This window comes from Halosimplex salinum, from assembly GCF_003730195.1.
GTDB lineage: Archaea > Halobacteriota > Halobacteria > Halobacteriales > Haloarculaceae > Halosimplex > Halosimplex salinum.
The window spans coordinates 504034-612059 of record NZ_QWGG01000003.1 but is presented as its reverse complement, the minus strand read 5'-3'; the positions used below and the strand labels follow the sequence as shown (position 1 = coordinate 612059).

Annotated in this window: 101 protein-coding genes and 3 pseudogenes; 42 read left to right on the top strand and 62 right to left on the bottom strand. The window is 67.6% G+C overall.

Going from position 1 to position 108026, the window contains the following annotated elements; genetic code table 11:
* Positions 1 to 124 precede the first annotated feature (124 nt).
* A complete protein-coding gene (locus tag D1409_RS24495) occupies positions 125 to 571 on the top strand; it encodes a hypothetical protein (RefSeq protein ID WP_164471646.1) in 447 nt (148 codons plus the stop codon).
* A 43-nt stretch (positions 572 to 614) separates the two neighbouring features.
* Here the strand turns inward: D1409_RS24495 and D1409_RS11295 are convergent, their stop codons facing one another.
* Positions 615 to 1673, bottom strand: a complete 1059-nt coding sequence (locus D1409_RS11295; RefSeq protein ID WP_123537063.1) for a PQQ-binding-like beta-propeller repeat protein — start codon at positions 1671 to 1673, stop codon at positions 615 to 617.
* Positions 1674 to 1902: 229 nt separating this feature from the next.
* A pseudogene (locus tag D1409_RS11290) lies at positions 1903 to 2193 on the bottom strand (IS6 family transposase); the annotation flags it as partial.
* A 28-nt stretch (positions 2194 to 2221) separates the two neighbouring features.
* Between D1409_RS11290 and D1409_RS11285 the strand changes: the two are divergent.
* Positions 2222 to 2656, top strand: coding sequence for a hypothetical protein (locus D1409_RS11285; RefSeq protein WP_164471611.1), 435 nt, complete (start codon positions 2222 to 2224; stop codon positions 2654 to 2656).
* Positions 2657 to 2692: 36 nt separating this feature from the next.
* Here the strand turns inward: D1409_RS11285 and D1409_RS11280 are convergent, their stop codons facing one another.
* The 10 genes from D1409_RS11280 to D1409_RS11235 all read right to left on the bottom strand — a co-directional run bounded on the left by D1409_RS11280 (position 2693) and on the right by D1409_RS11235 (position 12034).
* Positions 2693 to 2881: a DUF7470 family protein gene (locus D1409_RS11280; protein ID WP_123537061.1), complete on the bottom strand. Its 189-nt coding sequence runs from the start codon at positions 2879 to 2881 to the stop codon at positions 2693 to 2695.
* Between the two features lie 66 nt (positions 2882 to 2947).
* Positions 2948 to 3361, bottom strand: coding sequence for an SCP2 sterol-binding domain-containing protein (locus D1409_RS11275; protein WP_123537060.1), 414 nt, complete (start codon positions 3359 to 3361; stop codon positions 2948 to 2950).
* Positions 3362 to 3569: 208 nt separating this feature from the next.
* A complete protein-coding gene (gene purM, locus D1409_RS11270) occupies positions 3570 to 4580 on the bottom strand; it encodes a phosphoribosylformylglycinamidine cyclo-ligase (RefSeq protein ID WP_123537059.1) in 1011 nt (336 codons plus the stop codon).
* 73 nt (positions 4581 to 4653) lie between these two features.
* Positions 4654 to 5136, bottom strand: a complete 483-nt coding sequence (locus D1409_RS11265; RefSeq protein ID WP_123537058.1) for a peroxiredoxin family protein — start codon at positions 5134 to 5136, stop codon at positions 4654 to 4656.
* Positions 5137 to 5209: 73 nt separating this feature from the next.
* Positions 5210 to 5923, bottom strand: a complete 714-nt coding sequence (locus tag D1409_RS11260) for a DUF502 domain-containing protein (protein WP_123537057.1) — start codon at positions 5921 to 5923, stop codon at positions 5210 to 5212.
* A 77-nt stretch (positions 5924 to 6000) separates the two neighbouring features.
* Entirely contained in the window at positions 6001 to 7248 is a 1248-nt protein-coding gene (locus tag D1409_RS11255; protein WP_123537056.1) for a GNAT family N-acetyltransferase, read from the bottom strand.
* 50 nt (positions 7249 to 7298) lie between these two features.
* A complete protein-coding gene (locus D1409_RS11250; RefSeq protein WP_123537055.1) occupies positions 7299 to 8516 on the bottom strand; it encodes a GNAT family N-acetyltransferase in 1218 nt (405 codons plus the stop codon).
* Positions 8517 to 8610: 94 nt separating this feature from the next.
* Complete coding sequence (locus D1409_RS11245) at positions 8611 to 9018, bottom strand: pyridoxamine 5'-phosphate oxidase family protein (protein ID WP_123537054.1); 408 nt, start codon at positions 9016 to 9018, stop codon at positions 8611 to 8613.
* A gap of 527 nt (positions 9019 to 9545) precedes the next feature.
* Positions 9546 to 10157 carry a zinc metalloprotease gene (locus tag D1409_RS11240; RefSeq protein ID WP_123537103.1) on the bottom strand — a complete coding sequence of 204 codons (612 nt, stop codon included), beginning with the start codon at positions 10155 to 10157 and terminating at the stop codon, positions 9546 to 9548.
* A gap of 74 nt (positions 10158 to 10231) precedes the next feature.
* Positions 10232 to 12034 carry a TraB/GumN family protein gene (locus D1409_RS11235; protein ID WP_206425031.1) on the bottom strand — a complete coding sequence of 601 codons (1803 nt, stop codon included), beginning with the start codon at positions 12032 to 12034 and terminating at the stop codon, positions 10232 to 10234.
* A gap of 240 nt (positions 12035 to 12274) precedes the next feature.
* Here D1409_RS11235 and D1409_RS11230 point away from each other — a divergent pair, with 240 nt between their 5' ends.
* The gene (locus D1409_RS11230; RefSeq protein ID WP_123537053.1) at positions 12275 to 15511 is read left to right on the top strand and encodes a methyl-accepting chemotaxis protein; all 3237 of its coding nucleotides are present in this window, start codon (positions 12275 to 12277) and stop codon (positions 15509 to 15511) included.
* Positions 15512 to 15551: 40 nt separating this feature from the next.
* On the opposite strand, the gene D1409_RS11225 is transcribed toward D1409_RS11230, so the two are convergent.
* Positions 15552 to 16562 carry an AI-2E family transporter gene (locus D1409_RS11225; protein ID WP_164471645.1) on the bottom strand — a complete coding sequence of 337 codons (1011 nt, stop codon included), beginning with the start codon at positions 16560 to 16562 and terminating at the stop codon, positions 15552 to 15554.
* A gap of 370 nt (positions 16563 to 16932) precedes the next feature.
* On the opposite strand from D1409_RS11225, the gene tnpA reads away from it, so the two are divergent.
* Together tnpA and D1409_RS11215 are read left to right on the top strand one after the other, a co-directional pair.
* Positions 16933 to 17364: an IS200/IS605 family transposase gene (tnpA, locus tag D1409_RS11220; RefSeq protein WP_123537051.1), complete on the top strand. Its 432-nt coding sequence runs from the start codon at positions 16933 to 16935 to the stop codon at positions 17362 to 17364.
* Positions 17361 to 18635: an RNA-guided endonuclease InsQ/TnpB family protein gene (locus tag D1409_RS11215; protein ID WP_123537050.1), complete on the top strand. Its 1275-nt coding sequence runs from the start codon at positions 17361 to 17363 to the stop codon at positions 18633 to 18635. Before tnpA ends, D1409_RS11215 begins: the two co-directional genes overlap by 4 nt.
* 47 nt (positions 18636 to 18682) lie before the next feature.
* Here the strand turns inward: D1409_RS11215 and D1409_RS11210 are convergent, their stop codons facing one another.
* Positions 18683 to 19426 (bottom strand): DNA polymerase sliding clamp, encoded by a 744-nt coding sequence (locus D1409_RS11210; protein WP_123537049.1) that lies wholly within the window; start codon positions 19424 to 19426, stop codon positions 18683 to 18685.
* Positions 19427 to 19617: 191 nt separating this feature from the next.
* Here D1409_RS11210 and D1409_RS11205 point away from each other — a divergent pair, with 191 nt between their 5' ends.
* From D1409_RS11205 to D1409_RS11195, 3 genes are all read left to right on the top strand, one after another.
* Positions 19618 to 20343 (top strand): hypothetical protein, encoded by a 726-nt coding sequence (locus tag D1409_RS11205; RefSeq protein WP_123537048.1) that lies wholly within the window; start codon positions 19618 to 19620, stop codon positions 20341 to 20343.
* An 84-nt stretch (positions 20344 to 20427) separates the two neighbouring features.
* Entirely contained in the window at positions 20428 to 21180 is a 753-nt protein-coding gene (locus tag D1409_RS11200) for a sporulation protein (RefSeq protein ID WP_123537047.1), read from the top strand.
* Positions 21181 to 21306: 126 nt separating this feature from the next.
* Positions 21307 to 22092 (top strand): 23S rRNA (uridine(2552)-2'-O)-methyltransferase, encoded by a 786-nt coding sequence (locus D1409_RS11195; RefSeq protein WP_123537046.1) that lies wholly within the window; start codon positions 21307 to 21309, stop codon positions 22090 to 22092.
* 89 nt (positions 22093 to 22181) lie between these two features.
* Here the strand turns inward: D1409_RS11195 and rio1 are convergent, their stop codons facing one another.
* From rio1 to D1409_RS11155, 8 genes are all read right to left on the bottom strand, one after another.
* Positions 22182 to 23054: a serine/threonine-protein kinase Rio1 gene (gene rio1, locus D1409_RS11190; RefSeq protein ID WP_123537045.1), complete on the bottom strand. Its 873-nt coding sequence runs from the start codon at positions 23052 to 23054 to the stop codon at positions 22182 to 22184.
* Between the two features lie 66 nt (positions 23055 to 23120).
* Positions 23121 to 23408 (bottom strand): translation initiation factor eIF-1A, encoded by a 288-nt coding sequence (eif1A, locus tag D1409_RS11185; RefSeq protein WP_123537044.1) that lies wholly within the window; start codon positions 23406 to 23408, stop codon positions 23121 to 23123.
* A gap of 487 nt (positions 23409 to 23895) precedes the next feature.
* The gene (locus D1409_RS11180; RefSeq protein WP_123537043.1) at positions 23896 to 24816 is read right to left on the bottom strand and encodes a metal-dependent hydrolase; all 921 of its coding nucleotides are present in this window, start codon (positions 24814 to 24816) and stop codon (positions 23896 to 23898) included.
* Positions 24817 to 24975: 159 nt separating this feature from the next.
* Complete coding sequence (locus D1409_RS11175; protein ID WP_123537042.1) at positions 24976 to 25299, bottom strand: DUF5783 family protein; 324 nt, start codon at positions 25297 to 25299, stop codon at positions 24976 to 24978.
* A gap of 89 nt (positions 25300 to 25388) precedes the next feature.
* Positions 25389 to 25673 (bottom strand): hypothetical protein, encoded by a 285-nt coding sequence (locus D1409_RS11170; RefSeq protein ID WP_123537041.1) that lies wholly within the window; start codon positions 25671 to 25673, stop codon positions 25389 to 25391.
* Positions 25674 to 25731: 58 nt separating this feature from the next.
* Complete coding sequence (locus D1409_RS11165) at positions 25732 to 28101, bottom strand: heavy metal translocating P-type ATPase (protein WP_123537040.1); 2370 nt, start codon at positions 28099 to 28101, stop codon at positions 25732 to 25734.
* Positions 28102 to 28189: 88 nt separating this feature from the next.
* Entirely contained in the window at positions 28190 to 28936 is a 747-nt protein-coding gene (locus D1409_RS11160) for a helix-turn-helix domain-containing protein (protein ID WP_123537039.1), read from the bottom strand.
* Positions 28937 to 29150: 214 nt separating this feature from the next.
* Positions 29151 to 29378, bottom strand: coding sequence for a hypothetical protein (locus D1409_RS11155; RefSeq protein ID WP_123537038.1), 228 nt, complete (start codon positions 29376 to 29378; stop codon positions 29151 to 29153).
* A gap of 109 nt (positions 29379 to 29487) precedes the next feature.
* Here D1409_RS11155 and D1409_RS11150 point away from each other — a divergent pair, with 109 nt between their 5' ends.
* Positions 29488 to 30348, top strand: a complete 861-nt coding sequence (locus D1409_RS11150) for a DUF7551 domain-containing protein (RefSeq protein WP_123537037.1) — start codon at positions 29488 to 29490, stop codon at positions 30346 to 30348.
* Between the two features lie 313 nt (positions 30349 to 30661).
* On the opposite strand, the gene D1409_RS11145 is transcribed toward D1409_RS11150, so the two are convergent.
* Positions 30662 to 31102 (bottom strand): universal stress protein, encoded by a 441-nt coding sequence (locus tag D1409_RS11145; RefSeq protein ID WP_235853543.1) that lies wholly within the window; start codon positions 31100 to 31102, stop codon positions 30662 to 30664.
* 184 nt (positions 31103 to 31286) lie between these two features.
* Between D1409_RS11145 and D1409_RS11140 the strand changes: the two genes are divergently transcribed.
* From D1409_RS11140 to D1409_RS11120, 5 genes are all read left to right on the top strand, one after another.
* Entirely contained in the window at positions 31287 to 31964 is a 678-nt protein-coding gene (locus D1409_RS11140; RefSeq protein WP_123537036.1) for a hypothetical protein, read from the top strand.
* Positions 31965 to 32118: 154 nt separating this feature from the next.
* Positions 32119 to 33810 (top strand): hypothetical protein, encoded by a 1692-nt coding sequence (locus D1409_RS11135; RefSeq protein WP_123537035.1) that lies wholly within the window; start codon positions 32119 to 32121, stop codon positions 33808 to 33810.
* A 187-nt stretch (positions 33811 to 33997) separates the two neighbouring features.
* Complete coding sequence (locus tag D1409_RS11130) at positions 33998 to 35728, top strand: Gfo/Idh/MocA family protein (RefSeq protein ID WP_123537034.1); 1731 nt, start codon at positions 33998 to 34000, stop codon at positions 35726 to 35728.
* A complete protein-coding gene (locus D1409_RS11125; protein ID WP_123537032.1) occupies positions 35725 to 37908 on the top strand; it encodes a pentapeptide repeat-containing protein in 2184 nt (727 codons plus the stop codon). Before D1409_RS11130 ends, D1409_RS11125 begins: the two co-directional genes overlap by 4 nt.
* A gap of 613 nt (positions 37909 to 38521) precedes the next feature.
* Positions 38522 to 39586 (top strand): quinone-dependent dihydroorotate dehydrogenase, encoded by a 1065-nt coding sequence (locus tag D1409_RS11120; RefSeq protein ID WP_123537030.1) that lies wholly within the window; start codon positions 38522 to 38524, stop codon positions 39584 to 39586.
* Positions 39587 to 39669: 83 nt separating this feature from the next.
* Here D1409_RS11120 and D1409_RS11115 read toward each other — a convergent pair whose 3' ends face one another.
* Together D1409_RS11115 and D1409_RS25725 are read right to left on the bottom strand one after the other, a co-directional pair.
* Positions 39670 to 40068, bottom strand: coding sequence for a spore germination protein GerW family protein (locus tag D1409_RS11115; protein ID WP_123537028.1), 399 nt, complete (start codon positions 40066 to 40068; stop codon positions 39670 to 39672).
* Positions 40069 to 40166: 98 nt separating this feature from the next.
* A pseudogene (locus D1409_RS25725) lies at positions 40167 to 40310 on the bottom strand (allantoinase); the annotation flags it as partial.
* Positions 40311 to 40622: 312 nt separating this feature from the next.
* Here D1409_RS25725 and D1409_RS25390 point away from each other — a divergent pair.
* Positions 40623 to 41363, top strand: coding sequence for an ATP-grasp domain-containing protein (locus D1409_RS25390; RefSeq protein ID WP_235853542.1), 741 nt, complete (start codon positions 40623 to 40625; stop codon positions 41361 to 41363).
* A gap of 203 nt (positions 41364 to 41566) precedes the next feature.
* On the opposite strand, the gene D1409_RS11100 is transcribed toward D1409_RS25390, so the two are convergent.
* From D1409_RS11100 to D1409_RS25220, 4 genes and pseudogenes are all read right to left on the bottom strand, one after another.
* Positions 41567 to 42574: a hypothetical protein gene (locus D1409_RS11100; RefSeq protein WP_123537024.1), complete on the bottom strand. Its 1008-nt coding sequence runs from the start codon at positions 42572 to 42574 to the stop codon at positions 41567 to 41569.
* A 485-nt stretch (positions 42575 to 43059) separates the two neighbouring features.
* A pseudogene (locus tag D1409_RS11095) lies at positions 43060 to 43968 on the bottom strand (hypothetical protein); the annotation flags it as partial.
* Between the two features lie 207 nt (positions 43969 to 44175).
* On the bottom strand, positions 44176 to 45591 hold the full coding sequence (locus D1409_RS11090) for a MarR family winged helix-turn-helix transcriptional regulator (RefSeq protein ID WP_123537019.1): 1416 nt from the start codon (positions 45589 to 45591) through the stop codon (positions 44176 to 44178).
* Positions 45592 to 45966: 375 nt separating this feature from the next.
* The gene (locus D1409_RS25220) at positions 45967 to 46164 is read right to left on the bottom strand and encodes a hypothetical protein (RefSeq protein WP_206425030.1); all 198 of its coding nucleotides are present in this window, start codon (positions 46162 to 46164) and stop codon (positions 45967 to 45969) included.
* Between the two features lie 148 nt (positions 46165 to 46312).
* Here D1409_RS25220 and D1409_RS24490 point away from each other — a divergent pair, with 148 nt between their 5' ends.
* Together D1409_RS24490 and D1409_RS11080 are read left to right on the top strand one after the other, a co-directional pair.
* Positions 46313 to 46510 carry a hypothetical protein gene (locus D1409_RS24490; protein WP_164471643.1) on the top strand — a complete coding sequence of 66 codons (198 nt, stop codon included), beginning with the start codon at positions 46313 to 46315 and terminating at the stop codon, positions 46508 to 46510.
* A gap of 1124 nt (positions 46511 to 47634) precedes the next feature.
* Positions 47635 to 50175 carry a beta-mannosidase gene (locus tag D1409_RS11080; protein ID WP_123537017.1) on the top strand — a complete coding sequence of 847 codons (2541 nt, stop codon included), beginning with the start codon at positions 47635 to 47637 and terminating at the stop codon, positions 50173 to 50175.
* Between the two features lie 12 nt (positions 50176 to 50187).
* Here the strand turns inward: D1409_RS11080 and D1409_RS11075 are convergent, their stop codons facing one another.
* The 11 genes from D1409_RS11075 to D1409_RS11025 form a co-directional block, all read right to left on the bottom strand.
* Entirely contained in the window at positions 50188 to 50997 is an 810-nt protein-coding gene (locus D1409_RS11075) for an IclR family transcriptional regulator (protein ID WP_123537015.1), read from the bottom strand.
* A gap of 96 nt (positions 50998 to 51093) precedes the next feature.
* Positions 51094 to 52167 (bottom strand): Gfo/Idh/MocA family protein, encoded by a 1074-nt coding sequence (locus D1409_RS11070; RefSeq protein ID WP_123537013.1) that lies wholly within the window; start codon positions 52165 to 52167, stop codon positions 51094 to 51096.
* A 639-nt stretch (positions 52168 to 52806) separates the two neighbouring features.
* A complete protein-coding gene (locus D1409_RS11065) occupies positions 52807 to 54234 on the bottom strand; it encodes a single-stranded-DNA-specific exonuclease RecJ (protein ID WP_123537011.1) in 1428 nt (475 codons plus the stop codon).
* Positions 54235 to 54339: 105 nt separating this feature from the next.
* Positions 54340 to 55359 carry an ABC transporter ATP-binding protein gene (locus tag D1409_RS11060; RefSeq protein ID WP_123537009.1) on the bottom strand — a complete coding sequence of 340 codons (1020 nt, stop codon included), beginning with the start codon at positions 55357 to 55359 and terminating at the stop codon, positions 54340 to 54342.
* Positions 55360 to 55361: 2 nt separating this feature from the next.
* Complete coding sequence (locus tag D1409_RS11055; protein WP_164471647.1) at positions 55362 to 56198, bottom strand: ABC transporter permease; 837 nt, start codon at positions 56196 to 56198, stop codon at positions 55362 to 55364.
* 149 nt (positions 56199 to 56347) lie between these two features.
* Positions 56348 to 57334: an ABC transporter permease gene (locus tag D1409_RS11050; protein WP_123537007.1), complete on the bottom strand. Its 987-nt coding sequence runs from the start codon at positions 57332 to 57334 to the stop codon at positions 56348 to 56350.
* 4 nt (positions 57335 to 57338) lie between these two features.
* Complete coding sequence (locus D1409_RS11045; protein ID WP_123537098.1) at positions 57339 to 58478, bottom strand: extracellular solute-binding protein; 1140 nt, start codon at positions 58476 to 58478, stop codon at positions 57339 to 57341.
* 153 nt (positions 58479 to 58631) lie between these two features.
* On the bottom strand, positions 58632 to 59405 hold the full coding sequence (locus D1409_RS11040; protein ID WP_123537005.1) for a uroporphyrinogen-III synthase: 774 nt from the start codon (positions 59403 to 59405) through the stop codon (positions 58632 to 58634).
* The gene (gene cobA / locus D1409_RS11035; protein WP_123537003.1) at positions 59402 to 60193 is read right to left on the bottom strand and encodes a uroporphyrinogen-III C-methyltransferase; all 792 of its coding nucleotides are present in this window, start codon (positions 60191 to 60193) and stop codon (positions 59402 to 59404) included. Before cobA ends, D1409_RS11040 begins: the two co-directional genes overlap by 4 nt.
* Entirely contained in the window at positions 60190 to 61404 is a 1215-nt protein-coding gene (gene hemC, locus D1409_RS11030; protein ID WP_123537001.1) for a hydroxymethylbilane synthase, read from the bottom strand. Before hemC ends, cobA begins: the two co-directional genes overlap by 4 nt.
* 697 nt (positions 61405 to 62101) lie before the next feature.
* Positions 62102 to 62647 carry a CDP-2,3-bis-(O-geranylgeranyl)-sn-glycerol synthase gene (locus D1409_RS11025; protein WP_123536999.1) on the bottom strand — a complete coding sequence of 182 codons (546 nt, stop codon included), beginning with the start codon at positions 62645 to 62647 and terminating at the stop codon, positions 62102 to 62104.
* Positions 62648 to 62777: 130 nt separating this feature from the next.
* On the opposite strand from D1409_RS11025, the gene D1409_RS11020 reads away from it, so the two are divergent.
* Both D1409_RS11020 and D1409_RS11015 read left to right on the top strand, forming a co-directional pair.
* Complete coding sequence (locus tag D1409_RS11020; RefSeq protein ID WP_123536997.1) at positions 62778 to 63611, top strand: proline dehydrogenase family protein; 834 nt, start codon at positions 62778 to 62780, stop codon at positions 63609 to 63611.
* A gap of 97 nt (positions 63612 to 63708) precedes the next feature.
* On the top strand, positions 63709 to 64383 hold the full coding sequence (locus D1409_RS11015; protein WP_123536995.1) for a DUF502 domain-containing protein: 675 nt from the start codon (positions 63709 to 63711) through the stop codon (positions 64381 to 64383).
* Positions 64384 to 64422: 39 nt separating this feature from the next.
* Here the strand turns inward: D1409_RS11015 and D1409_RS11010 are convergent, their stop codons facing one another.
* Positions 64423 to 64977 carry a CBS domain-containing protein gene (locus D1409_RS11010; RefSeq protein WP_123536993.1) on the bottom strand — a complete coding sequence of 185 codons (555 nt, stop codon included), beginning with the start codon at positions 64975 to 64977 and terminating at the stop codon, positions 64423 to 64425.
* 118 nt (positions 64978 to 65095) lie between these two features.
* On the opposite strand from D1409_RS11010, the gene msrB reads away from it, so the two are divergent.
* Complete coding sequence (gene msrB, locus D1409_RS11005; protein WP_123536990.1) at positions 65096 to 65503, top strand: peptide-methionine (R)-S-oxide reductase MsrB; 408 nt, start codon at positions 65096 to 65098, stop codon at positions 65501 to 65503.
* Positions 65504 to 65595: 92 nt separating this feature from the next.
* Complete coding sequence (locus D1409_RS11000; RefSeq protein ID WP_123536988.1) at positions 65596 to 66558, top strand: hypothetical protein; 963 nt, start codon at positions 65596 to 65598, stop codon at positions 66556 to 66558.
* A 13-nt stretch (positions 66559 to 66571) separates the two neighbouring features.
* Here D1409_RS11000 and D1409_RS10995 read toward each other — a convergent pair whose 3' ends face one another.
* From D1409_RS10995 to htpX, 7 genes are all read right to left on the bottom strand, one after another.
* A complete protein-coding gene (locus D1409_RS10995) occupies positions 66572 to 66811 on the bottom strand; it encodes a glutaredoxin family protein (protein WP_123536986.1) in 240 nt (79 codons plus the stop codon).
* Between the two features lie 41 nt (positions 66812 to 66852).
* Entirely contained in the window at positions 66853 to 68034 is a 1182-nt protein-coding gene (locus tag D1409_RS10990; RefSeq protein WP_123536984.1) for a PAS domain-containing sensor histidine kinase, read from the bottom strand.
* Between the two features lie 96 nt (positions 68035 to 68130).
* A complete protein-coding gene (gene radA / locus D1409_RS10985; RefSeq protein ID WP_123536982.1) occupies positions 68131 to 69177 on the bottom strand; it encodes a DNA repair and recombination protein RadA in 1047 nt (348 codons plus the stop codon).
* A gap of 185 nt (positions 69178 to 69362) precedes the next feature.
* Positions 69363 to 69863 carry a hypothetical protein gene (locus D1409_RS10980; protein ID WP_206425029.1) on the bottom strand — a complete coding sequence of 167 codons (501 nt, stop codon included), beginning with the start codon at positions 69861 to 69863 and terminating at the stop codon, positions 69363 to 69365.
* A gap of 51 nt (positions 69864 to 69914) precedes the next feature.
* The gene (gene pspAB / locus D1409_RS10975; protein ID WP_123536981.1) at positions 69915 to 70520 is read right to left on the bottom strand and encodes a PspA-associated protein PspAB; all 606 of its coding nucleotides are present in this window, start codon (positions 70518 to 70520) and stop codon (positions 69915 to 69917) included.
* A gap of 367 nt (positions 70521 to 70887) precedes the next feature.
* Complete coding sequence (locus D1409_RS10970; RefSeq protein WP_123536979.1) at positions 70888 to 71760, bottom strand: M48 family metalloprotease; 873 nt, start codon at positions 71758 to 71760, stop codon at positions 70888 to 70890.
* A gap of 68 nt (positions 71761 to 71828) precedes the next feature.
* Entirely contained in the window at positions 71829 to 72707 is an 879-nt protein-coding gene (htpX, locus tag D1409_RS10965; RefSeq protein ID WP_123536977.1) for a zinc metalloprotease HtpX, read from the bottom strand.
* 142 nt (positions 72708 to 72849) lie between these two features.
* Between htpX and D1409_RS10960 the strand changes: the two genes are divergently transcribed.
* The 8 genes from D1409_RS10960 (at position 72850) to D1409_RS10925 (ending at position 82892) form a co-directional block, all read left to right on the top strand.
* Positions 72850 to 73281, top strand: coding sequence for a hypothetical protein (locus D1409_RS10960; protein WP_123536975.1), 432 nt, complete (start codon positions 72850 to 72852; stop codon positions 73279 to 73281).
* 73 nt (positions 73282 to 73354) lie between these two features.
* Positions 73355 to 74488, top strand: coding sequence for a 60S ribosomal export protein NMD3 (locus D1409_RS10955; protein ID WP_123536973.1), 1134 nt, complete (start codon positions 73355 to 73357; stop codon positions 74486 to 74488).
* An 83-nt stretch (positions 74489 to 74571) separates the two neighbouring features.
* Positions 74572 to 75084: an SHOCT domain-containing protein gene (locus tag D1409_RS10950; protein WP_206425028.1), complete on the top strand. Its 513-nt coding sequence runs from the start codon at positions 74572 to 74574 to the stop codon at positions 75082 to 75084.
* 67 nt (positions 75085 to 75151) lie between these two features.
* Positions 75152 to 76183: a class I SAM-dependent methyltransferase gene (locus D1409_RS10945; protein WP_123536971.1), complete on the top strand. Its 1032-nt coding sequence runs from the start codon at positions 75152 to 75154 to the stop codon at positions 76181 to 76183.
* Positions 76184 to 76266: 83 nt separating this feature from the next.
* Positions 76267 to 76545, top strand: a complete 279-nt coding sequence (locus tag D1409_RS10940) for a hypothetical protein (RefSeq protein ID WP_123536969.1) — start codon at positions 76267 to 76269, stop codon at positions 76543 to 76545.
* A gap of 485 nt (positions 76546 to 77030) precedes the next feature.
* On the top strand, positions 77031 to 78053 hold the full coding sequence (locus D1409_RS10935) for a DUF7284 family protein (RefSeq protein ID WP_164471642.1): 1023 nt from the start codon (positions 77031 to 77033) through the stop codon (positions 78051 to 78053).
* Positions 78050 to 82132 carry a DUF7286 family protein gene (locus D1409_RS10930; RefSeq protein WP_123536965.1) on the top strand — a complete coding sequence of 1361 codons (4083 nt, stop codon included), beginning with the start codon at positions 78050 to 78052 and terminating at the stop codon, positions 82130 to 82132. The genes D1409_RS10935 and D1409_RS10930 overlap by 4 nt, the downstream gene beginning before the upstream one ends.
* 121 nt (positions 82133 to 82253) lie before the next feature.
* The gene (locus D1409_RS10925; RefSeq protein ID WP_164471641.1) at positions 82254 to 82892 is read left to right on the top strand and encodes a hypothetical protein; all 639 of its coding nucleotides are present in this window, start codon (positions 82254 to 82256) and stop codon (positions 82890 to 82892) included.
* 54 nt (positions 82893 to 82946) lie between these two features.
* Here the strand turns inward: D1409_RS10925 and D1409_RS10920 are convergent, their stop codons facing one another.
* Complete coding sequence (locus tag D1409_RS10920; protein WP_123536961.1) at positions 82947 to 84461, bottom strand: hypothetical protein; 1515 nt, start codon at positions 84459 to 84461, stop codon at positions 82947 to 82949.
* Between the two features lie 100 nt (positions 84462 to 84561).
* Between D1409_RS10920 and D1409_RS10915 the strand changes: the two genes are divergently transcribed.
* From D1409_RS10915 to D1409_RS10905, 3 genes are all read left to right on the top strand, one after another.
* Positions 84562 to 85356, top strand: coding sequence for a hypothetical protein (locus D1409_RS10915; protein WP_123536959.1), 795 nt, complete (start codon positions 84562 to 84564; stop codon positions 85354 to 85356).
* The gene (locus tag D1409_RS10910) at positions 85353 to 86693 is read left to right on the top strand and encodes a hypothetical protein (protein ID WP_123536957.1); all 1341 of its coding nucleotides are present in this window, start codon (positions 85353 to 85355) and stop codon (positions 86691 to 86693) included. Before D1409_RS10915 ends, D1409_RS10910 begins: the two co-directional genes overlap by 4 nt.
* Positions 86694 to 86775: 82 nt before the next feature.
* Complete coding sequence (locus D1409_RS10905; RefSeq protein WP_123536955.1) at positions 86776 to 88137, top strand: hypothetical protein; 1362 nt, start codon at positions 86776 to 86778, stop codon at positions 88135 to 88137.
* A 43-nt stretch (positions 88138 to 88180) separates the two neighbouring features.
* Here D1409_RS10905 and D1409_RS10900 read toward each other — a convergent pair whose 3' ends face one another.
* Positions 88181 to 88630 carry a TIGR00725 family protein gene (locus tag D1409_RS10900; protein WP_123536953.1) on the bottom strand — a complete coding sequence of 150 codons (450 nt, stop codon included), beginning with the start codon at positions 88628 to 88630 and terminating at the stop codon, positions 88181 to 88183.
* An 81-nt stretch (positions 88631 to 88711) separates the two neighbouring features.
* On the opposite strand from D1409_RS10900, the gene D1409_RS10895 reads away from it, so the two are divergent.
* Entirely contained in the window at positions 88712 to 89980 is a 1269-nt protein-coding gene (locus D1409_RS10895) for an alkaline phosphatase family protein (protein ID WP_123536951.1), read from the top strand.
* A gap of 41 nt (positions 89981 to 90021) precedes the next feature.
* Here D1409_RS10895 and phaC read toward each other — a convergent pair whose 3' ends face one another.
* Genes phaC through D1409_RS10875 form a run of 4 tightly spaced genes read right to left on the bottom strand, consistent with a single transcriptional unit; the run spans position 90022 to position 92906 of the window.
* Positions 90022 to 91470, bottom strand: a complete 1449-nt coding sequence (phaC, locus tag D1409_RS10890) for a class III poly(R)-hydroxyalkanoic acid synthase subunit PhaC (RefSeq protein ID WP_123536949.1) — start codon at positions 91468 to 91470, stop codon at positions 90022 to 90024.
* A 1-nt stretch (position 91471) separates the two neighbouring features.
* Entirely contained in the window at positions 91472 to 92017 is a 546-nt protein-coding gene (locus tag D1409_RS10885; RefSeq protein ID WP_123536947.1) for a poly(R)-hydroxyalkanoic acid synthase subunit PhaE, read from the bottom strand.
* Between the two features lie 38 nt (positions 92018 to 92055).
* On the bottom strand, positions 92056 to 92604 hold the full coding sequence (locus tag D1409_RS10880) for a hypothetical protein (RefSeq protein WP_123536945.1): 549 nt from the start codon (positions 92602 to 92604) through the stop codon (positions 92056 to 92058).
* Between the two features lie 5 nt (positions 92605 to 92609).
* Positions 92610 to 92906 (bottom strand): AbrB/MazE/SpoVT family DNA-binding domain-containing protein, encoded by a 297-nt coding sequence (locus tag D1409_RS10875; RefSeq protein WP_123536943.1) that lies wholly within the window; start codon positions 92904 to 92906, stop codon positions 92610 to 92612.
* 448 nt (positions 92907 to 93354) lie between these two features.
* Between D1409_RS10875 and D1409_RS10870 the strand changes: the two genes are divergently transcribed.
* A complete protein-coding gene (locus D1409_RS10870) occupies positions 93355 to 93909 on the top strand; it encodes a MaoC family dehydratase (RefSeq protein ID WP_206425037.1) in 555 nt (184 codons plus the stop codon).
* A gap of 63 nt (positions 93910 to 93972) precedes the next feature.
* On the opposite strand, the gene D1409_RS10865 is transcribed toward D1409_RS10870, so the two are convergent.
* Positions 93973 to 95334: an oxidoreductase gene (locus D1409_RS10865; protein WP_123536939.1), complete on the bottom strand. Its 1362-nt coding sequence runs from the start codon at positions 95332 to 95334 to the stop codon at positions 93973 to 93975.
* A 201-nt stretch (positions 95335 to 95535) separates the two neighbouring features.
* Here D1409_RS10865 and D1409_RS10860 point away from each other — a divergent pair, with 201 nt between their 5' ends.
* Together D1409_RS10860 and D1409_RS10855 are read left to right on the top strand one after the other, a co-directional pair.
* Entirely contained in the window at positions 95536 to 95949 is a 414-nt protein-coding gene (locus tag D1409_RS10860) for a universal stress protein (protein ID WP_123536937.1), read from the top strand.
* A 91-nt stretch (positions 95950 to 96040) separates the two neighbouring features.
* Positions 96041 to 96517 carry a phosphopantetheine adenylyltransferase gene (locus D1409_RS10855; protein WP_123536935.1) on the top strand — a complete coding sequence of 159 codons (477 nt, stop codon included), beginning with the start codon at positions 96041 to 96043 and terminating at the stop codon, positions 96515 to 96517.
* A 30-nt stretch (positions 96518 to 96547) separates the two neighbouring features.
* Here the strand turns inward: D1409_RS10855 and D1409_RS10850 are convergent, their stop codons facing one another.
* The 4 genes from D1409_RS10850 to D1409_RS10835 form a co-directional block, all read right to left on the bottom strand.
* Entirely contained in the window at positions 96548 to 96997 is a 450-nt protein-coding gene (locus tag D1409_RS10850; RefSeq protein WP_123536932.1) for a universal stress protein, read from the bottom strand.
* Positions 96998 to 97029: 32 nt separating this feature from the next.
* Positions 97030 to 97470, bottom strand: a complete 441-nt coding sequence (locus D1409_RS10845; protein WP_123536930.1) for a universal stress protein — start codon at positions 97468 to 97470, stop codon at positions 97030 to 97032.
* 96 nt (positions 97471 to 97566) lie between these two features.
* Positions 97567 to 98151, bottom strand: a complete 585-nt coding sequence (cgi121, locus tag D1409_RS10840; protein ID WP_123536928.1) for a KEOPS complex subunit Cgi121 — start codon at positions 98149 to 98151, stop codon at positions 97567 to 97569.
* A gap of 19 nt (positions 98152 to 98170) precedes the next feature.
* Positions 98171 to 100612: an ATP-dependent DNA helicase gene (locus tag D1409_RS10835; protein WP_123536926.1), complete on the bottom strand. Its 2442-nt coding sequence runs from the start codon at positions 100610 to 100612 to the stop codon at positions 98171 to 98173.
* A 414-nt stretch (positions 100613 to 101026) separates the two neighbouring features.
* On the opposite strand from D1409_RS10835, the gene D1409_RS10830 reads away from it, so the two are divergent.
* The 5 genes from D1409_RS10830 (at position 101027) to D1409_RS10810 (ending at position 105629) form a co-directional block, all read left to right on the top strand.
* Positions 101027 to 101269, top strand: a complete 243-nt coding sequence (locus D1409_RS10830) for a ferredoxin (protein WP_123536923.1) — start codon at positions 101027 to 101029, stop codon at positions 101267 to 101269.
* 211 nt (positions 101270 to 101480) lie between these two features.
* Positions 101481 to 102614: a quinolinate synthase NadA gene (gene nadA, locus D1409_RS10825; RefSeq protein ID WP_123536921.1), complete on the top strand. Its 1134-nt coding sequence runs from the start codon at positions 101481 to 101483 to the stop codon at positions 102612 to 102614.
* Positions 102615 to 102616: 2 nt separating this feature from the next.
* Positions 102617 to 104257: an L-aspartate oxidase gene (locus D1409_RS10820; protein WP_123536919.1), complete on the top strand. Its 1641-nt coding sequence runs from the start codon at positions 102617 to 102619 to the stop codon at positions 104255 to 104257.
* 14 nt (positions 104258 to 104271) lie between these two features.
* Positions 104272 to 105099 carry a carboxylating nicotinate-nucleotide diphosphorylase gene (gene nadC, locus D1409_RS10815; protein ID WP_123536917.1) on the top strand — a complete coding sequence of 276 codons (828 nt, stop codon included), beginning with the start codon at positions 104272 to 104274 and terminating at the stop codon, positions 105097 to 105099.
* Positions 105100 to 105176: 77 nt separating this feature from the next.
* Positions 105177 to 105629 carry a hypothetical protein gene (locus D1409_RS10810; RefSeq protein ID WP_123536914.1) on the top strand — a complete coding sequence of 151 codons (453 nt, stop codon included), beginning with the start codon at positions 105177 to 105179 and terminating at the stop codon, positions 105627 to 105629.
* 6 nt (positions 105630 to 105635) lie between these two features.
* Here the strand turns inward: D1409_RS10810 and D1409_RS10805 are convergent, their stop codons facing one another.
* Both D1409_RS10805 and D1409_RS10800 read right to left on the bottom strand, forming a co-directional pair.
* Complete coding sequence (locus D1409_RS10805) at positions 105636 to 106373, bottom strand: GNAT family N-acetyltransferase (RefSeq protein ID WP_123536912.1); 738 nt, start codon at positions 106371 to 106373, stop codon at positions 105636 to 105638.
* Positions 106374 to 106502: 129 nt separating this feature from the next.
* Positions 106503 to 107330, bottom strand: a complete 828-nt coding sequence (locus D1409_RS10800; protein WP_123536910.1) for a TrmB family transcriptional regulator — start codon at positions 107328 to 107330, stop codon at positions 106503 to 106505.
* A gap of 101 nt (positions 107331 to 107431) precedes the next feature.
* On the opposite strand from D1409_RS10800, the gene D1409_RS10795 reads away from it, so the two are divergent.
* Positions 107432 to 107770 carry a DMT family transporter gene (locus D1409_RS10795; protein WP_123536908.1) on the top strand — a complete coding sequence of 113 codons (339 nt, stop codon included), beginning with the start codon at positions 107432 to 107434 and terminating at the stop codon, positions 107768 to 107770.
* A 28-nt stretch (positions 107771 to 107798) separates the two neighbouring features.
* Here the strand turns inward: D1409_RS10795 and D1409_RS10790 are convergent, their stop codons facing one another.
* On the bottom strand, positions 107799 to 107969 hold the full coding sequence (locus D1409_RS10790) for a DUF5786 family protein (RefSeq protein WP_123536906.1): 171 nt from the start codon (positions 107967 to 107969) through the stop codon (positions 107799 to 107801).
* Positions 107970 to 108026 lie beyond the last annotated feature (57 nt).

Sequence of the window (108026 nt, the reverse complement as noted above, 5' to 3'; positions counted from 1 at the left end):
TCGCCACCGCCACTGCTGGAGCGATTGATCAAGGACGCACAGAAAATCCACCAGGAACGACCGATCCTCCAAGAGACGCTCGCTACCGCTACGCAACCAAGGTGTGAGGGCTAACTAAAGACGGATGCACGGCGGGTATAATCTGGCCAGCGCTTGTATCGTCCTGGACTATTGGTATCCTGACCCTGACCAACAGGAGTCAAAGGGTATCGTTCAGAAAATATGTGGAAACCGTGAGGAAGGTAACAAAACGGCAATTATTGATTTTAAGGCGGCTGCTGACGAAAACGACTTCAAAAACCTCTCCGATAGCGAGGCACAGATCCGAACAACTGCCCACGAAACTGCACACGTATTCTGTGGACGGCATCATCATGGAAAGATCAACACGAAATTCTTCGGGGATGACAAGGTCTCACTGATGCGGAATCAGACGCAGGGGTTCGACTGTGAATGTGAAAATATAAATGGCGGAGATTGGGAGGATTCGACCCAAGATTTCAGCGACTGTGCGGAACCGGAAATTCAGTCATCGGTGAACGACGAAAGTCATACCACTGATGCTTGTTAAGCAGTTTCAGTAGAGAGGGCCAGTATCACTCTTTATTTTCTTCTCAGATGAAAGCATATATGCTATTTGCTGTCCGGCAGAACAGAAGCCCGTCGTAGAGATGGTCGAATACTTCTTGATCAAACTCTCGTTGCCACTGTACTGTCCCTTCAGAATCGAGCACCAGTAGTTGACGGTCGGTGGTAACAGCAACCTCCTCATTCTGACGAGGTACCTGCCGGGTTGAATCTGGGGCGGTAGACTGAACTGAGATCGATCGAACAGCGGAGTTTAGCTCATTCTGCCAGCGCTGGTCACCAGAATTGATCGAAATCGCTTGCACCCTTCTGTTACCGATGTAAGCCGTGTGGTCCGTGAGTGAGAGCGCCTCGACGCCATCAACCGTCCACCGTTGTTCGCCGTTTTCGGTGTCGAATGCGTACAACGTATCTGCCTGTTCGACGAAAACATGACCACCAGCGGTCCCGTGGAGTCGTTTACTCCCTTCGTCGAGGCCTGCACTCCAGATCTCTTCGCCTTCGTCAAGTGCGATGAGATCGTCCCAAAATGATGTAATCACGACAGCATCAGTTTTTGAGATCTGAGAGATATGATCTGACTCATTACCGTACTGCCAACGGATCTTCCCATCTGATTTGTCCAGGGCAGTGAGCTGTCCGGTAGTCGCGTACACCTCATCATCGACACCGATAACGTCGACTATCGATGGCAAGCTATCCGGGAAGAGATCGACTTCCCAGAGGATTGCGCCCTCTGCCGAGTCGATTGCTCGGACGTTCCCATCGTCCCCACCCACATAGACAACACCCTCTCGAGTGAACGGAGGAGTATAGACACTCCCAGTCTCGACTGACCACCGTTCTTCTCCGCCAAATGTCACAGCATAGACGTCGCCATACTCACTGCCCCCTGCGTCGTCGAAGACTCCAAAATAGATCGCATCGGCAATAACAGGTAGCGTGTAATCCCCGCGTTGAGCTTCATTAAACGTCCAGTCTGTTTCCCCGGATTCCGCATTTATTGCCGTGATATTTTCTCCAACTGTGATGACTTTCCCGCCCGCAGTGCCGGCTAATTCAGGGCTGTTAGTATATTCCCACATAGTCCTGGGATTCCTCCCAGAGCTTTCTGATCTCACACCTTGGCACCCGCCAATCGCTCCCGCACTTAAAACAGACGCAGCGAGAAATTCACGTCGCTTCACATCCGATCTTAGTGTGCCTTTCTGAAGTATTTAACGATATACATTTATAATATACCATTCAAAGTATGAGCCTCTGGTGAGGGGTCGTCTTCTCCCGTCCTCGTCGGAGGTCATCCAGAGGTCGCGTTTAGTTAGTGGCATTGTGCCAGCGAGCAAAGGCTTGGAGCCACGATTCGACCGTTTCCGGTTTAACATGGCTGCCGCAGTTCGGAAACGAAGAGGTTCGACGCTCGAGTTCGCGGAAGATCCGTGTGATGGCGTTCCGATTTCCGTAGCGACTCCTCTGAAATCGGGACCTTGCTCGGCGGAGTGCAGTTTGGAGATGTTGGGCGCCGTCAGTGAGAAAAACGGCGGTTTCGACATCGTGTTTCTCGCACAGTTCCCGGAGGAACATCTCGGTCAGCGCGGTCGTCGTGTCTCCTTTTTTGTATATGGAGTGAGCGGGGGTGGGTACGGCTGGGAGCCAGCAGACGCGAGTGGGGGTCGAATCGGTCGCGAAAGCAGCGGGCATCGCGGTGCTCGCCGTCATCTGCGGGGGGATCTTCCTCGGCGTCGTCGACTCCGTCCTGTCGGGACGGTTCGGCGCCGCGGTGTCGCCGTCGCAGATCCAGTACACCGCTATCTCGCACATCTCGACTGCGGCCGTGATGGCGTCGGTCCTGCTCGTGTTCGTCCGGGGCGTCGAGACGGAACTCGTCGCGAAAGCCAGCGGCGTCATCTACGCGGCGTCGTTCTTCGAGTCGATCCTCCGGAGCCTGCTTCGCTCGTCGCTCGGCGTCGACCCTGGCCTGTTCGTCAGGCCGCTGTACAGCGTCGTCACCTTCCTCGGCTACGTCGTCGCGTTCTACGTCCTCTTCGAGACTGACATCGTCAGCGGGTGAGAAGCGGGTCGCGGGTCCGGCCGTAGTCGGGAGCGGTCAGACCATCCCGCCCATGCCGAACGAGGCGAGGACGTTCGTGACGAGGCCGTAGAGGATCAGTCCGAGCCCGGCGACGACGAGGCCCATCCCCGCGGCGATCAGCGGGTTCACCCACGCGAGCAGTCCGATGCCGCCGAGGATGACGAGGATACCGACGATTCCAGCGGCGCCGAGTTTGTCGATCACGTCTCCCCGTCCTCCGCGCCGGGACTTAATCGTTTCAGTCCCCGCCGCCCGACCCCCGGAGCCGTCTCAGTACGCGTAGTCGGTGTCGAGCGCTTGCGCGGCGCGGACAAGTTCCGTGACGGCTTCGCGGCGGTTCATCAGTTGCATCGTCGACCCCTCGAACTCGAAGTCCCCGCCCAGCACCGCCTCCGTCACCTCGGTCTCGTCTTCGAGCAGGTCGACCCACGCGGCGTACGGCCCCGCGAGGCCGAAGTCGTACTCCGCCTCGGGGTCGTTCCCCCGCGCGGCCACGCACGTCCCGTCGGCGATCACGACGGTCAGCGTGATCGGGTCCCCCTCGTAGCGGTCGTCCGGGAGGATGACGAACCGGAAGGTGGCGTCGAACCCCGCCGCCGCCTCGACGAACGCCTCGCGGTCGTTGAGTCGCGCCTGTAATCTGTCGGCCCACGCCTCGGCCTCGCCGGGCAACGTCGGTGTCATCTTGTGTGGTGTGACCCGCTCGGCGACTTTGGCGTTTCGGGTCTAGCTGTGGTCGTTTCGACCGTACCCGACAGCAAGCGGTGAAAGCCCTCGACCCGCTCGCGGGGTCTGTGCGGGATATCCTCGCGGCGCTCCGCGCCGCTGCGGGTACCATCGGCGAAAAAATCTGGACCAAAAAAGCGCTCGCTCACTCCGTTCGCTCGTGGTACTACTCGGTCAGATCCAGCCCGCGGATCGAGACGCCTTCCTCGCCCTCTTCGACCCGTCCGACGATCCGACCGTCTTCGGTCGCCTCGACCACATCTTCGGCGTCCTTCTCGGACATGGCGGCGACGAACCCGGTGCCCATGTTGAACGTGCGGTGCATCTCCTCGTCGGCCACGTCGCCCTCCTCCTGGACGAACGCGAACACCGGCTGAGCCTCGAAGGGGTCAGTGATGTCGTAGTGGAACTCGCCCATGCGGGTGAGGTTCGTCCACCCGCCGCCGGTGACGTGGGCGGCGGCGTGGGTGTCGGCCTCGCGGAGCGCGCCCAGCAGATCCGTGTAGAGACGCGTCGGTTCGAGCAGTTCCTCGCCGATGGAGCGGTCCGAGTTCGGCGGGAACGGGTCGGTGTACTCGTGGTTCCGGGTGACGGCCTCGCGGGCGAGCGTGAGGCCGTTGGAGTGAATTCCCGAAGAGGGCCAGCCGACGATTACGTCGCCGGCCTCGGCCTCGCCGGGGAAGATAGCGTCCTTGGGGGCCAGTCCGGCGCAGGTGCCGGCGATGTCCAGACCCTTGATCACGTCGGGCATCACGGCCGTCTCGCCGCCGACGAGCGCGACGCCGGCGCGTTCCGCGCCCTCGTCCAGCCCTTCGCCGATCTGTTCGGCGGTGGCGTCGTCGGGTTTCTCGACGGCCAGGTAGTCGACGAAGGCGACGGGGTCGACGCCCGCGGCGACGAGGTCGTTGGCGTTCATCGCGATGCAGTCGATGCCGATGGTCGAGTAGTCGCCGAGCGCCTCGGCGACGAGGAGTTTGGTGCCGACGCCGTCGGCGGCGAGCGCGAGGTAGCGGTCGCCGATGTCGAGCAGGCCGGCGAAGTCGCCCTCGAAGTCGCCGGTCGCGCCCACGAGCGCCGCCGTCGCCGCCTCCTGCCCGGCGATGTCGACGCCCGCCTCCGCGTAGGTCAGTCCCTCCTCGCTGTCGTCCGCCGCGTCGTCCGCGTCGCCGTCGGTCATACCTGTGAGCGCGCCGGCCGCGAGCAAAAGGCCACCGTTTCGGGTGGAGCGCGGTCGACGGCCGGACCTCGATTCAGTCCTCGAATGGCGGCTCGAAGTCGTTGCGGATGTAGTACCGCACCCAGTTGCCGTAGGTGCGGTCGGCGGGGGTGTCCGACACCTGTTCGTACCGGACGGTGCCGCTCTCGTCGATCACGTAGGTCCCGGCGACGCCGGTCAGGCCGTGGCTGGTCTCCTCGGTACCGCTGTACCTGTCGGCCACCTCGCCGTCGGGGTCGGCGAGCAACTGGACCTGCAGGTCGTAGCGGTCGCGCATCTCGGTCACCTTCGGGAGCGGGTCCGGCACCACCGGGACGACGCTCACGTCGTCGTGGAACCACATGTCGTAGGACACCTCGCTGAACGTCTGTAGCTGCTCGGCGCAGAAAGAACACCAGTGGCCGCGGTTTATCAGGACGACCGCCGGCCCCTCTTCCAGTTCGTCGGCGAGGGCGACGGTGTCGCCTGCGGTGCTCGGCAGTTCGAACTCGGGCGCGGAGTCGCCGTCGAGGCTCATACCATCGGCGAGGGGCGCGAGCGGGGTAAGCACGCGGCCGGCAGTGTGCAGGTCGAGAACAGTCGCTCGACGGTCACGCCGGTTCGGTCTCGCTCTCCGCGTCCTCGCGCGTGCTTTCGTCGATGGCCATCCCGGTGGTCATGATCGCTTGCATCCCCTCCTCGACGGTGAGGTCGACGTCGAAGATGCGCTCCTCGGGGAGGTTGATCAGGTGCCCGCCCATCACCGGATTCGGTGCCATCGGGACGAAGACGGTCAGCATGTCCGTCTTGTCGGCAGCGCGCTCGATGGTCGCCGGCGAGTCCGCGGTGAGGAACGCGAGCGCGAAGCTGTCCTCGGTCGGGAATTCGACGATCTTCACCTCCTGGAAGCTGTCGGTGTTCCCGTCGACCATCACGTCGCTCATCCGCTCGACGCTGGTGTAGATCGAACCGATCCCCGGGAGGTCCTCCATGAGCAGGTCGATGCGGTGGGCGAGGTTCGTCTCTGGACCGTGTCGGGCGGCGAAACCGACGGCGAAGACGAAGCCGAACACGATCCCTGCGGCGATTAGCTGGACGACCCAGGTGCTCACTCCTTCGCCGGGCCCGAGCGCGACGATGAGCCCGACCAGCGGCGAGAGGGCGCTCGCCACGAAGCCCAGCGCCCAGACCAGGACCAGCGCGGTGATCAGGAACGGGACCGTCAGCGCGAGCCCCGAGAGCAGTGTCTGGCGGAGATCCCGCCTGACCGCTCTGCTCTCTGCAGCCGCTACCTCCGCGAGGTCGTCGACGTCCGAACCGGACATGTCCCGTGTTGGGGCCCGACACCGAAGTGCCTTGTTCGGCGTGGAAATCGCGGCCCACGCAACGGGGAGCGCGCCGCTCAGAAGAACGTCCGCAGATACACCGTCTCGGACGGGAACAGCGCCGCGAGCGCGTCCGCCGTCGTCTCGTCGGCGACCGAGAGTCCGCCGAGCCGTCGGGCGGTCGCGACGTCGTGGTAGCCGACGACGAGCTGGGAGAGCGTCCCGACGTCGACGGTCACGTCGGGATCGCCACTTCCGTCGAGCGTCGCGTCCGACTCCGCGGCGCGGTCGACGGCAGTACACTCACCCTCGCCGTCCGCGACTTGGAGGCGGAATCGCCCGTCGTTCCAGTCCGCCGTCTCGTCGGTCACCTCGATAGTGACGTCGGCGGTCGCGTCCGCGGGATACGGGCAGGCTTCGAGGGCGTCGGCGACGTCGACGATGCGGACCATCGGCCCGGTCTGCGTCTCGCACTCGACCGCGTCGGGGTCGGCGACGAGGTCGAGCAGGTCGGTCCGGGCGTCAGAGTAGACCACGACTTCGCTCGCCTGCGAGTCGTGGTCGGCGAGGAACCCCATCAGGCCGAGCCACGCGTCGTGGTCGGCGACGGCCATGTCGGAGACTTTCAACCGCTGATTCATGTGCCTCGGACCGCCCAGGTCTTCGAAGGTGTAGACGACGTACCCGACCGCCTCGCCGTCGCGCTCCCAGACGTAGGCCCACGGGCGGTCGTCGTCGCCCTCGTGGAGGACCCGTTCGCGCCACCAGTTCTCGCTCGACCGCCGGAGCGCGAGCGTCGTCTCTTCGGCCTGTGCCTCGTGGACTGTCTGTAACTCCCGCCACTCGTCGGCGGAGACTGGGCGAGCGTGTCCGTCGGCCGCGCTGCGGGCGAACGCCAGCTGGTCGGGCGAGCAGGTGTACTTCGCGTACGTGTTCGCCGTCGCCCAGCCGAACTGTTCGTAGTACGACCGTGAGAACGGCCACAGCGCGGCCAGCGGGAAGTCGCCGCGCCAGCGCTCCAGCGCGTCGCCGATCAGGGCCGACACGTACCCCTCGCGGCGGTGTTCCGGCGGCGTGGCGACGGCGGCCAGTCCCGCGAGCGACACCCACTCACCTCGGAGGTTCGCCGAGAGGTCGTAGTGGCCGCAGACGCTGACGAGGTCGTCGCCGACGAACGCGCCGTAGCGGTCGGCGATGCGGTCTGCCTCCTCGTCGTACGTCTGGGGCCCCTCGCCGGGCTGGAAGCCGTAGTCGGTGATCGCGCGGAAGTCGTCGAAGTGGTCTGCCGAGAGCGGTCGCACGTCCGCGTCCGCATCGTCTGTCATACCTCTTTTCGGGCGCTCCGCGCCGATATAGCTTCGGCACTCGGGTGCTGTCAGAAGTACGTCCGCAGGAACACCCGCTGGTCGGGGAACAGCGCCGTGAGTGTGTCCGCCGTCGCGTCGTCGGCGACCGAGAGGTCGCCGAGTCGACGCGCTGCCGTCACGTCGTGATAGCCGACGACGAGTTGGGAGAGCGTCCCAACGTCGACGGTCACGTCGGGCTCGCCGCCGGTCGACGGCGAACACGCCGCTTCTCCGTCGGCCACTTCGAGACGGAACCGGCCGTCGTTCCAGTCCGCGGTCCCGTCGGTCACGCTGATAGTCAGGTCGGCGGTCGCGTCGGCGGGATAGGGACACGCTTCGAGCGCGTTGGCCACGTCGACGACGCGGACCATCGGCCCGGCCATGACGCGGCAGTCGACCGTCGTCGAGTCGGGAACGAGGTCTAGCAGGTCGGCGCTCGAATCGCCGGAGAGCACGACCTCGTCGGCCTGAGAGTCGTACTCGGCGAGGAACCCCAGCAGTCCCCGGAGCGCCGCGTGGTCGGCGTACGCGACGTCCTCGACGCTCACCCGCCCGTCGGCGAATTTCGACCCCTCCCCGAACTCGTAGACGACGTACCCGACCACCTCGCCGTCGCGCTCCCAGACGTAGGCCCAGGGCCGGTCGTTCTCGTCGGCCGAGAGCAGGCGGTCGCGCCACCACTGCTCGTCCTCGCGACGGAGCACCAGCGAGCGCTCGGCGGCGAACGCCTCGTTGACGGCTCTCAGGTCGGCCCACTCCTCGGCTGTTGCGGGTCGCGCACGGCCCTCGACGGACCCGCGAGCGAACGATAGCTGGTCGATCGGACAGGTGTACTTCACGTAGCGGTTCGCCGTCGCCCAGCCGTACTGTCGGTAGTAGGGCGGCGAGAACGGCCACAGCGCGGCGAGCGGGAAGTCGCCGCGCCAGCGCTCCAGCGCGTCGTCGACGAGCGCTTCGGCGTAGCCCTGTCGCCGGCGTTCGGGCGGTGTCGCCACGGAGGCCAGCCCGGCCAGCGGCGTCCACTTACCGCGCAGGCTCGCGGTGAGATCGTAGTGCGTACAGACGCTGACGAGTTCCTCACCATCGAAGGCGCCGTAGGGGTCCGATATCCGGTCGAACGCGGTCGTTTCGTCGTACTCCTTTGGGCCCCTCTCCGGGTGAAACGAGTGGTCGGCGATGGCGCGGAACTCGGCGGCGTCCTCCGAGCCGAGCGGATGGACGCTGACTCGGTCTGTGGCGTTCGACATACCTGTTCCCGTGATTGGCGAACCGATATGCGTTGGGTGGCGGTGTTGGTCGGTAACACTTGGCGGACGGGACCGCGGATCCGGTGCCGCCCGCTCAATAGGTCTGGTGGGAGGCCGACCCGACGGCGACGCGGACGAGCGTGTTCTCGGACCAGTCGTCCGGATCGGCGCCGTAGCGGCGGTTGATCTGTCGGTTCGCCCGCTCGTTTTCCTCCTCGTCTTCGACGACGGTCGCCGTCCCGCGCACGGTGACGGTCCACTCCGGGTGGCCGGCCTCGCTCTCCTGTATCGAGAGGGCGACGCGGGGGTTCTCGCGGACGTTGGCGAGTTTCTTCCCAGTGGTCATCACCTCGATCACGGGCCGCTCGTCGCCCTCGGCGGGTTCGTAGCGGAACCAGACCGGCGCGGCGTGGGGGCGCCCCTCCGCACAGGTCGCCAGATGCGCCGCCACGGGGTCGCCGGTCAGTAGCTCTTCGACCTCGTCGGAGACAGTCTGGGTCACGTCGACCGTTGGGCCGGGACGCGGAAGTGCACTCTCCTTTTTCGGAGCGGTGGCGTGCGCTGTCGCGGGTCTCGTCCTCCTCGTGAGCGAAGCGAACGAGGGTCAGCGAGAGCTTCGCTCTCGCCAGACGCGACAGCACCGCGCGAGGGATGAGGAGCGCAACGCAGTGAGCACCGCAATCGGTTGGGGAGGTGTGAGGCTGTTTGCGGTGCTGTGCGGACCTTGGTGGACTGAAAGGGCGAGGCTCGCTCGCGTTCAGTTCAGTCGCCTGAGCGGGCACTATCCGCGCGAGTGCGGTGCGGTGCGGGTGTTCGAGCGCGGATATCCCGCCTCAGCGACCGCGAGCGGGCCGAGGGCTTTCAGCGCTCGCTGTCCGTTGTAATCAAATCGACTCATAGCGAGCGGGTCGAGGGCTTTCGTCGGTGGCCGTCGTCTGCGGTCGAAGTAACTGCTAGCGAGCGAGTCGAGGGCTTTCGTCGGTGGCTGTCGGACACACCAAATGAAACTCCGAAAACCAGCACACCCACTCAGAGCCCGAGGCCGAACAGCGCGAAGACGGCGAGCAGGACGCTCGGGACGGCGACGGCGACGTACACGAGCTTGTTCCAGCCGATCACCTTCTTCCCGTCGAGCGGGCCGAAGGGGATCATGTTGAAGCCGGCGAGCAGGAGGTTGATGCTGACGCCGCGCTGGCCGACCAGTCCCAGGAGTCCGGGCCCGAACAGCATGATCGGTACGAAGACGGCCGCGAGCGCGAGGTTCGTCACCGGACCGGCGAGCGCGATGAGGCCGTTCTCCCGGGCGGTGATCCGGCCGCGGTGGACGACCGCGCCCGGCGCGGCGAACAGGAAGCCCGCGAGCGCGGACATGATCGCGAGAAACAACATTCCGTAGTCCGCCTGGAACGCGGCGACCTGCCCGAACTGGACGGCGACGACCTTGTGGGCCAGTTCGTGCAGGAGGAAGGCGACGCCGACCGTCGCGAGCGAGACGCCGAGCGCGAGGCCGAGGAGTTCCGGGTCGACCGCTCCGCGCAGGGCCGCGTCGGCGATGGTCGGGTCGATGAACAGCGTGAACGCGACGCCGAGCGCGACCCACGCGACCGCCAGGTCACGGAGTTCGCGGCCGCTGAAGGAGATGCCGCCGCCCCGACCACCGGGACCACGGCCTCGGCCGCCACCGCGACGGCCGGTCGCCGCGCCGCCGGACCGGCTCACGTCAGGGTCCCCCAGACGATGTCCCAGCCGGTCCGGGCGCCCAGGAGGAGCTGTTCGCCGATGGCGCTGACGCCGCCCACGTCGGCCGACAGCCACGGGAGGATGAACGGGAAGACGACGAGACTCGCGAGCATGCTCCCGAGGTTGGTGACGCCGGCGATGAGGATCAGTCGGAACAGCGGGACCTCGCGCATCCGCGCGAAGATGTCGGCGATCGGCGCCTCGTCGTCGTCGAGTATCTCGTTGAGGCGGCCGATGTCGCCGACGTTCACGTCGACGTAGCGCAGTTCGACGTAGCCGGCGAACCAGCCCGGCGCCAGCAGCGGGTTCACGCTGGTGAGCCAGGCGACGCCGCCGCCGACGAGCGCGCTCGGCCACGTCGCGCCGGCGAGTTTCGCCAGTCCGCCGGCGAGGATCCCGTTGACGAGGAACCACGCGACGAACAGTTCGAGCAGGAATCCGTTGCTCGCCCCGCCCAGCGCCAGCAGGACGAAGAAGACGACGAAACCGACCGTCAGCGCGTAGCCGATGGCCTTGTAGAGATAGGCGGTGAGCCCCGACCCCGACGCCTCGCCGACGAGCGACTCCATCGGCGGGAGGCTCTCGGGGTCGTCGAGGTACCCCTGGATCCCCTCGCGGTGGCCGGCGCCGACGACGGCGACGACGCTGTAGCCCGCTTCACGGAGCGCGACGAGTCGGTGGGCGATGAAGGCGTCGCGCTCGTCGATGAGCGCCTCGGCCGCGCCCGGCGCGAACCGGCGGAACTCCTCCATCATCGCCGTCACCACGTCCGCGTCGGTCAGTTCCTCGATGTCGATCTCGTCGAGGTCGTCCTCGTCGGCGACGAACTGCGCGAGGACGCCGCCGGCGAGGGTCCCGAGGCCGCCGCCGACGAGCGCACCGCCGAGGACGCCCGTCCCGGCCTGGAGCGTGAAGCCGCCCAGCGACGTGAACCGGTCGGCCGATACGGAGAGCGGGCCGACCGCCAGCCCGCCGCCCGCCGCGACGGCGACGCCGGCGGCGGAGCCGATCACGATCGAGAGCGCGACTCGCGTGTACGTCGTGTTGGGGACGGGAAGCGCGTCGAACAGGCGACGGAGCGTGGGTTCGAGGAACGTCCACAGCACCGCGCCGGCGACGGCCCCGCCGACGAGGCCGCCGGCGAGCCCCACCATTTCGGGTCCGAGTGCGGCGACGAAGTCGGCGCTGGCGAAGCCGACGGCGCCGGCGGCGACCATCGCGACGGCGAAGCCGGCGAACACGCCGACAGAGAGGCCGATACCGGCACCCACGGCGAGCGGTGACCCGACCGCGAGCGTCAGGTTCCCCAGCATCGCCAGTTTGCGGAGCGGGCTGAGCCGCGCCCAGAAGCGCTGGACGGTCATCTGGATGTCGCGGTCGACCAGCGCGACGCCGAGGCCGTGCTCCTCGGCGGAGTCGATGGCCGCCATCATGTCGGCGCCGGGGTCGACGCCGAGTTTCTTCCCGAGTCGAGTCTGCACGTAGGAGAGCATCCAGTAGGCGAGAAACTGGAAGACGGTGTTGCCCCGGAGCATGTCGCCGGGGTCGATGTCGTCGGGCGTCTCGCCCTTGAGCTGGCGGTAGCGACCCTCGTCGAGTTCGACGGCGACGACGTCCGGCTTGCGCTCGGCGATCGTCTGCTCCACTTCTTCGACGCTCTGCTCTGAGACGTGTGCGGTGCCGAGGACGTGAACCTCCCCCTCGCCCGGGTCGCGGGAGGGCGGGAGCGTCATCTCTCCGTCGACGGCTCCGAGGTCGTCACCGGCGCGCTCGGTCATTCACCCCCGCTACACGGCGGTCGGGTTTACCGTTGTCGGGACGGCGACGGACCCAGCCGATCGTCCCCTCGCCTATCAGACCGCCGCGACGGACGGGCGCCGTCCCGCAGCTGGTATAAATAGACGATATGTCACTCACGTCTCCAGACGGGCGCTACATTCAGACTCGCCGTCAGAGCGGATATCAGCTGTAAAAACTTGCCACATAGAACTATATACTCCCATGATCGTCGGGCGAACGTGAATCTCAAGATCAAGCTGGTGGCGCTCTTTCTCGTCATCTCTCTCATCCCGCTGTCTGCGGTCGGCGCGCTCGCGACGACGACGATGGGCGACCTGAACGAGCACGCACAGGACCGCAGCGGGGAGTATCTCCGGGATGAGATAACGAGTTCGCTGAACGCCACCGTGTCGGCGAGACAGGACGGCATCCAGAACGAGATCGACAAGCGCGGCATCGACGTCCGCGCGATGGCGTCGTCGGCGACCATGGAGGACTACATGGCGGCCAGTGACGGCGAGATGGACCTGATACAGGAGATGAGCCAGGACCAGGTCGGCTACGTCGCCCTCCAGATGCGCGTCGCCGTCGAGAGCACCCGACAGACGGTCCTCGAGAGCGAGTACGACGGCCGGTCGTGGGCTGCCCTCTCGACCGCCGAACAGCGCGAGGTCGAGCGCCGCGTCGAGGCCCGAATCGCCGGGACCGACGGTGTCGGCGTCTCCGAGGAGGGGACGATGTCCGAGACGTTCGAGCCCGGCTACATCGGAAACACGGGGTACGCGTACATCACCGACATCGACTCGAACGTCGTGGTCCACCACAGCCTCGACGAGGGGCACAACCTGAAGGAGGACACCGGCGGGACGCTCAGGGTGTTCGACGACATCAAAAAGCGGATCCAGACGGACCTCTCGATCCAGAACGGCGAGAGCTGGGGCGTCGCCGAGTACGACTGGGAGGACACCACCCAGGAGGGGAACCCGGTCGAGACGAAGTTCATCTCCTACACCTACGACGAGAAGTTCGACTGGATCCTCGCACCGAGCGTCTACTACTACGAACTCCAGGAGACGGCGCGCGAGGACGCGCGCCGGCGGACGTCCGACTCCTTCGAACGGAGCCTCGAGAGCCAGACCGTCAGCATCGACGGCGAGGAGTTCCCGGCCTTCGAGAAACTGACCCTCGTCGACGCCGACGGGACCGAGCGCTTCCGCACGTACCGCTCCGACGGCGAGGTCGTCACCGAGAACGCCCGCGAGACCTCCCACGCCGACGCGGCGTGGTTCGAGGCGGCCGAGTCGCTCCCGGAGGGCGAGACGTACTTCGGCGAGGTTCGGACGACCGGCGGGAGCGAACGGCTGGCGATTTCGACGCCCGTCTACCACAACGGCACGTTCGAGGGGGCCGTCGCAGCGCAGTTCGACTACTCGCTGGTCACCGAGATGACCGACTCGGTGACGGTCGCCGACAGCGGCTACCTCTACGTCCTCGACGACGAGGGCGAGATCGTGAGCCACCCGAACCGCTCGGTCGTGACCGCGGGGACCGACGCCGCGGCCGGCGAGTACGGCGCCGAACTCGGCGACGTCGTCTCCGAGCGGATGCTCGCGGGCGAGTCGGGGATGGCGACCCACACGAAGACCGTCGACGGCGAGAACGCGACCCGCTACGTCCAGTTCGCCCCGCTCGAACTCGGTGACCGGCAGTTCACGCTCGTCGCGACGGTGCCGGCCGCGGACGTGAACGAGCCGATCGCGGCGCTCGGCGTCTCGCTGCAGGACAGGGCCGCCGACGCGCGCAACCTCATGCTGGGCCTGTTCCTCGTCGCGGCGATAGCGGTCGCCGGCGCCGGCTACGGGGCCGCTCGGTACATCGCTCGCCCGATCGAACAGATCAAGACGCGGGCGACCGCGATGTCGCAGGGTCGGTTCGACGACGACACGGACATCTCTGCTGGCGACGACGAGATCGGCGAGATGGTCGACGCGTTCGACGAGATGCAGGCGAACATGGACCGGCAGGTCGAGCAGATCGAGGCCGTCGGTCGCTCCCTGCAGACCGGCGACATCGACGACGACCTCCAGACGGACCTGCCCGGGAAGTTCGGCGAGATCATGACCTCGCTGGAGGCGGGGATGGGCGAGCTCCAGACGAGCTTCGTGGAGATCAGCCGCGCGAGCGAGAACGTCCGCGCCGGCCAGCTCGACCAGGACTTGGAGACGGACCTGCCGGGCGACTACGGCGACGTGATGACCGAACTCGACGACGGGCTCGAACAGCTCTCCGAGAGCTTCGCACAGCTTCGGACGGTCAGCGCCGACCTCCGCGACGGCCGTCTGGACCAGGACCTTGAGACGGACCTGCCGGGCGACTACGGCGACGTGATGGCGAACATCGACGAGGGGCTCGACGCCGTCGACGAGAGCGTCGCGCGCGTCCAGGCCATCGCCGGCGAGGTCAGGACGGCGAGCGCGGACGTGGCTAACAGCACCGAGGAGATCGAGGCCGCCAGCGAGGACGTGGCCGAGTCCGTCCAGGAGATCTCCCACGGCGCCGACCGACAGGCCGAGAACCTGGAGGAGACCGCCGGCGAGATGAACGACATGTCCGCGACCGTCGAGGAGATCGCCTCCTCCTCCGCGGACGTGGCAGAGACCGCGCGGCAGGCGGCCGAGCAGGCCGACGCCGGGCGCGAACAGGCTGCGGAGGCCTCGGCGGAGATCCGGGAGATCGAGGCCGAGTCCGAACAGGCCGCCGAGCAGGTCGCGGCGCTGCAGTCCCAGATGAACGAGATCAGCGAGATCATCGGGATGATCGACGACATCGCCGAGCAGACGAACATGCTGGCGCTCAACGCCTCGATCGAGGCGGCCAACGCGGACCAGTCGGGTGCCGGGTTCGCCGTCGTGGCCGACGAGATCAAGACCCTCGCCGACGAGGCCGGCTCCGCGACCGAAGAGGTCGACGAGCGCATCTCGGAGATCCAGTCGACGACCGGCGAGACGGTCGACGACATCGACCGGATGCGCGAGCGCGTCGAGTCCGGCGTCGCCACCATCGAGGAGTCCGTCGAGATGTTCGAAAAGATCGCCGAGGCCGTCGAAGCCGCCGAGAGCGGCGTCCGGGAGATCAGCGACGCCACCGACGACCAGGCCGCCTCCACCGAGGAGGTCGTCGCGATGGTCGACGAGGTGAGCACGGTCAGCGAGGAGACCGCCGCGGAGGCGACGAACGTCTCCTCGGCCTCCGAGGAACAGGCCGCCTCGATCAACGAAGTCTCCCGGAACGTCCGCGAGATGGCCGGCCTCGCCGCGGACCTGCAGGACCTCGCCGACGAGTTCGAGGTGAGCGACGGCGAGGACGACCCCGACACTCGCTCGCCGGACGACGACGGCCGCGACGCCGTCGACACCGACCCGAGTGAACTCCCCGAGCCCGCCGACAGCGGTCCGCTGCCGTCGGACGACGACTGAGCGCGCTCGGACTCTCTTTCGCCGACTGAGCGCATTCGGACTATCCTTCGTCGACGTAGCGTTCGTCGAACAGTCGGACGAGCGCTTTGAACAGCCCGACGACGATGGGCCCGTAGAACAGGCCCATGACGCCGAACGCGTAGACGCCGCCGAACACGCCGACGAGGATCGTCGCGGAGTGGAGCGACGACTCCCGGTCGACGACGTGGGCCCGCAGGTAGTCGTCGACGACGGCCACGGCCGTCAGCCCGTAGACGAGCAGGAACGCGGCCGCCAGCAGTCGGTCCTGGAGGCCCAGGTAGAGGACGGCCGGGCCGACGACGCCCGCGACGCCGACCACCGGGAACAGCTCCAGGACCATCATCACGAACGTCCAGAACAGGACGTTCGGGATGCCCACGACGAAGAGACCGACCCCCGCCACGGCGCCCTGGACGACCGCCACGAAGACGTGGCCTTTCAGGACGGCCCAGGTGGTCTGGTGTGCCTCTTCGTGGAGTTCCTCGGTGGTCTCGTCGTCCAGCGGGAGGCGCTCTTCGATCCAGTCGATCAGTCGGTCGCCGTCGACCAGGAGGTAGTAGAGGACGAACAGGAAGAGCACGCTCCCGAGAAAGAGGTCCGTCGTGGTCGCGACGAGCATCGAGATGTCGCCGAAGAGGATCTCGGCCACCCGCCGGGGGACGGACTCGACGATGGACCCCAGCGGCACCTCGACGCCGACGAGGTCCTCGATCCGGCGCTCGGCGGTGCTCCGGGCGGGCAGTTCCTCGACCGTCGCCGAGAGGTCGGACAGCCCCGCGGGCGCCGCGACGACGAGGAGCGTCCCGATGGCGCCGATCGCCGCGAGCGAGAGGGTGACCAGCGAGAGGGCGCTGATTCGCTCGCCGACCCTCGGCGCGAATCGCCGCTGGAGCGGCGCGAGCAGCACGGCCAGCAGGAGCGCGGTCAACAGCGCCGTCAGGAACGGGCGGAGGATCAGGAGGACGAGATACGCGAACGCGGTCAGGAGGACGGCGAAGAACCCGACCCGGAGGCGCTCGTCTCGCACCATCACGACCACCCGCAGCGGCCGAGTGGGCGTGTGACGGACGCGGTCGTTCGACCGGTGTGGCGACGGGATCGCACACCGGGAGAGAGGAGTCCCGGCCCAAAGGGCCTTGATCCCGGCTACTCGCGATCGGTTACGGGGTGCGTGCAGTGTGCGTTCTGGGTGCGTGCAGAGTGGCTGCCGACTGGTACGTTCGGCAGGGGAGTCGGTCGCAGAAGAGAGCGGCGCGGACGGTGGCTTACGAAAAATTGAGGCGAAAGCCTCGCCCTTTAGCGCGGGGATGAAACCGACCAACAGTATTCAACCGCCAAATCTGGAATAGACGGGGTTCCAACAGAATATTTTAGATGTCCGATCGGGATAGTATACATCGATGGTGAAGAGTACCCGTCATGCGAAATACGAACTCTACTACCACATAGTGTTCGTGCCGAAGTCGGACGGGACCGACGGTCCCGCTGACCTCGCGGAACAGGGTTCCGCTCAGTATCGGCGCTCGCACCTGACGGGGAAGACGAAGGAAAGTCTCGAAACCATCTTCGCGGAAATCTGTGAGGACAAGGGCCTCGAACTGGCCGAGTCCGAGGTCGTGCCCGACCACGTACATCTGTTCATCGGGAGTCCGCCGAAGAACGCCCCGTCACTCATCGTCAACTGGGTCAAGGGCATCTCCGCCCGCAAATACAACCAGCGGTACGACGACCGCGTGAAGTGGACTCGTTCCTACTACGTTGGAACGGCGGGAAGCGCCTCGAAAGGCGCTATCGAACGCTACATCGCGGAACAAGAAGGTGACGCCGAGTGAAGCGTGTCAATACCTTCGAGGTTGTTCCACAGTCCGAGAACGACAAAGAGTGCCTTCGACGGCTACTCGATGCGTCAGCCTCTCTGTGGAACGAACTGACCTACGAACGCCGTCAGAACTACTTCGGAGACGGCGACGTGTGGGACACGTCTGAGTATCGAGGGCGCTACAACGGCGTCGTCGGAAGCGCGACCGTTCAACAGGTCACGCGCAAGAACAGCGAAGCGTGGCGGTCGTTCTTCGCCCTCAAGGAGAACGGCGAGGACGCCAACCCACCGTCGTACTGGGGCGACGAGGAGGACGGACGCGAACTCCGTACCTACATCCGATGCAACCAGTACACGATTGAGTGGGGCAAGCGGTCACGTCTCGAAATTCCTGTCGGGCAAGAACTGAAAGACGAATACGGACTCGGCTACCACGAACGACTCCGCCTCGAAGTCCGAGGCAACCCGAAGTGGGACGGCAAACAGGGCCGTCTGGAACTTGCGTACGACGAGGTTAGCGACACGTTCAGGGCTTTCCAACCAGTCACCGTCGATGATTCTCGACTGGATTCACCACTGGCTTCTCACGAAGCCGCCCTCGACGTTGGCGCGAACAACCTCGTCGCCTGTTCCACGACCACTGGTTCCCAGTACCTCTACGACGGTCGGGAGTTGTTCGGACGGTTCCGCGAGACGACAGATGAAATCGCCCGCCTACAGTCAAAACTCCGTGAAGGACGCTACTCCTCGAAACGGATTCGACGGCTGTACCGACAGCGAACTCGACGCCGTGACCACGCACAGAACGCGCTAGTGCGCGACCTCGTTGAGCGGCTGTACGACGAGGGCGTGGCGACGGTGTACGTGGGCGACCTGACGGACGTGCTGGAAACGCACTGGTCGGTCAGGGTGAACGAGAAGACGCACAACTTCTGGGCGTTCAAGAAGTTCATCCACCGCCTCGCGTGCGTCTGTGAGGAGTATGGCGTCAGTCTCGAAGCCGAGTCGGAAGCGTGGACAAGTCAGACGTGCCCCGAGTGTGGCGACCACGAGAGTACGGTTCGCCATGGGGAGACGTTGATGTGTCCGTGCGGATTCGAGGGGCACGCCGACCTCACGGCGTCAGAGACGTTCCTTCGGGAAAACAGCGATTGCGAAGTCAGGCCGATGGCACGGCCCGTGCGATTCGAGTGGGACGACCACGATTGGTCGGGGAAATCACACCCTCACGAAAGTCCCAAAGAAGTGCGCATAGACCCGCAAGTTGCCTCCGTGGGTCGGTAGCCGAACCCCCAACGGAGGAATCCTCGCGCTTTAGCGCGGGGAGGATGTCAATCGCTCTGGATGCGCGGTGCGAGCATGAACGTGACCTGTCCCTCGCCCTCGGCGATGTCGAAGTGCATCTTGACGGGGAACTCCTCGCCGAGTTCCATGCGGACCTCGGCGTCTTTCGGGATGGCCTTGTTCATGTCCTTCAGGTAGTCGAGCGAGAACAGCGAGTGAGCGGGGCCGGCGGTCAGATCGATGAGGTCCTCGCGAGTGAGTTCGAGGTGGACGTCGTCCGTGTCGCCCTCCGCGTCGACGTAGAAGAATTCCTCGCCCTCGTTCACGCCGAGCGCGATGTGGTCCGAGACCATGTCCGCGGCGGTGACCGCGCGGTCGATGTCCCGGCCCTCGATGACGATCTCGGCGGCCAGGTCGAGGTCGGGGAGGTCGGGCTCCTGGCGGATGGAGTCGGGGTCGATGAGTGCGAGCGTGTACTCGAGGCCGTCGATGGCGATGTGCAGCTTGCGCGTCTCCTCGTCGAGTTCGAGGTGGACCAGCTGGTCCGCGTCGGCCATGCCGGCGATGTCTTCCAGTCGGGAGAGGTTGACGCCGATGACGCCGCCGTCGGTCTCGTAGGACTCGAAGGCCGAGGACGACAGCCGCATGTCGACCATCCCGACGTTCGCCGGGTCGACCGCCCGGATCTCCAGTCCGTCCGCTTCGAGGTGGATCTTGCACTCGTCCACCAGCACGCTCACGGAGTCCAGTGTCGTCCGGAGCGTATCCGCGCTCACGATAGCGTTGAACATCTTGCCCGCGGCTACGCCCCCATCCGTTAAAAAGTCCCTTCTTTGGTCGCGCGTGCGTGTGGTCGGCTCTGAGCACCGCATTCTCGTCTTCGGGACTCGTCTGCCCCCGCCGAACGCAGTCCCGGCGCCCGCGACGGGCGCCTGCGAGTGCGCGCACGGAGGTTAGGCGACCCACAGTCCAACGGCGAGGTGTGCCACGAGGACCGACTCCAGACGACGGGACCGACGACGCCGCTATCGGGGCGACCGGGACGACGCGCCGGTCCGTCCTGGCGGCCGGCGCCGGCGTGCTCGGTGCCGGGGCCGTCTCTGCAGGGGCACTCACTCGTTCGAGCGGCGTCGCCGCCGCCCAGATCACCGAAGCCGCCGCTATCCCCACGCCCGAGCGATGGAGCGACGCCAACCTCGCCGGGTTCATGATCCACGTCGGCGGGTCGATCGACTCGGAGCAGTCCCAGCAGGCGGCGGACTGTCAGGTGGTCGGTAGCGACACCTGGCCCCCCGACGAAATGCTCGCCTTCGACGCACAGTTGATCGACCGCAAGGACGACAGCACGGCCGAGGAGGAGACGACGCTGTACATCGGCGCTTCCTCGGACGTAGAGCCGGGCAAGCTCTACATCATCAACCGCTTCAACCGCTGTGAGGACTTCGTCGGCGTCTCCCTCGAACAGATCGGGCGGGCGGACGTGAACGTCGAGATCGACGACCGGACGACGGACACTCCCGCTGACGCCGACCAGCCCGACGGTGCCACGACCGAGTCGGAGGACGGCGGCTTCGGCGCCGTTGGCCCCGGATTCGGCCCGCTGGCTGGTCTTATCGGACTCCTCGGCGGCGGCGCGCTCCTCGCTCGCCGGGGCCACTCCGACTCCGACCCCGATTCCGACTCCGACTCCGACTCCCCGGGGGACTGACGCCGAACTCTCTCGGCCGCTGTGTACAGGCCTCGCGTCTGGCTCACGTAGGTTTTAGTGTCGTGGCGAGTCATGTAAGCACAGATGAAACAGTCGATCGCCTCGGTCGATGTCGGGGACGCGACCGTCGATACGCTCCTCCAGCGAGTGACCGTCCGGCCGGGCGAGGCGGTCGACGCGGCGGTCTCCGTCGAGGGCGGCGACGGCGCCCGGTCCGTCGGCGAGGTCGTGCTCGAACTCCAGACCCGCTGTCGCGGCGAAACGGGCGCCGAGACGGTGACCGTCGACCGCCTCGGCCTCGGTGACGGGCTCACCGTCGACCCCGGCGAATCGACGGTCGACGAGACGACAGTGCGAATCCCGTACGCGACGCCGCTGACGATGGACGACGTGCCCGTGTGGGCGGCGGCCGACTTCTGCGACCCGGAAGTCGAGGACACCGGCGCGGGAGAGCGGGAGCGAGAGCGAGAGCCACTGGCCGTCCGCCCGACGGCGCGGATGGAGACGGTGTTCGACGCGGCCGACGCGCTGGGTCTCTCCATCCGGGGCGTGGACTGCGAGACCGACCCCTACGACCGGTACGTGGTCCGTCGGTACGTCCAGGTGTTCGAGTTCTCCCCGGTCGGCGGTCCGTTCGAGGGCGCCTTCGAGCGACTCTCTCTCGTCTTCGACCCCGCTCCGGAAGCGCTCACCGTCTACGCCGAACTCGACAGGACGGTCGACCTCCTCAGCGCGCTCGCGCTGGCCGACGAACGAAAGACGCGGTTCGCGCTCCCCGAGACGGACGCCGACGCCGCCCGCCGGCAGCTCCGACAGACTGTCGAGCGCCTGCTGTAGACCGACGCCTCGCCGGCGCGCCACATCCGATGTGCCTTTCCGCGCCGACCGCCTCACTCCCTCTATGAACGCGAATTCGCCGACCGTCTCGGCGCGAGACGCCGCGGAGAACTCGGTGAGCGGGAGATGAGCGGGAAAGACGAGTACTACAACAGGGCCAAACAGCAGGGGTATCGCGCCCGCTCGGCGTACAAGCTCAAGCAACTGGACCGGACCGCCGGGCTGTTCGGCCCCGGTAACACCGTCGTCGACCTGGGCGCCGCGCCGGGCGGGTGGCTCCAGGTCGCCGCAGAGGAGGTCGACGAACACGGCACCGTCGTCGGCGTCGACCGCCAGCGCATCGACCCGATCGAGGACCACGACAACGTCGAGTACGTCCGCGGGGACATCACCGAGGAGTCGACTATCGAGGAGATCGTCGAGCGCGTCGGCGCCGAGGGCGAGGACCGCCCCGTCGACGTGGTCATCTCGGACATGGCGCCGAACATGACCGGCGACTACGACCTCGACCACGCCCGCTCGGCTCACCTCGCCCGCCAGGCGTTCGAAGTCGCCGACGAGGTGCTCGCGCCGGGCGGCGACCTCGCGGTGAAGATATTCGACGGGCAGGACGTCGCCCCGCTCCAGGAGGACATGGAGGAGCAGTTCGAGTACGTCCGGCAGGTCCGCCCGGACGCCTCGCGTGACTCCTCTTCCGAACTGTATCTCGTCGCCAAGGGGTATCTCACCGCGCCCGTCCGCGAGGGCGACACGCTCGAAGTCGAGATCGTCGACATCGGGAGCGACGGCGACGGCGTCGCGAAGGTCGAGGGCTACACGCTGTTCGTCTCCGGCACGGAGAAAGGCGAGACGCTCGACGTCCGCGTCGACGACGTGAAACCCAACTTCGGGTTCGCGGAACCGGTCGAGTGAGGGCCTCCGCGGAACCGGTCGAGTAAGGGCCTCCGCGGAACCGGTCGAGTAGCGCGTCCGCGGAGCCCGTCGAGTGCTGCACTCGCTTCTCAGAACTCGGCCGCCGTCTCCTCGTCCTCGTCTTGGTCTAAAATGAACTCCTTCAGGTCGTCGGCGGTCACGTCGTGGCCCTGTCGACCGAAGAAGGCGGCGACGTTCTCGCAGTCCCGGTCGAGGAACTCCTCGGCGTTGGGGTGGTGGACCGTCACGGCCTGTCCGAGGTCGATGACGTATATCTCGTCGCCGTGGACGATCAGGTTGTACTCCGAGAGGTCGCCATGGACGAGGCCGGCGTCGTGCAACCGGCGCATGTACTCGCGGACGACCTCGTAGGCGGTCTCGGGGTTTTCCAGATTCACTTCCGAGAGGCGCTTCCCTCGACCCTCGTCGGTGCCGAGGTACTCCATGACGAGGACGTTGCGCTCGACGGCGATGGGTTCGGGCACGAGCACGCCGGCCTGTCGGGCGCGATTGAGGTTGGCGAACTCCTTGCGGACCCACGCGAGGACGACCTTCTTCTTGTCGCCGCCGATCCCCTTGAAGCGCGGGTCGCCGTCGAGGTACCCGCGCATGTCGGTGAAGTCGGAGGCGTTGATGCGGTAGACCTTGACGGCGACTTCGGTGTCCTCGGGCGCCAGCGCGGTGTAGACGTTGGCCTCCTTGCCGGTAGAGATAGGGCCGCCGAAGGCGGTGATGTAGTCGTCCTGGACGAGTTTGTAGAGGGCGGCGTAGGTAGCGTCGTCGAACACCGACGCCTCGACTTTGAACTGCTCGGTGTTCTTGATGCGCTTGCGGAACTCGCTGAACTCGCGGTCGCGCTTGCGGGCGATCTCGTCGGCTTCCGTGTCGTGGACGTCGACTTCCTCCCACTCGTCGCCGGGGGCGTCGACTTCGTCGGTGTCGAGCAGGCGGTACTCCGTCATCGTCGGTCGTCCCGGCGGGCGCGCGAGGCGGTCGGGGCGCGCTCGCCGGTGGTGGTGTCCTCCATGTTACTCCTGGATGTGTCCCTCCTCGCGCAGCTGGTCTGCCTCCTGTTTCTCGTAGCGCCACGTGATGTCGCCCTTCTCGTCCTGCCAGTCCCACGGCTCGACGAGGACGACGTCGTCCTCCCGTATCCAGATGCGTTTCTGCATCTTACCGGGGATGCGTGCGGTGCGCGTCGTGCCGTCCATGCAACGTACCTCCACCCGATTCGCTCCGAGCATCTCCGTGACGACTGCGAACACCTCGTCCTCCTCGGGCATCCGCAGGTCGGTTCGACCCTCGTTGTCGCTCATACCCGTTCGTTGTCTCGGGAGACGTTTTAAGTTTTGCAGAATTGGAGACCGGGAACGGGGACTGTTCGGCCCGAAACCGGAGACTGACGCAGTGGCGCGCGCTTTGTGCGCGCTTTGTGCGCGCTTTGTGCGCGCGACGTCTTCGCGAGTGAAACGAGCGAAGGCTCGGAAGACGACCGGAGGGAGTCTTCAGGTGGACGAGCATCACAGCGAAGCGAGCACCGCAGTCGGTTGGGGAGGTTTGTGGCGCGGTGCAGTGCTGTTGCGGTCCTGGTGTCCTCGTGAGCGGAGCGAACGAGGGCTCGGAAGACGAACGGAGTGAGTCTTCCGGTGGACTGAAAGGGCGAGGCGCGCTCGCGTTTATGTAGTCGCCTGAGCGGGCCGAGGGCTTTCAACTCTCAGTCGTCACTGCAGTCGGTCCATTCGCTAGCCAGCGCGTCGAGAACCTTCGAAAACCGCGACCTGACGAAACGCCTGCGACTCGAACTCACCCGACGAGGAGGTACACCATCGCGTAGGCGACGGCGGCCAGACTGACGGCCGTCAGCCCGGTCACGGCGGTCCGCCAGGTGCGGATCCGTGCCAGCGGGGGCGGCGTGGCGCCGACGAACCCGACCGCGAGCACGCTGAACACGAAGTGATAGGAGACGTCGAGCGTGGGCGCGGGGAGCGCGAGCGCGGCGCCGGCGTAGGCGACGCCGAGCACCGCGCGGCGGTCGACGTGCGCGTGGGGTCGGTCACCCGATATCCAGAAGTAGGCCGCCAGCGCCAGCCAGACAGTGGCGAGTTCGAACCCGAACGCGCCGAGCAGGTGGAACGTCGGGTCCGCCGAGAGCACGACCCGCTCGGCGACGAGCGTCAGGTCGAAGGGGTACAGAAACGCGGGCGGCTCCCCCGTGAAGAGGTCGCCGAAGGGGTGGGTGAACAGGCCCACGAACGCCGCGAGGCCGAGAACGCGGGGGGAGACGCCCCGTCGGCGGGCGACGGCGACGAGCGCGGCCGCGCCGAGGACGAACACCACGGTGACGGCGCCGGCTAGGGCGCCGCTGAGGGCGGTCACGAGCACGACGAGCGCGGCCAGCAGGCCGGCGCCGGCGAGTCGCGGTACAGCGTTCGAGCGGGCGGCGAGCGCGACGGCGGCGGTCACCACCGCGGCGACCGGGAGGGCGTGGGTGACGCCGCGGTGGACCCGGTTCCCGGCGTCCCAGAAGGACTCGACGGGGATCGGCCCCGAGCCCGCGGCGGGCGCCAGCAGTCCCGCGACGCCGTAGACCACGTCCACGTCGGGGAGGGTGGCGAACGCGCCGGCCAGCACCGCGACCCGGAGCGCGGCCCCGCGGCTCCAGCCCAGTCGATGGGCGCCGAGGGCGGCGACCGCGAACGCGAGACAGGCGTGACCGACGAACATTCACGCCAGTTTCTTCGCGCTCGACCATAAGTGTCTCGCGCGACTCGTTCGCACTGCACACGTCGCCGAGCGCCGACAGCCGTGAGCGCCGACAGCCGTGAGCGCCGATGGCCGTGAGCGAGCGCCGTTCGAACGCCGTCGAGAACCGACAGCGTCCTCTCAGCCGGTCAGCCCGAACACGGACCGGATCTCGGACTCGATCTCGTCGACGTAGCGGTCGAGGATCGTCTCCACTTTCTCGTCGTCGGCGGCGAGTACGCCCGAGAGGCGCTCTGTGGGGTCGTCGGGGAGTTCGATCCGGAACTCGCCGTCCCCCTCGTAGAACGGTTCGCTCTCGGAGAGGATCTGCTGGTCGATCGCGTGGATCAGCTCCGAGTCGTAGCGGTCGTTCATCGTCTCGAAGGCCTGCTTGTAGGCCCGCTGGAGCTCCGTGAAGTAGTTCGCGTACTTGTCCTCGAACTTCTCGGGGTCGAACTCGGCCATTACACGGATCGACGGCGACCGCCGACAAAAGTCGTCCGTCTCGGCGCGCTCGCCCGGTCGTGGCCTCGTCGGCCGTCGCAGTCGGCTCCCTACGACTCCCCCTCTTCGAACCCGAAGTCGGCGGCGTCGACCGGGATGCGCATGCGGTTCTCGGGGAACGCGAGCAGGTAGAGGCCGCCGCCGACGATCCCGGCGAAGACGATTCCCCCCGCGACGGTGGCGGCGACGGTCACCGAGAGCTGTTGGCCGTTGGCGGCGAGGACCGCGAGGACGACCGCCAGCAGCACCATCGTCGCCATCACTCCGAACACGAACCCCGCCCCGAACAGCAACTTCCCGTCGTCGGACAGCGCTTCCGAGGGTTGTGTGGCCATGACGTGAGTACCGCTAGCGCTTCTCGCATAAATATCTGCCACCCGTTCGGGACGCCGGTCAGGCGAACCGTTCGGGGTCGATCCGGGAGAGGCGCATCGCGTTCCCGGTGACGCCGAGGCTCATCCCCATGTCGCCGACGACGACGGCCAGCGCGACGCTCACCAGGCCCAGCGGGACGCCGAGCGCGAGCAGTGCCTTCACGCCGAGGCTCGCCCAGATGTTCTGCCGGATGACGCCGTTGGCCGTCTGCGACAGCGCGTACAGGTACGGGAGCTTCCCGATGTCGTCCCCCATCAGCGCGATATCGGCGGTCTCGAGGGCCGTGTCCGTCCCCGCCGCGCCCATCGCGACGCCCACCTCGGCGGTCGCGAGCGCCGGCGCGTCGTTGATCCCGTCGCCGACCATCGCCACCTCGCCGTACTCCGCCTGCAGCGACTCGACGGCCGTCACCTTCTCGTCGGGGAGCAGTTCGGCGCGGTACTCGTCGACGCCGACCTGCTCGGCGATCGCGCGGGCGGTGCCCTCGTTGTCGCCCGTCAGCATCACCACGCGCTCGACGCCCAGTTCCTGCAGTCTCTCGACGGCCCGCTTCGAGGCCGGGCGCACCTCGTCCGCGACCGCGATGGCCCCCAGTAGCTCCGTCTCCGTCCCGACGAGAACGACCGTCTTGCCCTCCCGTTCCAGCGCTGCGAGGGTGTCCTCGGCGAACGCACCGTCCGCATCGGCCACCCCTTCGGACACGGTCCCTCCGTCGGTCCGCGTGTCCGAGGAGCCATCGGTCGCCGCGCGGGCCCGCGAGAGGTCGAAGCCGAGGTCTTCGAACAGGGCGGGCTTCCCCGCGTAGTACGTCTCGCCACCGTCGAACTCGCCGCGGATCCCCTTGCCGGTTAGGCTCTCGAACCCATTGGGTTCGGGAGCGTCGGCCGCGCCCGCGGACTCGGCGCGAGCGAGGATCGCCGCGGCGATAGGGTGTTCGCTGCGCCGCTCCAGTGCGGCGGCGCGCCGGAGCAGCGTCGTTTCGTCGGTGTCGCCGAGCGGGACGACGTCCGTGACGGTGAGTTCGCCCCTCGTGAGCGTCCCGGTCTTGTCCAGGGCGATGGCGTCGACCGAGCCCATCGTCTCCAGGTAGTTCCCGCCCTTGATCAGCACGCCGTTCTTCGCGGCGCTGGTGATGCCCGACACCACCGAGACGGGCGTCGAGATGACGAACGCGCACGGGCACGCGATGACGAGCAGGGTGAGTCCGCGGACGAACCACGTCCCCCAGTCGCCGACGAAGGTGAACCCGTACCCGGCCACGCCGACCGAGACCGGCTCGGCGATCGCGAGGGGCGGAACGACGGCGGTCAGTATCGCCAGCACGACCACGACGGGCGTGTAGTAGCCCGCGAACCGGTCGACGAACTGCTCGGTCTCGGTCTGTTCGGCCTGTGCGCCCTGCACCAGTTCGACGATCCGCGAGAGCGTCGAGTCGCCCGCGGTCGACGTGACCTCCACCTCGAGATACCCCTCCTCGTTGATCGCGCCGGCGAACACCTCGTCGCCGGCGGCCTTGTCGACGGGCACGCTCTCGCCGGTGATCGGCGACTCGTCGACCGCGCTCTCGCCCGCGACGACCGTGCCGTCGAGGGGGACCTTGTCGCCGGGACGAACGACCACGACTTCGCCGACGTCGACGTCGTCGGCCGGGACGGTCACCTCCTCGCCGTCGCGCTCGACCGTCGCCTCGTCGGGCGACAGCTCCATCAGCTCGCGCAGCGAGTCGCGTGCCCTGTCCATCGCGTACTCCTCGAGCAGTTCGGCGACGCTGAAGAGGACCGCCAGCGTGGCCGCCTCGACGAAGTACCCGATGCCGGTCGCGGCGACGATGGCCGTCCCCATCAGCAGGTCGATGTCGAGGCTCCGGCTCTTCGCCGAGTAGTAGCCGCCCCGTACGACGGGAAGCCCGCTGGCGACGACGGCACCGAGGAACAGCACGTCCGCGAGCGTGAGCGGGTAACCGAGGACGGTCGCCACGCCGACGTTCTGCCCGGTGAGGACGAACTCCACCGCCAGACCGAGCGTGACGAACACCGCACCGATCCACGTCTTGATCGCCCGTGGACTCGTCCACACCTCCGACGGCGGCGCGACGTCGACGCCGCCCTCCTCGCCCGACTCGGGGTCCTCGCCGACGACTTCGTACCCCGCGCTCTCGATGGCGGCCACGACGTCCGCCCTCGAAACGCGCTCGGAGTCGTACGTGACCGTGGCGGTGCCCGTCGTCGGCCGGAGGTCCGTCTCGACCACGCCGTCGAGGCGTCCGAGGCGCTTGTCGATCTTCCCCGCGCAGGACGGGCAGTCCATCTCCGGGACGGACAGCTGTGCGGACAGCTCTCGCTGCCCGCCGCCCGACTCACCCCCCGTTCCGTCTACGTTCTCGGTCATTACGCGTCACTACGTGTTCGGGCCGGATACGAGTTGGTTGGAATATTCCAAACTGTGGGTCGGGACGGTCCGAAGGAGCGAGCGCCGGTCAGAGGGGCGTCGAGGCTCCGTCCGTCGACCGCATCTCTCCCACCCGCTGTTTGGCCACGTGCGCCTCCGCTCGACGCAATCGGTAGGTGAGGGTGGAACGGGGCACGTCGAGTCGGTCGGCGAGTTCGCCCACGTCGACCGCGCGGGGCGTCTCGTAGTAGCCGTGTTCGACCGCCGCGCGGAGCGCTTCCGCCTGTTCGGGTCGCAAGTCGCCCTCGTCGGGGCTCGCCTCCCGCGGCGACGACGCTTCGGTCAGGCGTTCGACGTCGAGCGTCGCGCAGTCGCCGACGCGCTCCTCGATAGCGTCGAAGAAGCCCCGCACGTCCCCGCCGCCGGGGTGGACGATCCGCCACGTGTAGCGTCGCCCCTCGTTGCGCGTCTCGAAGAGCAACCCCTCGCCGAGGTGGTCGAGCGCGGTGTGGGGGACGGACGCGCAGGTGGGAGTTCGCTCCCAGTACGAGTAGAGGACGAGCGTGTCGTCGGCGTGTTCGAGGACCTGCGTCGTCTGGGTCGCACCGCAGTCGTCGGTCGCGAGGCAGTCCGCGTAGTAGTCGGCCGTCAGGAAGGCGTTCTCGACGTCCGCGAGCGCATCGCTCGACCCGCTGGCGTGGTCGACGCGCCAGAGGCTCTCGCTGGTGGCGTGCAGGGAGAGCGACCGGATCCGCGCGTCGGGGTGCTCGACGAGCGCGTCCGCGACCCTGTTGCACCCGGGTTCGTAGTCGAGCCCGAAGACGAGTTCGCGCATACCCGTACGTAGGCGTGAGAGGAATATTAACCACTCCCACGCGCCGACCGACTCGACCGCTCCCGAGCCCGGTTCGCTGAACGGACACTGTCTATTCAGTATAGCAGTATATGATTTATGCCCCTCACGGACGCGACGCGTCGCTGACGGCGAGGAGACGGGTCAGAGCGACGGACGGGCCGATCCAGCCCCTCGAACGCGGAAAATCGGCTCGTCAGGGCTCGTGCTGGGTCGGGAGGTACAACAGCGCGTAGGCCATGAAGAGGACGCCGCCCAGACCGACGATCACGAGATAGGCGATCGGACTCACCGAGGTTATCGCGTCGACGACCCCGCCGACCACCGACACGGGGTTCGAAACCCCGACGGACGAGGCGTAGACGAGCACCAGCGCTGTCGCCACCAGCACCAGATCGAACGCGTCACGCCGCTCGACGGCCATCGGACGATCACTCGACGGCCGTCACCATAGTCCCCACGGCCGCCGACTTCCCCACCCGCGAACGGAACCACCGACCATTATGTGCTGTCGGTTTTTAGGCCTCCCTAAAATGATCGGACGGACACTCACCGACATCAGGGCGGAACTGGAGGCGCTGACGGACTCGGCGGGGGCGTACTACGTCCAGTGCGGTCGCACGGGGGAGCGGCCGGTGCCCGTGGACGGCCGGCGCTTCCCGGACAGGGCGAGCGCGGTCGAGGCGGTTCGGGTGGCCCACGCCTACCGCGCCACGCTTCGGCGGTACGACCCGCGGGCGCCGTGGTACGACTTCGTGGTCTGTGAGGCGGGGGACGACTCCGTGGAGAGCCGCGCGTGGGCGTTTCCGCCGACGGGAGCGACCGGCGGCGACTCTCGGCGGGCGCTGGTCGCGTACTGTCACGACCTCGCCGGTGCGGTGTTCGAGGCGCTGTCGGCCAGCGACCACGACGCCGTCGAGCGGGCGGTGATGGACGCGTATCTCGACGCCGCGGAGCGGACCACGGACCGCGACCGGCTCTGTCTCCAGCTCCTCGCCACGATGGCGACCGAACTCCAGGCTCGCCTCCCCGCGGCCGCACGCGCGGACGCCCTCCAGCGGGCGACCGTCCACCTCCCCGCGGTTCCGGGTAGCTCGGCCCCGGTCCGCGACGCGCTCGACCACCTCCGCACGACCGGCCTCCTCGCGGAGTACGACCTCGTAGAGGGGCGCTGGGACCGGCCCCGGACGGTACGGATCCGCGGCTACGAACTCCGGGCCGTCGAGGACCGCCTGCCGACCCTCCCGCTCTCGGCGGAGACGGTCCGACGCGTTCCCGGCCACCCGCCCGTCGTCTCCGGCGCGACCCGCACCGACGACGGCTGGCGCGTCACCCTCTCTCCGGCCGGACGTAACCCTGCATCCGCGAGTACTGCCGTCCGGATCGACGGCTGAGTAGGTCGTCCACCGCTCTGACGGCCGGTCTCTCTCCCACCTGTCGACCCGGATCCGAATCCATACATCACATATCGCTATACGAAGGCACGGGTCCCGAACTTGGCGTCGGCGTACCCGACGTGTCGAACAGGTGCGTTCGCTGACTGCGGTCGCCATGCCGTTTCGGCGTCATCGCGCCGTTCCACCGAAATTGCGCCGTTTTGCCGCAATCGCATCGTTTCGCCGCGATCACGCTGTTCCGCCGCAATCGCATCGTTTCACCGCCGATACCGTCCGTGCCCACGCGCGGGATCGCTCCCCACGCGCCGGATCACTTGACGACTGTCACTGGCACCGGGGACCGGTACACCACCCCGTGCGTCACGTTCTGGTAGAGGAGCCGACGCAGGCCGGTCCGGCCACAACTCCCGATAACGATGTGGTCGGTGTCGGACGAGTCCGCGTGCTCGACGATTTCCCGGACGGGACAGCCGACCGCAGTCATCGTGGTGATCGAGCCGCCGTGGGCGTCCGCGGTTTCGGACACCGTCTCGAACAGTTCGTCGGCGTGCGTCCGCTGGGACACCGTCACCGGGTCGTGGACGTACATACCGCCGATTCCGTACGCCGCGTTCAGCCGTGACACGTGCAACGCTGTGATCGATGCATCTGGATACTCGCGAACGGCGTGTTCGACCGTCTTACGGGCCGAACTCGGGCTGTTGATTGGTACGAGGACCTTCACACCACGCCGTTGAAACTGTTCGTACATGAAGGAATCTGGTAGTAAAATGGAGATCTAGTATATGCAGTTCGCCGGTTCCGTTCGACTAGTTCGCGTCTCGATCGCCCGTGTCGCAGGTGTACGACCGGGGACGACGACCGTCGAAGACGAACGCTGCCGATTCGAACGCCGCCGTGATATATCCGTGCGAGCGGCGTTGCACTCTCAATCGATGGTCATGGAAGCGCTGCAAGATCTGGGACTCTTCGCCACCGGGACAGCCGCCGCTGGATTGCTCGCGCGGTACGGAATCCAGCGGTTCTCCCGACTCGCCGAACGGGGGATCGAACGGTCCTCCGACGTCGTCGAGCGGGGAATCGAACGCTCCTCGGAAGTCGTCGAGCGCGGAATCGAGCAGTATTTCGACAGAGAGACCGCTCGGCACGAAGCCGAAGTGGAGGCTCACGGTGTCGTGTCGTCGCGGCTCCACGAGGAACGAGCGAGCATCGTCGTCGAGCTCTACCGGAGATTCGTCCAGTACGAACGGGACATGCGAGCGCTGAAGACGGGGCCGTCGAGCGACGCCGCGACCGACCAACTGCTCCAGACGGCGACGGAGTCCGGCAACGACTTCGCGACGTACTACGCGAGGAACAAGATCTACTTCCCGCCCGATACGTGCGAGACCGTAGAGCGTGTACAGGGCGCGATGACCGACGTCCTCGACGGGTTCCGTGCCGGGACGTCCCACGGTGACCGCGCCGAGCAGCGAACAGACGTCGAGAGCGGTCTGGCGGATTGGCGAGAGGTGACCGGGGACGAGGTCCCCGAGCTCACGGCCGAACTGGAGACTCACTTCAGGGAGCTGCTGGGGGTCGACCTGGACGGAAACCGACTGGACGACAGCTGACGATCATGGCGGCCGTTTTCGAGCTACTCCACGCACCTGTCGGAAGCCACCGGTAACGGTTCGTCCGGCCGGAGATACTCGAACCGTCGAATCGCGGGACTCCATCTATTCGGCTAAAATGCCCTTCATGAGAGTGTGGGCTTCGATCCCTACCGTGGTCAAAACCAGGATCGTTCACATCAGCGACACCCATCGCGGGAAGCACCAGTACGAATCTGACGGGCGACGCGACGACGTCGGACAGGAGCACGGCGCGGCGACCGAACTCGAGGAGCGACCGTTCGGCGCGTCGACCATCTCGTTCGGTAGTGGCGACGGCATCGCCCGCGTCCGCGACGTTCTCGACGACTACGACCTCGCGGAGGCGGTCGCGAGGATCGAAGTCGTCGTCGAAGACGGCGCCGTCACGGCGGAGCAGGCGACACACCTGGCGAACGACGCAGGTGTGGCTGTCGTCGACACCGACCGCCCCGTGGACGAGGAGACCGAACGGACACCCCCGATTGCACGGAATGCGGTCGAGACTGCCGCATTGAGTAGTTTTCGACGGCGTTCGGGACGGGAGACGGAACCGACTGCACAGAACGCGACCGAGCCGGCGACGGTCGACGAACCGAGAGACGACTTCGAACAAGATGAAGAACACGGACAGCAGATGACGGACGAACGTACAGAATTGGTCAACGCGCGCGACAGGCTCGACGCCGAGCTGTCGGATCTCGGCGTCGAAATCAACGACATGCTGGCGAGGCTCGACGCGATGGACGAAGACATCGCGGCGGCGGTCACGGAACGCGACGCGGCGGTGAACGCGTTCCTGCCCGACGATCAGATCCCGGAGTCCGTGGACGATGATACTCGCGATGCCGTCGCGTCCTATCTCGACAGGCTCCCGGAGGAAGTAGACGTGCGGTCGGAGAAAGTGGCGATGAAGACCGACCGGCTGAAAGCCGAGAACAAGACGGCTGCGGACGCTCGCGACGATATCGACGAGATCGCGGCGGTGATCGAGCGCCTCGTCGACCGGACCGACGAGGCCGAATCGAGTGTCGACGACGCTCGCGAGGAACTGGACGCCGCCCGGTCCCGGTACGCGGACGACCTGGCGGCACTCGCGACGCGATTCGAACCGTTCGACATCGACCTCACCCGGGAGAACCTCGGAGCGGTTCTCGACGACCGGATCCCGGAGCGCAAGAGCGAGCTCCGGGCGTCGGTCGAGAGCATCAGAGAACGCGTCGCGGATCTCTCGGCGCGAAAATCCAAACTGGCGGCGGACCGCGACAAGCTCCACTCGATCGTCGGTGGCGGCACCTGTCCGACGTGCAACCAGAGCGTCGGTTCGGACCGCAACGAGAACGAAGTGGAAGCGATCGAGAACGAACTCCACCAGACCGAACGCCGACTCGGCGCGGCCGAGCAGGAACGCGACGAGCTGATCGCCGACATCGAGGAACTGGACGACCTGCGTGAGGAGGCGCTCCGCCTCCGTTCGTTCCGTTCCGAAGCGATGGCGGAGGCGGCGGGCCGTCTCGAGGACCTCCAGGCGGATCTCGCGGAGGAACGTGCGGAACTGGCCGAGGCGAAAGCGGAACGCGACGAGGCGGACGCCGCGATCTCGACCCTCGAGATAGAGATCGACAGTCACGAAGCCAACATCGACAGAGTACGGGAGAAAATCGCCGAGGGAGACGCCTGTCTCGAGGCGTTCGACGTGGTCGACGACCTCCGAGCGCGTGTCGACGAACAGGTCGACGAACTCTCTGACCTACAGGAGGAGTTCGAGGAGATGGAACTGGAACGCGCGTCGCTCGACGCGGAAATCGAGGACCTCACGGATGAGTGACCCGTACACGTTCCGGTCCATCTCCGTCGAGGGCGCGCGCCGCGACGACGGCCCGCGGACCCGGCGTGGCTCCCACGCAGCACCGAGGAAAACGCCGGTGTCGCGGACACCGCTCTCGGACGCGTCCACCAGGCCGGTCTCTGGTGCTGTGGGCCGCCCGTCGCGGATGGGGGCGCAGTGCCACTCGGTGGCCGATTCCGTCACACCGGGACAGGTACGACGCCGGTCGGGACGGGCCGCGCTGCCGACTGGATGGGGTGCAGTACTGCCGGCGAGAGGCGACAGGACGTCTCCGACGCCCGATCGCGAACAGCCCATCGAACCACTCGACGAGAGTGCAGGCGACGGCGAGGACAGGGCCGGCGAACGTGGCGACCCCGGCCGCGACGTGTCGGAACTCGACGCTGTCGGCGACAACGATCACGACGTCCACGACGTCCACGACATGCAGGAGGACAGTGACGAATCCGACGACGGTCACGATGTCCACGACGTTCACGACGTCCACGACATCCAGGGCGACGACGATGACGACGACAGCGACGATGACGATGACGAAGACAGCAACGAAGGCAGTGACGAAGGAAGTGAGGACGACGACGACGACATCCACACGGACAGCGGCGAAGGTGACGACAGCGACGATGACGCCGACAGCGACGACGAGGGCGGTACCGACGGCGGCGGTGACGGCAGTGACGACGACGAAGACAGCGACGACGAAGACAGCGACGACGACGTCACCGACAGCGAGGGCGGCTACGAGTACGCTCGCGAGGGACTGGACGCCGCCCGGTTCAGGGTCGCGTACGACCGACCGGGACGCACCGGCAAGTTCGGGACGCCCGATATCCGCCTGGGCGTGATCGGGTGTGGTGAGACCGCAGAGGCCTCGTACCTGCCGCAGCTCTCGTCGCTCCCGGACGCGACTGTCACGGCGATCACCGATCTCTCGCGCGAGCGCGTAGAGCGCGTCGGAGACCGGTACGGGGTCGCTCATCGGTATCAACGAGGTGAGACCCTGATCACGGAACACCGGACCGACCTCGACGGGGTCGTGATCTGTACCCCGCCGCACACGCACGCGGATCTTGCGGTCCAGGCACTGGACGCCGGACTGGCGACGTTCGTGGAGGCTCCGCTGGCTCTCAGGCCCGAGGACGCGTCGACCCTCCTCACGCTGGTCGAGCAGTCCACGGTCCCGGCGATGGTCGGGTACACGAGACGGTACGACCCGGCCTACCAGCAGTTCGAGTCAGTACTCGAACGCCGAATTCCGGTCCGCCACGTCGATGCGTACGACGTGACGCCCGTCGATCCACGGACCGCCCGACCCGTTTCGGACCCGGCTTCGGAGGCCCTTCCGCAGGCGGTCGCGGCCGATGCCGACCGGATACGGACCGGGCAGGCGAAAGACGCGCTCGGGACCGACACGGACTGGATCGCGGACGAGTACCTGTCTCACCTGGAACAGCTCTGCCACGACGTGAACGTGCTCAGAGGCCTCTACGGCGACGTGGCCGAGATCGATCACGTCTCTCTCGACGGTCCGGGGGAGTTCTTGACGGCGACACTCGGCTACGAGGGAGGAACCGAGTGTCACCTCACCTCGGGGCGGATCGACGGGGAGTGGTCCGAGGAGTACGTCCGCGTCGATACGGCCGACAGCGTCGTTCGATTCGATTGCTCGGACCCGTACTACGGGCACTCGCCGTCCGCGGTGACGATCAAAGAGGGGACGGACGAGGTCGTCACGCGCACGCACGTCCCGACGGTCGAGGAGCCGGTCGAACGGGCGCTCGGAGCGTTCCTCGAAGCGATCCGGACCGGGAAACCGACCCAGACTCCCTTCGCCGACGCGGCGAAGGACGTGGCGCTGATCGCGGAACTGGTCGAACGAGGGACGGTGACCGAGTGACCGACTCGACGGGTGGCTCGTGTACGTACGTCCACACGGACATCTCGACGTCCTCGCTGGAGGAACCCTGGCAGTGTCCGCACGACGCCGTGGAGGGGCGAGAGCAGTGCGTGTTTCACCATTCGGCCGCCGAGCGAGAGGAGGTCGGGCTCTCGGAGCGCGACGTCCAGCGGCGGTTCACGGCGGCGCTCGACAGCGGCGACCCCGACCGTCGGGCGTTCGTCGGTGCGACGCTCCCGGGCCTGGACTTCGACCACATCGACTTCGACCACGACGACCAGCACCTGCTCGACCTGCGTCACACGCGCATCCGCGGGGACTTCGTGGCGAGTTACGCCAGGTTCGAGGAAGCCGTCGACCTGCGAGACGCGAAACTCGGCGCGTTTCGAGCCGACGCCGTGAGCTTCAGTGACGGCCTGCTCTGTCGACGAGCGACGTTCGAAGGGGAGGTCGACTGTTACGGCGGGACCTTCACTGGCGACGACGTGGTGTTCACCGGCGCGACGTTCGAAGCCGCCGTCAGGTTCGACCAGGCCACCTTCGCCGACGCCGCCGCCTTCGACGACGTGACGTTCTCCGACGAGGCGACCTTCCTCGGGACCGAGTTCCACGGTCGCTCGATCGACATCGGCGACTACACCTCCTTCGAGGGTGCCACGTTCGAGGACGTCGCCCGGTTCGACTACACGCAGTTCGAGGCCACTAGCTTCGAGGAGACGCAGTTTACCGACACCGCACACTTCGGGGAAGCGACGACGACCGCGCCGGTCAGGTTCGACCGGGCGACGTTCGAATCGGCGGCCGACTTCGACGGGTCGACGTTCGGAGACGACGTCTCCTTCGCGACGGCCGCGTTCGAGGGCGAGGCGCAGTTCCGGGGCGTCACGTTCGACGGCGGCGGGACGATGCTGCACGAGGACGCCGACTTCTCAGCGGTTCACTTCGGACGGGCCGTCAGTTTCGAGTCGGGACAGGTCGGCGCCGCGACCTTCGAGGCGGTGGTCTTCGACGCCGACGCGTGCTTCCGTGATGTCGCGTTCCGGGAGAACGCGTGTTTCGACGCGGCGCAGTTCGCCGGTGAGGCCCGCTTCGACGAGGCCACGTTCGACGCCCGGGCGTCCTTCGAGGGCGTGACCTTCGCGGCGGTGGCGAGCTACCCCGGCGTCGAGTTCCGCGGGTCCAACAACCACGACAGCGCCAGCGTGACCTTCGACGACGTGGTCTTCGGTGGTGACGCGAACTTCCACCACGTCTCGTGTACCGCCGCGAGCTTCCGTAACGTCCGGTTCGAGGGGGACGCGTGCTTCGTCGAGAGCAAGTTCCTGAAACACATCGACATGAAGGTCGGCCGGATCGGGGTCGATACCCCTGTCGACTTCACCGAGGCCCGTCTCGCGGCCGGAGCGGTCGTCCAGCCCGAACACAGCTGGGTCAGGTACGACCTGACGAAAGCGACGGTCGGCGATATCGTCTTTCGGGTCGAGGGCACGGAGAACCGGGACCTGTTCAGGTACCTCCGCTTTTGCGAGACCAAGTTCGAGGGCTTTGACTTCATGGCACACGCCCACTACCTCACCCGGTCGGACTGGCGGCTCCACGACTTCGACGACGACGGCCTCGAACACGAGTACGCCGTCGAGACGACGCCCCAGGCGATCGAGAAGACCTACCAGCGGGCCAAGATCAGCGCCTCTGAGATGGGGAACGTCGAAGCCTCGGGGAAGTTCCGGTTCAAGCGCCAGCAGTACGCCCGCAAGAGCTACCAGGACATCGCGTCCGACCCCGAAGAGTCGGTGGGGACGCGGATCCGAAACGGCCAGCGTGTCGGTGAGAACCTCTTTCTCGGGATCACCTGCGGCCATGGGATGCGGCTGTACCGGATCGCCGCGATGTTCGCGTTCTTCCCGGTCGGACCGGCGCTCCTGTACACGTTCGGCGGGCCCAGGTTCCGCACGGGGGCCGGCCAGATCTACTCCCTCGTCGAACTCTCGACGGTGGGTGGGATCGAGACGTTCGCGGCGAACCTCCACTTCAGCTACATCACCTTTCTCACGATCGGGTACGGTAACGTCGTCGCCGAGGGGATGCTGGGACTCGTGATGGTCAGCATCGAGGCGTACGCCAGCGTCGTTCTGGGCGGGCTGTTCATCTACGCACTCGTCAAGCGAAGCGAACTCTAACCCCCGCTCGCAGGCCCGTGTCGGCGTCACGTGCTTTTCTACTCGCAGGACGTGTCCGGTCAGAGACGGTGTTCGATGCCGACGGCAACGGCGAGTGTCCGCACGGGTAGATCAACAATACTCCGCGTACGGTACGGTCACGACGACGAAAATACGATTCGCTCCGAAGCTAAACTGTTCGGCGAGATTCTCGATTCCGGGGAGAAGAGCCGACGCCGGGATTCGAACCCGGGTATCCGTCCAGGGAGCACTTTTCTTTTGTTGTGCGCCTTCACCTTACTAGACACGCCGGCTCGTGGCGGAACGGTATTTCGACCGCCCTGGTTCGGCTTCTCGGCCTGCCGCCATCTCGTATTCGTGGCCGTTCACCCATAAACCACGCGCTAGGGTCCCGAAGTTCGAACGTTCGACGGCGACCTCACCAGATGCGTCGCTCCACGCGAGTCCGGTATCGCTGCGCGTCGTCGAGCGCTCCGGCCCGTTACCCCTCGAGAGCCGACGGCCAACAGCGCACGAATATAGGGGTAGTAAACGGATAGTGTATACCGGAAGGAAACCGAGACACGACGCCTGGCTTGGGTAGTTTAGGTTCTCTGGAGTCCGCAGATACAGTGTGTTACGAGCACTCGATGGACGTCCGCTTTCGTTCGCTCTCCCGGGCGAAACAGCGCATACGATCGGCAAAGGGGGTTTACAGGCACTCGGATCGACGCGTCCGACGCGAGCGGCGCTTCGGCACCGCTACCGGTATCGCGACCCTGCACTTGAGGTCGAGCGGTTCGACGCGACGTTCCCGAGTCCGGTCGGCATCGCAGCGGGCTTCGACAAGAACGCGGAGGCGATCCACGGGATCGCGGCTCTGGGATTCGGGTCCGTCGAGATCGGCACAATCACCCCGGATCCCCAGAACGGCAACCCGCGGCCGCGACTGTTCCGGCTCCCGGCGGACAGGGGGCTGATCAACCGCGTGGGGATCAGCAGTCAGGGGGCAGACCGCGTGCGGGAACGCCTCGATGCGAACGGGACGCCCGACGTTCCGATCGGCCTCAACGTCGGGAAGATGCACTCCTCCGACGAAGCCGAGGCGCTCGCGGACTATCGTCGCGTGGTCGACCGCCTCTCCCCGTACGCCGACTACGTCGTGGTCAACGTCTCCTGCCCGAACACGGCCGAGGAGTTCGACCAGCAGTCTCCAGCGCATCTGCGGGGGATCTTCGAGACGCTCGAAGCCGAGGACGACGAGACGACCCCGGTCCTCGTGAAGGTCGACCCGGACACGTCCGAAGACGCGCTCCGCGAGGTCGTCGACGTCGGCGAGGAGTGCGGACTGGACGGCATCATCGCGACGAACACGGCCAGCGAGCGGCCGGATCTCGCGTCACCGCGCCGGTACGAGTGGGGTGGACTGAGCGGGAAACCGATCGAAGACCGGTCGACGGGCGTCGTCCGGACGCTCGCCGAGTACACCGACCTCCCGATAATCGGCGTCGGCGGCGTCGACTCGGCGATCAGTGCATACGCGAAGATCAGGGCGGGCGCGTCGCTCGTCCAGCTCTACACCGGGCTCGTCTACGAAGGTCCCGCTCTCTCCCGTCAGATCAACAGGGGACTGGTCACACTGCTCGAGCGCGACGGCTTCGAGTCGGTCGAGGACGCGGTCGGCGCGGACCTCGAGTGACCCGCGGGCCAACGACCCCCGGCGGTGCGTCACTCGACGCGAGTCGGTTCCGATGCGTGTTCTCGCGGCGTTTCACGTTCCCGTCACCGGCCGATCCCGAATCCTCTGAGGAGACGACGGATGAAGAGTCCGCAGACGAGTCCCGCGAGCACGAGCGCGCTCGATAGCCGCCTGTCGATCGGCCGGACGAATCGCGTCCCCGTATCGGACACGACGAGGGCCCCTGCCGGTCGTGCCGAGAGCCCGCCGCCGAGTCCACCACCTTCTGTGTCGTCGTCGTCGCCGCTCGTGCCGCCACCGCCGCCGACGCCGTCCGCGCCGCCGCCGCCCCCGCCGCCGCCCCCGCCGAGTCCGTACTCGACCTGTGCGATCGGGACGACCGTTCGGTCGCGGTGCTCGATGGGCGTACCGTACACCGTTTCGGCGCTCGTACCCGATTCGATCGCTTCGCCCAGTGACTGGAATTCGTCCGAGATATTCATAGCGGCCCCCGGGTGGTGTCCGTCACACGTGTCGCCAACTCCGGGCGGACTCCGTGGTGTGACACGTCCCGGGTCGAATCCACGTCACGGTCGCCGATGTCGACGGACTTGTTCGGTCGATCCGTCCGATCGGTTCCTCCGATGGCCGCGAAAGTTCTGTCCTCGACGGCAACACCTGCGTACGGTGCCTGACCGGCGGGAGTCACGACCGTACAGTTTCGAACGGCGAGATCGGATGTCATCGACGTGAACGTGGACGGGCGGACGTATAGCACCGGGTGGCCGTCGAACCTGTGCACACCTGTCTCCCCGGAATTTCCACCGTTCGGAAACTTCAGGTTCGTCTGGACACACTGGCAGACCGAGTTCCGGATCGGCACCAGCCGGCGACGGTCTCCGGTTCGTATCGGCAGCAACGCGGCGCTGTGGTGAGCTACACCGTTCGAATGACTCTCGCTCTCCGCGACGCAATTCGCTCAACGAGAAAGTGATATGGGTAGCTCCGTTCGTGCAGAGGGTGGTCTATGAGGATCGGCGTTTGATAGACAAAGCACATGTCGACCACTGAACAGAGCCACACTATCGGTCTCCTGTGTAAGACGAACAAGCCGGTGTTCACGGAGGTCGCCGAGCGCCTCCGGGACGCCGGGCATCGGGTTCGGTACTTCCACCCTCGGTCGGGACTCTCACCGCGCCAGGCGGCAGATATGTCACTGATAGTGAACAAGAAGACGCTCCCGGTCGCGCTCCCGTCGCTGTGGCACGCTCGACAGGTCGGAACGCCACTCTGGAACAACCTCCAGGCGACGATCGCGCTCAGTTCACGGCTGCTCGGGCTTCGAGCGGTCTCGGAGGCGGGGATCCTCACCCCTGACGTCACCTTCGAGAAACCCCCAGGCGAGTACGTCGCGAAAGGGTTCAACGTCTGGGACGACGACCCCGAACTAAACGGTGAGGGGGATTTCTATCAAGAACTGATCCCGACGGAGCCGGTGGATTTCAAGTACTACGCCGTCAACGACGGCGAACAGACGCGCGTCGCGGGCAGGCGCGTCACTTCGAAGCTGTACGGGCAGAAACGACTCCTCGGCGGGATCCAGACCAGGCCAGCGCTCGCCTCCTCGTTACGGCAACTCGTCGAACGGTTCGACCTCCGGGGTGTCGGCGTCGATCTCGTCGAAGACGACGACGGTCAGTTCTGGGCCGTCGACGTCAACCTCGCGGCGGGATATCGGGACACTGCACTCGAATCTGCCCTCACTACGTCGATCGTTTCGCGCCTCCCAGACGAGTGAACCGGCGCCTGCTTTCCGCCGGGACCTCGAAGCGCGCGTCCTGACGGTTTCTCCAGGCGGTGCATGTCGAGTGCCTCTGGATCGGTTCGTCTCCGGGCGCTCGTCCACCTCGTTCTGATACTCGTTGCACGTACTGCTCCACGATGCGTTCGCGACAGCCGTATCAGCATCGGGAATTCCCTCGTGCTACGATGCGAGGGAAATTACGATTGCCGGGGGATGAGCGGGTCGATCGCCAGCGTTCGTTTCGCGACGGTGAAGATGCGGAAGATGTACGAGATGAGAGTCATGAAGGGAAGGAGCGAGAGCGAGAACGAGGCGCCGGTAACGGGGATGACGTTCTCGACGCCCATCGTCTCGTTCGGGAAGGTCTTCCCGTCCAGGGAGACGAGCATCGTCCCCGCGAGGATCAACGCCGGCACGGCCATCGTGAGAACCACCTGCGAGAGGCCGATCACCGACCACTGGAAGTACACCGTCTTGATGTACTCCCGCGCCGGTCCGTACAGCATCAGTGCCTCCTTCAGTTCTTCGAGACCGTCGACGTGCTCGGTCGTGAGGTCGTCCTCGTACTCGTCTACGATGCGTTCGACCTGGAACATCTTCCAGCTGTAGTCGAAGTTCAGGGCGGCGAACACGACCTTGAAGGTGCCGAATTCGGCGTCTTCGAGTTGCGATATCACGTCTCCTGCGTTCTTCACGGTCCCGTCGGACAGGTCCTGGAGATCCGTGTTCAGCTGCTCGTTGCCCGTGTCGTCGAACTCTTGAAGCGCCTCGGCCCGGTCCGACGTGGCTTCGAGGATGTCGGTGAGAAAGATGGACGGTTTCGTGGAACAGGGTCCGTCGATCAGCTTCGACGCCAGTTCCCGAAACGCCATCGCGCCCTCCAGCCGTTCGAACTGGTCGCCGAGCGGACCGTGCTCCTGTGTGAGGATGAGCTGTCCGAAGGTGACGACGAGGGTCGTCCCGGTCACGATGACGATGATCATCGTCGAGAACAGCCGTTCGGCCAGGTCACCTTCCGCGTCCACCTGGTACAGCGACGGACGGATGATGTAGACGCCGGTCGTGAATACGAGGAAGAAGGCGATGGCCATGAGCCCGGCGATGACCAGCCGGTTTCCAGACAACAACAGCCACGACACGACCCGATGTGTGTCCGCTCGCTCGCGGACCGTGTCGTCCGTGTTGACTACCGTCTCAGGGCACATTGTAATTCAGGGGCATGTATCGGTCGATTGCGCGTATCGCGACAGCGGGGCTTCCCACGCTTTCGCGTTCGAATGGAGGGAGGGAGGATACGACGCCGGACGGTGTCGCACGGCCGTCGGACGCCGTTCGGAGTCGGTCGACTGTGAGTGTGGTCACGTTCGGGTTGGGTCGTCTCGTTCAGTCAGCGATGGAGCGGAGTCGGATCGGGAGTGCACGACAGCCGTGTTCCGCGTCACGACTGGTTCGTCCCTCCGTCTCCCATCCGGTCGCGCACGTCGTACTGGATCCTGACAGTCGCGTCTCCGCGAAGGGAGACCGACTCGATGGCGCCCCGGAACCAGTACGCGTCGACCGCATCGTCGACGAGGCCTCCGACAGGCTGACCGCGAACGATATCACCGCTGAAGGACGGTGGGTCGTCACGAGTCGTCGCGACTGCTGCCGTGGCCTCGAAGGAGTACGTGCTCGGTTCGGCAGTCCCTCTCCCGTCGATCACGATGGCGTGGGGGAACTGGTCGCCGGCGTCGCCGTCCGCGGAATCCAGCGGCCGGAGCGGAGCGGCCGACGCGGCGGCTTCGGCACTGGTCGGGACGCCGTCGGGTACCGAGAGGTCGGGGTCGTTCGACACGTCGGGACCGACGTCGACGGTCGACCCGCTCGCTTCCTGGATGGTCCCCCGGTAACCTCCGCTCTCGAACCTGATCCGTCCGGGAGCGTCGTTGGCGCCGGCGACTATCGCGTTGGGATAGGGGCCGTCGGCGAAGTGCGAGTCCCTGATCGTCACGGGACCGCCGTTCCAGACCCAGACGGGGCGGCCGTTGGTTTCGACGTAGTCGCCGCCGTCGTGGCCGTAGTCCGTGGTATCGGTGTAGGCGACGCAGTGTTCGATCAGGTCGTCGCCGCCCGCGCAGCGAAACGTCGCGACGCCGTTGTTCTTCCCGAAACAGCTGTCGAAGTGAACGCTGCCCGGTCCACTGGCCGTATTCGAACAGTGAAACCCGTTGTTCGGGAATCCCTGGACGTTACAGTTGCGGAACGTCACGTCCGCCTCGTTGTCGTGGTGCAGGAAGACCGCGCCGGCTCCGTGACCGCCGCTCGCACCGTCCCCGGTCGCGCCGTCGCCCATGTAGACGTTTTCGAAGCGAACGTCGCCCCGGCCGGCTTCGATCGATATCACGAACTGGTCACCCCGGTACAGCCCCTCGAACCCGACGTTTCGGACCACCGAGTTCGCACCTGTGACGCGCAGACGAACGCTCTCTCCCGTCGAAACGTCGATCAGTTTGTTTTCGAACACGTCTCCGCGACCGACGTGGATCTCCTGTCCCCGGGCGCGTACGACGTCGCACCCTTCGCTCCTGTTCGTATCGCTTACTGAAGGCTCGATTGCCATGTACTCTCGAGAGCGTTCATTCCAATAAACGACCCAAGCGATCGAACACACGAATAGCCGAATACGTGGATACGCGAATCGGTGAATCACCCCGGAATCCGCGTCCTCGAGCACGGAGCGGCGGCATCGTGAAGTCCCGATTCGCCCGTGGGACCACCGAACGAGGAGTGCTCGACCCCCGTTCTCGCCTGTCGTGTGCTCGCGCTCCTACGTCGGTGGGACGTGTTTCCGAACCGCCGACTTCGCGCGGTCGGACGGCACGTGCCCGCCGCCGTCGAGGGCCTCGAACACGCCGAGGTCCCGGAGCAGGGTCTCGGTCTCCTCGCGGGAGAGTCTGAGGTCGCGCTGGACGTGGTATATCGCGGTCGCCGTGTCCAGCGCCTCGCCGATCGCTTCGCGGCCGATGTCGTTCCGGGCGCAGATCTCCTCGACCCTGGAGTCGTCGTCTCCCGTCTCCTCGTCGCCCGGGCGCTCTTCCTCGTCGAGGTGGACGCAGTCGGTGCAGGGGTCGTAGTCCGGGACCGCCGTCCCGTCCAGGACTGCGACGTCGAGCGCCGGTTCGAGTTTGGGGCAGTCCTCCCGTTTGTGGTAGGTCTCGGTCTGTGAGTTCGTCGCGACCGCGACGCGTCCTCTCTCGAGGTCATCGGAGACGCAACTGCCACACGGACGATGATGCGGCACGACGGAGCGGTCCTTCTCGACGAAGTCGGCCGCCCGCTGCAACTGCGGGCAGTCCTCCCGGACGTGGAACACCTGCGACGGACTTCCACCGCTGGACGCGATGTACACCGTGCCGTCGACGTCTTCGATTTCTTCGACGGGTTCGTCGACGTCTTCGGTTCCTTCGGCTGGTTCGTCGGCGTTCTCTGCGTCCTCGATGGTGTCGTCGCTGTCCTCGGTTGCTCCGGCCGTATCGTCCGGGTCCTCGGGTCCGTCGCCGTCGATATGCTCGTCGCGCTCTACCGGTGAGTACAGTTTCCGCCGGCCGTCAGTGGGGTCGGGCACGGTCTGAACGAGACCAGCCTGCACGAGCTTCGGCAGCCAGGATCGAACACTCTGGAGCGTGGCGTCGACCTCGTCCGCTATCTCGCCGGATGCTCTGGATCCACCGAGCTCCCGCAGTGCGAACACGGTCTCGCGTTCGCCGTCAGTGAACTCGTCCCGGGGCACGCTGGGATATCTCCCGCTCGAAGTGTCGGCGGACTCCTCGCTATCGGACGCTCCGTCCTCGGTTCCCCCCTCGAGTTCGGCGATGCGCTCTTCGAGGTCCTCCGCCTGTCGAACGACCTTCACCACGCGCTCGCGGGACTCGTCGCCCTCCTCCGCGACGGCCCGCAGACTGGACTGAACGTTCTCCAGTACCTCCTCCAATCTGCCGGTCTCCTCCTGGAGTCCGTCGTGTTGCTCGCGGATCTGTTCGCACTGTGCTTCCAGAACCTCGGGACGCTTCCCGCCCTCGCCGCCGTCGATCGGATCGAGAGACGGTGGGAGCCCGAGATTCAGGGTGATGCACAGGCTGCCGTCGTCCATGGCCCGTTCGTCCACCGTGGCGTCGACGCCCATCTGTTCGAGCGGCTCGAGGACGTCGGCGATCCGCCGATGATGCTCGGCGAGGTCGCTCATCGCCACCCTCCGTGCAGTCGTCCGTTCGTCCACGACGGTGCCGGGCCGGGCGACGCACTGGTAGCGTGCCAATCCCAGCGTTCTGCGACCTCGTCTCCCGGCTGGCCCACGCTGGTCGCTCCGGCCGCGGGACGGTCGAGTACTCGTCGCGACCGCTCCACAGTGGCGCGTCGGGACGTGAATGGCGTTTGGGACTCGCGTCTCGATAGCAGGGCGGGAGTGCCACCGGTACGAGACCGGGGCCGATACCTGTTCGTCGGACGACTCGTCGAATAGTGTCTATCGTATTTCAATTCGTGCACCTCGCGTCGGGTCCCCTGTCCAGCCGACTGCGACATCCCCGGTCGAATGACGCGCAGGGCTGGCCAGCGGCGGTCATTCGGTCGCATCCCCTCCCTTCGGGCCGGAGACCGTCCCGAAGAGCACGTCGTCGTCGATCTCGTCGATGTCCTGGAGCCCGAGCTTGACCAGACGGTGGATTACTTCGGTCTCTGGTAGCCCGGTTCTGTCCGAGATCTCTTCGACGTCCGCGGCCAACGAATCGTGGCAACGAAACGTGATTTTGTCAGTCATATTCTTGCAACATCAATAGGTAGAATCTTGATGCATGATAAAGGTGTTCCACTGCACCAGTGGTGCAGTAGATAGATGGGTCTCAATATCATAACCACGACGATTCGATGACCCAGTTTTTTTGTGCAACAGTACCGTCCAGTTAGGTATGGAGCGAACTGAAAAGATCAGCACAAGTATAACCGAAGACGAAAAAAGCAGTTTTCGCGTCCTCGCTGCACAGCGAGACATGACGATGGCCGAGCTGCTCCGAGAACTCGTCTACGACGAGATCAAGGACGAGGAGTACCAGCAAGCGGTGGGAACGGAGGGAAACCCGAGTCCCGGAGCGACAACGACTGACTGAGAACCGTCTATCCACGGGGTGGTCACACGCCGCTGGGATGGGGTCTCTGATCTCCCGGAGACTCGATTGCTGGGGCACTGTCTGATTGAGCGAGTTCGAGGCGAGGTTGTCGCAGCGATCACTGCTCTCGGAATCGCTACCCCCCCTCTAACAACGTTTAGATGTGGAGAATCAAGACGCTTGGGAGGACGAGTCTCGCCAGGCGCGCGTCTGTCATTTCGGGATTAGAGTCGGCGATTCGCCGAACAAACGCCTCATTGACTCGGTGATTCCCCTCTCCAGCCGACCTCCTCCCGCTACCGTGCGACAGCCGACCCGACTGTCCGTGCCGTGTGCAGTCGATCGGGACGAGCCGATGCACTGTGTCATAGAGTCAGAAATAAATACATCTTCTGATTTTTATTAAATCAAATTTACTGGATGCCCGTTTCGAGACAGAGAGTCCAACGATATCGGCTCCTACCGGCTATGAGTACGATTCTATCTCGATCGCCCTGCCCGTGGGGCTGTTCCGTTTCGCTCGATGGATCGTTCGTTTCGACGGAAGGAGTCGGTACGTGAGGATCGGTACTGGGGTTTCGATATCTGCCGAACGTACTAACAAACTGATACGTTTTGGGAATTATAACTTGGTCTACACATGGGGCGGGACGTAGGTCGAGTCGCGCTGGTCGGGGACGTGGAACGCCTTCTCGAAGATTACGATCGTATGGCTGTAATTGGACGTTTGACGAGAGGAAACAATTCCTGGGCTCGTTGACGAACGAGAGCGCGAACAGGTCGGCGACCAGTGCCAGAACGTTCGCCGCGAGCGGGAGCGCCACGGCATGCTGGTTCGAACAGACGTGTCTCAGGAGTTGCTCTCGAATCGTCTCAGCCATGGTCGCGCTGTGGCCTCGATCCGACTGTCCTGTTTGCCCGCGGCCCCGACTCCGGCCTCGACCGGCGCCCCTGACGTTTGTCGTCAGCAAACAATCGGAGAAGGGAACTTATGCGTTTACCCACGTCAAACGCCCACGGCGTCGGGATCCCGGGGCTGTCGGCCGTGTTCGCGGGTCACGAACGGGTTCGAGCGACCTTCCGATGGCGATACTGTTAAGGCCGAGAGTCGGCCTTTTGACCGTATGCGAAAACAGTTATTGAACGGGGACTGGCGGTTTCGCCGGCACAGCGACGAGACGTGGCGTGCGGGTGCGGTGCCGGGCGGGGTCTACACGGATCTGCTGGACGCGGGAGAGATCCCGGACCCGCTCGTCGCAGACAACGAACTCGACGTGCAGTGGGTCGGCGAATGCGACTGGACGTACCAGCGGACTGTCGACGTGGACCGACGACTCCTCGACCACGACCGCGTCGTCCTCCAGTGCGACGGCCTCGACACCGTCGCCACCGTGCGGATCAACGGACAGGTTGTGGGCGAGTCGGTGAACATGCACGTCGGGCACGAGTTCGACGCCGCCGACGCGCTCGAACCCGGCGAGAACGAGGTCACGGTCGAGTTCCACTCGCCGGTCGACTACGGCCAGGAGCGGGCCGCCGAGTACCCCTACGAGGTGCCCTGTATCCGCTACCCCGTCGACCAGCCCGGTCGCCCCTTCGTCCGCAAGGCGCAGTGTCACTACGGCTGGGACTGGGGTCCGTGCCTCCCGACGATGGGCATCTACCGCGACATCGCGATCGTCGGCTACTCCGACCCGCGGATCCGCTACACGAAGACCGAACAGGACCACTCGGGCGACGGGATCGACCTCACCGTCCGCGTCGGCGTCGACGCGCCCACCGCCGGGACCTACGACTTGACCGTCGACGTGGCCGACACGAACGCCACGGAGGCGGTCGCCCTCGACGCGGGCGAACAGGAGGTCGAACTCACTGTGCCGGTCGACGAAGGCAGCGTCGACCTGTGGTGGCCGAACGGCTACGGCGACCAGCCGCTCTACGACCTCGACGTGAGCGTCTCCCCGAGCGGCCAGCGCCCTGCCGCCGGTCACACGCACTCCGACCGGATCGGCTTTCGCGACGTGGACCTCGTCGTCGAACCCGACGACGCGGGCACCTCCTTCTACTTCGAGGTCAACGGCGAACCCGTCTACGCGAAGGGTGCCAACACCATCCCGACGGCGCCGCTGTACGGCGACGTGACCGAGGAGCGCTACGAGCACCTGGTCCGCAGCGCCGCCGACGCCAACATGAACATGCTCCGGGTGTGGGGCGGCGGCTACTACGAGGAGGACACCTTCTACGACCTCTGTGACGAGTACGGCCTGCTCGTCTGGCAGGACTTCATGTTCTCCTGCTCGCTCCACCCCGCGAACGACGAGTTCCTCGACACCGTCGAGGAAGAGGTGCGCTATCAGGTCCGTCGCCTCGCGAACCACCCGTCGATCGCCGTCTGGTGTGCGAACAACGAGAACGAGGAGGCCGCCCAGAACTGGTTCGTCGACCACGACCACCACGAGGACCACCTCGACGACTACCGGACGCTCTACGAGGAGACGGTCGGACCCGCCTGTCGCGAGGAGGACCCGTCGCGCACGTACTGGCCCGGCTCGCCCTCCAGCGGCCCGGACGAACTCGAACCGTACGTCTTCGAGAAGGGCGACATCCACTACTGGGACGTGTGGCACCAGGGCCAGCCCTTCGAGGACTACTACACGACCGAACCCCGCTTCGTCTCCGAGTTCGGCTACCAGTCGTTTCCGTCGCTCGACTCGCTCCGAACGGTACTCGACGAGGGCGACTTCAACCCGACCTCGCCGATGATGGAACACCACCAGCGCAACCCCGGCGGGAACACGACCATCCTCCGCCGGATGGCCGACTACTTCCGCATCCCTTTCGACTTCTCTGACTTCGTCTACCTCTCCCAGCTCCTCCAGGCCGAGGCGATGTCGACGGCGATCGAGTACTGGCGCCGCCGCAAACCGACGACGATGGGTGCGCTCTACTGGCAGCTCAACGACCTCTGGCCGGTGGCCTCCTGGTCGTCGGTCGAGTACGACGGCAAGTGGAAGGCCCAGCAGTACGCCGCCCGTCGCCAGTTCGCGCCCGTCCTCCTCTCCTTCCACCCCGAGTTCGAGGGCCGCGACGGCGTCGACAACGAACAGGCCGAGGACCCCGACGACGCCGACGGGGGCGACGTGACCGCACAGACGCTGTGGATCACGAGCGACGAGACCGGTCCGGTGACGGGCGATGTCTCGCTCGAGATCACGACGTTCGACGGCGATCTCGTCCACGAGGAGACGGTCGCGGTCGACCTCGACGCCCACGAGAGCACCGCCCTGACGACCGTCGAACGCGACGACCTGCCCGACGGCGTCGAGCCGACCGACGTGCTGGTCCGCGCGAAACTCGACGGCGTCGACGGCTCGTTCCCCGCGACGGCCTTCTTTGCGGACTACAAACGACTGGCCCTGCCGGAGACCGAGGTCGAAGTCGAGATAGACGGCAACGAGGTGACCGTGGCCGCCGACGCGGCCGCGCTGTTCGTCGAACTCGATCCCGGCACGCTGGCGGGCGCGTTCTCGGACAACTACGTCCACCTCGCGCCCGGCGAGGAGCGCACCCTCGCCTTCGACGCCTACGACGACCGACGTGACGCGCTCGTCGAGGCACACCTCGAAGACGACCTCACCGTTCGGCACCTCCGCGAGACGTACTGACGGTCGCGGAGACTACGATTGCGAGAACTGTTCGGTCCACGTGGCGTAGGTGTTCTCGAGTTCGACGACGCCGACGACGTTCCTGAGCAGGTCGGGCAGTTCGGTGCGGAACCGCTCGCCGGAGAGCCGTTCGGTCGGGCCGGAGACGCTGATGGCGCCGAGCAACTCGCCGCCGGGGGAGTCGACGGCCGAGGCGACACAGCGGACCCCCTCGTAGCGCTCCTCGTCGTCGAACGCGACGCCCTCCGCCCGGATCGTGGCGAGTTCCTCGCGCAGCAGTTCGGGGTCCGTGACCGTCGCGTCGGTGTACGATTCGAGCGGCGTCTCCGCGAGATAGCGGTCGATCCGGTCCTCGGGGAGCTCGGCGAGGAACGCCTTCCCCGCCGCCGTGCAGTAGAGCGGTTCGTCGCTGCCGAGGTGCATCCGCGGTCGGTCGCCGCGACCGTCCCGCTCACCGGTCGCCCGGAAGATCGTGATCCCGCTGCCGTCGTGTTCGGCGACGAGACGGGCCTGCTCGCCGGTCTCTGCGGCCAGGTCTCGAACGTCCTCCTCGGCGAGGTGGTACAGCGGCTGGGCCTCGCGGACCTGGCCGCCGACCGAGAGAAAGCCCAGCCCGAGCCGGTACTCGCCGTCGACGCGTTCGAGGTAGCCGTGCTTGCAGAGCGTCGAGACGTGGTGATGGACGGCCGCCTTCGAACACCCGAGCGCGCCGGCGATCTCCGTCACGCCCGCGCGGTCGCGCTCGCGGAGCGCGTCCACCACCCGGAGCGAGGTTTCGACGGACTGGATAGTCTTGCCCGTCCCGCTGTCTGAACCGGTCATACGACTCGCGACGCACTCCACGGATATAAATCGTCCCCGCGCGCACCGAGTGGGTGTCCCGCTACGGCCGGTCACGCGACGCCGGCCGACCGCCGGTCAGTCGTCGCGGGCCTCGTAGATGCGGTGGATGACCCGCTGGACGTCCAGCGCCTCGTGGACGCTCGTGGTCGACGGTCGTTCGCCGGAGACCACGGCGTCGACGAACGTCTCCAGTTCGTCCGTGTAGGGGTCGTTGGGCCTGACGTGGACCGACGAGTCGACGAAGTGGTCGCGGCCGCCCTGGCGGACCTCGTAGAGGGTCAGGTCGTTTCGCTGGTCGGGCACCGGTTCGACCGCGTTTAGCGAGTTGGTGATGTCGAGTTTCGCGCCTGCGTCGGTCCCCTTGATCCGGTAGGAGTGGCTCCCCTCGTCGTTGGCCGCCCAGGCCACCTCGACCGTGGCCGTCAGGCCGTTCTCGAACTCGCAGAAGGCGGTGACGGTGTCCTCCACGTCGTACATCTTCGCCTCGTCGTCCTCGCCCCACATGTCGAGGTAGGCGTAGTCGTCGCGGTGGCCGAAGTAGGAGTCGACGGCGGCGTTGACCGACTCCAGTTCCGGCCATCCCGAGAGGTACAGCAACAGGTCGAGACAGTGCGCGCCCGTGTCGAGGAGGACGCCCCCGCCGGCGATCTCCTCGGAGGTGTACCACGTGCCCCGCCCGGGGACGCCTCGCCGTCGGACGAACTTCGCGTCGATGTGCGTCAGATCGCCGAGATACCCGCTCTCGACGTACGAGCGGGCGACGCGGCAGACGTTGCGATAGCGGTGGTGGAAGCCGACCATGCAGACGTTGCCCGTCCGCTCTGCGGTCTCGGCGATGCGCTCGGCGCTCTCCAGGTCGTGGGCCAGCGGCTTCTCCAGCAGGACGTCCAGCCCGGCCTCCAGCGCTCCGACGGCGGTCGGCTGGTGGAACTTGTTGGGCGTCGAGACGACGACCGCGTCCACCTCCCGGTCGAACAGGTCGTTCGGGCTCTCGTAGGCCGGCCGGTCGAACGCCTCCTCGAACTCCCGGCGCGCCGTCGGGTCCGCGTCGACCCCGAACACCTCGTGACCCATCTCCCGCAGCAGCCGGGCGTGGTTGGCCCCGTGCGTCCCGAGCCCGACGATCCCTACGGTCACTGTCTCGCTCATGCGTACCGTGTGGAAACTGCCCGCAGTTAACCCTTTCTCGAAGCCGACCATCCCGCCCGACGACGCGCTCCCCGGACCGACGGTCGGGAGCCAGCACAGCGGGCACCCGAAATAGCCAGCAGTGCACGATAGTATAATATATAATTTATATACGAGTATATGGTAGTATCGGCCATCTGTAACGCTATGCCGGCGTGCTACGAACGGCTCTCGTCTGCTTCCGCCTCGTCGGATCGTCCGTCGCCGGCTCCGTCGATCTGAAACCGGAAGGCGTCCGATACGACGGTCGAAGTCGGCCCTTTTTGCGATCTAGGTTTCGGGGCGCCCCCGGAACCACTCCGTCTACGACAGTGCTCGCGGTGCGACGACCGTCACAGTCAAACATCGGTCCTGTACTGGATATCTGTGGATATCTGATCCCGAGCAGCCTCACGGTGTCCCGGTAGAGGAGCGGGGCCGCAGTTCGCCACTGTCTCGTGGGGCGGATGGCGCACGGACATCGCTTGCGCACACGGGCCGGAATAGTATACTTCTAAATAGAACTAGGTAATATACAGATTTCTTATGTTTCTATGAGCGACGTACCGCCACGTGTCGGGTGGGGTCAGTGAGACCGAAGACGGGTGGAGTCGCGGGTCGTCACCCGGTCTGGTCGGCGACGATGTCGTCGGCGGCGTCGACGAACGCCTGCTCCTCGCCCGCGGGGACCGTCGCGCCGGCGGCGATGTCGTGCCCGCCGCCGTCGCCGCCCACCGAGCGGGACGCCTCGCCCATGACCACCGAGAGGTCGAGGCCCTCGCGGACGAGCGTTCCGGTGCCGCGGGCCGACACCTTCGTCTCCTCGTCGTTCTTGCGCGCGAAGGCGATGATGGGTTTGCTGGCGGAGACGCCCTCCGTCCCGAGCGCCATCCCGGCGACGATGCCGACGATGGTCTCGCGGATGGCCTCGCCCGCGTCGAACCACTGGAGGTTGTCCTCGTGGGTGACGCCCTCCCGGCGGACGTACTCCAGCCCCTCCGAGAGGTTCCGGCGGTGGTTCGAGAGCAGGGTCTGGGCCTGGTCCAGCGCGCCGTCGCGGTTCCCGAGACAGACGCCCAGACCCACGTCCGCGCGCTCGTAGCGCGCCGTCGCGTTCAGCAGTGTGGAGAACTCGCTGGCGTCGCGGAGCTCCGTCCCCGGCGCCTCGTCGACGAGTTCGTAGGTCGTCCCGACGAGCGTGTTGATCTTCTTCGCGGGGACGCCCCGCTGGACGGCGTGTTTCACCAGCGCGCTCGCGACGGTCTGGCGCTCGTCGTCGCTCAGGTCGACCCACGTGCGCCACTCGCCGGCCGCCTGCAGGTCGACGTCCAGCCCCTCCAGAAAGCGGACCGAGCCCGCCTCGTCGCCGGAGATGCCGGGGATCTGGACCTCCGTCGCGTACTCGAACAGCTTCGGGAGCGGTCGGGTCTGCTTGCCGTACAGCGAGAGGTCGGTGCCCTCCGCCAGCACCCCGCTCTCGACGCCCTCCTCGACGATGCCGCGGTTGGCGCCGACGAGTTCGCCGCCGACGGCCTGCATGTCGCCGACGGCGCCGACGACGGCCAGTCCCGCCAGGTCGCGGTTGTCGGCCGACTGGTCGCCGCGGTCGGCCAGCGCGCGGGCGAGGACGTACGCCGCGCCCGCCCCGGAGAGCTCGGAGGCGCCGTTGATGCCTTCGAGGAGCGGGTTGAGGTGGTACTCCGTCTCCGCGTCGGCGGGCTGGTGGTGGTCGGCGATGACGGGCTGGAAGTCGCCGGCCCGCTCGTGGGCCGCGATGGCGTCTAACTGGCCGCTCCCGAAGTCGGTGAAGAGGACGGTGTCGTACTCGCGGGCGGCGATGCTCGCGATCTCCGTCTCGTCGAGCTGTTTCTTGAACACCGTCTCGAAGTCCAGGCCGGCCCGTTCCAGCGCTCTCGACGCGACGGCCGCGCTCGTCAGCCCGTCGGCGTCGATGTGCGAGGCCAGCAGCACTTCGTCGGCGTCCAGCAGTCTGTCGGCGCAGGCGTCCGCGCGCCCCGCGAGGTCGGGGACCGGCCCGGTGGTACTCATCGAGCAGTTGTTATCGCGGCACTGGGTTTAAATCCCCGGATGGCCGGGGAGCCGACCCCTGTCCCGGATCCGCCGTGTCACCCGTCGAGCGCGCGGGAAACACGGTCAGGAGTCCGAGAGGACGTGGACGCGCTCGGTGTCGAGCGCGAGGGACACCCGTTCGCCGGGCGCCGGTGCCGTCGCCGGGTCGACGCGGAGCGTGACGGACTCCCCGTCCGGGAGGTCGGCGACGGCCCGGACGTGTTCGCCGAGGTAGGCGCGCTCGCGGACGGTCGCGTCGAAGGGGCCCTCGCCGACGCGGAACGCCTCCGGGCGCGCGACAACGGTCACGTCGCCCTCGTCGCCGTCGGGCGCGGGTGTCGTCGCGTGCCCGAAGTGGAGTCGGCCGTTGCGGGCCGTCGCGGGCAGGCGGTTCGACGTGCCGACGAAGTCGGCGACGAACTCGTTCGCGGGTCGCTCGTACACGTCTTCCGGCGCGCCGACCTGTTCGACGCGGCCGCCGTTCATGACGGCCATCCGGTCGCAGACGACCATCGCCTCGGCCTGGTCGTGGGTGACGTACAGCGCCGTCACGTCCAGGTCGTCGAGGAGGTCGACCAGTTCGCGCCGCAGGCGGGTCTTCAACTGCGCGTCGAGTCCGGTCATCGGTTCGTCGAGCAGGAGGATCGTCGGCTCGATCGCGAGCGCCCGCGCCAGGCCGACCCGCTGTTGCTGGCCGCCCGAGAGCGTCGTCGGATCCCGGTCGGCCAGTTCGGCGATGTCCAGCAGGTCGAGCAGTTCGCTCGCGCGCCGGCGCCGTTCGGGCTTCGAGACGCCCCGCATCTTCGGCCCGAACTGCACGTTCTCCCGGACGGTCATGTTCTCGAAGAGGGCGTACGACTGGAAGACGAGGCCGACGTTGCGCCACTCGGGCGGCACGCGGGTCACGTCCTCGTCGTCGAAGAGGACTCGCCCCTCGGTGGGCGTCTCGAAGCCCGCGATGGTGCGGAGCGTCGTCGTCTTGCCACAGCCGGAGGGGCCGACGACCCCGAGTATCTCGCCGTCGCCGACGGTGAGCGACACGTCGTCGACGGCGGTCGTCTCGCCGAACCGCTTCGTCACGCTGTCGAGTGTGATGTCTGCCATGGTTACGTTGAGAACCCTCGATTTCCGAGGAGCTGGAGCGCCGCGGTGACGGCCGCGACGAGCAGGAAGAACACCGAGACCGCGGCGGCGGTCGTCAGGAATGAGCTGTTCGAGATGTTGGCCTTGAGGAAGAGCGCGAGCGGGCGCGCGCCCCGCGAGAAGACGACGTAGGAGAAGTTGAACTCCGCGGCGGCGAGCGCCCAGCAGATGATAGCCCCGGAGACGATCCCCCGTTTCGCGTTCGGGACGATCACCGACAGGAAGGTCCGCGGCCACGACGCGCCGAGCGAGCGGGCGCTCTCCTCTAGCTGGCGCAGCGGCATCGACTCGAAGCTCGACTGGACGGCCATCACCATGAACGGCGCCTTCAGTAGCGAGTAGCCGACGATCAGTCCGAAGTCCGTCCCCGAGAGCTCCGGGTACGCCCGGAGGAAGGCGACGCCGAGGACGATCCCCGGCGCCAGCGGCAGGACGGCGAAGGCGTTGAGCAGGTCCCGCCCGGGGAACTCGTAGCGGGCGACGGCGTAGGCGATGGGCACGCCGACGACGAGGTTGACGAGCACACCGCCGAGCGCGAGCCACATGCTCCGGAACAGCGGGCTCTGACTGGGCGCGGCGAGCGGGTTCTCGGTCAGCGTCCGCAGGACGGCGCCGAGTTTCAGCGAGTAGTCGGCGGCGTCCTCGTACCCGCCGAACCCGAGCACCTGCTCCCAGTGGGTCAGCGTCACGAATCCCGACGGGAGCACGCCCGTCCACTCGCGGGCGAACGAGGCGACGAACGTCGCCACGACGGGGAAGACGAGGAAGAGGAAGGTGAGCGCGAACACGGTCAGTACCAGCGGTCGACCGAGCACCGCCGACGGCGACCGTTTCCACGACCGTTCGCGGATCTGCCGGTCTTCCACGGTGAGACCGCCGTCCGGGCGCGGACGGTCGTCGGTCTGATCGTCCGTGCCCCCGCCTCGAACGGGGCCTGAGTCGGCGTCACTCACAGTCCCACCTCCGCGCTGGTGTAGCGCAGGCCCAGCGCCGTGAACCCGAGGACGAACGCGAACCAGACGGTCGCCATCGCGGCCGCCAGCTGGATGTCGAACCCGCTCCCGGAGGAGAGCGCGTAGTCGATCTCGTAGGTCCACACGCGCAGGGTCTGCAGGATCAGGACGGTCCCGAAGATAGCCAGCGCCGTGCGGAACGTGAGGATGAACGCGCCGATGACCCCCGGCTTGATCTGCGGCAGCGTCACGTGGTAGAACGTCCGGGCCGGCGAGGCGCCCAGCGACCGGGCGGCCTCCTCGGTCCGTTCGTTGACCTCCGCGTAGCTCCCGCGCAGGAGCAGGAACGCCCGCGGGATCATCGAGTAGCAGTACGCGACGAACAGGCCGCCGACGCTCGTCGCGACGGCCAGATCGACGCTGCTCCGGCCGGTGAACCACGCGACGAGGTTCGTCACCAGTCCGGTGTTGCCCAGCAACACGATGATCATGAACGCCGCGACGATGCCGGGGAGGCTGATCGGGAACGAGAGGAGGGTCAACAGCGCGCCGCGGAACGGGAGGTCGTACTTCTCCAGCGCGTGGGCGGTCGCCGTCGCGACGCCGAGGCTGACGATGGTCGTCGCCAGCGAGAACCAGAGCGTGTTGACCGCCGACGCCCGGAGGTGCGGGTCGGCGAGGAGCCGCTCGTACGCCGACAGCGAGAACCCCTCGGAGACGTACTTCGCCTCGGAGACGCTGATTCGGAGCATCTCGCTCAACGGGTAGACGCCGGCGACCGTCGCGAGCAGGCAGAAGGGCGCACACAGCGCGATGACCCGCCGACGTTCCCGGTCGCGCTCGGTGTGCGGTTGGAGTACGCGCCCGAGCGGGTCGGGAAGCCGGGCGGCCCCGGCGTGGAACGCGGCGCTGACCGCCGCGAGCGCGTCCGCTCGCCGTCCGTCGGTCCCGCCGGTTCCGCCGGCCGCTTCGTCGGTCGACATGGCGCTACAGGCCGGCGGACCGCTCTATCTCGTCGATGACGCCCTCCTGCTTCTCGACCATCTCGCCGTAGTCGACCTGGAACTCCGTCTCGTCGTAGGTCGACTGGTCGGGGAACTCGTCGGGCATCTCCAGTTCCGGCGCGCGGATCGGTCGGACGTAGGCGTCGAGGAACTTGCGCTGGCCCTCCTTCGAGAGCACGTAGTCCATGAACAGCTTGCACGCCTCGGGGTTGGGGGCGCCGTCGATCATCCCGTAGCCGTAGGGCTGGTTGAACGCGCCCGCGTTCCCGTTCTCGCCCCGCAGGAGCGCGACGCCGACGTCCTCCTCGGCGACGTCCTCGTTGTTGTACTTGAGGTTCAGCCCGGAGTAGTCGTAGCGGACGAACGTCGCGTACTCGCCCTTGCTGAACTGCGCGAGGAAGTTGTCGGTGAACTCGGCGCCGCCCTCCTGTATCTGCTCGTAGTAGTCGATCACCGGTTGCACGTCGTCGAGCGAGCCGCCGCGTGCGTTGTTGATCGAGAGCGCCGTCGCGAGCCCCACGGCCGCGGTCGGCGTCTGGAGCGCGAGGTCCTGCGTGACGTCCGGGTGCAACAGGTCCTCCCACGTCTCGGGTTCGTCGAGGCCGCGTTCCTCGTAGATGTCCTGCCGGTAGGTGACAGCGGTGGTCATCCGCCGGGTCGCGGTCATCTCCCCGTCGTCGGTCTTGAGCTTCTCGGGCACTCTGTCCCAGTTCTTCGGCTTGTACCCGGTGAGGAAGTCGTCGTTCTTCGCGACGATGCCGTAGGTGTACCCGCCGTTGTACGCCGAGTGGTCGGGGTTCTGGGCGTGCGAACGCATGTGCGTCAGCGCCTCGCCCGAGGAGCGGTCGTCGTCGTTGAGCGCGACGCCGTACCGCTCCTCGAAGCCGTCCATCAGCGCCGGCCAGTTCGACCAGCCCGACTGGACCGCGTAGACGTAGAGTTTCTCGGGGAACGCCGACGCGCTCACCGTCGTCCGGTAGTCGCCGTGGCCCACCTCGTAGGCGTCGCCGTCGGGGGTCGCAGTCTCTCCGTCGCCGCTGCCCAGCGCGCCGGAACAGCCCGCGAGCCCGCTGGCCAGTGCGATACCCGTCCCCGTGAGGAACCGTCGCCGTGTCTGCGTCATACGGTGGAACACCCACCCAGAACGTGTATGGGGGTTTATATTTCCGGCCCGTACCGGCGGGGAGCGGTCCGTATCTGTCCGTTCCGCTCCGTCCGTTCCCCATCCCTCTGGAGAGTACAGAGCGATACGTACCGGTCCCGAGACGCTCCCGACTTACTCCTCGTCGGTCGCGGCGTCGACGACGGCCTCGGCCAGCGCGTCGAAGTCCGCGGCTTCGGGGATCACGTCGACCGCGACGCCGGCGTCGCTCGCGGTCCCGGCGGTCGGGTCGCCGATGACGCCGACGACGGCGTCTTCGAGTCCCGCGACCGCGTCCGCGCGAACGCCTCGCTCCTCGGCCGCGGCGAGGAAGTGCCGGACCGTCAGCGAGGAGGTGAACAGGGCGCCGTCGAGTCGCCCCTCGGCGGCCAGTTCGGCGGACTCACCGGCGTCGTTCGGGCGGTCGAGCCGGTAGAGCACCGTCTCGTGGACGTACGCGCCGGCGTCCTCCAGCCCCGTCAGCAGGACCGCCGAGCCGTGGTCGCTCCGGGCGACCTCGACGCGCGCGCCGTCGACCTCGGCTTCGAGTTCGGCGACCAGCCCCGACGAGGAGAACTCCGTGGGGACGCGGTCGACGCGGTAGTCGTGCGCTCGGAGCGCGTCGGCCGTCGACTCGCCGATGGCGCAGACGGTCGCGTCGCCGGGCTCCCACCGCTCGGCGGGGCCGCCGTCGTCCGCGCGCTCGCCGGCGACGAGTTCGACGCCGGTCTTGCTGGTGAAGACGACGTAGTCGGCGTCGTTTCTGGGAACCGCGCCGGTCGGGTCGACGGTCAGCATCGGGTCCGCGACCGCCTCCGCGCCGAGCGATTCGAGCAGGTCCACGGCGTCAGAGAGCCGGTCGTCCGGCGGACGGAAGACGGCGATGCGCGGGCGGTCCGCGGCGCTCATTCGCCGCTCACCGCCTCCGAATTTTCGGCCTCGTCGCTCCCGTACCCGCGGAGGAACTCGGCGAGCTCGTCGCGTTCGCCGGCGACGTCGCCGATCACGGTGATCGCGGGCGGTTCGATGCCGGCCTCGTCGCGGGCCTCGACGATGGTGTCGAGCGTCCCGGTCGCGACTCGCTGGTCCGGCCAGGTCGCTCGCTCGACGAGCGCGACGGGGGTGTCGGTGTCCATCCCGGCCTCGCGGAGCGCGGCGGTGTAGTCCGGGAGTTTGCCGACGCCCATCAGGACGACGATAGTCCCCCCGGTGGCCGCCAGCGCCTCCCAGTCGATGGCCGATTCGTCTTTGGTGGGGTCCTCGTGCCCGGTGACGAACGAGACGGAGGAGGCGTGGTCGCGGTGGGTGACGGGGATACCTGCGACGGCCGGGCCGGCGATGGCCGACGTGACGCCGGGAACGACCTCGAAGGGGACCTCGTGTGCGGCGAGGTAGGCGGCCTCCTCGCCGCCGCGACCGAAGACGAACGGGTCGCCGCCCTTCAGTCGGACCACGGTCTTGCCCTCGTGGGCAAGTTCAACGAGGCGTTCGTTCGTGACGGACTGGGGCGTGCGGTCGCCGCCGGCGCGTTTGCCCACGTCCTCGCGTTTCTCCTCGGGGATCAGTCCGAGTATCTCCGGGCCCGGGAGCTTGTCGTGGAGCACCACATCGGCCTCGTCGAGGAGTCGGCGGGCCTTGACGGTCAACAGATCCGGGTCGCCGGGGCCGGAGCCGACGAGGTAGACGGTCCCGGTCACTCGCCGCCCTCCTCGTCGCGGTCACCGTCCTCGGTCGGCTCCGGGCTCTCGGGCGATGCGCCGCCGGTCCCGGACGCCTCGTCGCTCCGTCGGCGGGCCTGTTCGATCAACTCGGCCGCGCCGGCGTCGGCCAGGTCGGCGGCGAACTCGCGGGCGGCCCGCGGGTGCTGGTCAACCGGGAGCTCGCGCGTCTCGCGGATCTGCTCGTCGCCGTCGCGGTCGAGGACGCGGACCAGGGTGCGGACGACCGAGCCCTGCAGGACCGCGTAGATGCCGATGGGCGCGACACAGCCGCCGCCGAGCTCCCCCAGCACCGTGCGCTCGACGGTCGCCTCGACGCGCGTCGGGGCGTGGTCGAGCACCGACCGGAGTTCCTCGGCGAGTTCGCCGTCGCGGGCGGTGACGGCGAGCGTCCCCTGGCTGGGCGCCGGGACGAACGTGTCGGGATTGAGCTGGCGGTGTTCGACGTGATGGAGCAGGCCTGCCCGTTCGAGCCCCGCCTCCGCGAGGACGATGGCGTCGTAGTCGACGTCCGGGTCCTGCTCCAGCGCGCGCCGCTCGAGTTCGGAGAGGTCCTCGAACCACTCCTCGACCGTGCGGTCGTACTCGGAGTCGTCGTCCTCGTCCTCGTCTTCGTCGTCCTCCGCATCGTCCGGGACGTTGTACTCGGCGAACTCCTCGACCTCCTCGTCGGCTTCGGCCTCGACGCGCCGCTCGTGTTCGCGCAGGAGCGGCGGCGCGAGCAGTTTCCCGACGCGCGTGTCGACGTTCCCGCGGAGCGGCCGGACGTCGAGATCGGGACGCTCGGCGAGCAACTGGGCGCGGCGGCGGAGGCTGGACGTACCCACAGTGGCGCCCTCGGGGAGCCCCGCCAGCGAGGTTCCGTTCCGGCTGACAAGCACGTCGCGCGGCGCGGCGCGTTCGGGGACGCCCGCGACGACCATGTCTTCCGGCAGGTCCGTGGGCATGTCCTTCATCGAGTGGACGGCGGCGTCGCAGTCGCCGTCGAGAACCTCCTCGTCCAGCGCGCGGACGAACGCGCCGGTCTTGCCGAGTTCGTGGATGGCCTCGTCGGTGATCTGGTCGCCAGTGGTCTCCACTTCGACGAGTTCCACGTCGAAGCGGCGGTTCTCCAGTCGGTCCTTGATCGTGGCGGCCTGCCGCATCGCGAGCGCCGACCCGCGCGTCCCCAGCCGAAGCGTCGTACTCATTGTCTCTCAGTGGACGCGCCGACGTGAAAAGCTCACCACTTCCGCCTTCGAGCGGTGTCGGGTTCGCGTGTACGTGTTGTCACTGATTCCGGCTATCGAGTCGTGGAGTGAACTCGAACGAACGCGACCGTGGTCGACAGCAAGCGACGAAAGCGCTCGGCACGCTCGCTAGGTGTTAGTTCGACCGTAAATGATAACGCGCGGAGAAAGCCCTCGACCCGCTCGCTACGAGTTGAATCGACCGCAGGTGACGCTGACCGGTGAAAGCCCTCGGTGCGCTCGCGGCCGCTGTGCGACATATCTTCGCTCGCTGGCGCTCGCTCAGATAGGGGTCGCACAGCGACTCCCCTACGGCGCGAGCGCGCCTCGCCCTTTCAGTCCGCCAGGACAGCACTGCAAAACAGCCTCACGCCTCCCCAGCCGATTCCTTCGTTCACTCCGTTCGCTCAGTCATCCCTTGCACGGTACTGTCGCGCCATAAACGGCGCGACAGCGCGCGCCACTGCGGCCTGTTCAGGATCTGTGCTGTACTAAGCATTCGCGCGAACGAAGTGAGCGCGATTCACCGGACGCGAGCGAACGAAGTGAGTGAAGCGTCCGGCCTTTTTCACCCATGTTTTTGCCGCGAGGGTGCCCGCAGGCGCGCGAAGCGCGCCGAGGACACCCGAGCGGGAAAAAGATGGTAACGAGATGGTTCCTACCAGGGCTCGTCTTTCGCGCCGATGACGTAGGCGATGCCGTTGGTGACGACGTGGAGGAGCGGCGTTACGACGAGGACGACGGCGAGCACCGTCGGCGTGAACGTGGCGACGACCCAGTCGAAGTCGAGCAGGGCCGCCAGCGCGAGCGCGCCGACGACGAAGTCCAGCTGGTCGAGGCCGGGGAAGGGCGCGCCGCGTTCGCGCCCGGTCCGGCGTTTGAGGAACGAGGCGCCGATGTCGCCGCACATCGCTCCGAGGGCCAGTCCGAACGCGGCCGGGAGCGGGAACACGACGGGGTCGACGCCGAGCAGGTCTCCGATGGTCGGTGCGGCGGCGTTGAGCGCGAGCGCGACGGCGACGCCGGCGGCGGTGCCGGCGGCGGTGCCGCGCCAGGTCTTCCCGTCGCCGAGAACGCGCCTGCCACCCCAGGTCCGTCCGCCGTCGATGGGTCGGCCGCCGCCCGCCAGTACCGCCGCGTTGTTCGGCACGTACGCGGGCAACATCGCCCACAGCGCCGTCACGATGGCCGAGAGCAGGTCCATACCGTCGCCGACAGCCCCGCGGGTCTTAATCGCGGTGTTTCGCGTCGTCCGGGTCCCCGCCGGTGCTGTCCGCTCCCACACGGTCCAGCGCCCCGATACCCATTTCACACTGGCGGCAATACTTGCACACATGATCCCGCCGATCGCGAGTCAGTTCGTCGCGGGCGAGACGGCGCCCGGCGCGCTCGAACACGCCCGCGAGACCAACGAGCGCGGGGTGGGCGTGATCCTCAACCTGCTGGGCGAGCACTACCACGAGCGCGGACCGGCCGACGAGGACGCACAGACGTACTGCGACCTGCTCGACGACATCGCGACGACGGACCTGCGGGCCTGCATCTCCGTCAAACCCTCTCAGCTCGGCCTCGACATGGGCGAGGACGTGTTCCGGGAGAACCTCGCACGGGTCGTAGAGCGGGCGGACGAACACGGGGAGTTCGTCTGGATCGACATGGAGGACCACACGACGACGGACGCGACGCTGGACGCCTTCGAACACCACGCCCGCGAACAGGGCTGCGTGGGCGTCTGTATCCAGGCGAATCTCAGGCGGACCCGGGCGGACCTCGAACGGCTGGCGGACCTGCCGGGGAAGGTCCGGCTGGTCAAGGGGGCCTACGACCCGCCCGCGGACGTGGCCTACCGGGAGAAATCGCGCGTGAACGAGGAGTATCGGGACCTGTTGACGTACATGTTCGAGGCGTTCGACGACGGCGTGGCCGTCGGGAGTCACGACCCGGCGATGATCGCGCTGGCGGAGGATCTCCACGAGGAACACGGGACGCCCTACGAGGTACAGATGCTGATGGGCGTGCGCGAGGACGCCCAGACGGAACTGGCCGCGGACCGCGAGGTCTGGCAGTACGCGCCCTACGGGACGAAGTGGATCTCCTACTTCTACCGACGGGTGCTCGAACGCAAGGAGAACCTGGGCTTCGCGCTCCGGGCGGTCGTGAGCGGCTAGTCGGTGTGGGGGGCTGTACCGTGACCGGTCGGTCGGGGTCGTGTTCGGCGATCGGAAGGAAAGCGCTCATTACACTCCGGGCGACAGATACGGGCAGATGACCTCGGCATCCTGGAAACGTGACTTCGCCAGCGGGCTCATCATTCTGCTGCCGTTGCTCGTGACGGCGTACATCATCCTGCGGCTGTATCTGGCGCTCGCGAGCGTTCCGCTGACGACCGAGACCTGGCAGGTCGACATCTGGATCTGGGAGGGGGTCAACATCGCGAGCCCGGTGCGCGTCGTGCTGACGCTCGTCATCTTCGTCCTCATCGTGTTCTCGCTGGGCTATCTGATGCGGACCGCGTTCGGCGACTTCATCGAACGGAACATCGACAACACGATGAACCAGCTTCCCGGACTGCGCGTCATCTACAACGCGTCGAAGATGGCCGTCGAGACGGTCGTCTCCGGCGCGGACGAACTGCAGGAACCCGTCAAACTCGAGACGTGGGACGGGATGCGGATGACCGCGTTCAAGACCGGGAAGTCGACCGACGACGGCCGCGACGTGCTCTTTCTGCCGACGGCGCCGAACATCACCACCGGGTTCGTCGTCGAGGTGAACCCCGACCGCTACGAGGAGACGAACGAACGCGTCGAGGAGGCGCTGACGCGCGTCCTCAGCGCCGGATTCGGCGAGGCCGAACAGACCTCGGTCCCGATGACCGTGGATTCGGACGAGGACGAGGAAGAGGAAGACCCGACAGAGACGCCGGTCGAAAACGACTGAGGGCGGGGCGGTCGACGACGGAGCGTTCCGTGTCTTTTTTCAGCTGATGTGCGCGGCGATGTCGGCTTCGGTGATGATACCGACGGTCTCACCGCCCTCGACGACGAGCACGGCGTCGTTGTGGTTGAGGTAGTCGTTGATCTCGTCGATGGTCGCGCCCGGTTCGACGGTGGCGATGGACTCGCGTTTGACCTCGTCGACGGGGAAGTCGCCGACGTTGTCGGCCTCCGAGGAGTCCGACCGCTGGCGGATGTCGGAGTGACCGATCAGGCCGAGCGGCGTCCCGTCTCGGATGACCGGGACCTGTGAGAACCCCCGTTCGTCCATCAGTTCCTGGGTCTCGTGGACGGAGTCGTCGGGCTGGACGCTGACGATGGGCGAGTTCATCAGGTCCTCGGCGCGCAGGATCGCCCCCTCGGCCTCCTGGAGCGCGTTGACGATACGCCGGAGCGTCGACAGCCGCGGGTCGACGTCCCCGCCCTCGATGCGCGCGATCAGCGGCTGTGACACGTCCGCCCTGTCCGCTAACTCGCTCTGCGTCAACCCCAGCTCGTTGCGGCGTTCCCGCAGGTCCGCCGGCGTCGGTAAATCCATGAGGTGAAATAACTACGGGTAATATATAAAACCTCCGACGGGTGCGGTCGCGGGTCGGGTCGGGTCGGCGAGTTCGGGGAGCGGACGCTATAAACACCTGGAGCGGCTATCCGGTGGTATGACAGACAGCGAGGAGCGGCTCCCGGAATCGGACGAGGAGTGGCGCGAACGACTCACGGAGGAGGAGTACAAGATCCTGCGCGAGCGGGGGACCGAACCGAAGTTCAGCGGCGACTTCCTCGACGTGGACGAGGACGGGGAGTTCACGTGTGCGGGCTGCGGGACCGCGCTGTTCGGGACGGACCAGCAGTTCGACTCCGGCCACGGCTGGCCGAGTTTCTTCGACGTCGTCGAGGAGGGCAACGTCGAGACGCGACTGGACACCAGCCACGGCATGCGCCGGACGGAGGTCGTCTGTGCGAACTGCGAGGGACATCTCGGGCACGTGTTCGACGACGGACCGGACCCCACGGGCAAGCGCTACTGTATCAACTCCGCGGCGCTCGATTTCGACGCTGAGGAGTAGAGCGAGCGCCGGTCCGGGTCCCGACCGGTCCCGTTATCATGTCGATCACACCGGCCGGAACGCTTTTTTCCGTGCTCGGCAGGTAGCAACCTGTGAGTTCCGAACACGCGGACGGCAAGAGCGCGGCGGGCACGGGCGACGGCGACCGGAGCGTGAGCGTCTTCGGCGTCGAGGTCGTCCTCGAGGAGGACTTCGTCTCGTTCCCGTGGCGCGCGGGGCTGAAGCGCGGCCCGATCGTGTTTCTGGTCGGGTTCGCGGTCGTCTCGCTCCTCTCCGCGCTCGCCTCCGTCACCGCCGGCGGCTCGCTACTCGGGTACGTCGGCGTTCTGATCGGGACGGCGGCGCTCTTCGCGCTCGTCTCCTTCCTCGTCGGTCTCGGCGAGGACGCAGAGCGGTGGCACGGGTACGCCGGCGCGGCGGCGCTGCTGGCCGTGACAGCACTGCTCAACGTCGTCGTGTGGAACGGGGCCGTTCCGTTCGAGGACCAGTTCGCGATACTGGGGATCGTCACGTACAACGCCCACAACATCCACGCGGTGACCGGGCTGGTACCCGACGCACTCGCGCCCGTCGCGGAGCCGATACTGGCAGTTCCCGTCGTCGGGCGCCTCCTGCAGGGGCTGTTCGCTATCGGGCAGAATCACTCGGCGCCGGTCGCCCACCTGATCGAGACCGCTGGCGGCGCGACCGGTACGATCGGACACGTCAACATGATCGAACAGCAGACGACCCAGGTCCCGAAACTGCTGTACTACCTCGTCCCGGTCGCGGTCCTGATCGGTGCGGGCCACGAGTTCGCCGAGACCCACTGGGAGGCGGCGGCCACCGACTCCCCGATCGAGGTGGCGCGGTTCGGTCTCGCAGTCGGACTGGGCTACGTCGCGACGCTCCTCGCGGGGACGGTCGCGTTCACCTACCGCGGGCAAAGCCCCCTCAATCCGCAGGTGTACACCGTCATGCCCGATCGGTACCTGACGCTCGTGTTCGGGTTCGTCTACCCGGCCGTCCTGGTCTCGGTGGGCGCCGCTATCGTCTATCTCCGGCGAGAACAGTGAGCCGGGACGGCCGTTAGGCGTAACTGGCGTCGAGGTACTCGACGATCTTTTCGGACTCGGCCATGGTGACGCCGTGGTCGTCGTCGACGAGGACGGGCACGCCCCGCTGGCCGGAGACGCGCTTGACCTCGTTGCGATCGGAGTGGAGCGCGTCGACCCAGACGGTGTCGTAGTCCAGGTCGAGGTCGTCCATGTGGTCGGCCACTTTCTCGCAGTACGGGCAGCCGTCGAGTTGATAGAGCGTGAACGCCATATCGGTCGTTCGGAAGCGACGGTCAAGTGCGTTGCGGCCGATCAGTCGAGCGCGACGCCGCGAAACTCGAAGCGCGCTCCGCTCCGGTCGCCGCTCACTCCGTCGTTCGCGTCGGTGACGTCGACGGTCCAGCCGTGAGCGTCGGCGACCTTCCGGACGATAGCGAGCCCCATCCCCGTGTTGCCCTCCGACTTGTTGGTGGAGTAGCCGACGTCGAACACCCGCTCGCGGTCCGCCGCGGCGATCCCCGGGCCGTCGTCGGCGACGTAGAACCCGTCCGCGAGAGTACCCACGGTGACCGTCGGGGTGGCCTCGCCGTGCTCCGCGCTGTCCTCGGGAGCGTGCGACGGAGGGCTCGTCGAACCGTGTTCGACGGTGTCGTCGGCCTGTGGCCGACTGCTCGTGGAGCCGTGCTCCACGCTGTTCCGAAAGAGGTTCTCGAACAGTTGCGTGAGGACGCTGGCGTCCGCGACGAGGGTCGCGTCGTCGACGACCTCGAGGGTAGCGCCGCCGGTCTCGACGTGTGACCAGGCGTCCCGCGCGACGGTCCCCATGTCGACGCGTTCGGTGTCGACGCGCTCGGAGTCGCGCGCGAGGACGAGCGCGTCGTCGACGATAGCGTTCATTCGCTCGAGCGAGGAGAGGATCGACGCCGATCGCTCGGCGACGGTTTCGGCGTCGGCGTCCGGGTCGTCGGCGAGGAACTGCGCGCCCCCCATCGCGACGTTCAACGGGTTCCGGAGGTCGTGGCTCAGCACGCTCGCGACCGTCGAGAGCGTCTCGTTGTTCGCCTCGACGCGGAGTTCGGCCTCTTTCCGGTCCGTGATGTCCACGTGCATCACGAGCCCGTGCGGGTCGTCGCACTCCGGCAGTGCGAGCGCGCGCATCAGAAACCACCGCCGCTCGTCCGGCGAATGACAGGGGTACTCGAGGGCGAACTCCGCACGCTCGCCCGCGAGCACGGACCGGATACCCGACGCCGCGTCGGCCGCCGAGTCGTCCTCGGAGTGGTCACAGACCGACAGGTAGTTCTCGCCGACCATGTCGACCTCGCCCTGGAGGTCGTTGTCCCGGCCGAACGTCTCCCACGCGTGGTTGGTCTCGCGGATCACTCCCTCGCCGTCCAGGACTGCCACCTGGGCCGGCAACGCGTCGAACGCGGCCGCGACGAGGTCGTCCCCGGCGCTCTCCCTCCGCTCACGCTCACCACTGCTGTCGGTCATTACTGCCCGCAGAGAGGGGATGCACGGATAAAACACACGCGCCCGGCTCTCGACGCTGATTTTTGGGACGAAAGCCGAACTCGGCCAGCGGTGGCGTTACTCGTTCAGCAGGCCGTCCTGCTCGACGCGCATGACGGCCTCGCCGTCGGGGAGGTTGGGCGCGTCGACGAGTTTGACGATGCGCTTGTTGCCCTTGGACTTGCGGAGGTAGATGCGGAACGTGGAGGTGTGACCGAGGATGTTCCCACCGATGGGCTGGGTCGGGTCGCCGAAGAACGAGTCGGGGTTGGAGGCGACCTGGTTGGTGACGACGACGGCGGTGTTGTGGAGGTCACCGACGCGCATCAGGTCGTGGAGGTGCTTGTTGAGCTTCTGCTGGCGGTCGGCGAGCTCGCCGCGGCCGACGTACTCCGCGCGGAAGTGGGCGGTCAGCGAGTCGACACACAGCAGGCGGATGGGGAACTCGTCGTCCTGAGTCTCGCTGGCGAGCTCCTGGGCCTGCTCGGCGAGCAGGATCTGGTGGTTGGAGTTGAACGCCTTCGCGACGTGGATGTTGTCGAGCATCGCCTCGACGAGGTCGTCGAGCAGGTCGTCGTTCGTGGCGTCGGCGTCGGCCTCCTCCTCGACGACCCCGTGCAGGACCATCGTGTCTTCGAGGACCTCGTCGGAGAGACCCTTGACCATCTGGTCGATACGCTCGGGTCGGAAGGTGTCCTCGGAGTCGATGAACATCGCGCTCCCCTCGAGCCCGCCGTGCTCGCTGGGGAGCTGGACGGTGACCGAGATCTGGTGTGTGACCTGGGACTTCCCGGCACCGAACTCGCCGTACACCTCGGTGATCGACTGGGTCTCGATGCCGCCGCCGAGGAGTTCGTCGACCTCGTCGACGTTCCAGGTGAGCTTCCCGATCTGCTCGCGGCGTTCCAGGACCGTGGCGCCGGACTCGAAGCCGCCGATGTCGGCGGCGTCACGGGCGGCGTTGATGATGTCCGCCGCGCTGGACTCGCCGATGTCGGCCGTGTTCGACAGCTCGCCGGGCGACGCGACCGCGATGCCCTGGTAGCCGTCGAACCCGTTCTCTCGGAGCTTCTCCGCCGTCGCCGGGCCCACGCCCGGGAGGTCTTCGAGGTCTTCTGATGCCATGGACATCGCTTACGCCGCCGGTCATATAAACCCTCGTTAACACCAAAGTGAAAGTGAAACTGGCCCACGTGAGCGCCCTCTGACGGGAGTGATCCGTAGATTGAAACGTCATCCGGCAGGAACGCGGTTCTCGCGGGGCGGCGAACACCCTCGGTCGGGGGGAGTCGGTGAAAGTGGAACGGCAGTCAGCCACCGCGGGCGCCGAGGTAGACGACGCCGAAGACGCCGAGGAAGTAGACGGCGGTGAGCCACGACCCCGGCACGTCGAGGACGCGGTCGCCCTGGTGGCCGACGACGACGAGCGCGAGCGCGACCGTCGCGGCGAGGGGATTCGCCCGGAGTCTGCCGGCGAACGCCCGGACCTGCCAGACGAAGTCGCCGAGGAAGTTCGAGACGGCGTCGCCCGCAGGACGGTTCCCGTCCGGGTTGTCCGCGGGTCCGAACCCGTCGAGGGCGTCGCGGTCGACGATCACGACGTGGCCGGTGTTGACTCTCCAGCCGTCGGCGTCGCCGACCTGCAGGAGGGTGACGCACTCCGCCCGGGTGCCGACCACCCGGTAGACCCCGGGCTCGACCGCTCCGTCGGTCTCCGCGTCGCCGTCCGAATCGCCCGCACCGTCCGCCGGTCGGACGTGGTCGTAGACGGCGGGGTCGAACGGCGTGGAATCGGCGGTATTCGGAGACACGACCGGCGTGTCGGTCGGTCGCGGGATAAAGTTACAGGCTCTCGCGGCGGGTCATTCCCAGGGGTGTCCGCCGGGGCGGTCCGGCCAGAGCGGATACCAGTACTCCTTGTCCGGTTCGACGGTGAGTTCGCCGTCGAGCACGCTCTGGAGTTTGATCTCCGTCTGGCTGTGTCGCTCGTGGTCGCCCTTCGGCGCGAAGGGGTAGTACTTCCCGCGGCGGAAGGAGTACACCCAGTAGGCCCGTTGGCCGTCCTTTTCGAAGGCGAAGAGTGCGGCGAGCAGTCGTGACCCGTAGTCGCGTTCGATGAACTCGTCGGCGGCGAAGTGGATGCTCGTCACCAGGTCCTCGGGGTCGTCGTCCTCGAGGACGACCCACTCGTAGCCGTGGTCGTCGGTCGTGAACCTCGCTTTCGTCCCCGTCTCCACCTCGCCCGCCTCGAGGATGGCCTCGACGTTCTCGACGGCGTCCTCGAAGCCGGTGCTGTCGACTTCGGCGAAACACAGCGCGGCCGCGTCGGCCGGCGCGAACCCCAGGTCGGCCTCCATCGTCATGTAGGCCGTGCTCATCCCGAACAGGTCCTCCGGGTCGGCGTCCCGCGTCGCGTCGGCCTCCGCTTTCATCCCGAGTGCGGACTTCAGGCCGTCCAGCAGTCCCATACCTCCCTGTTGGGTCAGCCGGGTAAAAGACGCTTGCCTCCGGCGGCCGCGGCTCCGCCCGATCCTACGCAGTCACTCGTCTCACGGCGCGCCGTCGAAGTCGCTCTCCCAGTGACCCCGGTCCAGTTCGGCGATCCGGTCCAGGTCCTCGTCGTCTATGTCATCGTCGTCCAGATCCACGTCCTAGGCGGCCCAGCTGTCGGCGACGTACTCCCCGTTCGTCGCTTTCGGGATCGCGGCGACGCGAGCGAGCGGGGCCACGCCAGCGTCACCTGCGGCACGCTCGCGTCGTGTTTCTCGGCGATGTCCTGCAGGACAGGGGACGTCGGCCTCGGAGATGCCGCGGCCGGAGCGCCCGATGGATTAGCTATGTCCGTTCCATCTCGGCGCTGATCTCGCGGAGCTTCCGGATCCGCTTGTGAGTGGGGGGATGCGTCCACGGGAGGCCCACGTACGACGCACGGACGATACAGAACGCGTTGAAGCCGGCTATCGAGCGCATGTCGGCCTCGGGCGGACCGGCCTGGCCGCTCAACTCCGCGAGCGCCTCCGCCAGTGCGAGGGGGTCGCCCGTGATCGCGACGGCGCCGCGGTCGGCGGCGTACTCCCGATAGCGCGAGAGCGCCAGCGTCGCCGGGAGCGTCACGAACAGGAGAGGGAGGCTCAGGACCGCGACGAACGCCATCGCACCGAAGTAGCCCAGGACGATGGCTCTGCCGTTCATGTTCTCCAGGGCGCCCCAGAGCATCGCCAGCGCGACCGCCGCGGGGAAGCCGGCCACGGTCATCACCGTCGAGTCGCCGTTCTTCAGGTGAGCGACCTCGTGGGCCAGCACTGCGTCGAGCTGGTCGCTCTCCAGCGCCTTCAGCAGACCGAGGGTCACGCAGATCACCGTCCGGTCGCCGTGCCCGACGGACAGCGCGTTCGGTTTGTCGGTCGGGATTACCGCGATCACAGGGCGAGGCATGTCGGCCTGCGCGGCGAGTCGGTCGACGGAGTCGAACAGCGTCGGGTAGTCCGACCGTTCGATCGCGACCGCTCTCGTCGTGAAGTAGACGAGTCGGTCGGCCTCGAAGACGAGACCGCCGATCACCGCCGCCAGGGCGCCGCAGACGACGAGCGCTGCCGACCACGGGAGGAGGAGAACGAGCGGACCCAGGAGGACGGCGTATCCGCCCAGCGCGAGGCCGAAGGCGACGACCATTCGGCGGGAGAGGCGCCTGTCGAGATGCCACTCCATGCTCGAACGTCTCTTTATTTGACCAATAGGCTATCGATCGGTCGGATCGCGGAGAGCGGTGGCCGAACTCAGGCCGTCTCCTGGCGACCGGCGAGATCCTGGAGGCGCTCGACGCGGCGCTCGGTCGAGGGGTGGGTGCTGAACAGGCGCGCGATGATGCCCTTGTCGATGGGGATGATGAAGAACGCGTTCATCTCCGACTGCGAGCGCATGTCCTCTTTCGGCACCTTGTCCATGCGGTTGTCGATGGTGAGCAGGGCGGAGGCGAGCGCGGCGGGCTTGCCGGTGATCGCGGCGGCGCCGCGGTCGGCGGCGTACTCGCGGTACCGCGAGAGCGCGCGGATGAGGAAGAAGGAGATTATCCAGACGACCAGCGAGGCGACGACGGCGACGATGATGCCGCCGCCACCGCCCTGGCGGTTGCGGCCGCCGCCGCCGAAGAGGAAGCCCCAGCGGAGGATGAGCATCGCGACGGTCGACAGGAACGAGGCGATGGTCATCACCATCACGTCGCGGTTCTTGACGTGTGCGAGTTCGTGGGCCATCACGCCCTCCAGTTCCTCCTGGTCGAGCGTCTGGAGGAGCCCGGTGGTGACGGCGACGGTCGACGAGTCCTTCGACCGGCCGGTCGCGAACGCGTTGGGAGTCCGCGTGTCCGCGACGGCGACCGCGGGTTTCGGCAGGTCGGCCTGCTGGCAGAGCCGACTCACCATCGCGTGCAACTCGGGATACTCGCTCTCCGAGACCTCCTTCGCGCCCATGCTCTTGAGCGCCAGTTTGTCGCTGAAGAACAGCTGGAAGAACAGGAACACTCCGGCAAAGCCCACGACCAGCCACGCGGACGCGAGCTGCGAGAGTATCGCGATAAAGACGAGGTACACCACGACGAGGAGGAACATCGTGAAGAACATCCGGCCGCGGAGTCCCCAGTCGGTTTTCCACTCCATATCAGCGAATAGGGGCCGGGAGGCATATGAATTGCTCGCGTCACACCGCGGTGACGCGGGGCCACGGTCCCGAGTGCCCCCGCCCCCGCCTGCTCCGTCTCGCCCGAAACGTTCATCACGCCGTCACGTGTCGCTCCGCCCGATGGGGGCACGCACGGTCGCGTTCGTCGGCGGCGGCACCCTCGCCCTGTTGGTCGGCCTGTCGCTCATGGGACTGGGCCTCTACGTCTCGCTGGTGTCGACCTGCGGGACGGACTACGTGGTCTCCGTCCAGCCCGCCGACGAGGTAGCGGACCGGCCCGAACCAGCCGTGAGATACGGCAACCTCGCCGACCGCCAGCAGCGCGCCTTCGACGCCGGTCGGACCGGTTCGGACCGCTCGTTCGGCCGGAGAGAGCCGCTCGCCCGTCTCGACGGGACAGTGGTCGTCCACGAGGGCGACCGCTACGTCGCGGCGGTCCGCACCGCCGCGTGTCCGAAGCCGGAGACGTGGCTCTACTACGCCGGCGGGGTGCTTTCGGTGGTCGGCGTCTTCGCCGTCCTGTTCGGTGTCGTCCCGTACGTCTACGACTGAGCGGGTTCGCGCTTCGGGGACCTCCGTCCGGGGAACGCGGCCCTTATACTCCACAGCCCAGTAGCACGGGACAATGAGTCGCTCCGGCGAGTTCTGTCCGCGCTGTGGAGACGAGATCGAGGGGGACCTGGCGGCGCGGCCGGGCGCCGACGGGCCGCGAGACCCCGATAGCGCGCTGTGTGACGCCTGTTACTTCGAGGAGTTCGACCTGGTCGACGCGCCCGAGCGCATCGACGTGCGGGTGTGTTCGCAGTGCGGCGCGGTCCACCGGGGCAATCGCTGGGTGGACGTGGGCGCCGAGGACTACACGGACATCGCCGTCGAGGAGGTGTCGGGCGCGCTGGGCGTCCACCTCGACGCGACGGACGTGAACTGGGAGGTCGCTCCCGAACAGCTCGACGAGAACAACATCCGAATGCACTGCCAGTTCACCGGCGTCGTCCGCGGGACGCTCGTCTCCGAGGAGGTCGTCGTCCCCGTGAAGATCGCCCGCCAGACCTGCGACCGGTGTGGCCGGATCGCGGGCGGCTCCTACGCGGCGATCGTCCAGATCCGCGCCGAGGAGCGGACGCCGACGGCCGAGGAACAGGAGCGCGCACAGGAGACCGCCGAGGCGTTCGTCGCCGAACGCGAGGCGACGGGCGACCGGAACGCGTTCGTCACGGAGGTCAAAGAGGTCGACGAGGGGCTGAACATGAAGATCTCGACGAACCAGCTGGGCCAGGGGATCGCGAAGCGCATCGTCGACCAGCAGGGCGGCTCCTTCGAGGACTACGAGACGCTCGTCACCGAGGACAGCGACGGCAACGAGGTGTATCGAGTGACCTTCGCCGTCCGACTCCCGCGCTACCGGGCGGGCGAGGTGATCGACCCCGAGGACGGCGACGGACCGGTCCTCGTCAGGAGCGTCCGCGGCAACCTCAAGGGCACCCGACTGACGACCGGCGAGCAGTACGAAGCGAGCTTCGAGGAGGGCGACGCGCCCGACGCCCGGCGACTGGGGACTCGCGAGGACGCCCAGACGACGACGGTCGTCGCCGTCGAGGACGAGAACGCCGTCCAGGTGCTCGACCCGGAGACCTACGAGGCCAAGACGATCCCACGCCCCGACTACTTCGACCCCGACGCCGACGATGTTCCCGTGATCAAGAGCCGCGCAGGGTTACACATCCTCCCGGGCGGGTCGGTCGAAGCGACCGACGCGTGAGCCAACGGTAGCGGGCGCTCACCACGGCAGCTTCTGACCGCTTCCCGGCAACTTTTTTCGTGAAGCGGTCGGACAGCGGACACATGTTCGAGTCCCTCCGCTCGTTCGGTACCGTGGTCCGTCGCCTCGTCGCCCTCCTGCCGGTGCTGATCGCCGTCACGACGCTCCCCGTCGCGCTCCTCGCGCTGTTCAACGTCGGCGTCGTGAACGCGCTCGAGATCCTGGTGGTCGGGTGGCTCCTGCTGACGCCGGTAGCCGCGATCATCGCGTGGATCGTCCTCGACCTCTCGCCCGTGGCCCTCCCGTGGTCGCTCGGCGACCGCGGCATCGATCTATCGGGCGTCGCGGACCGCGACCGCTCCGGGGCGGACGCGGGCGCGGACCCGGACGACCCCGTCGACCTGCTCCGCGAGCGGTTCGCTCGCGGGGAGATCGAACAGGCGGAGTTCGAGCGCCGTCTCGATAGCCTGCTCGAGACCGAGGACGCGGACGCCGGTCGAGGGGGCGTGTCCGCTACCCGACCGGCGTCCGCGGGCGATTCGAGAGTGAACCGCCAGTCGCCCGCCCGGCGGGACCGCGAACCGGAGTCGTCCTGAGCCGTCGGGGTCCGCTCCGGCGGCGACTCGAAACCGTTTCGGCCGTCGGACGCCTCGGGGGAGACAGATGGACGAGACCGAGGAGCGACTGGCGGTCGTCGTCGACAAGCCGCGCACGGAGGCGGTCATCGACGAACTGGCGGCCGAGGGCGTCTACGACGCCGACAGGTCGGTCCGCGAGTACGACGCTGGTAGCGTCTCGGTCCCGGTGACGGCGGTCCCGGAGACCGTCGAGTACGACGAGGTGGTTCACCAGGTGGGCGAACCCCGTCTCCGGGATCTGGCCGACCACCTGCGCGAGCGGGGGTGGACCGACGAGGAGATCGACCGGGCGCCCGCCTCGTGGGCAGTGCTCGGGACGGTCGTGCTCGTCGACGCGAGCGACGCGCCCCGTCCCGAGGAGGTCGGCGAGGCGTTGCTCGCGCTCCACGGGTCGGCCGACACGGTGCTGGCGCGGGGCGGTATCTCCGGCGCGCATCGCGAACCCGACGTGCGGGTGCTGGCCGGCGAGGGCGACACGGAGACGGTCCACCGCGAGCACGGGACGGAGTACGCCATGGATCTCGCGGAGGTGATGTTCTCGCCGGGGAACAAGGCCGAGCGCGCGCGCATGGGCGAGGTCGTCTCCGAGGGCGAGCGCGTGGTCGACATGTTCGCGGGGATCGGCTACTTCACGCTCCCGATGGCCAGGGCGGGTGCCGAGGTGACGGCCGTCGAACGGAACCCCGCATCCTTCGAGTTCCTGCTGGAGAACGTCCGACGCAACGACGTGGTCGACCGCGTCCAGCCGTATCGGGCCGACTGCCGGGACGTGCTGGCCCGGGAGGACCCGGCGACGGACGTGACTGCCGACCGGATCGTGATGGGCTACTACGAGGCACACGAGTATCTCGACAGCGCGCTCGGGGCGCTGGAGCCCGGTGGCGTCGTCCACGTGCACGAAGCGACGCCGGAGTCGCTGGTGTTCGACCGCCCGGTCGACCGAGTGCGAGCGGCAGCGGACGCGCGCGGGCGGACGGTGGACGTGTTAGACAGGCGTCGCGTCAAAGGGTACAGCGAGGGGGTCGCACACGTGGTCGTCGACGTCCGGGTCGAGTGACCGGTCGGTCGCCGTGGTGTTTGGTGGTTCGCGGCCGGCGCCACCACAGTAGTTTTTATCCCATGGGGAGGAAAGGTCCGTACATGGCGCCGGGGCCGTACGAACGGGTGCTGGAGACGCTGGAAGACTTAGACGCCCGTCTCGCCGGCCTAGAGGTCGGATACAACGAAGTCAACGCCACGGCGGCCCAGGAACACGTCGACCAGCTCGGGCAGTTCTTCGAGAACGACCCGGACGACTTCGTCGCGCTCCAGGAGGCTGTCGACCGCCTCGTCGAGACGGAGGACTCCACGCACGCCGCCACGGCCAAGGAACACGCCGACGCGCTCAAAGACCGCGTCGAGGCCCACATCGAGGAGTAGCGTGGTCCGAGTAGTGAGGGGCCGGAGGCCCCTCATACCGTGCGAACGGGCGGCTTCGCCGCCCGTGAACAGACGGAGCGAGGACCACGGATACCGAGCGGGGAGCGGAGCGACCCGCGAGGACTAGCGAAGCCGCGACCAGCGGGAGCGAGCGTCTCTCCGTCCGCTTTTTGACAGTCTGCTACCTCCGGCTCGTTCGACGTGTTCGTCCTAGAGTGCGGGTACGCGCGTGCGCCCGCCGCCGAGCGCTCGGGACGGTGATCGCGGACGCGCCGTGTTATGTTTAAATAATATGACGAGACCACTAGCAGTATGCAGTCTGGGCCGTCGGTATCAGGGGGGAACAGTCGTGTTCGGCGGGGCGCGGACGCCGGTCGTCGGGGGGCGTCGCCGACGGGCCGTCGTCGGTTCCGTCCGTGGGTCGACAGCCGTCGGCCACGCGGGTGCGTCGCTGGCCGTCGCGTCCGCAAGCGGGGGCGCGGTTCGTGACCAGTCACCGATCCGCGCGCGGGATCAGTACGGTGGTCGACGTGACGTTCGCGCTGTTGCTGGTGAGCGCGTCGATCGGCGTGCTGGCCGTGTTCCTGACCGACGACGAACCGGCCCACGATCCGGTCACGGCCGACCGGACGGCGGAGACGCTGGCCGCGACGACGATGAAGATGGAGTACAGCGTGGAACCGGTCACGGACCCGATACAGGGTGACCCGGGCGGCCACGACCCGTTCGACGCGAACCCCTCGTTCGACTACGAACGGACGGCACACGGGCCGGTCCTGGCGCAGTTCGCCGACGCGGCGGTGACCGAGGCGCGCTTCCCCGACGGTGACGACAGCACGCTCCTCGGCGACTCGGACGAACGGCTGACGCGGGCGGGGATCGAGTACAGGAACGCGCTGGAGGGCGGCATCCGGGACCGGCTGACCGGTGCGGGGGAGACCGCGCACGTCGTCGCGCTCTGGCGGCCGTACGAGTCCGCGGCGATCGAGGGGCGCGTCGAAGCAGGGCCGTCGCCGCCGCCGGGCGTCGACTACAGCACCGCGACGATGACCCTCCCCAGCAGTATGCCGTCACTCGACGAGAGCGAGATCAAGCGGGCCTATCGCGGCGGAGACCTCGGAGACGTCGCGGATCTCGTCGCTCGGTCCGTCGTTCGGGGCTACTTCCCCCCGAGCGAGACGCAACTGAGCTTGGAGCGAAACGGGCTGGAACGACAGCTAGTGGTCTATCGGTACCAGCGCATGGCGGAACTCCTCGACCTGGCGGAGTTCGAGACCGACCCGGCCTGGCGAGTGGGCCCCGTGTCCGGGACGAACCCGGTCAGTCAGGCGCAAGCGGACGCGAGGATGGCGAACGACCAACTGCGAGGCCCGCTCTCGGACATGATCCGCGAGGACCTCGAGGACGTCCGAGACGAGCAGTACGGGGGGAGTTTCGACGCCGAGACCGTCGCGGAACTCGTCTCGCCCGGCGACGTGAAGATCACGATATACACCTGGAACAAATGACACGAGAGCGACCGAACACGATCTCGATAGCGTCGAGCGACCGAGCGCGGATCCCGTTTTCGATCGTCGGGGTCCTGCTGTTACTCACGAGCGTCACGATCGTCGTCACGCTGGACAGCAGAGCGGACCCGTCGACGGACGTGGCCCCCGCGAAGGCGATGGACCAGGCGTCGGCGACGACCCAGTCGCTCCTGCGCGAGGCCGCTTCGGACGCGATGAAATCGGCCGCCGAGGAACCGGTGACCGTCCCGGCCGAGACGCCGGCGGGACGGGCGATCGAGTCGTCCGGCGGCGAGTCCGTGTTCAGGCGATACGCGAAGTTACGGGTGTATCTCGAACTGCAGGACCGCCTCCGGACTTCGTCGTTCGAATCGAACGGGGCGCGGACGCAGATGTCGCTCCCGGCGATCGACTACTCCGAGAGTTCGATCGAGGACGCGATCGACCGGGTGTCGCTGACGGCCGGGAGCGACCCCGGGGCGCCGTCGGGCCTCGAACCGGGGACGGTCGAGGCGACGGTCGAAGACGTCCGGTACGAGGTCGCTGTCGACGGTGACACGGTCGGTTCGCGCACGAGCGACGTGACCGTCTCCGTGGGGTCGACGACGTTCCTCCTCCACGAGAAGGTCGGGTCCTACCAGGACAAGCTCCAGACGAGTTTCTTCGACGGCGACGGGTTCGGTCGCCAGTTCGCGGCGCGCCTCTACCCCGTGATGTACGGGAAGGCCTACTACGAGCGGATGTCGCCGGTCAGTCGGACGGGCGCGTTCAAGAAACTGGCGCCGAAGAAAGACACCGTTGTCCTGGCGAACTCCGCCATCTACGCGCTCCAGCGCCAGACGTTCGGGACCGAGGACCCCGCGGCGGACAATCTGAAGTTCGCGTCGTACTCCTGTTTCGGCGCGCGCAACCTGCAGAAGATCCTCAAGGCGACGGGCAAGTCCGGCAGTCGGAGCAAGGCGTTCAGCAGGTACGGCGTCGCCCAGAAGATCTGCGCGGTCGGCGGGATCCTGACTGGCGGCGCGTCCGGGAGCCCGCCGAGTTCGATCCAGGAAGTCGTCAACGGGATGCTGGGGAAGCCGGGCGGGTTCGGCGGTGGGGGAGGAGCAGGGGGAAGCGGCGCCCTCACGTCCCGGGAGGCGAACGCGGAACTCACCGACGGCCGCGAAGTGAAGATCGACAAGTTCGCCGACCCGGCCTTCGACGAGGTCCGGGGCAACGAGATCGACCTCTCCGACTACCGGCCGTCCGGTGCGCCCGAAGAGGCCGATAGCAGCGACGAGGTCGACAGCGACACCGAGGCCGATCTCCCCGACGGCGACATCTCGAACGACGCGGTCCCGCGGGTCGTCGACCAGATCTACTCGGTCGGGGTCGACGTGTCGACGGGGAGCGCCTCGAAGGTCTCGGGGTCGTACCCCGACGCGGACTCGCCCTCGGGAAGCGACTGGACCGCCTTCGGCGGGTCCACCACGAGCGTCGTCGGCAGCGACGTGGACGTCGACCACACGGAGACCTGGCGCTCCGAGTCGGGTCGAACCCGGACGTTCCACGAGTTCACCGTCACGGTCACCAACGACATCGAGGAGACGCAGGACTGGCGACGGGAGACCACGTGCGCTACCGGTGTAACACCGCCCTGCTACGAGTACGACGAGACGGACGACACCTCGACGGTGACCTTCGAGGTCGACGTCACGGTCACCGCGACACACAGCGACAGCAGCCAGCTAGACGTCTCCCACGACGGGCTGGAACACGCCTACGAGAGCGGGGGCGAGCCGTCGTCGCTGAGCCCCGGCAACTTCGAGGAGACGGCCACGGAGGCCATCGAAGAGGGGATCAACGTCGGCTCCGGGGACCCCGAGGGGAACCTGGAGAGCGCCATCGACGCCGACGGGATCGAGCGTCCGAGCGGACTCCAGTCGGAGATCGACGGACAGGTGTCGGACGGCGTCACGCTGGACGCGTCGGACTTCCTGACGCCCAGCGAGCGGAGTTCGCTCGAATCGTGGCTCCGGGACGAACTCGAAGCGACGCACGAACGCCTGAAGGCGAGTCCGCCGACGGGGGTCGACTCGATCGAAGTGTCGGTGGCCGAAATGGCCACGGGGTCCGACGTCTTCGAGGGCCTCCGAACGCAGATCGTAGACCGCCACGGCAATTTCGAACCCGACAGGTACAGGTACGACGTCTCCGGCCGATACAGCAGCGCGCCGCGGAAGGCGCTCGTCGAACTCCGTCTTGAGTATCTCGAGGACGTTCGAGAGTGGATGGAGCGCGTCGAGAGTGCCCGACAGGACTCGACCGACGACGCGAACTCACAGATGGAGGACGCGACGGACGGGGCGACCGACGTGCTGAACCGGGGGATGGACTTCGCGAGCGAGGCGCTCGAAAGCCCGCCGTCCACGTCGACCGCGACGGTGGAAGACACGCCGCTGCTCGGCGACGTCTCGTACTCCGTCGACGGTTCGCCGTCGTATCTCACGCTGAACCCGGTCACTCGACAGACCTCGCCGGCCGTCCGCCCGGAACACCGGTCGGTCGACGACGTCGCCGACTCGGACCACGCGCCGATGTCGGTGCGCAAGCACAACCTGTTCGGCCATCCGGGGATGCCGCTGATCCCGTGGCCGACCTACTGGTATCTCTCCGTTGACTACTGGGACGTCGAGGTCAACGGCGAGTACGCCCGCTTCGAGGTCTCCGCCAGCCACGACGACCCGTCGGGGACGAAGACGACGACGTACGTCCGCCAGGCGATGCCCGTCGACCTCGAGATCGCCGGCCAGCAACGGAGAGTCGGCGAGGTCGACCCGATCGACTTCACGAGTTCGACCGGCGTCGTCGTCGCGGTGCCGGGCGCGACGGTCCAGCCCAAGCCCAAGTACGGCGTCGGCGACGAGTGGCACTACAGTTCGAGTTCGAGCATCTTCCAGAACTCCTGTTCGAGCACGTGGCCCCACGCCGGGCCCGACTTCAGTCCGGGCGACGTGAACTACGAGGACTGCGACAACCTGCAAGAGGAAGGGGAGTCGACGCTCCAGCAGTATCTCCCCGGGTCTGACACGGTCGAGGAGATTCCGCTAGAGGTAGAGGACGACGGCGACGTCGAACTCGAAGACGATAACGAGGGCGAGTTCAACGACGAGTGCGACGAGCCCGAGGACCTGAAAGAGGAACTGGAGGACGACGCCCAGGACTGGTTCGAGGACTACTCCGACGACGCGAAGGAGGCGCTCACCGACGCCTACTGCTCGTTCGACGAACACGAGCGATACGACGGGACGCGATACAGGGCGCACTTCGAGTACCTGCTGGAGACCGACGAGGACGTGGCCGAAGACTGGAAAGACGTCGTGAAACTGGAGAAGATCGACTCGAACGAGGTCCGGCGCACGATGCAGTACCTGCTGTACGACGCCGACGACGACGGCGACCCGCTCGGAGAGCAACACACTATCGACTGGTTCGACACGGCCCACGAGGTGAACGAACCCGAACGCAACGACGACAACACGATCCCGCCGCACAGCCAACCGGGGATCGTCACCCACATCGAGACGAACGACGACGTGGAACTGGCTCGAGTGTACGGCAGTCGAAGCGGCGACAGCATCGACGGGAGCTTCCTCGCTCGGCCGGAAGACGTGCGGTATCTCGACCGGTGGATGATCGTTCAGGACCTGGCGCTGCTGGACGTCGCGAACGTCAACTCGAACGGCGCGAAGTACTATCCGTGGGGCGACTACCAGTGTCTCGGGAAAGCCGTCGTGCCGTCGAACAGGGGGATGTCGATCAGTTACACCGGGTCCATCTCGGCCGAACAGATAAACGGCCTCACGAGCCCCGCGACGGCGGATACGTCGTGGGAGTACTGGGGTCCCGACGACTCGCTTTCGGGCGGCCAGATCCAGTTCGAACTGGACGATAGCGACAGGGTTCCGGGCGACAACTGGATCCCTCTCGGGACTATCGAGGCCCTCAACGAGGATATGAGCGGCGACACGTTCGACGACCTGTGGGACACCGCTGCCACGGGCGAGAATCACGCTACCGGAACGGAATGTGCGTGACACGACCCGGGACCGATCGAGTCGGTCCCTGCCCGCGAACCCGTAAGCCGTTTGCCATCCCCTCGCGAAGTCGAGTACAGATGGGACGTTCGAGTTCGAGGAAGTCACGATGAGAATATCGATGTCCGACAACGTCGTCACGTGCGACGGAGAGACCCTTCGTCTGCCGAACGTCGATTACTACCTCTCCGTCGATAGCTCGCTCGTCCTCGAACTGACCGACGACGCCGTCGACGCGGAACCGGACGTTCCCCTCCCGTCTGCGTCGAGAAACGTCGCGAAGGTCGACCCCCACTGCCGGGTCGACTGGTTCGTTCAGGAACCCGACGAACGCGATAGACGGGGTGTCGACGAGTTCGCTCACACCGACGTACGGGCACTGGGCGACCGTGTCATCACCCGTGGGACGAACGACCGATACTTCGAGATCGACCTGGAGACAGGCGCGATCGCCGACTCGTGGCCGAACGACGCGTTCGTCGTCGGTGGAACGCGGGTCGAGTTCGAACACGCGGTCGAGCGGTTCGAACTGGTCGACGGGGTCCGGGTCGTCGTCACCGGGTCCGACGACGAGGGCGCCGACGTGTACGGATTCGACGGATCGGGGACCGAACTCTGGCGTCGCTCGGACCCGTACGAGTGGCACGTCAGAGAACTCGACGGCGACGTGCAACTGTACGACGAGGTTTCGATGGGCATGCGCCCGTCGATACGAGTGGATCCACGGACCGGCGCGGAGGCGGCCGACGACCGGGACTGAGCTCGAAACCGGCCCCTCACCAGGGGCGTCTCAGCCAGTCGACGAACGACCCGCTCACAGCCAGTCGACGAACGAGCCCTCGAGCAGCGTCTCCGACTGGCGGTCGACGTAGGCGGACTGCATACCCCAGATGGCCTCGGCGAGGGGGACGTTCTCGTCGACGGCGGCCGCGACGTGGTCGTGTTTCCAGCGCGCGGGCGTCAGCCGTCGGTCGACCCGTTCGCGGAGCGGGTAGATGTAGCGGCGGGCGGCCTCCGTCGAGAGCCCCTTCCCTTCGAGCCCCTCGCGGGCGGCCTCGAACAGTTCGCCGTAGATGCGGTCGGCGTTGGTCGTCTCCGCGCCGTCGGTGGTGATCCACGTCAGTTCGGCGTCGAGCCCGTCGCGGCTGGCGGCGTAGAAGTTCTCCCGGGCGGTCTCCCAGGACATCGCGCGGACCGGATGCTCGACGCTGGGGAGCGCGGCCATGAGGCCGGCGAACACCGCTTCGAAGCTGACGGCGTCTCTGACGGTCGGCTGGGCGGGGAGCGGTCGGAACTCGATGCGGGCGTTGGCGGACGAGCGGTTCGCGCCGTCGAACACCGGCCTGACCCACCGCCAGTAGCTGCCGTGTTTGTGTCGCAGGTGGGCGAACGCGTCGTCGAAGCGATGACCGACGTCGACCTCGGACGGGACGATTATCTCGTCGTCGACGATGTCGTCGATGGCGTCCTCGACGGTCTCGAAGTCCGGTGGGAACCGCACTTTGTCGGGGGCGTCGTCGCCGACGGGGTTGAGCACGTCCTCGAAGACGCCGATGCGGTGTTCCATCCAGGCGTCGTCGACGATGTCGGCGTCGGCGGCGTCGTCGTAGAGGTCGGGCGGGAAGAACGGGGAGTTGACGCCGAGCGCGAGGAGCGGGCCGGCGACGCGGAGGGCGTAGCGGAAGTACTCGGGCAGGTCGGGGGCGTGGGGGATCTGGTAGTGAGGCTGGATAGAGGTGATGAGGCTCTCGGGCATGACCGTGTCGGCCCGCAGGGAGACGTGCGGAGCCTCGATGCGCATGCCCGTCGGGTACGCCGTGTTGGCCATCGTGTGGTAGCGGGCGGCGTCGGACATGTTGGTCGCGATGCGGACGCCGTGCTGTTCGACCGAGTCACAGAGGTAGTCGGTGGCCGTCTCCCCCGTCGGTGGCACCGTCCAGAGGCCGTCGCTGACGAGTCGGATGTCGTCCCGGCCCGTCCGGTCCAGCGCGGGCGCGAGGTTGGCCTCGAGCTCCCGTTCCTGCGCGGCGAGGCCGTGTTCGTTCAGCGGCTGGGGGCTGGTCTGCATCTCGGCGTTGTGCAGGCCCAGCTCCTTCTCGAAGCCGATGAGTTCGAGGAGGCCGCGGGGCATCCGCCGGAGCGACCCCGAACGGGCGTCGACGGCGTACAGTTCGAGTTCGAGGCCGACGATGGCCTCGGTGTTGTCGAAGGTGCCGTCGCGCACCTCCGCTTTGAGCCGGTCGGCCTCCTCGGCGACCCGCCGGTGGAACTCCTCGGCGTCGACGTCGAGGGCCGCCCGGACGCGAGCCGCGAGTTCGGAGCCGGACATACCTCCCCGTTCGCCTCCCACGATACTTGAACGTGGTCCTCGTGCGGACGGCCGCGCCGAGCCACGAGATATTTACCGCCGACGCGCCCAGAATGCGTCGATGCCCCGACTCACGCGCCGCCGTGCCCTCCAGGGAGCCGTCGGTCTGGTCGCCGGACTGGCTGGCTGTCCCGACGCCGACACCGACGCCGGTCGCGAGTCCGCCGGGACGCCCGTCGGCTCGTCGACGCCGCCGGTCCCCACCGCCGGCGACGACCGCGTCGTCGACCCCGAGTACGTCACCCTCCGCGCGGACGAAGCCGACTACAGCGACCCGCTCGCGTGGTTCGTCCCCGACCCCGCCGACAGGCCGACCGCCGGCGGGACCGTCCGGTCCACGGACCGCGAGGCCGAGGGCCTGATCGCCGACGAGGCGACCGCCGAGACGCTCACTGTCTCCGACCGCGCGACCGAGACCGAGGTCTCCGCCAGCGCCGAGACCGCCCGGTCGTTCGTCGCCGAGACGGACTTCGACAGCGAGACGCTGCTGCTCGAGAACCGCTCGGTCGAGGAGTGCTACCGGCAAGTGCTCTGTTACGTCACCTGGGACGACGGCGAGGTCGAGACCCGATACGGCCGATTTCTCCGCGACGCCGACGTGGCTTGTGAGAGTGGCGAGCGGGATGCCCGCACCATTATCGCTCGCCTCCCGGTCGCGATCGACCCCGCGGAGTTCGAGATGGGCGCCACTGGCGTCGCCAGCGGCGAGTGTTTCCGAATGGAACGTGAGCGCGAACGCGAGCGCACTCGAACCACCTCCCGACCTCGCTCGGCGACCGCGATTCCGTCGGAAACCGACGCCCCCGCCGGGACCGCCGCGAACGCTACGACCGACACCGACGGAGGGAGCCGATGACGGACGAGGGGTCGCCCTCCGGCGGCGGGCGCCTCACTCGCCGCGGCGTCCTCGCACTCGGCGGCGCGACGCTGCTGGCGGGCTGTGGTGCTCTGAACAACCCGCTGAAGCCGGATCCGGTGGAACTCGACGGGGAATCGATCGCACGGATCGCCGACAGGGAGGGACCGACGGTCGCCCGACCGCTGCCCGTCGAGGTAGCCGATACCCACGTCTCGGGCTCCCGGGAGCGCGCCCACGCGATGCTCGCCGCGGCGCCGCTCCCCCTGACGGCCGACGACCTCCCCAACGGCGCGATGCGCGAGGAGATCGCCGACCGCGCCGAGCACGCCCGCGAACACCTCGCTGAGGCGGTCCGAGCCACGGGTACCCGGGAGCGCCTCGAACTGCTCGCACACGCTCGCGGTCCCGCCCGCGCGGTGGAGGCCGCCTGGGCGACCGTCGAGGGCGAGCTGACCGCCGCCGACGTGCGCTCGGCGCGGCGGTCGGTCCGCGACGACCTCGCCCGGTTCCGCGAGGAGCGGGCGTTCGTCGGCGAGGACCCGGTCCGCGCCGCGGTCGTCCACGCGCTGGTCGGCGACTGGCTCCGCGACGCCGACAACGACCTGGACCGGGACCGCCACGGCGGTGGGTCCGAACCGATCACCCCACTCACCGTCGGCGAGCGCGCGAGCGAAGTCGAACAGGCCCGCGCTACGCTCGCCGACGCCCGACACGTCGACGAGCAGTTCGCCGCGTCGCTGTCCGAGGCCCGGTCGCTGGAGGCGACCTTTGCCGACGCCCGCGACTCGCTGGCGTCGACGATCGACTCGCGGATGGCCGACAAACCGGCCGAAGAGGCCGACCTCTCGGACCTCGTCGACGACGGCGGCGACCTCGAGGGGACGGTCGCCGGCGCGGCGCTCCGCGAGTTACACGGCGAACTCCCCTACGAGGGCGAGTTCGTCCCCGAGACAGAACTCCCCGGGCGGATCCTGTGGCAGGTCGAGACGCTCGCGCAGATCGGCGGCTTCGAGACGCTGCGCGAGCGAGTCGCCGCCGGCGATCACCGGACCGTCGAGAGCGCCGAAGACGTCGCTGCACTGCGGCGGGCGGCCGTCACCGCCGTCGAGGACGCGCTGGCCGAAAGCGCGGACGAACGGCTGGCGCGGACGGAACTGGCCGACCTCGCCGGCTGGCTCGACTACGCGGCCCGGGACCTCCGTCGCTACGGCGACGGCCCCGTCGAACTCGACCGTCTCGCCGACGAGGTCGGTCTCTTCCTCCAGATAGAAGTGGTCGCCGACGCCGTCCCCGACGCCGTCGACGAGGCGCTCGCGGCGCTCGGCGCGGAGTGATCCGACGACCGCCGACAGTAGCGGCCACCGGCCCGCCCCGTGACCACGAGACATTTACCGCGCCGCCTCGCCAGTCGTGTCAATGGACGGACTGACGCGGCGACGGCTGCTGGCGGTCGGGGCGACGGCGGCGCTCGGGGGCTGTCCCGCCCTCGGCAGCGGCGGGGAGGCGGAGACGACGCCGCTGGACGCGACGGCGGTCACGACGGCCGTCTCGGGGCCGCTCCCGGCGGTGACCGAGCCGTTTCCCGTCCTCGTCGCCGCGTCGCACTTCGACCGTGCCCGGCGGACGGTCCGGTCGACGCTCGCCGACCTCCCCGACCCGCTCCCGACCGACGGGGGGCCCGACGAGGCGACGCGTACGCTGGTCGAGCGCAGCGTCGAGCGGGCCCGCGAGAGCCTGGCCGAAACCGAAAACGCCGAGACGGCCCGGGAGCGACTCGGCGACCTCCGCGACGCGCGCTACTCGGCCGAGCGCGCCGCGAGCACGTGGGCGTTCGCGACCGACGAACTCTCCCGCGAGGCGGTGCGCTCGCGCGGGATAACGCTCGAACGCAACGTGGACTCGTTCCGCGAGGGTTCGACCATCGTCGGCGACCCCGGGGACCCGGTTCGGGCGCTGCTCGTCTACGGAATCGTCGAATCGCTGGCAGCGGGGGCGGCCGACGCGGCCACGCCAGAGTGGGACGACTACGAGCGGGCGCCGTCCGACGCACCGACGGCGGCCGACGCCGGGGCGACGCGGTTGCCGGACGCGCGGGCGGTCGGGAAGCGGGCCGGGACGATCGCGGAGGGACGGGCGCGACTGGACGACGCCCGTCACGTCGGCGAGCGGTACAGGGGGCCGCTGACCGACTCCCGGTCGCTGGAGGCGACCGTCGTCGACGCCCGCGGGTCGCTGACGGCGACGCTGGAATCGCGCATCGCGGTCCTCCCGGGCCCGGACGCGAGCGACGCGAGCGAACTGGTCGGGACCGACGCGAGCGACATCGGTCGGGCGGTCGAATCCGCCCTCCGACAGCTCCACGCCGACGCCCGCTACCTCGCCGACCGCGACGCGACGGCGGACCCGGCCTCGGACGCGCTCGCACGCTACGAGGGGATCGCGACGGCCGACGCGTTCCTATCGCTCCGCGGACGGGTCGCTGACGGCGAGTCGTTCGCGGTCGACAGCGCCGCGGACCTGCGCGAGCGCCGCGACGAGGCGGTCACCGCCGTCGAGGACGCCCTGGCCGCCAGCGCCGACCGTCGGCTGGCGCGGAAACTGCTGGCCTATCCCGTCGCGCGGATGGCGAGCAGCGACGCGTCGCTTCGAGAGCGGGACGAGCCGACTCTCCAGCGGGCCGCCGTGAGCGACCAGGCCAGATACTACGTCGAGTTTGCGGCCCTCGCCCGCGCGACGCCCGACGCCGTCGACGAGGCGCTCGCCGCGCTCGACGCCTGATCGACCGGAGCCGTCGACCCCGCCACGCGCCGTTCTCACGCGCTCACGCGCGCCGCTCGACCGATTCGACCGCCGCCTCGGCCGTCTCGACGTGTTCGATGCCGGCGATACCGTCGATCCGGTGCGTCTCCAGTCCCGCGACCGGCTTCCCGAAGTCGAGCGCGTGACCCAGTTCCGAGAGCGTGCCCGTTCCGCCGTCGACGGCGATCACCGCGTCGCCGTTCATGGCGACGAGCACGTTCCGCGCGTTGCCCATCCCAGTCGCGATCGCCGTGTCGACGTACTCGTTCGCGTCGGCGCGGCGCTCGGTCGGGAGGATCCCGATGGTGTGGCCGCCGGCCGCGCTCGCGCCGCGACAGACCGCTTCCATCACACCCCCCAGCCCGCCACAGACCACCTCGTGACCGCGCCCGGCGAGTTCCCGGCCGAGCCGCTCCGCGGTCGCCGCCTGTTCGTCCGTGACTCGCCCGCCGCCGATGACCGAGACTCGCATAGCCGTCACTGGCGCGCGGCGCGACCTAAACCGTCACGACTCACACAAAGCTTATTTACTCAAAATCTGAGTAACTAGCCGATGCTTCGCACTGGTGACGCGGCCGCCCTCCTCGACCGGCGAACGCGCGACGGACTGGTGGTCCCCGACTACGAGCGGTACTGCTTCGCGAACGTTCCGGGAACTGCCGCGGACGCGTTCGGTGTGGACGTCGGTCGGTCGCTTCCCGCCGACGTGCTGGCGGGCGTGGAGTCGGACGTCTCGAACGTTGTCGTCGTTCTCCTCGACGGACTGGGGTGGCGTCGGTGGCGTCGCGACGCCGAAGAGCACCGTCTGCTCGCCCGTCTCTCGGAGCGCGGGTCGGTGAGGCCCCTGACTTCGGTAGCGCCCTCTTCGACCGCGTCCGCGATCACGACGATGCACACCGCGGCCCCTCCCGCCGAACACGGGGTCTTCGGCTGGGACGTCCGCCTGTCGGAACACGAGACGGTCGTCGAGGCCTTCCCGCACGAGGTCCGCGACCCCGGCGAGGGGAGCGCGACGCCGCCCGTGGCGCCCGACGAGGTCGTCCGCGCCGATCCGATCTATCCCGCCCTCGAATCGGCCGGCGTAGAAACGGCCGTCGTCCAGCCCACGGAAACGCTCGGATCTGAGTACGCCAGCGCGACGTTTCGCGGCGCGACACAGATCCCGTACGACGACGTGACGAGCGGAGCGACGGCGCTTCGCGAGCGACTGGAGTCCGTCGATGGCCCCTCGTACACGTACTGCTACGTCTCCGAGCTTGACACCACGAGCCACGATTTCGGGACCGACTCCGGCGCCTATCACGACGCGCTCGCGACCGTCACGACCGCCCTCTCGCGGGCGCTCTACGACGCGGTCGACCCCGAGACCGCCGCCGAGACCCTCGTGTGTCTCACGGCTGACCACGGGCTAGTCGACTTCGACTCCGGCCCCGAGGGGTGTCTCGATCTGCTCTCGGTCGACGGCCTCGCCGACGCCCTCGCACGAGATCAGTCCGGGGACCCGTTCCTCCCGTGGGGCGACTACCGATTTCTCCACCTCGCGATACGCGAGGGTGAAGAGAGCCGTGCACGCCGGGCGCTCGAAGCCCGCGGCGCGACCGTGCTCACGCGCGACGAGGTCCGCGACCGCGGCTTCTTCGGCCCGGTCGGAGAGCCGACGCTCGACGGGCGTTGTGGCGACCTCGTCTGTACACATCCGGACCTGAAACTCGTCTACCCCGGGGCCGAGAAAATCGTCCCGAAGATCGGGATGCACGGAGGTCCGACGCCCCGCGAGATGCTCGTTCCGTTCGCGGCGGCGCGGCTGTCGGACCTGCAGTAGCGGTCGCGAAAAACGAACGGCGGAACCGAGAGTGACTCTGCTTACTCGACCTGCTCGAACCAGTCTTCGACGCGGGAGACGGGGGCGCCCGTGATCTCCGCGACGTCGGCGGGTTCGCTGACCGCGAGGTCGGCGACGGTGGCGATGCCGGCCTCGTGGAGGCGGTCGGCGTAGGTCGGGCCGATGCCGTCGACGGTGTCCACGTCGGCGCTTTCGGGCTCGTCCTCCGCGGTCGTCTCGGCGACAGCCTCCTCCTCGGCGGCGGGGCCGGCTTCGGCGGCCGCCTCTTCGACAGCCTCCTCCGCGGCGGTCACGTCGTCGGGTTGGGCCGCGTCGACGGCGGCCTCGCTCGTCTCCTCGTCGGCCTCTGCGGGCGCGCGGTCGGCGTACCATTCGCACACCTCCGGCCAGACCTCGTCGTGGGACGACGAGGAGACCGAGAGGCCGATGTGGCCGGTCGAGTACTCGATGGTGGTCACGTCGTCCGAGCCGACGACCTCGTTGAACGGCTTCGAGGCGTCGGCGGGGATGAGGTGGTCGTACTCGCCCATGATCTGGAGGACGGGCATGTCGATGTTCTCGACGTTCACGTGTTTCCCGTCGAGGTACATCTCGTTGTGGTAGAACTTGTTCTCCTGGTAGAGGTCGGTGAGGAACTGGTCGTAGGCCTCACCGGCGACGTCGATGCCCTCGGAGAGCCACCGCTCCATGCGACCGAAGTTCTCGACGAAGCCCTCGTTCTCGAGGTTCTCGTAGAACCGGATGTACTTCGAGACGTAGTTGTCGACCGGGTCCATCAGCGCGAACCCGACGTCGAGGAACTCCGCGGGGACGTTCCCGAACGTGTCGGTGATCTCCTCGGGGTCGTAGTACTCGTCGGAGCCCCACTCCTCGAGGATGCCGCCGGTCCCCTGGAAACAGAGGCCCGCGGCCATCAGGCCGAGCGCGTTGACCTTCTCGGGGTGGAGCGCGGCGTACATGGCCGACATGGTGCCGCCCATGCAGTAGCCGAGGATGTTTATCTTGTCCTGGCCGGAGCGCTCGCGCACCTCGTCGACGCAGTTCTCGATGTAGCGGTTGACGTAGTCGTCGAGCGTGAGGTGCTGGTCCATCCGCGAGGGCTCGTTCCAGTCGATGAGGTACACGTCGTGGCCCGCTTCGAGCAGGCGCCGCACGACGGAGCGCTCGGGCTGGAGGTCGAGGATGTACGGCTTGTTGATCAGCGCGTACACGATGAGGATCGGCACGTCGTGGGTCTCTTCGGGCTCGATGCCCGCCTCCTCGGGTTTGTAGTGGAGCAGTTCCAGCTTGTTCTCGGTGTAGACGACCTCGCTGGGCGTCTGGCCGACCTCGACGGTCTCGAGCGTCGTGAGCGCGTCGGGGAGTTCGGCGTTGCTCTCGGTCGCGTCGGTCATCGTCTCCAACGCCGTTCGCTGTGCGTCCAGTGCGAGCGAGATGGGGTTGAACGGGTTGGCGCGTTCGCTGGCCATCTTACTCCTCCAGGTGGTCGATGATCCGGTCGAGCTTCTGTTCGACGTCCTGCTGACGGCGCTCCAGTTCGACGAGTCGTTCCCCGACCTCGTCCATGTCGTCGCGGGTGGGGAAGCCGAGCTGGGAGATGGTCTCCTGGCTCACGTCGTCGGCCTCGCGGCGCATCTCCATCATGCGCTCGACGAGCTGGCCGTTCGCGGCGGCGAAGGCGCTGGTCGACATGACCTCCTTGAACGCCTCGTTGGCCGACTGGAGCCAGATGTCGCGGAACTCGCCCGGCGCGACGTCCTCGCCCTGGGCGGCGTCGGTCGACCGCTCGAACATCTGTTCGGCGGCGTCCATCCACACCTCGTAGGCGCGGTTGTAGCCCTGGAAGCCCTCGGCCATCGCGTCCTCCTCGGGGACGGAGTCCTCGACGGCCTCGGCCCAGGACTCGACGAACGCGGCCTGCGCCTTCATGTTCTGTTCGAGGGAGTCGGCGACCGCGTCGTTCATCTCCTCGACCATCTCTGTCCACTGCTCCTGCATCTCGTTGGTGTTACTCATTGGTATGTCTCCGGGGTCCTGAAAGAAAAAACCGTGTTCTACGCCTCGACGGCCTGCGCGGCGCGCTCCTGCACGTCGGTGACCTGGTCCTGCAGGTCCTCGACCTGATCCTGGAGCGTCTCGAGCTGGTCGCCCCACTCCTCGGCCACGTCGACCGACTGGGCTTCCAGTTCCTCGTGGGCCTCGGTGAGCATCTCCACCTGCTCGTCGACCGCTTCGACGTAGTCGGCGGTCAGCTCGTCGTAGGCGTCGACGCCCTGCTCGTACTCGCTCGCGACGGTCTCGAAGACCTCCGCGTGGTTCTCGAGCAGGAAGTCGTACTGCTCGTCGAGGGCCGCGCGGAGCTCGTCGACGCTGCCGGCCGCGCCGGGCATCGTGGACTCGACGAGGTCGAGGTAGCTGTGGAACATCGTCTGGGACAGCTCGACGCCGCGGCGCTGGGCCGACTCCTGGCTGTCGAAGCTGTCGACGACGGCCTCGTTGACCGTCTGCTGGAAGTCCAGCGTCTGCTCGAAGGCCTTCTGGCTCTGCTCGATCGTCGCGCGCTGCATCTCGAACGCCGTGGTGATGGGGGTCGTGTATGCCATGTGTATCACTCTCTGTTCCGCTTGACCGGGATGACGACGGTCTGGACGATGTCCCCTTCTTCGATGTCGAGCGCTTCGCGCTCGGCGTCGGGGATGGAGATTCGGCCGCCGGACTGCACGCGGGTCTTGAACGTCGCCGTCTGACTCATCGCGCCGAGCTGGTTCATGTCCAGCCCGCCGGCACCGGCCTGCATCATCTGGCTCAGGAACTCCTGTTGAGTCTCCATCGCCTGCTCACTCATCTCCTGCATCCCGCTGAACATCGTCGGCGGCCACGCCGGCCCGTCGTTCTCCTCGGTCATCGGTCAACAGTACATACCCCCCTCAAATACATAAGGGTTGCGCTGAATACCATCTGATACCATTCTCTACCATAGCGTGGATCGGCACTGTGCGGTAACTGCTACCAAGGAACAATATCGGCGTGGTAAGGGCGGTGGGTGGTATCGACGCAGTCGGCGCGGCCGCAGTGGCCGTCGACCCCGGACGACGGCGACGGTAACTGCGAATTACTCGTCCGGCACCGACGGGCCGTCAGAACGGCCAGAACCGGCTTTCTGTTACTGCGAAAATCGCCGGAAGTAGGGCGCGCGTATCCCGCGTTGCGGCCTGAGAGGCGCTCTCTCTGCAGATCCTGTGTTATTACGTACCACTATGTTTTAATAGTCCCAAACCCAAACGGCGGTATCGATGAGTTCTGAACCGCACCGAAACGCGCTGCTGGACACGTGGACGGAGACGTCCTCACACATGTTCAACAGCGTAGTCGCGGCCAACCGGGCGGCCTTCGCCGCGTTCGGCGTCGCGCCGTCGGGCGATGACGACGGGCTGGACACCGTAGACCGCATCGAGGCCGACGAGGACCTGCCGGAGTGGCACGTCGAACTGACGGAGACCGACCGCGGGCGCCTCGGCGTCGGCGACCGGGTCGAGTTCACGAAGACGCTCTCGGACCAGGACATCAAGGCCTTCGCGGCCGCGAGCGGTGACACGAACCCGCTCCACCTCGACGACGAGTTCGCGGGCAAGACCCGCTTCAAGGGCCGGATCGCCCACGGTACGCTCGTCGGCGGCCTGATCAGCGCGGGCCTCGCCCGCCTGCCGGGCCTGACCATCTACCTCTCCCAGGACCTGGAGTTCCACAACCCCGTCCGCCTGGGCGACCGGGTCACCGCCGTCTGCGAGATCGTCGAAGACCTGGGCGACGACCAGTACCGCCTCACGACCCGCGTCGTCGACGACGGCACCACGATCATCGACGGCGAGGCCGTCGTCCTCGTCGACGAACTCCCCGACGACGACTGAGCGGCTTCTGACCGCGTTCGATCTGTTCTCGCCCGACCCCGAGAGCCATCCCCGGCCGCCGCTTCACTCCCCGTCGGAGCCCTCGCGTTCGTAGACCCCCTCCGTTTCGAGTCGAGCGCGTTCCCGGACGACGGCCGGCGTCCGACACCGCCCCGGAGCGCCGGTCACCTGCGGGACGGTGCAGTTGTTGCAACTGGCACAGAGCGCCCCCGGATCGCCGCTCTCTCCCCGTTCACCGAGCAGTCGCGCCCCCAGTCGCGGTTCGGCGTAGAACGGGCGCCCCATCCCCACGAGGTCACAGGCCGGTTCGCCGCCGGACGCGCCGAGCAACTCGTCACACGTCTCGCGCTCCCGGACGCCGCCCTCACACAGCACGGGCACGTCGACTCGCCGACGAACGCGCCAGCAGAGGTCGGCGTTCCAGCCGGGCTCTCGCGGGAAGCGGCGGCTCTGCAACCGATTCAGCGCTGCGACGGCCTTCGCGCGGAGCGGACCGCCGAAGGCCTCGGCGTAGCCCCCCTGCATGTCCTCGGCGGCCCACGCCCGGTCCGGGTAGGCGCCGCGGACGACGCTCATGTCCCAGAACGTCGAGACCTCGACCGGGACGACGGCGTCGTAGCCGATATCGGCGACCCGTTCGCAGATCCGCACGGCGTCGTCGCGGGAGAGCCGTCGGCGGACGAACCGCGGTGCGGCCGTCTCGGCGGGCACCTTCGTCGCCAGCGGCACGTCTCCGGCGTGCTCGCGGACGGCGTCGTGGACGGCTTCCAGGAACCGCACGCCGCCGCTCCCCGGTGGTTCGCCGGGACCGTCGCCGAACTCGTCGTCGCGGCGATTGTAGAACGGCGAGAGGAACTGCTGGACGATGCCCATGTTCGCGCCGGAGAGGTGGATCCCGTCGTAGCCGGCGTCGGCGGCGTAGCCCGCCGCGCGACCGAACTGCTCGGCGAGGCCGTACACGTCAGCCGTGGACATGACGGCAGGCTCGAAGTCCACCAGCCCTAGACGGTCGAGTGCTCGCAACTGCGGGGGCGGGCGGGAGACGGCCAGTTCCTCGTGGTCGGGGTTCCGTGCGCGGTGGCCGGCGTGCCAGACGGCCATGCTCCGGAGGCCGCCGTGGGCGAGCTGGACGAAGATCCGGCCGCCGCGGTCGTGGACGGCGTCGGTCAGCCGGGAACACCGCGCGACGAACTCGGGGTCGTGGAACCGGGTCATGTTCGGCGCGGCACAGCCGCTCTCGGCGGTGACGATGCTGGCGCCCTGGAAGATCAGCCCGACGCCCGACGCCGCGGTCGGCGCCAGTTCCGCGAGGAAGGTGTCGACGGCGTCGGGGCCGTTGCCGGCGCACTCGAGCAACGGCGCCCGGTAGAGGCGGTTCGGGAGGTCGACCCCGCCGATCGAGACGGGGTCGTCGAGCGTCGCCATACTCCGCCTACCCGAGTCGTCGTGTTAATTGTTTGCAGGCCCCTGCACCGCGACCGGCCGTCGCCGTCCGCCGCGAACACGACCGTTCCGACCGTTACACGGCGCTTACTCCCCGGGTAATACAGTGACTACTCTCGGAGCGAGCGCGCGAACCGTCTCGCACCTATTTGCCCGCCGATCGGTTCGGTTCGAACGAGACCAATGACAGAGACGATCCTGCTCTCGCTCGGCGGAAGCGATCCGTCCGGCGAGGCTATCGACCACGCGCTGGCCATGGCGGAGCGACACGGGGGGACCGTCCACGCGCTGTACGTCGTCGACACCGGGCGGTACGGGGAACCGGCGCTCAGCAGCGCGGAGATACTCGTGGACGACGTCGAGGACCAGGGCCACGACCTGTTGCGGTCCATCGCCGACCGCGGCCGCGAGCGCGGCGTCGCGGTGACCACGCGATGCTGTCACGGCCGGCCGAACGAGGAGCTCCCGGCCTACGCCGCCCGGATAGGCGCCGACACCGTCGTCCTCGGCGGCCGTCGACTGCCCGGTCGCGTCCGGCGCGAACTCGACCGAACCGCCGACATCGTCGTGCCCGGCGCGGCGACGGTCGGCCGGTGAGCGCGACGGCGGCCCGGCGGAACGCGACCGGAGACCCACCGCTCTCTCCCTCGGCCGTGACTCATTTCTCTCGCCGGGGAGAGTGGTGAGTATGCGCGTCGCAGTCGCCGGCACGTTCGGCCCGATACACGACGGTCATCGCGCGCTGTTCAGGAAAGCGCTCGAACGCGGCGACGAGGGGGTCCTCGTCGCGCTCACGAGCGACGAGTTCGCCTGCGGCAAGCGCGAGCGGGCGGTCCCCGACTTCGCGGACCGCCGCGAACGGGTCCGCACGGAGATCGACCGACTCGACGAGTGGGGGCGCGACGTGGAGATCCGGGAACTGCACGACGAGCACGGCATCGCGTCGAGCGACCCGTCGCTGGACGCGCTGGTCGTCTCGCCCGAGACCGCACACGAACTCGCGGACATCAACGACGAGCGGGCGGACCGTGGGCTCGACGCGATCGAGGGGTTCGTCGTCCCGTTCGTCCGCGCGGCCGACGGCGAGCGGATCTCCTCGACCCGACTCGTTCGCGGCGAGGTCGACGAACACGGGGCGCTCGTGGACGACGCCGACGACGCCTGACCCCGGAGCGGACGCCGTCAGCGGACGCCGTCAGCGGACGACGGTCACCGGGACCGACGACCGTTCGACGACGCCTTTGGCGACGCTCCCGAGCACGCGTTCGTGCTCCTCGGAGAGCCCGCGGTGGCCGACGAAGACGCCGTCGTACCCCTCTCGCGTCGCGAAGTCGGGGATCGTCTCGACCGGGTCGCCGTACAGCAGTTCGGCGTCGGCGTCGAGTCCCGCTTCGGCCGCCCGGTCGACGGCGTCACCGAGCAGTCGCTCGCCGCGGGTCTCGGCGTCGCTGACGCTCTCGACGACGAGTCGCTCCTCGAACTCCGAACTGTTCGCGGGCGGCTCGCTCCCGCCCAGGTCGTACACGTCGGGGTCGACCGAATGGACGGCTGTCAGCGTCGACCCGGCCGCCGTCGCCATCTCGACGGCGTGGTCGAGCGCGCGGTCGCTCTCGGCGGACCCGTCGACTGCTACGACGAATCGCATGTGTGAACGTATGGCACGCGCACACCTGAGCCTTACTCCTCGCCCTCCTCCTCGCTCGCGCGGACCGTCAACACGGGGATCTCGGCGGCGCGGACGACCTTCTCGGTGACGCTCCCGAGGAGGTACCGTTCCAGTCCGGTCCGGCCGTGCGTGCCCATCACGACGAGGTCGATATCGTGGTCGTCAGCGTAGTCGAGGATCGCCCGGTGGGGACTCCCGGTCGCGACCGACCTCGTGGCGTCGACGCCGGCGTCGCGGGCCCGGGTCGCGGCCGCTTCGGTCGCCTCCTCGCCCATCCGCTCGAACGACTCGGCGAGGTCGACGGCGCCGGTATCCGGCCCGACCGCGGCGACGTCGACCACGTACAGCGAGTGGACCGTCGCGTCGAACGCATCGGCCAGGTCGATCGCTTCGTCGAGCGCGGCGCTCGCACCGGCGCTCCCGTCCGTCGGAACGAGGATGTCCTCGTACATACGCGAGTGTTCGCCGTACAGACATATACTGCTGGCGGCGACTCTCGCCCCGTGGGAATGCCGTCCCGTCCGATCCGACCGGCGGAGTGCCCTCGCTCACTTCTCCACGTCGAGGAGCGCGACGCGCTCGCGGACCACGTCGGCGAGCGTCCCGTCGACCGCCTCCAGTTCGGCGTCGCCGACCTCGAAGAACGCCCGGACTCGCTCGGCGTCGAACGCTCCGAGCGTCTCACCCGGGTCGACCGATCCGGGGCCGTCCATCTCGCGAACGGCCGCCGCGGCTCGCTGTTCGGCCCCCTCTGCGTCTGCCTCTGCGGTTGCGTCTGCGTCTGTGCCGCCGTCCCTGTCGCCGTCGCCGTCCCTGCCGCTATCCTCCACCGCATCCACCAGCACGACGACCGGACACTCGCCCGGGCTGACGCCCAGTTCCAGTGCCCGGTCGATCTGGCGCGTTCCGGCCGCGTACAGCAGTATCTCGACGCCCCGGTCGCGGGCGACGTGCTCGCCGCGTCCGATCGCGCGGTCGGCGAGTTCGACCGCTCGTTCCAGGTGGGCGCGGTCGACGACGGCGCGGGCGTCGAACGCCTGGACGGTGACGCCGTGCTCGTCGCCGATAGCTCCGAGGCGTGCGACGAACTCGTCCAGGTCGTCGACGGTCGCGGTCCCCTCGACGAGCTCCATCAGGCTCCACCTCGGCCCATCAGAAGTCACCCAGGCTCGACTGGTCTTCCTCGTCGTCCGGCTCGGTCACGGCGTCGGGACTCCCCGTCTCGTCGGGGCGAGCCGCCGCGTCGGGCTCGACGTCGTCCATCGACGGGTCGCGGTGGCCGGCGTTCTCAAGCACCGTCTCCGCGGTGCGCTCGCGGCCGCGCAGGGCTCCGAGGACGACCGACTTGTCGGCGTCGCGGAGGGCTGCGCGGTCCTCGATGCCCGCCTGGTAGAGCCGGCGGGCGCGTTTGCGGCCGACGCCGCGGACGCCCGCGAGGTCGGTCAGCTCCTCGCGGACGCCGTGTTCGGCGCGGACTCGCGCCTCCCGGACGGCGGGCGCGAGACCGAGGCCGAGTTCGCCGGCCAGCGACTCGGCGGCGCCCAGCAGCCACTGGGCAGTTTCGACCTTGCCGCGCACGTCGCCGGGGCCGACGTCGTAGCGGTCGGTGATCTCGTCCTCGTCGACCTCGCTGGCCCAGTCCTCCAGGAGACGCGCGGTCTTCAGCGCCGAGAGCCAGTCCTCGAAGGCCGGGTCGAACTCGCTGGGCATCGAGCCGAGGAACTCCTCCTCGCGCTCGAAGGCGAGCATCTGGTACTCCTCCTCGTCGCCCGAGCGCAGGTAGAGCTCGTACATGTCCGGCGTGCGCGCGACGAGGTGGTAGAGCCCCATCGCCGTGGGGTCGGGCCGTTCGGCTTCCTCGTCGTCGGCATCGTCGGCCAGGTCGCTGGCAGCGGTGAACCCCGGCGGCTCCTCGTCGGGATCCGGCCCCTCGGCCGTCGACGCGTCGGTCGTGGTGCCCGCCCGTCCAGTCCCGCGTTTCCAGGCGCGCAGGCCGTCGATGATCTCCGCGGCGCTCATCGGGTCGAGGTAGAGCCGCGAGACGGTGTGTCCCAGCGAGGTGGCCGTGAGTCCGCCGTCGTCCTCGCGTTCCAGGAACTCGTTGACCTCGAGATACTCGATCATGTCGTCCATGACCCGTTCGAGCTGGACCCGGTCGGCGTTCTGACTCGCGTGGAGCGTCTGTTCGAGGAACTCCAGCAGGCCCTCGCGGGAGTTGGCGAACCCTGAGGCGACGGTGGCGAGGATGTGCGTCCGCAGCGCCGGCTCGGCCGCGAGCTTCGACTCGATGTCCTCGGGCTCGGCCCAGACGTAGCGCTCGAACAGTTCGTCGAGTTCGTCGTGACTGTTCGCGAGCAGAAGCGCTTCGCCGTAGGGGTCGCGACCGGGCCGACCGGCACGACCCATCATCTGGTGGACTTCGAGTACCGAGAGGGGCTGCATCCCGCCGGCGGTGCCGTCGTAGCGCCGCCAGTCGCGGACGACGACCCGCCGCGACGGCGTGTTCACGCCCGCGGCGAGCGTGGGGGTCGCGGAGACGACCTTGATCAGCCGGTCGCGGAAGGCGTCCTCGACGAGCGAGCGGTGGTCGTTCGCACAGCCGGCGTGGTGGAAGGCGGCGCCGCCCTCGACGGCGTCGGCGAGGTCGTCGCTCGTCTCCGTGTCGCTCACGTCGCGGATCTCGTCGGCCACCTCGGCGAGTTGCTCCCGCTCCTCGGGCGTGAGGTGGGGTTCGACGGTCGAGGCGAGTCGTCCGGCGGCGGCCTCGGCGTTGCGCCGGGAGTTCACGAACACCAGCGTCGACCCCTCGTCTTCGAGCGTGTCGCGGACGATCGCGGCGGTCGGCTTCTCGGAGTTCCTGACCGGGAGTTCGCTCTGAGACCCGTCTTCGAGGTGGAGCGCCTGGCCGTAGTGGACGCCCTTCTTCAGTTCGATGGGGCGCCAGTCGGAGTCGACCAGCGCGGCGTCGAGCCAGTCGGCGAGCGCCTCGGCGTTGCCGATGGTCGCCGAGAGCGCGACGGTCTGCAGGTCCGGGTTCAACTGCCGGAGTTTCGCGAGGGTGACTTCCAGCGTCGGGCCGCGGTTCGGGTCGTCGACGAGGTGGACCTCGTCGGAGACGACGCAGGTCAGCTCGTCCAGCCACGGCGCGTCGTTCCTGACCAGCGAGTCGACCTTCTCGCTCGTGGCGACGACGATGTCCTTCGTCGCGAGCCACCCGCCCTCGGACTCGTAGTTCCCGGTCGAGACGCCGACTTCGAGGCCGTACTGTTCGAACTGTTCGAACTCCTCGCGCTTCTCGCTCGCGAGCGCGCGAAGGGGGACGATGTACAGCGCCTTGCCCCGCCGGCCGCTCGCGGCTTCGCCGCTCTCGTCGTCCGGGGCGCTTCGCGTCCCGCGCTCCACGGAGGCGAGCATGGCGAGCGTGGCGACGAGCGTCTTGCCGCTGGCCGTGGGGACGCTGGCGACGAGGTTCTCCCCTTCGGTGACGCCGGCCTCGACGGCCTCGGCCTGTGGCGGGTACAGCGACTCGATGCCGTCGGCTCGCAGGTGGTCGGGCAACCAGTCGGGCACGCCCGGAATGTCCGCGACGTCCATTACTGGTCCGGTAACGCCCTCTGGGATTTAAACTACCGGGACCATCTTTTTCCCGGAGGGGTCGCGCACGGCGCGACCCCTCCGGCAAAAACATGGGTGAAAAAGGCCGAGCGCTCACTGCGTTCGCGCTCGGTGTCCGCGGGAGTGAGCGCTGCGAACGACCGCGGGCACGTCAGAGCTTGCTCTGACGGTGAACCGCGCCTCACTCCGTTCGCGCGAATGCTCAGCACAGCCGGCAAAGTGAGCCGTGAGCGAGCGCGCCGAGGGCTTTCAGCGCTTGCTGACGACTGCGGTCACTCCAGCTCGATTTCTATCCACGGCTCACTCCGCAGGAATAACCACTCAACTCGCACACCTACTGAACGCGAATCGCCGTCCCGTCACCACTATGCCAGACGCCGGCCAACTCCCGGTATGCGAATCGAGTACGACCGAGACACCTGTATCGGGATGTTCCAGTGCGTCGCCGAGTGGGACGCCTTCGAGCGCGACACCGACGCCGGGAAGGCGGTGCTCGCCGACAGCGAGGAAGCGGAGGAGGACATCTTCGTCCGCGAGGTGCCCGAGGACGCCGAGATGGACGCCAAGTTCGCCGCGCGGGCCTGCCCCGTTGACGCCATCGAAGTCTACGACGACGACGGCGAACAGATCGTCTGACCCGTCACCGCTCCGCCCATTCTTCTCCGCAGTATCTCTCGCCGATATCGTCGAGTGGTAACAAATACCAAGAATCAACAAAGACGGAAACTGTCTCCGATATCTGGTCGATAGCCCATCCAGCGGATAGTCTTCTCACCGATATACTGTATTGAAGGCAAAATCTTTTCAATACGGCGGTCCATAGAATCAGGTAACCCAACTGACCACCATGCCCGAGATGGAAACCGCGCAGTTCGAGACTGACCTCAGTCTCTTCAAGTACGACAACCTGGAACAGCTGCCGCCGGCCTACCGCGAGCTAGAGGAGGCCGAACGCACCGAACGCATCGAGGCGGCGCTGGACGAACTCGGCGACGACGTGGTCATTCTCGGCCACAACTACCAGCGACGCGAGATCGTCGAGCACGCCGACTTCGTGGGCGACTCCTACCAGCTCTCGAAGGAAGCGGCCAACGCCGACGCCGACTACGTGATCTTCGGCGGCGTGACGTTCATGGCCGAGTCCGCCGACATCATCACCGACGACTCCCAGCGCGTCATCCTCCCGAGCATGGAGGCGTCCTGTCCGATGGCCGGAATGGCCGAGGCGCTGCAGGTCGACGCCGCGTGGGCCGAAATTACGGGGGCTGCGCCCGACGAGGAGATCATCCCCATCACGTACATGAACTCCTACGCCGATCTGAAGGCGTTCTGCGCCGAGCAGGGCGGACTCGTGTGTACGTCCTCCAACGCCCACAAGGCGTTCGAGTACGCCTTCGAGAAGGGCGACAAGGTCCTCTTCCTCCCCGACAAGCACCTCGGCGAGAACACCGCGTACCGACTCGGCATGGAGGACCAGATCGCCGAATGGGATCCGTGGGACCCCGAGGGCAAGGACGCCGAGGAGGTCGTCCAGAACGACATCGTCCTCTGGGACGGCTACTGTCAGGTCCACGAGCGCTTCAGCGAGTCCCACATCGAGGACCTGCGCGAGCGCCGCCCGGACGCGAACGTCGTCGTCCACCCCGAGTGTCGCCGCGAGGTCGTCGAGGCCGCCGACGTGGTCGGGTCGACCGCGACTATCTGCGAGGTCGTCGAGGAGGCCGACCCCGGCGACGCGTGGGCTATCGGGACGGAGATCCACCTCGCGAAGCACCTCGACCGCTGGCATCCCGAGGTGGAGGTGCTGCCCCTCTGTGGCGACGCCTGCATGGACTGCAACGCCATGCGCCAGATCGACCCCAACTACCTGACGTGGGTGCTCGAAGAACTCGTCGAGGGCCGCGAGCGCAACGTCATCGAGGTCGCACCGGAGGAGAAGGAACTCGCGCAGGTCGCGCTCGACCGGATGCTGGAGATCTGACCATGAGTGCGAGTGAGTCCGAGGCCGACGAGACGACCGCCGATCTGGACGACTACGACGAGTACGACGAGACGGACGTGCTGGTCGTCGGCTCCGGTATCGCCGGTCTGGCCGCCGCACTCGGTGCCGCCCGGGAGGGCGCGGACGTGACCGTCGCGACGAAGGCCACCCGTCCCGAGGGTTCGTCCTCGTGGTGGGCCCAGGGCGGCATCGCCGTCTCTCGCGACGACCCCGCGCAGTTCAAGGAAGACATCCTCGCCGCCAGCGCCGACACCGCCGACCCGGAGGCCGTGGACGTGCTCGTCGACGAGGCCAACGATGCGGTCAGGGACGTGCTTGTCGACACCCTCGGTGTCGACTTCGACACGACCGAGGACGGGAGCGACGGCAGTACGGACGGCGAGGGCGACGACTTCGACTTCACGCGCGAAGCGGCCCACGACGAGCCCCGCATCCTCCACGTCGACGCCTCCACTGGCAAGCACATCCACGTCCCGTTCCTCAACTACCTCGACGACCACGACGGCGTCGAGATACTGGACGACACCGCCGCGCTCGAACTCGTCAGCCACGAGGGCCGCGTCAACGGTGCCCTGCTCGAACACGATGGCGAGGTCACCCCCGCCTTCGCGGGCGCGACGATACTCGCGACCGGGGGTATCGGCGACCTCTACCCGCGCTCGACCAACCCCGACGGCTCGACCGGCGACGGCATCGCGATGGCCGCGATGGCCGGCGCGGACGTGGCGGACATGGAGTACGTCCAGTTCCATCCGACGGTGTATCCCGGGAGCGAGGCGCGGAGCGCCTCGAAGCGAAGCGGCGAAGCCGCGGAGCAGGGCGACGAACAGGGGGACGGCCCCTTCCTCGTCAGCGAGGCCGTCCGGGGCGAGGGCGCCCACCTCGTCAACGCCGAGGGCGAGCGCTTCATGCCCGACTACCACGCCGACGCCGAACTCGCGCCACGCGACGTGGTGTCGCGAGCCGTCCAGAAGGAGCGAGACGCGACGGGCGAAGTCCTGCTGGACGTGTCCCCGCTGGACTTCGCCGCGGAGTTCCCGGACCTCGCCGAGAAGTGCGAGGAGCGGGGCGTCGACTGGGAGGCGGGCATCCCGGTCGGCCCCGCCGAGCACTTCCTCTGTGGCGGCGTCGACGTGGACACCCGCGGGCGGGCCTCGCTCGACCGCCTCTACGCCGTCGGCGAGTGCTCCCGCACGGGCGTCCACGGCGCCAACCGCCTGGCATCGACCTCCCTGCTGGAGGGACTCGTCTGGGGCCTCCGCGCCGGCGAGGACGCCGCGGACTACGACCCCGAAGTCGTCGAGGCGCCGGAACTGCTGGACCGGGACCCGGCGCTCCCCGACAACTTCGCCGCCGAGAAGTTCGTCCGCCTGCGCCGCGTGATGGACGAGTACGTCGGCATCCGCCGCCATCCCGACGACCTCGGGCGCGCGCAGGCGGTGCTCCGGCGACTGAAGGGCGAAGTCGACGCCTACGTCCGCACGCGGACCTCGCGGTCGCTGTACGAACTCCGTCACGCCTCGGTGACGGCCCTGCTGGTCGCCCGGGCCGCCGCCGAGAACGAGGAGTCCGTCGGCACGCACAATCTCGTCGAAGAGCCCGCGACGACGCGGGCGGACTGAGGGATCGATTCGAGATGATCCCCGACTCCAAGATAGAACAGTGGCTCCGCGAGGACGTGGGCCACCACGACGTGACCAACCAGGTCCCCGGCGAGACGACCGGCCGTCTCGTCGCGAAGGAGTCCGGCGTCGTCGCCGGTCTCGAGGCCGCCAGCGCCGTCTTCGAGTACCTCGGCGTGTCCGTCACCGACAGCGCCGACGCCGGCGACCGGATCGAATCCGGTGATCGCGTCCTCGAAGTCGCGGGCCCCGCTCGGGAGGTCCTGCGCGGCGAGCGCGTCGCCGTCAACGTCACCGGCCACGCGTCGGGAATCGCCACGAAGACGCGAGCGGCAGTAGACGCGGCACGGACCGAGAGCGACGACGTACGGGTCGCGGGCACCCGCAAGACCACGCCCGGCCTCCGCGGCATCGAGAAGCGGGCGGTCGTCGCCGGCGGCGGCGACACCCACCGCCTCGACCTCTCGCACATGGTGATGGTCAAGGACAACCACGTCGCCGAGATGGGCCTCGAGAGCGCGGTCGAGCACTTCCGTGAGCGGGCCTCGTTCTCGACGAAGATCGAGGTCGAGGTCGAGACGGTCGCGGAAGCGCCCCGGGCCGCAGAAGCGGGAGCGGACATCGTCCTGCTCGACAACATGGACCCCGAGACGACCGCGGAGGCGGTCGGACTGCTCCACGAGGCCGCCGACGAGGTCGGTCGCGAGGTGCTGGCAGAGGCGTCGGGCGGGATCACCGTCGAAGACGTCCCCGACTACGCCGCGACCGGCGTCGACGTGATCTCGATGGGGAGTCTCACCCACTCCGCGCCGACGCTCGATCTCTCCTTCCGTACCGGGTGACGGGCAGCCGTTCCGGACGGGAACACAGCGGGCGCCGTCCCCTATCGTTTTATTGACAGCGGTGTGAACGAACAGGCATGGCAGAATCGACGCTGGACGAGGGCGTGGTCTCCCCCGGGTTCGTCGGCGGCGCCGCCGCCCTGGTCACGTTCGGAATGCTCGCGTACGTGACGGTCCTCCTCTTCGACCGACTGGCGGTCGCGCTGGTCATCGGCGCGCTCTCGGGGGTGGGCATGTTCTACACGATCCCCTACACGATCCGTCGGGCCGACGAGAACTACGTCCGCGACGACCACCAGAACCTCGCGCGGAGCTTCCACCCCGGCGCGGCGGGCTACGCGCTCTCCGGGGCCGGCGTCGTGGTCCTCGCGCTCCTGTTCGTCTTCGAGAACCCCCTCCTCCCGATCGCCGTCGCGCTCGCGCTGGCGATGACGGAGTACGTGGTCCTGTCTCGGGCGCTCCCGCGCGCGGGCGAATCGTCCGTCGAGGACCACGAGGACGCGTGGTCGAGCGACGACTGGGACGAGTAAGGGGTCTCACTCGTCGAGTCGGCGGGCGAGCATCACTTCGTCGACGAGTTCGCCGTCGATCTCGTAGTGGTCCTCGCGGACCGCTTCGATCCGCCAGCCGTTGCGTTCGAGGAAGTCGATGGCGGCGCCGTTGGTCGCCGGGATGCTGTCGTACACTTTCCGGCAGCCCCGTGAGGCGGCCCACGCGACGCTCCGCTGGAGGAGGTGACTGCCGATGCCGTGGCGGCGATACCCCTCGAGGACGCCGACGGTCCCCTCGGCGGTGCCGCGGAGCTTGGCCTGCTCCTGGGCCTCGACGTGGGCCCAGCCGACGACTTCCTCGGCGACGGTGGCGACGAAGACGACGCGACACTCCGTGGGCGTGCGCCTGAACAGCGTCTCCTCGTAGTCGAACTCCTCGGCGACGGTCTCGGCGGTGATGTACGTCCGCTCCTCGGTGACCGCGCGGATGACGCCGACGACGCCGGAGAAGTCCGCCGGCCGCGCCGGGCGGACGGTGTAGGAGACGCCCGCCTCCGAGAACTCCTCGGCCTCGCCGGACTGGAGGCGCGGGCGCAAGCGCCCCTCCCGGTCCTCCGTCAGGAGGTCGTCGCGTTCGAGGATCGAGACGTGGTGCTGGAAGGACTCCGGGTCCACCCCGACCGTCTCCGCGACGACCGACGGCTCGACCGGTCCGTGGCGCTCGACGAACCGATAGAGGCGCTTGCGGTCGCCGGAGAGGTCGACTTCGTCAGGGACCGACATCACGCGCGTCTAGCCGTGCCAGCAGTAAGTAGGTGGTGGGCGCCACCGTTCGGTCCGTCTCTCGCTCCGCTCGGCGACCGCCACTCACGGGTCGTTTGCGGCGCTTCGCGTCGCGCACTCCCCGTTCGCCTATCGAGGTCCTCGCTCCGCTCGGACCTCGCTTTCCACGACGGTCGACAGCGGTTCCGCCTCGGCCCAGGCGCGGTCGAACACCTCGGTCAATCGACCGGCCATCGACCCGTCGCGGACGTGGATCACGCCCAGTCGCTCGCCGCTGTCGAGCGGATGGGGCACGTGGAAACACACCTCGTCGCCGTCGACCACGTCGAAGGTGGCTTCGAGGTCGGTCGTGACCCGGAGCGAGACGTTCGACGGCGAGTCGACCGTCTCCGCGACCACCTCTGGCGGCGCGGCGTCGAGCATCGCCGCGTGGCCGAGCAGTTGCACCTCAACGTCCGGTTCGAGCGCGTCGTAGAAGGGGTCGACCTCCGGCTCGTAGCGCTCCCACGGCGCGGCAGCGTACGGGTAGCTCATCGCCGAGCGGACGGTGCCGTCGGCGGCGGCGAACAGGTCCCGCTCCAGCGAGACGGCGGTGTCGCTCCCGAGCGGCGCGGCCCAGAACCGACTCTCGGCGGGCATCGTCGCCGCCAGTTCCGGGCCGATCCCCGCGGCGATCTCCTCGTAGCGCTCCGCGCGGGTGTCGAGTTCGCGACGGCGCTCGGCCAGCAACCGCTCGGCCGCCGTCTCCGGGTCGACCGCGGCATAGGTCGTCGGGTCCGTCGACTGGCTTCGGACGATGTCGCGGGCGTCGAGGCCGTTGAGCACGTCGTAGATCCGCCCCATCGGCACGCCGCTCGCCTCCGAGGCCGCGTCGGCCGTCGCCGACCCGAGCGACAGCAGCGCCCGGTACACCTTCTCCTCGTAGCTCGACAGCCCCAGTTCCCCGAGGTCCGACATACCTCGCGGTGGGCGGCGGTCGGACTAAAGTATTCGGGAACGAACAGGAAGTGGGAGCGGGTTCGACAAGCGGTTTTCCGGCGGATCGCGTCGGCCCGTCCATGCGCCCCTATCTGACGCTCGCGCTCGCTATCGCCGCGGAAGTGACCGGAACCGCCGCGCTGAAGGCCAGCGACGGGTTCGCACACCTCCTCCCCAGCGCCGTCGTCGTCGTCGGGTACGTCGGTTCGTTCTACCTGCTCGGGCTGACGCTCGAAGACCTGCCCGTCGGGCTGGTGTACGCGACGTGGGCCGGCGCCGGGATCGTCGGGACGGCGCTGCTCGGCGTCGTCGTCTTCGAAGAACGGATCGATGTTGCCGCGGTCGTCGGCATGGCGCTCGTCGTCGCGGGCGTCCTCGTGTTGAACGTCCTCTCGGAGGCCTACGCCCCCGCGCACTGAGCGGACTGTGGTGTGACGCGTCGAGGACTTACTTCATGTCCTGCAGGCGGTCGACGAGCAGGTCGGCGTCCTCGCCGCCCTCGACGGAGACCTCGCCGTCGTGGTTGTGCTCGTGGACGTTGAGCGTGTCCTCGTCGTCGTAGTCGGCGTCGCTGTTCTGGTTCTCCTGCTCGGATTCGTCGTAGCTCCCGAAGCCCATTGTAGATTCAGCTAGCGGGATCGAGGTAAAAAACGGTGCGGTCGCGAGGCGCTCCGG

Coding starts and splice junctions, on each gene's coding strand:
- htpX (WP_123536977.1), bottom strand. CDS start 72,707: ATGGAGTGGAAAACCGACTGGGGACTCCGCGGCCGGATGTTCTTCACG.
- nadC (WP_123536917.1), top strand. CDS start 104,272: ATGATCCCCGACTCCAAGATAGAACAGTGGCTCCGCGAGGACGTGGGC.
- D1409_RS10845 (WP_123536930.1), bottom strand. CDS start 97,470: ATGTACGAGGACATCCTCGTTCCGACGGACGGGAGCGCCGGTGCGAGC.
- D1409_RS10875 (WP_123536943.1), bottom strand. CDS start 92,906: ATGACCGAGGAGAACGACGGGCCGGCGTGGCCGCCGACGATGTTCAGC.
- D1409_RS10915 (WP_123536959.1), top strand. CDS start 84,562: ATGCCCCGACTCACGCGCCGCCGTGCCCTCCAGGGAGCCGTCGGTCTG.
- D1409_RS24490 (WP_164471643.1), top strand. CDS start 46,313: ATGGAGCGAACTGAAAAGATCAGCACAAGTATAACCGAAGACGAAAAA.
- tnpA (WP_123537051.1), top strand. CDS start 16,933: ATGGTGAAGAGTACCCGTCATGCGAAATACGAACTCTACTACCACATA.
- hemC (WP_123537001.1), bottom strand. CDS start 61,404: ATGAGTACGACGCTTCGGCTGGGGACGCGCGGGTCGGCGCTCGCGATG.
- D1409_RS10885 (WP_123536947.1), bottom strand. CDS start 92,017: ATGAGTAACACCAACGAGATGCAGGAGCAGTGGACAGAGATGGTCGAG.
- D1409_RS11145 (WP_235853543.1), bottom strand. CDS start 31,102: ATGTACGAACAGTTTCAACGGCGTGGTGTGAAGGTCCTCGTACCAATC.
- D1409_RS10910 (WP_123536957.1), top strand. CDS start 85,353: ATGACGGACGAGGGGTCGCCCTCCGGCGGCGGGCGCCTCACTCGCCGC.
- D1409_RS10865 (WP_123536939.1), bottom strand. CDS start 95,334: ATGGCGACGCTCGACGACCCCGTCTCGATCGGCGGGGTCGACCTCCCG.
- D1409_RS10870 (WP_206425037.1), top strand. CDS start 93,355: ATGTTCAACAGCGTAGTCGCGGCCAACCGGGCGGCCTTCGCCGCGTTC.
- D1409_RS25220 (WP_206425030.1), bottom strand. CDS start 46,164: ATGACTGACAAAATCACGTTTCGTTGCCACGATTCGTTGGCCGCGGAC.
- D1409_RS11260 (WP_123537057.1), bottom strand. CDS start 5,923: ATGTCCGGTTCGGACGTCGACGACCTCGCGGAGGTAGCGGCTGCAGAG.
- radA (WP_123536982.1), bottom strand. CDS start 69,177: ATGGCATCAGAAGACCTCGAAGACCTCCCGGGCGTGGGCCCGGCGACG.
- D1409_RS11080 (WP_123537017.1), top strand. CDS start 47,635: ATGCGAAAACAGTTATTGAACGGGGACTGGCGGTTTCGCCGGCACAGC.
- phaC (WP_123536949.1), bottom strand. CDS start 91,470: ATGGCCAGCGAACGCGCCAACCCGTTCAACCCCATCTCGCTCGCACTG.
- D1409_RS10850 (WP_123536932.1), bottom strand. CDS start 96,997: ATGCGATTCGTCGTAGCAGTCGACGGGTCCGCCGAGAGCGACCGCGCG.
- D1409_RS11160 (WP_123537039.1), bottom strand. CDS start 28,936: ATGCGCGAACTCGTCTTCGGGCTCGACTACGAACCCGGGTGCAACAGG.
- D1409_RS11180 (WP_123537043.1), bottom strand. CDS start 24,816: ATGTTCGTCGGTCACGCCTGTCTCGCGTTCGCGGTCGCCGCCCTCGGC.
- D1409_RS11140 (WP_123537036.1), top strand. CDS start 31,287: ATGGTCATGGAAGCGCTGCAAGATCTGGGACTCTTCGCCACCGGGACA.
- D1409_RS10940 (WP_123536969.1), top strand. CDS start 76,267: ATGGCGCCGGGGCCGTACGAACGGGTGCTGGAGACGCTGGAAGACTTA.
- D1409_RS10925 (WP_164471641.1), top strand. CDS start 82,254: ATGTCCGACAACGTCGTCACGTGCGACGGAGAGACCCTTCGTCTGCCG.
- D1409_RS10855 (WP_123536935.1), top strand. CDS start 96,041: ATGCGCGTCGCAGTCGCCGGCACGTTCGGCCCGATACACGACGGTCAT.
- D1409_RS10930 (WP_123536965.1), top strand. CDS start 78,050: ATGACACGAGAGCGACCGAACACGATCTCGATAGCGTCGAGCGACCGA.
- D1409_RS10960 (WP_123536975.1), top strand. CDS start 72,850: ATGGGGGCACGCACGGTCGCGTTCGTCGGCGGCGGCACCCTCGCCCTG.
- D1409_RS11175 (WP_123537042.1), bottom strand. CDS start 25,299: ATGGCCGAGTTCGACCCCGAGAAGTTCGAGGACAAGTACGCGAACTAC.
- D1409_RS10900 (WP_123536953.1), bottom strand. CDS start 88,630: ATGCGAGTCTCGGTCATCGGCGGCGGGCGAGTCACGGACGAACAGGCG.
- D1409_RS11045 (WP_123537098.1), bottom strand. CDS start 58,478: ATGACGCAGACACGGCGACGGTTCCTCACGGGGACGGGTATCGCACTG.
- D1409_RS10990 (WP_123536984.1), bottom strand. CDS start 68,034: ATGACCGACAGCAGTGGTGAGCGTGAGCGGAGGGAGAGCGCCGGGGAC.
- cgi121 (WP_123536928.1), bottom strand. CDS start 98,151: ATGGAGCTCGTCGAGGGGACCGCGACCGTCGACGACCTGGACGAGTTC.
- D1409_RS11210 (WP_123537049.1), bottom strand. CDS start 19,426: ATGTTCAACGCTATCGTGAGCGCGGATACGCTCCGGACGACACTGGAC.
- D1409_RS11225 (WP_164471645.1), bottom strand. CDS start 16,562: ATGGTGCGAGACGAGCGCCTCCGGGTCGGGTTCTTCGCCGTCCTCCTG.
- D1409_RS10995 (WP_123536986.1), bottom strand. CDS start 66,811: ATGGCGTTCACGCTCTATCAACTCGACGGCTGCCCGTACTGCGAGAAA.
- pspAB (WP_123536981.1), bottom strand. CDS start 70,520: ATGGGACTGCTGGACGGCCTGAAGTCCGCACTCGGGATGAAAGCGGAG.
- purM (WP_123537059.1), bottom strand. CDS start 4,580: ATGACCGACGGCGACGCGGACGACGCGGCGGACGACAGCGAGGAGGGA.
- D1409_RS11075 (WP_123537015.1), bottom strand. CDS start 50,997: ATGACCGGTTCAGACAGCGGGACGGGCAAGACTATCCAGTCCGTCGAA.
- D1409_RS11070 (WP_123537013.1), bottom strand. CDS start 52,167: ATGAGCGAGACAGTGACCGTAGGGATCGTCGGGCTCGGGACGCACGGG.
- D1409_RS11020 (WP_123536997.1), top strand. CDS start 62,778: ATGATCCCGCCGATCGCGAGTCAGTTCGTCGCGGGCGAGACGGCGCCC.
- D1409_RS10955 (WP_123536973.1), top strand. CDS start 73,355: ATGAGTCGCTCCGGCGAGTTCTGTCCGCGCTGTGGAGACGAGATCGAG.
- D1409_RS11250 (WP_123537055.1), bottom strand. CDS start 8,516: ATGTCGAACGCCACAGACCGAGTCAGCGTCCATCCGCTCGGCTCGGAG.
- D1409_RS11235 (WP_206425031.1), bottom strand. CDS start 12,034: ATGACCGAGCGCGCCGGTGACGACCTCGGAGCCGTCGACGGAGAGATG.
- msrB (WP_123536990.1), top strand. CDS start 65,096: ATGACAGACAGCGAGGAGCGGCTCCCGGAATCGGACGAGGAGTGGCGC.
- D1409_RS11015 (WP_123536995.1), top strand. CDS start 63,709: ATGACCTCGGCATCCTGGAAACGTGACTTCGCCAGCGGGCTCATCATT.
- D1409_RS10860 (WP_123536937.1), top strand. CDS start 95,536: ATGACAGAGACGATCCTGCTCTCGCTCGGCGGAAGCGATCCGTCCGGC.
- D1409_RS11265 (WP_123537058.1), bottom strand. CDS start 5,136: ATGAGCCTCGACGGCGACTCCGCGCCCGAGTTCGAACTGCCGAGCACC.
- D1409_RS10800 (WP_123536910.1), bottom strand. CDS start 107,330: ATGTCGGACCTCGGGGAACTGGGGCTGTCGAGCTACGAGGAGAAGGTG.
- D1409_RS10805 (WP_123536912.1), bottom strand. CDS start 106,373: ATGTCGGTCCCTGACGAAGTCGACCTCTCCGGCGACCGCAAGCGCCTC.
- D1409_RS11010 (WP_123536993.1), bottom strand. CDS start 64,977: ATGGATTTACCGACGCCGGCGGACCTGCGGGAACGCCGCAACGAGCTG.
- rio1 (WP_123537045.1), bottom strand. CDS start 23,054: ATGACGGAGTACCGCCTGCTCGACACCGACGAAGTCGACGCCCCCGGC.
- D1409_RS11275 (WP_123537060.1), bottom strand. CDS start 3,361: ATGACACCGACGTTGCCCGGCGAGGCCGAGGCGTGGGCCGACAGATTA.
- D1409_RS10790 (WP_123536906.1), bottom strand. CDS start 107,969: ATGGGCTTCGGGAGCTACGACGAATCCGAGCAGGAGAACCAGAACAGC.
- D1409_RS11170 (WP_123537041.1), bottom strand. CDS start 25,673: ATGGCCACACAACCCTCGGAAGCGCTGTCCGACGACGGGAAGTTGCTG.
- D1409_RS11255 (WP_123537056.1), bottom strand. CDS start 7,248: ATGACAGACGATGCGGACGCGGACGTGCGACCGCTCTCGGCAGACCAC.
- D1409_RS10810 (WP_123536914.1), top strand. CDS start 105,177: ATGGCAGAATCGACGCTGGACGAGGGCGTGGTCTCCCCCGGGTTCGTC.
- eif1A (WP_123537044.1), bottom strand. CDS start 23,408: ATGAGCGACAACGAGGGTCGAACCGACCTGCGGATGCCCGAGGAGGAC.
- D1409_RS11165 (WP_123537040.1), bottom strand. CDS start 28,101: ATGACCGAGAACGTAGACGGAACGGGGGGTGAGTCGGGCGGCGGGCAG.
- D1409_RS10970 (WP_123536979.1), bottom strand. CDS start 71,760: ATGGAGTGGCATCTCGACAGGCGCCTCTCCCGCCGAATGGTCGTCGCC.
- D1409_RS10920 (WP_123536961.1), bottom strand. CDS start 84,461: ATGTCCGGCTCCGAACTCGCGGCTCGCGTCCGGGCGGCCCTCGACGTC.
- D1409_RS11115 (WP_123537028.1), bottom strand. CDS start 40,068: ATGAATATCTCGGACGAATTCCAGTCACTGGGCGAAGCGATCGAATCG.
- D1409_RS10950 (WP_206425028.1), top strand. CDS start 74,572: ATGTTCGAGTCCCTCCGCTCGTTCGGTACCGTGGTCCGTCGCCTCGTC.
- D1409_RS11050 (WP_123537007.1), bottom strand. CDS start 57,334: ATGTCGACCGACGAAGCGGCCGGCGGAACCGGCGGGACCGACGGACGG.
- D1409_RS11200 (WP_123537047.1), top strand. CDS start 20,428: ATGAAACAGTCGATCGCCTCGGTCGATGTCGGGGACGCGACCGTCGAT.
- D1409_RS10835 (WP_123536926.1), bottom strand. CDS start 100,612: ATGGACGTCGCGGACATTCCGGGCGTGCCCGACTGGTTGCCCGACCAC.
- D1409_RS10905 (WP_123536955.1), top strand. CDS start 86,776: ATGGACGGACTGACGCGGCGACGGCTGCTGGCGGTCGGGGCGACGGCG.
- D1409_RS11065 (WP_123537011.1), bottom strand. CDS start 54,234: ATGAGTACCACCGGGCCGGTCCCCGACCTCGCGGGGCGCGCGGACGCC.
- D1409_RS11150 (WP_123537037.1), top strand. CDS start 29,488: ATGATCGGACGGACACTCACCGACATCAGGGCGGAACTGGAGGCGCTG.
- D1409_RS11195 (WP_123537046.1), top strand. CDS start 21,307: ATGAGCGGGAAAGACGAGTACTACAACAGGGCCAAACAGCAGGGGTAT.
- nadA (WP_123536921.1), top strand. CDS start 101,481: ATGCCCGAGATGGAAACCGCGCAGTTCGAGACTGACCTCAGTCTCTTC.
- D1409_RS10830 (WP_123536923.1), top strand. CDS start 101,027: ATGCGAATCGAGTACGACCGAGACACCTGTATCGGGATGTTCCAGTGC.
- D1409_RS11155 (WP_123537038.1), bottom strand. CDS start 29,378: ATGGCCGTCGAGCGGCGTGACGCGTTCGATCTGGTGCTGGTGGCGACA.
- D1409_RS10895 (WP_123536951.1), top strand. CDS start 88,712: ATGCTTCGCACTGGTGACGCGGCCGCCCTCCTCGACCGGCGAACGCGC.
- D1409_RS25390 (WP_235853542.1), top strand. CDS start 40,623: ATGTCGACCACTGAACAGAGCCACACTATCGGTCTCCTGTGTAAGACG.
- D1409_RS10795 (WP_123536908.1), top strand. CDS start 107,432: ATGCGCCCCTATCTGACGCTCGCGCTCGCTATCGCCGCGGAAGTGACC.
- D1409_RS11025 (WP_123536999.1), bottom strand. CDS start 62,647: ATGGACCTGCTCTCGGCCATCGTGACGGCGCTGTGGGCGATGTTGCCC.
- D1409_RS11060 (WP_123537009.1), bottom strand. CDS start 55,359: ATGGCAGACATCACACTCGACAGCGTGACGAAGCGGTTCGGCGAGACG.
- D1409_RS11040 (WP_123537005.1), bottom strand. CDS start 59,405: ATGAGCGCCGCGGACCGCCCGCGCATCGCCGTCTTCCGTCCGCCGGAC.
- D1409_RS11100 (WP_123537024.1), bottom strand. CDS start 42,574: ATGTGCCCTGAGACGGTAGTCAACACGGACGACACGGTCCGCGAGCGA.
- D1409_RS10820 (WP_123536919.1), top strand. CDS start 102,617: ATGAGTGCGAGTGAGTCCGAGGCCGACGAGACGACCGCCGATCTGGAC.
- D1409_RS10945 (WP_123536971.1), top strand. CDS start 75,152: ATGGACGAGACCGAGGAGCGACTGGCGGTCGTCGTCGACAAGCCGCGC.
- D1409_RS10880 (WP_123536945.1), bottom strand. CDS start 92,604: ATGGCATACACGACCCCCATCACCACGGCGTTCGAGATGCAGCGCGCG.
- D1409_RS11090 (WP_123537019.1), bottom strand. CDS start 45,591: ATGAGCGACCTCGCCGAGCATCATCGGCGGATCGCCGACGTCCTCGAG.
- D1409_RS11295 (WP_123537063.1), bottom strand. CDS start 1,673: ATGTGGGAATATACTAACAGCCCTGAATTAGCCGGCACTGCGGGCGGG.
- D1409_RS24495 (WP_164471646.1), top strand. CDS start 125: ATGCACGGCGGGTATAATCTGGCCAGCGCTTGTATCGTCCTGGACTAT.